The sequence below is a fragment of the Embleya sp. NPDC056575 genome (assembly GCF_042793325.1).
Taxonomy (GTDB): domain Bacteria; phylum Actinomycetota; class Actinomycetes; order Streptomycetales; family Streptomycetaceae; genus Embleya.
Genome location: NZ_JBHTVA010000029.1, coordinates 29,873 through 134,969 on the forward strand (window position 1 = coordinate 29,873; position 105,097 = coordinate 134,969).

At 70.4% G+C, this 105,097-nt stretch carries 88 protein-coding genes and 2 pseudogenes; 53 read left to right on the plus strand and 37 right to left on the minus strand.

Features of this window, described 5'->3' with window-relative positions; all coding sequences use genetic code 11:
* Positions 1 to 121: 121 nt before the first annotated feature.
* Entirely contained in the window at positions 122 to 787 is a 666-nt protein-coding gene (locus ACFRCG_RS23320) for an NAD(P)-dependent oxidoreductase (protein WP_380034319.1), read from the minus strand.
* Between the two features lie 114 nt (positions 788 to 901).
* Between ACFRCG_RS23320 and ACFRCG_RS23325 the strand changes: the two genes are divergently transcribed.
* From ACFRCG_RS23325 to ACFRCG_RS23335, 3 genes are all read left to right on the plus strand, one after another.
* Positions 902 to 1,288 (plus strand): winged helix-turn-helix transcriptional regulator, encoded by a 387-nt coding sequence (locus ACFRCG_RS23325; protein WP_380034321.1) that lies wholly within the window; start codon positions 902 to 904, stop codon positions 1,286 to 1,288.
* Positions 1,289 to 1,403: 115 nt separating this feature from the next.
* Positions 1,404 to 1,922 (plus strand): GNAT family N-acetyltransferase, encoded by a 519-nt coding sequence (locus ACFRCG_RS23330; protein WP_379999557.1) that lies wholly within the window; start codon positions 1,404 to 1,406, stop codon positions 1,920 to 1,922.
* Between the two features lie 48 nt (positions 1,923 to 1,970).
* Positions 1,971 to 2,468, plus strand: coding sequence for a DUF4186 family protein (locus ACFRCG_RS23335; protein WP_380034323.1), 498 nt, complete (start codon positions 1,971 to 1,973; stop codon positions 2,466 to 2,468).
* Between the two features lie 48 nt (positions 2,469 to 2,516).
* Here ACFRCG_RS23335 and ACFRCG_RS23340 read toward each other — a convergent pair whose 3' ends face one another.
* Positions 2,517 to 3,404, minus strand: coding sequence for a fibronectin type III domain-containing protein (locus tag ACFRCG_RS23340; protein ID WP_380034325.1), 888 nt, complete (start codon positions 3,402 to 3,404; stop codon positions 2,517 to 2,519).
* Positions 3,405 to 3,752: 348 nt separating this feature from the next.
* Here ACFRCG_RS23340 and ACFRCG_RS23345 point away from each other — a divergent pair, with 348 nt between their 5' ends.
* The 3 genes from ACFRCG_RS23345 (at position 3,753) to ACFRCG_RS23355 (ending at position 6,739) form a co-directional block, all read left to right on the plus strand.
* Positions 3,753 to 4,601, plus strand: coding sequence for a hypothetical protein (locus tag ACFRCG_RS23345; protein ID WP_380034327.1), 849 nt, complete (start codon positions 3,753 to 3,755; stop codon positions 4,599 to 4,601).
* A 132-nt stretch (positions 4,602 to 4,733) separates the two neighbouring features.
* Positions 4,734 to 5,510: a hypothetical protein gene (locus ACFRCG_RS23350; RefSeq protein ID WP_380034329.1), complete on the plus strand. Its 777-nt coding sequence runs from the start codon at positions 4,734 to 4,736 to the stop codon at positions 5,508 to 5,510.
* 80 nt (positions 5,511 to 5,590) lie between these two features.
* Positions 5,591 to 6,739, plus strand: a complete 1,149-nt coding sequence (locus ACFRCG_RS23355; RefSeq protein WP_380034331.1) for a cystathionine gamma-synthase — start codon at positions 5,591 to 5,593, stop codon at positions 6,737 to 6,739.
* Between the two features lie 125 nt (positions 6,740 to 6,864).
* Here the strand turns inward: ACFRCG_RS23355 and ACFRCG_RS23360 are convergent, their stop codons facing one another.
* Complete coding sequence (locus tag ACFRCG_RS23360; RefSeq protein WP_380034333.1) at positions 6,865 to 7,560, minus strand: hypothetical protein; 696 nt, start codon at positions 7,558 to 7,560, stop codon at positions 6,865 to 6,867.
* Positions 7,557 to 8,063, minus strand: coding sequence for a hypothetical protein (locus ACFRCG_RS23365; protein WP_380034335.1), 507 nt, complete (start codon positions 8,061 to 8,063; stop codon positions 7,557 to 7,559). The genes ACFRCG_RS23360 and ACFRCG_RS23365 overlap by 4 nt, the downstream gene beginning before the upstream one ends.
* Before the next feature lie 297 nt (positions 8,064 to 8,360).
* On the opposite strand from ACFRCG_RS23365, the gene ACFRCG_RS23370 reads away from it, so the two are divergent.
* Positions 8,361 to 8,855, plus strand: coding sequence for a MarR family winged helix-turn-helix transcriptional regulator (locus ACFRCG_RS23370; protein WP_380034337.1), 495 nt, complete (start codon positions 8,361 to 8,363; stop codon positions 8,853 to 8,855).
* 78 nt (positions 8,856 to 8,933) lie between these two features.
* Here ACFRCG_RS23370 and ACFRCG_RS23375 read toward each other — a convergent pair whose 3' ends face one another.
* Positions 8,934 to 9,131: a DUF397 domain-containing protein gene (locus ACFRCG_RS23375; protein ID WP_380034339.1), complete on the minus strand. Its 198-nt coding sequence runs from the start codon at positions 9,129 to 9,131 to the stop codon at positions 8,934 to 8,936.
* 854 nt (positions 9,132 to 9,985) lie between these two features.
* Complete coding sequence (locus ACFRCG_RS23380) at positions 9,986 to 13,138, minus strand: AAA domain-containing protein (RefSeq protein WP_380034341.1); 3,153 nt, start codon at positions 13,136 to 13,138, stop codon at positions 9,986 to 9,988.
* A 539-nt stretch (positions 13,139 to 13,677) separates the two neighbouring features.
* On the opposite strand from ACFRCG_RS23380, the gene ACFRCG_RS23385 reads away from it, so the two are divergent.
* Together ACFRCG_RS23385 and ACFRCG_RS23390 are read left to right on the plus strand one after the other, a co-directional pair.
* Positions 13,678 to 15,129: a CBS domain-containing protein gene (locus ACFRCG_RS23385; protein WP_380034343.1), complete on the plus strand. Its 1,452-nt coding sequence runs from the start codon at positions 13,678 to 13,680 to the stop codon at positions 15,127 to 15,129.
* A 49-nt stretch (positions 15,130 to 15,178) separates the two neighbouring features.
* A pseudogene (locus ACFRCG_RS23390) lies at positions 15,179 to 15,583 on the plus strand (PIN domain-containing protein).
* 36 nt (positions 15,584 to 15,619) lie between these two features.
* Here ACFRCG_RS23390 and ACFRCG_RS23395 read toward each other — a convergent pair.
* A pseudogene (locus ACFRCG_RS23395) lies at positions 15,620 to 15,844 on the minus strand (DUF255 domain-containing protein); the annotation flags it as partial.
* A 146-nt stretch (positions 15,845 to 15,990) separates the two neighbouring features.
* Between ACFRCG_RS23395 and ilvA the strand changes: the two are divergent.
* The 3 genes from ilvA to ACFRCG_RS23410 all read left to right on the plus strand — a co-directional run bounded on the left by ilvA (position 15,991) and on the right by ACFRCG_RS23410 (position 19,405).
* Positions 15,991 to 17,214 (plus strand): threonine ammonia-lyase, encoded by a 1,224-nt coding sequence (gene ilvA / locus ACFRCG_RS23400; RefSeq protein ID WP_380034345.1) that lies wholly within the window; start codon positions 15,991 to 15,993, stop codon positions 17,212 to 17,214.
* 306 nt (positions 17,215 to 17,520) lie between these two features.
* Complete coding sequence (locus ACFRCG_RS23405; protein ID WP_380034346.1) at positions 17,521 to 18,558, plus strand: ATP-binding cassette domain-containing protein; 1,038 nt, start codon at positions 17,521 to 17,523, stop codon at positions 18,556 to 18,558.
* A 40-nt stretch (positions 18,559 to 18,598) separates the two neighbouring features.
* Positions 18,599 to 19,405 carry an ABC transporter permease gene (locus tag ACFRCG_RS23410; RefSeq protein ID WP_380034348.1) on the plus strand — a complete coding sequence of 269 codons (807 nt, stop codon included), beginning with the start codon at positions 18,599 to 18,601 and terminating at the stop codon, positions 19,403 to 19,405.
* A gap of 85 nt (positions 19,406 to 19,490) precedes the next feature.
* Here the strand turns inward: ACFRCG_RS23410 and greA are convergent, their stop codons facing one another.
* On the minus strand, positions 19,491 to 19,988 hold the full coding sequence (gene greA / locus ACFRCG_RS23415; protein WP_078979433.1) for a transcription elongation factor GreA: 498 nt from the start codon (positions 19,986 to 19,988) through the stop codon (positions 19,491 to 19,493).
* A 340-nt stretch (positions 19,989 to 20,328) separates the two neighbouring features.
* Complete coding sequence (locus tag ACFRCG_RS23420) at positions 20,329 to 20,715, minus strand: DUF4307 domain-containing protein (protein WP_078976818.1); 387 nt, start codon at positions 20,713 to 20,715, stop codon at positions 20,329 to 20,331.
* A gap of 169 nt (positions 20,716 to 20,884) precedes the next feature.
* On the opposite strand from ACFRCG_RS23420, the gene mca reads away from it, so the two are divergent.
* The 3 genes from mca to ACFRCG_RS23435 all read left to right on the plus strand — a co-directional run bounded on the left by mca (position 20,885) and on the right by ACFRCG_RS23435 (position 24,210).
* Positions 20,885 to 21,739, plus strand: a complete 855-nt coding sequence (gene mca / locus ACFRCG_RS23425) for a mycothiol conjugate amidase Mca (RefSeq protein WP_380034470.1) — start codon at positions 20,885 to 20,887, stop codon at positions 21,737 to 21,739.
* Positions 21,740 to 21,860: 121 nt separating this feature from the next.
* Positions 21,861 to 22,109 (plus strand): hypothetical protein, encoded by a 249-nt coding sequence (locus tag ACFRCG_RS23430; RefSeq protein ID WP_380034352.1) that lies wholly within the window; start codon positions 21,861 to 21,863, stop codon positions 22,107 to 22,109.
* 37 nt (positions 22,110 to 22,146) lie between these two features.
* Complete coding sequence (locus ACFRCG_RS23435; RefSeq protein WP_380034354.1) at positions 22,147 to 24,210, plus strand: thioredoxin domain-containing protein; 2,064 nt, start codon at positions 22,147 to 22,149, stop codon at positions 24,208 to 24,210.
* Between the two features lie 64 nt (positions 24,211 to 24,274).
* On the opposite strand, the gene ACFRCG_RS23440 is transcribed toward ACFRCG_RS23435, so the two are convergent.
* From ACFRCG_RS23440 to ACFRCG_RS23450, 3 genes are all read right to left on the minus strand, one after another.
* The gene (locus ACFRCG_RS23440) at positions 24,275 to 24,904 is read right to left on the minus strand and encodes a TetR family transcriptional regulator (RefSeq protein ID WP_380034356.1); all 630 of its coding nucleotides are present in this window, start codon (positions 24,902 to 24,904) and stop codon (positions 24,275 to 24,277) included.
* Complete coding sequence (locus ACFRCG_RS23445; RefSeq protein WP_380034358.1) at positions 24,876 to 26,498, minus strand: MFS transporter; 1,623 nt, start codon at positions 26,496 to 26,498, stop codon at positions 24,876 to 24,878. Before ACFRCG_RS23445 ends, ACFRCG_RS23440 begins: the two co-directional genes overlap by 29 nt.
* Before the next feature lie 174 nt (positions 26,499 to 26,672).
* Complete coding sequence (locus tag ACFRCG_RS23450) at positions 26,673 to 27,338, minus strand: hemolysin III family protein (protein WP_380034359.1); 666 nt, start codon at positions 27,336 to 27,338, stop codon at positions 26,673 to 26,675.
* 245 nt (positions 27,339 to 27,583) lie between these two features.
* Here ACFRCG_RS23450 and ACFRCG_RS23455 point away from each other — a divergent pair, with 245 nt between their 5' ends.
* From ACFRCG_RS23455 to ACFRCG_RS23470, 4 genes are all read left to right on the plus strand, one after another.
* Positions 27,584 to 29,386, plus strand: coding sequence for a phosphoenolpyruvate carboxykinase (GTP) (locus tag ACFRCG_RS23455; RefSeq protein ID WP_380034361.1), 1,803 nt, complete (start codon positions 27,584 to 27,586; stop codon positions 29,384 to 29,386).
* A gap of 301 nt (positions 29,387 to 29,687) precedes the next feature.
* Positions 29,688 to 30,449 carry an isoprenyl transferase gene (locus ACFRCG_RS23460; RefSeq protein WP_078976826.1) on the plus strand — a complete coding sequence of 254 codons (762 nt, stop codon included), beginning with the start codon at positions 29,688 to 29,690 and terminating at the stop codon, positions 30,447 to 30,449.
* Between the two features lie 291 nt (positions 30,450 to 30,740).
* Positions 30,741 to 32,057 (plus strand): PhoH family protein, encoded by a 1,317-nt coding sequence (locus tag ACFRCG_RS23465; RefSeq protein ID WP_380034364.1) that lies wholly within the window; start codon positions 30,741 to 30,743, stop codon positions 32,055 to 32,057.
* Between the two features lie 588 nt (positions 32,058 to 32,645).
* A complete protein-coding gene (locus ACFRCG_RS23470) occupies positions 32,646 to 33,203 on the plus strand; it encodes a lytic transglycosylase domain-containing protein (RefSeq protein ID WP_379999598.1) in 558 nt (185 codons plus the stop codon).
* A gap of 91 nt (positions 33,204 to 33,294) precedes the next feature.
* On the opposite strand, the gene ACFRCG_RS23475 is transcribed toward ACFRCG_RS23470, so the two are convergent.
* Positions 33,295 to 34,455 carry a steroid 3-ketoacyl-CoA thiolase gene (locus ACFRCG_RS23475; protein WP_380034366.1) on the minus strand — a complete coding sequence of 387 codons (1,161 nt, stop codon included), beginning with the start codon at positions 34,453 to 34,455 and terminating at the stop codon, positions 33,295 to 33,297.
* A gap of 248 nt (positions 34,456 to 34,703) precedes the next feature.
* Between ACFRCG_RS23475 and ACFRCG_RS23480 the strand changes: the two genes are divergently transcribed.
* Positions 34,704 to 36,011: a TetR/AcrR family transcriptional regulator gene (locus ACFRCG_RS23480; protein ID WP_380034368.1), complete on the plus strand. Its 1,308-nt coding sequence runs from the start codon at positions 34,704 to 34,706 to the stop codon at positions 36,009 to 36,011.
* A gap of 306 nt (positions 36,012 to 36,317) precedes the next feature.
* Here ACFRCG_RS23480 and ACFRCG_RS23485 read toward each other — a convergent pair whose 3' ends face one another.
* The 3 genes from ACFRCG_RS23485 to ACFRCG_RS23495 form a co-directional block, all read right to left on the minus strand.
* Complete coding sequence (locus ACFRCG_RS23485) at positions 36,318 to 36,842, minus strand: carboxymuconolactone decarboxylase family protein (protein WP_380034370.1); 525 nt, start codon at positions 36,840 to 36,842, stop codon at positions 36,318 to 36,320.
* Positions 36,843 to 36,845: 3 nt separating this feature from the next.
* The gene (locus ACFRCG_RS23490) at positions 36,846 to 37,397 is read right to left on the minus strand and encodes a peroxiredoxin (protein WP_078976832.1); all 552 of its coding nucleotides are present in this window, start codon (positions 37,395 to 37,397) and stop codon (positions 36,846 to 36,848) included.
* A 372-nt stretch (positions 37,398 to 37,769) separates the two neighbouring features.
* Entirely contained in the window at positions 37,770 to 38,105 is a 336-nt protein-coding gene (locus ACFRCG_RS23495; RefSeq protein ID WP_380034372.1) for a cupin domain-containing protein, read from the minus strand.
* A 71-nt stretch (positions 38,106 to 38,176) separates the two neighbouring features.
* Between ACFRCG_RS23495 and ACFRCG_RS23500 the strand changes: the two genes are divergently transcribed.
* The gene (locus tag ACFRCG_RS23500) at positions 38,177 to 39,139 is read left to right on the plus strand and encodes a GlxA family transcriptional regulator (RefSeq protein ID WP_380034374.1); all 963 of its coding nucleotides are present in this window, start codon (positions 38,177 to 38,179) and stop codon (positions 39,137 to 39,139) included.
* 30 nt (positions 39,140 to 39,169) lie between these two features.
* Here ACFRCG_RS23500 and ACFRCG_RS23505 read toward each other — a convergent pair whose 3' ends face one another.
* Genes ACFRCG_RS23505 through ACFRCG_RS23515 form a run of 3 tightly spaced genes read right to left on the minus strand, consistent with a single transcriptional unit; the run spans position 39,170 to position 43,979 of the window.
* Positions 39,170 to 40,309 (minus strand): damage-control phosphatase ARMT1 family protein, encoded by a 1,140-nt coding sequence (locus ACFRCG_RS23505; RefSeq protein ID WP_380034376.1) that lies wholly within the window; start codon positions 40,307 to 40,309, stop codon positions 39,170 to 39,172.
* Positions 40,306 to 41,202 carry an ABC transporter permease gene (locus ACFRCG_RS23510; protein WP_380034378.1) on the minus strand — a complete coding sequence of 299 codons (897 nt, stop codon included), beginning with the start codon at positions 41,200 to 41,202 and terminating at the stop codon, positions 40,306 to 40,308. The genes ACFRCG_RS23505 and ACFRCG_RS23510 overlap by 4 nt, the downstream gene beginning before the upstream one ends.
* Entirely contained in the window at positions 41,202 to 43,979 is a 2,778-nt protein-coding gene (locus ACFRCG_RS23515; RefSeq protein WP_380034380.1) for a CocE/NonD family hydrolase, read from the minus strand. The genes ACFRCG_RS23510 and ACFRCG_RS23515 overlap by 1 nt, the downstream gene beginning before the upstream one ends.
* Positions 43,980 to 44,129: 150 nt before the next feature.
* Between ACFRCG_RS23515 and ACFRCG_RS23520 the strand changes: the two genes are divergently transcribed.
* The 7 genes from ACFRCG_RS23520 (at position 44,130) to ACFRCG_RS23550 (ending at position 51,095) form a co-directional block, all read left to right on the plus strand.
* The gene (locus ACFRCG_RS23520; RefSeq protein WP_380034382.1) at positions 44,130 to 44,945 is read left to right on the plus strand and encodes a (Fe-S)-binding protein; all 816 of its coding nucleotides are present in this window, start codon (positions 44,130 to 44,132) and stop codon (positions 44,943 to 44,945) included.
* Positions 44,942 to 46,438 carry a lactate utilization protein B gene (locus tag ACFRCG_RS23525; protein WP_380034384.1) on the plus strand — a complete coding sequence of 499 codons (1,497 nt, stop codon included), beginning with the start codon at positions 44,942 to 44,944 and terminating at the stop codon, positions 46,436 to 46,438. Before ACFRCG_RS23520 ends, ACFRCG_RS23525 begins: the two co-directional genes overlap by 4 nt.
* Complete coding sequence (locus ACFRCG_RS23530) at positions 46,435 to 47,082, plus strand: lactate utilization protein C (protein WP_380034386.1); 648 nt, start codon at positions 46,435 to 46,437, stop codon at positions 47,080 to 47,082. Before ACFRCG_RS23525 ends, ACFRCG_RS23530 begins: the two co-directional genes overlap by 4 nt.
* Before the next feature lie 130 nt (positions 47,083 to 47,212).
* Positions 47,213 to 48,664: a class II fumarate hydratase gene (locus tag ACFRCG_RS23535; protein WP_380034388.1), complete on the plus strand. Its 1,452-nt coding sequence runs from the start codon at positions 47,213 to 47,215 to the stop codon at positions 48,662 to 48,664.
* 151 nt (positions 48,665 to 48,815) lie between these two features.
* A complete protein-coding gene (locus tag ACFRCG_RS23540) occupies positions 48,816 to 49,502 on the plus strand; it encodes a DUF402 domain-containing protein (RefSeq protein ID WP_380034390.1) in 687 nt (228 codons plus the stop codon).
* 135 nt (positions 49,503 to 49,637) lie between these two features.
* Complete coding sequence (locus tag ACFRCG_RS23545) at positions 49,638 to 50,141, plus strand: SigE family RNA polymerase sigma factor (RefSeq protein ID WP_380034392.1); 504 nt, start codon at positions 49,638 to 49,640, stop codon at positions 50,139 to 50,141.
* Between the two features lie 9 nt (positions 50,142 to 50,150).
* Complete coding sequence (locus ACFRCG_RS23550) at positions 50,151 to 51,095, plus strand: hypothetical protein (RefSeq protein ID WP_380034394.1); 945 nt, start codon at positions 50,151 to 50,153, stop codon at positions 51,093 to 51,095.
* Between the two features lie 41 nt (positions 51,096 to 51,136).
* On the opposite strand, the gene ACFRCG_RS23555 is transcribed toward ACFRCG_RS23550, so the two are convergent.
* Entirely contained in the window at positions 51,137 to 52,045 is a 909-nt protein-coding gene (locus ACFRCG_RS23555) for a LysR substrate-binding domain-containing protein (protein ID WP_380034396.1), read from the minus strand.
* A 266-nt stretch (positions 52,046 to 52,311) separates the two neighbouring features.
* Here ACFRCG_RS23555 and ACFRCG_RS23560 point away from each other — a divergent pair, with 266 nt between their 5' ends.
* Positions 52,312 to 54,306, plus strand: coding sequence for a ricin-type beta-trefoil lectin domain protein (locus ACFRCG_RS23560; RefSeq protein ID WP_380034398.1), 1,995 nt, complete (start codon positions 52,312 to 52,314; stop codon positions 54,304 to 54,306).
* 75 nt (positions 54,307 to 54,381) lie between these two features.
* Here ACFRCG_RS23560 and ACFRCG_RS23565 read toward each other — a convergent pair whose 3' ends face one another.
* A complete protein-coding gene (locus ACFRCG_RS23565) occupies positions 54,382 to 55,197 on the minus strand; it encodes a DUF1707 domain-containing protein (protein ID WP_380034400.1) in 816 nt (271 codons plus the stop codon).
* A gap of 10 nt (positions 55,198 to 55,207) precedes the next feature.
* The gene (locus ACFRCG_RS23570; protein ID WP_380034402.1) at positions 55,208 to 56,599 is read right to left on the minus strand and encodes a PLP-dependent aminotransferase family protein; all 1,392 of its coding nucleotides are present in this window, start codon (positions 56,597 to 56,599) and stop codon (positions 55,208 to 55,210) included.
* Between the two features lie 146 nt (positions 56,600 to 56,745).
* Here ACFRCG_RS23570 and ACFRCG_RS23575 point away from each other — a divergent pair, with 146 nt between their 5' ends.
* Complete coding sequence (locus tag ACFRCG_RS23575; protein ID WP_380034404.1) at positions 56,746 to 57,723, plus strand: DMT family transporter; 978 nt, start codon at positions 56,746 to 56,748, stop codon at positions 57,721 to 57,723.
* A gap of 60 nt (positions 57,724 to 57,783) precedes the next feature.
* Entirely contained in the window at positions 57,784 to 59,442 is a 1,659-nt protein-coding gene (locus ACFRCG_RS23580) for a fumarate hydratase (protein WP_380034406.1), read from the plus strand.
* Positions 59,443 to 59,502: 60 nt separating this feature from the next.
* On the opposite strand, the gene ACFRCG_RS23585 is transcribed toward ACFRCG_RS23580, so the two are convergent.
* The gene (locus ACFRCG_RS23585; protein ID WP_380034408.1) at positions 59,503 to 59,982 is read right to left on the minus strand and encodes a MarR family winged helix-turn-helix transcriptional regulator; all 480 of its coding nucleotides are present in this window, start codon (positions 59,980 to 59,982) and stop codon (positions 59,503 to 59,505) included.
* Between the two features lie 196 nt (positions 59,983 to 60,178).
* Here ACFRCG_RS23585 and ACFRCG_RS23590 point away from each other — a divergent pair, with 196 nt between their 5' ends.
* Positions 60,179 to 60,463 carry a WhiB family transcriptional regulator gene (locus tag ACFRCG_RS23590; protein ID WP_380034410.1) on the plus strand — a complete coding sequence of 95 codons (285 nt, stop codon included), beginning with the start codon at positions 60,179 to 60,181 and terminating at the stop codon, positions 60,461 to 60,463.
* 7 nt (positions 60,464 to 60,470) lie between these two features.
* Here the strand turns inward: ACFRCG_RS23590 and ACFRCG_RS23595 are convergent, their stop codons facing one another.
* Together ACFRCG_RS23595 and glpX are read right to left on the minus strand one after the other, a co-directional pair.
* The gene (locus ACFRCG_RS23595; RefSeq protein WP_380034412.1) at positions 60,471 to 62,504 is read right to left on the minus strand and encodes an MFS transporter; all 2,034 of its coding nucleotides are present in this window, start codon (positions 62,502 to 62,504) and stop codon (positions 60,471 to 60,473) included.
* 234 nt (positions 62,505 to 62,738) lie between these two features.
* Positions 62,739 to 63,770 (minus strand): class II fructose-bisphosphatase, encoded by a 1,032-nt coding sequence (gene glpX / locus ACFRCG_RS23600; RefSeq protein ID WP_379999669.1) that lies wholly within the window; start codon positions 63,768 to 63,770, stop codon positions 62,739 to 62,741.
* A gap of 216 nt (positions 63,771 to 63,986) precedes the next feature.
* On the opposite strand from glpX, the gene ACFRCG_RS23605 reads away from it, so the two are divergent.
* Complete coding sequence (locus ACFRCG_RS23605) at positions 63,987 to 64,511, plus strand: DUF4245 domain-containing protein (RefSeq protein ID WP_380034414.1); 525 nt, start codon at positions 63,987 to 63,989, stop codon at positions 64,509 to 64,511.
* Between the two features lie 357 nt (positions 64,512 to 64,868).
* On the plus strand, positions 64,869 to 67,634 hold the full coding sequence (locus ACFRCG_RS23610) for an immune inhibitor A domain-containing protein (protein ID WP_380034416.1): 2,766 nt from the start codon (positions 64,869 to 64,871) through the stop codon (positions 67,632 to 67,634).
* Between the two features lie 154 nt (positions 67,635 to 67,788).
* Here the strand turns inward: ACFRCG_RS23610 and ACFRCG_RS23615 are convergent, their stop codons facing one another.
* The 3 genes from ACFRCG_RS23615 to xseA form a co-directional block, all read right to left on the minus strand.
* A complete protein-coding gene (locus ACFRCG_RS23615; protein WP_380034418.1) occupies positions 67,789 to 68,067 on the minus strand; it encodes an exodeoxyribonuclease VII small subunit in 279 nt (92 codons plus the stop codon).
* A 29-nt stretch (positions 68,068 to 68,096) separates the two neighbouring features.
* Complete coding sequence (locus tag ACFRCG_RS23620; RefSeq protein WP_380034420.1) at positions 68,097 to 70,820, minus strand: immune inhibitor A domain-containing protein; 2,724 nt, start codon at positions 70,818 to 70,820, stop codon at positions 68,097 to 68,099.
* Between the two features lie 139 nt (positions 70,821 to 70,959).
* Entirely contained in the window at positions 70,960 to 72,189 is a 1,230-nt protein-coding gene (gene xseA / locus ACFRCG_RS23625) for an exodeoxyribonuclease VII large subunit (RefSeq protein ID WP_380034422.1), read from the minus strand.
* Between the two features lie 85 nt (positions 72,190 to 72,274).
* Here xseA and ACFRCG_RS23630 point away from each other — a divergent pair, with 85 nt between their 5' ends.
* From ACFRCG_RS23630 to ACFRCG_RS23640, 3 genes are all read left to right on the plus strand, one after another.
* Positions 72,275 to 73,417 carry an acyltransferase family protein gene (locus ACFRCG_RS23630; RefSeq protein WP_380034424.1) on the plus strand — a complete coding sequence of 381 codons (1,143 nt, stop codon included), beginning with the start codon at positions 72,275 to 72,277 and terminating at the stop codon, positions 73,415 to 73,417.
* A gap of 169 nt (positions 73,418 to 73,586) precedes the next feature.
* A complete protein-coding gene (locus ACFRCG_RS23635) occupies positions 73,587 to 73,856 on the plus strand; it encodes a type II toxin-antitoxin system Phd/YefM family antitoxin (RefSeq protein WP_380034426.1) in 270 nt (89 codons plus the stop codon).
* Positions 73,849 to 74,112, plus strand: coding sequence for a type II toxin-antitoxin system RelE/ParE family toxin (locus tag ACFRCG_RS23640; RefSeq protein WP_380034428.1), 264 nt, complete (start codon positions 73,849 to 73,851; stop codon positions 74,110 to 74,112). The genes ACFRCG_RS23635 and ACFRCG_RS23640 overlap by 8 nt, the downstream gene beginning before the upstream one ends.
* 134 nt (positions 74,113 to 74,246) lie before the next feature.
* On the opposite strand, the gene ychF is transcribed toward ACFRCG_RS23640, so the two are convergent.
* Entirely contained in the window at positions 74,247 to 75,320 is a 1,074-nt protein-coding gene (ychF, locus tag ACFRCG_RS23645; RefSeq protein WP_380034430.1) for a redox-regulated ATPase YchF, read from the minus strand.
* A gap of 135 nt (positions 75,321 to 75,455) precedes the next feature.
* Here ychF and ACFRCG_RS23650 point away from each other — a divergent pair, with 135 nt between their 5' ends.
* Both ACFRCG_RS23650 and ACFRCG_RS23655 read left to right on the plus strand, forming a co-directional pair.
* On the plus strand, positions 75,456 to 75,998 hold the full coding sequence (locus ACFRCG_RS23650) for a hypothetical protein (protein WP_380034432.1): 543 nt from the start codon (positions 75,456 to 75,458) through the stop codon (positions 75,996 to 75,998).
* A 340-nt stretch (positions 75,999 to 76,338) separates the two neighbouring features.
* Positions 76,339 to 76,902, plus strand: coding sequence for a DUF6542 domain-containing protein (locus ACFRCG_RS23655; RefSeq protein WP_380034434.1), 564 nt, complete (start codon positions 76,339 to 76,341; stop codon positions 76,900 to 76,902).
* 128 nt (positions 76,903 to 77,030) lie between these two features.
* On the opposite strand, the gene ACFRCG_RS23660 is transcribed toward ACFRCG_RS23655, so the two are convergent.
* Complete coding sequence (locus ACFRCG_RS23660; protein WP_380034436.1) at positions 77,031 to 77,984, minus strand: 4-hydroxy-3-methylbut-2-enyl diphosphate reductase; 954 nt, start codon at positions 77,982 to 77,984, stop codon at positions 77,031 to 77,033.
* A gap of 138 nt (positions 77,985 to 78,122) precedes the next feature.
* On the opposite strand from ACFRCG_RS23660, the gene ACFRCG_RS23665 reads away from it, so the two are divergent.
* Entirely contained in the window at positions 78,123 to 79,214 is a 1,092-nt protein-coding gene (locus tag ACFRCG_RS23665; RefSeq protein ID WP_380034438.1) for an acyltransferase, read from the plus strand.
* 48 nt (positions 79,215 to 79,262) lie between these two features.
* Here ACFRCG_RS23665 and ACFRCG_RS23670 read toward each other — a convergent pair whose 3' ends face one another.
* Entirely contained in the window at positions 79,263 to 80,303 is a 1,041-nt protein-coding gene (locus ACFRCG_RS23670) for an alpha/beta hydrolase family esterase (protein ID WP_380034440.1), read from the minus strand.
* Positions 80,304 to 80,437: 134 nt separating this feature from the next.
* On the opposite strand from ACFRCG_RS23670, the gene ACFRCG_RS23675 reads away from it, so the two are divergent.
* Complete coding sequence (locus ACFRCG_RS23675; RefSeq protein ID WP_380034442.1) at positions 80,438 to 80,884, plus strand: (deoxy)nucleoside triphosphate pyrophosphohydrolase; 447 nt, start codon at positions 80,438 to 80,440, stop codon at positions 80,882 to 80,884.
* 92 nt (positions 80,885 to 80,976) lie between these two features.
* Complete coding sequence (locus ACFRCG_RS23680; protein WP_380034444.1) at positions 80,977 to 83,430, plus strand: SpoIIE family protein phosphatase; 2,454 nt, start codon at positions 80,977 to 80,979, stop codon at positions 83,428 to 83,430.
* Positions 83,431 to 83,482: 52 nt separating this feature from the next.
* On the opposite strand, the gene ACFRCG_RS23685 is transcribed toward ACFRCG_RS23680, so the two are convergent.
* The 6 genes from ACFRCG_RS23685 to ACFRCG_RS23710 all read right to left on the minus strand — a co-directional run bounded on the left by ACFRCG_RS23685 (position 83,483) and on the right by ACFRCG_RS23710 (position 89,831).
* The gene (locus tag ACFRCG_RS23685) at positions 83,483 to 84,697 is read right to left on the minus strand and encodes an acyltransferase family protein (protein WP_380034446.1); all 1,215 of its coding nucleotides are present in this window, start codon (positions 84,695 to 84,697) and stop codon (positions 83,483 to 83,485) included.
* 99 nt (positions 84,698 to 84,796) lie between these two features.
* Entirely contained in the window at positions 84,797 to 85,555 is a 759-nt protein-coding gene (locus tag ACFRCG_RS23690) for a succinate dehydrogenase/fumarate reductase iron-sulfur subunit (protein WP_380034448.1), read from the minus strand.
* Complete coding sequence (locus tag ACFRCG_RS23695) at positions 85,555 to 87,483, minus strand: fumarate reductase/succinate dehydrogenase flavoprotein subunit (RefSeq protein WP_380034450.1); 1,929 nt, start codon at positions 87,481 to 87,483, stop codon at positions 85,555 to 85,557. Before ACFRCG_RS23695 ends, ACFRCG_RS23690 begins: the two co-directional genes overlap by 1 nt.
* Before the next feature lie 64 nt (positions 87,484 to 87,547).
* Entirely contained in the window at positions 87,548 to 88,369 is an 822-nt protein-coding gene (locus ACFRCG_RS23700; RefSeq protein WP_380034451.1) for a hypothetical protein, read from the minus strand.
* A 4-nt stretch (positions 88,370 to 88,373) separates the two neighbouring features.
* Positions 88,374 to 88,685, minus strand: coding sequence for a hypothetical protein (locus ACFRCG_RS23705; RefSeq protein WP_380034453.1), 312 nt, complete (start codon positions 88,683 to 88,685; stop codon positions 88,374 to 88,376).
* A gap of 336 nt (positions 88,686 to 89,021) precedes the next feature.
* On the minus strand, positions 89,022 to 89,831 hold the full coding sequence (locus ACFRCG_RS23710) for a hypothetical protein (RefSeq protein ID WP_380034455.1): 810 nt from the start codon (positions 89,829 to 89,831) through the stop codon (positions 89,022 to 89,024).
* A gap of 200 nt (positions 89,832 to 90,031) precedes the next feature.
* On the opposite strand from ACFRCG_RS23710, the gene typA reads away from it, so the two are divergent.
* The 11 genes from typA (at position 90,032) to ACFRCG_RS23765 (ending at position 105,024) form a co-directional block, all read left to right on the plus strand.
* Positions 90,032 to 91,897, plus strand: coding sequence for a translational GTPase TypA (gene typA / locus ACFRCG_RS23715; protein ID WP_380000026.1), 1,866 nt, complete (start codon positions 90,032 to 90,034; stop codon positions 91,895 to 91,897).
* A gap of 326 nt (positions 91,898 to 92,223) precedes the next feature.
* A complete protein-coding gene (locus ACFRCG_RS23720) occupies positions 92,224 to 93,267 on the plus strand; it encodes an ABC transporter permease (protein ID WP_126643073.1) in 1,044 nt (347 codons plus the stop codon).
* 129 nt (positions 93,268 to 93,396) lie between these two features.
* A complete protein-coding gene (locus ACFRCG_RS23725; protein WP_380034457.1) occupies positions 93,397 to 95,160 on the plus strand; it encodes an ABC transporter substrate-binding protein in 1,764 nt (587 codons plus the stop codon).
* Between the two features lie 130 nt (positions 95,161 to 95,290).
* Positions 95,291 to 96,274, plus strand: coding sequence for an ABC transporter permease (locus ACFRCG_RS23730; protein WP_380034459.1), 984 nt, complete (start codon positions 95,291 to 95,293; stop codon positions 96,272 to 96,274).
* A gap of 62 nt (positions 96,275 to 96,336) precedes the next feature.
* The gene (locus ACFRCG_RS23735) at positions 96,337 to 97,449 is read left to right on the plus strand and encodes an ABC transporter ATP-binding protein (RefSeq protein ID WP_380034461.1); all 1,113 of its coding nucleotides are present in this window, start codon (positions 96,337 to 96,339) and stop codon (positions 97,447 to 97,449) included.
* Between the two features lie 41 nt (positions 97,450 to 97,490).
* Positions 97,491 to 98,624 carry an ABC transporter ATP-binding protein gene (locus ACFRCG_RS23740; RefSeq protein ID WP_379999724.1) on the plus strand — a complete coding sequence of 378 codons (1,134 nt, stop codon included), beginning with the start codon at positions 97,491 to 97,493 and terminating at the stop codon, positions 98,622 to 98,624.
* A 509-nt stretch (positions 98,625 to 99,133) separates the two neighbouring features.
* Positions 99,134 to 100,789, plus strand: a complete 1,656-nt coding sequence (locus tag ACFRCG_RS23745) for an ABC transporter substrate-binding protein (RefSeq protein WP_380034463.1) — start codon at positions 99,134 to 99,136, stop codon at positions 100,787 to 100,789.
* A gap of 164 nt (positions 100,790 to 100,953) precedes the next feature.
* Positions 100,954 to 101,883: an ABC transporter permease gene (locus ACFRCG_RS23750; protein WP_380034464.1), complete on the plus strand. Its 930-nt coding sequence runs from the start codon at positions 100,954 to 100,956 to the stop codon at positions 101,881 to 101,883.
* A complete protein-coding gene (locus tag ACFRCG_RS23755; RefSeq protein ID WP_380034466.1) occupies positions 101,876 to 102,889 on the plus strand; it encodes an ABC transporter permease in 1,014 nt (337 codons plus the stop codon). The genes ACFRCG_RS23750 and ACFRCG_RS23755 overlap by 8 nt, the downstream gene beginning before the upstream one ends.
* 16 nt (positions 102,890 to 102,905) lie before the next feature.
* Positions 102,906 to 103,949 carry an ABC transporter ATP-binding protein gene (locus ACFRCG_RS23760; protein WP_380034468.1) on the plus strand — a complete coding sequence of 348 codons (1,044 nt, stop codon included), beginning with the start codon at positions 102,906 to 102,908 and terminating at the stop codon, positions 103,947 to 103,949.
* Between the two features lie 55 nt (positions 103,950 to 104,004).
* Positions 104,005 to 105,024 (plus strand): ABC transporter ATP-binding protein, encoded by a 1,020-nt coding sequence (locus ACFRCG_RS23765; RefSeq protein ID WP_380034472.1) that lies wholly within the window; start codon positions 104,005 to 104,007, stop codon positions 105,022 to 105,024.
* Positions 105,025 to 105,097: the final 73 nt, after the last annotated feature.

Sequence of the window (105,097 nt, forward strand, 5' to 3'; positions counted from 1 at the left end):
GTGGTGGGGGGTTGGGTGGTGCCCCCCGGCTTCTCGGCGTTGGGGGGGGGCCGGGGCCGCCCCCCCGGCCCGGGCCGGGGGGCCCCCCGGGCCCCCGGGGGCCCCCGCCCGCGCCGTGGGGTCAGTACGCCACCGTGAAGCGCTCGCCCGTGTGCTTCGGGGTCTCGATCTCGTCGAGGAGGGCGACCGCGTAGTCGGCGACCGAGATGCGGCTCACTCCGTCCGCGTCCACGACCAGGTCGTCGCGGCCGGTGCGGTAGGCGCCGGTGCGCTCGCCGGGGCCGATGTCGGCGGCGGGGGAGAGGTAGGTCCAGGTCACGTCGGTCACCGTGCGGTAGTGGTCCAGGGCCGCGCCCTGCCCGCGCATGATCTGTACCGCCGACTCGGGGATGCCCTCCGCGTCCCACACCCGGCCGCCGCCGGGGCTGCGCAGCGAGCCGGCGCCGCCGACCACGAACAGGCCGAGCGCGGGCGCCGCGTCGCCCAGCGAGCGCAGCCCTTCGGTCAGCGACTTCGCCGCGGCCACCACGAGCGCGGCGTGCGCGACGCCGTCCGCGTACCCGCCGCCGATCGCGCTCACCAGCGCGTCGTGCCCGGCCGCGACCGAGGCCGCGGACGCCGGGTCGGTCGCGTCGCCGGTGACGACCGTCAGCCGCTCGTGCTCCTCGCCGGCGAGCCGGGCCGGATCGCGCACCACCGCGGTGACGTGGTGGCCGCGGCCCAGGGCCTCGCGAAGGATGTGCACACCGATACCGCCGTTGGCGCCGAACAGGGCGATCCTGGCCATGATGAAGTCCTCGTGTTCTCGGGAGCGGAAGAGCTACGACACTCATCCAACACCCCAGCTCAAGCCATTTGTTACCACCGGATACCGAGCACCTTGAAGTGCTATTGTTTCCTTGTGGATACCAATGGCGCGGCCGGTCTCGCGGCGAGGCTGCCGACCGACTCGCCCGACTGCCGCAGCCGGCACGTCCTGGACCGCCTCGGCTCGCGGTGGAGCGTGCTGATCATCCTCAACCTGGCCGCCGGCACGCTGCGCTTCACCGAACTGCGCCTTCGGGTCCGGGGCATCACCCCGAAGGTGCTCACCACCAACCTGCGCGACCTCGAACGCGACGGGTTGATCCGCCGCGAGGTCTTCGCCGAGGTCCCGCCGCGCACCGAATACACGCTGACCCGCCTCGGTGAAAGCCTGATCGACACCTACCGGGCGGTCCAGGACTGGGCCGAGGCGCACGTGGACGAGGTGCTCGCCAACCGGGAGACGTACGACCGGGCCCGCTGACCGCACCGGCCACCCGCGCCACCCGGGCCCCACCCACCACACCCCCCCGCCGACCGCCGGCGATCGGGCGCGGGGTTGGTCGGGGGCTGATCGAACGGCGCGGGAGAATGGTTGTATGACAACGCCCGTCCGGCTCTCCGCGATCGATCTCGTCACGTACACCCCCGGTCTGGCCGCGCTGCTCGTGGACGCGGTGGACGACGGGGCCGGGGTCGGCTTCCTCGCCCCGCTGCCCATCGACGCGGCCGCCGAGTGGTGGGCGACGCAGGCGGCCGAGATACGCAACAACCGGATCATCGTGTGGGCGACCTCGGACCACGAGGGCGTCACCGGGACCATCCAGCTCCGCTTCGCCGGCATGCCGAACAGCCGGCACCGCGCCGCGATCTCCAAGCTGCTGGTGCACCGACGCGCCAGGGGCAACGGCATCGCCCGCGAACTCCTGTCCACCGCCGAGCAGTTCGCCGCCGCCTCCGGTCGCAGCCTGCTCACCCTGGACACCCAGACCGGCAGCGGTGCGGAGCGGCTGTACAAGCGTGCCGGCTGGATCGAGTCGGGCGCCATCCCGTCCTACGCGGCGGACGCGTCGGGTGTGCTGCGCTCCACCACGATCTTCCACAAGCACCTGGCCTGAGCCGGACGAGCACCCGGCCCGGCGAAACGGGTTACCGTTGGAGGCGATATGACGACCAAGACCTCCAAGGGCGCCAGGCCCGAGCCGCTCGATGCCCGCCTGGACGCGATCGGCAAACTTCCCTCCCGTGCCCGGTTCCACCTTCCCGGCCGGGAACGCACCGTGGCCGTGACCCTGGGCGAATCCGGCGTGCGCTGGTACGCGTACGACGTGATCGCCCGGCGCCTCGGCCCCGCCAAGCCGAGCAAGGACGGCCGACAGACCCCGTACCGGGGCCACCCGGTCTTCGTCGCGCAGCATGCCACGGGCACCTGCTGCCGGGGCTGCCTGGAGGAAGTGCACGGCATCCCCCAGGGCGGGCCGCTCGACAAGGCCGAGCTCAACTACGCGGTCAACCTCGTGTGCGGCTGGCTGACCCGGGAGATCGGCCCGGTCGCGAAGACCCGCGCGAATCGCCCGCCACGCTCGGCGATGCCGGCCGTCCCGGAGAACCCGACGGGCGCGCCGAGGACGGGTCGCGGTCTGCGGGCGTCCAAGTCCCGCTGAGCCGAGCACTCGCCGCGCCGCACCCGCCGATGCCGGCCCCCACGGCGCTCACGGTCCGCCCGGCGTCGCGGCGCCGGGCGGTGCGTCGGTGACGGTCAGGTCGGCCGAGAACTCGCCCCACGTCCCGTCGGGCAGCTGCCCCCGGATCTTCAGCACGTGTCCGACCGCCGGCCGATCGCCCAGCGGCAGGCTGTACCGCGCCGTCTCGGTCGGCGGCGCCGCGCCCCACTGGACCGTGGTCAGGAACCGCCCGTCCAGGTACACCTCGTAGCTCGCGACCACCCCGTCCACGTCCGGCGGGGTCCAGGTCAGGTCGACGTAGGTGCCGTCCGCCGCGGTGCGGGGGATCGCACGCAGGTCGGTCGGCGCGGTGTTGCGACCGTTGCCGGCGCCCTGCTCGGTGACCACCGTGACGGGGCTGCTCGCCGGCGACTTGTTGTCGGCGGCGTCGCGCGCGGTGACGGTGAACACGTACTCGGTGCCGGGGCGCAACCCGGTGACCACCGCCGTGGTGCGATCCGCGGCGACGCTGTGCACCCGTACGCCGGCCTGCCACACGTCGTACGCGGTCACCCCCACGTCGTCCGTGGCCGCCTCCCACGTCAGCGTCGCCCCGTCCTTGCCCCGGGCCTGGCCGCGCAGATTCCCGGGCGCGGTCGGCGGTACCCGCTCGCCCTGGACCACGGACGGCGTGGTGGCCGGCACCTGCGGGCTCGCCGCCGACACGTTCCCGGCCCGGTCCCGGGCCCGCACGGAGAACGTGTACGCGGTCCCCGGCGTCAGCCCGCCCACGTCCACCATGTGCCGCCCGCCGGTGACGTCCAGCACCTTGGCGTCGCCGCGATACACCTCGAACACCGCCACGCTCGGGTCGGCCCGCCACATCACGTGCACCGACACCGAACTCGACGCGAGCGCGCTCACCTCGACGGGCACCGGCGGCGGCGTGGTATCCCGCCCGTCGTCCGAACACCCGGTCACCGCCGGCGCAACGACCAAGCCGATCAAGCCGATCCATGCCACCCGTCGCGCCACAACGCCTCTCTCCACCGATCATCACCGAGGAGCAATTGGTCTAGACATATATGACACAGTCCCCCGCCCCGGAACAAGAGCAAGGCCCCGCGCGTGGGCCCGTCGGGCCGCCGACCACACCCTCCAGGTCTGGGGAACTCCCCGTGACTTTCCCGGGAATCGCGCAATCCCCCGGGTTCGGGTGTGGGAGTTCGCGCCACCCGCTTGAATGGACCTCGACGCTGGGGTTTCGGGAGGCGGGGGCGTTCCATGGTGCGCAAGGTGGGGATGGCGGCGGCCCTGCTCGTGAGCGGGATGCTCGTGGCGGGGTGTTCGGGTGGGACGTCCAAGGGCGGGCCGTTCGGCCTCGGGGCGAGCGATTCGCCCACCGTGAGCCGAAGTTCGACGCGCGACCCGGAACCGCCACCGCCACCCTCGCCGGATCCGGTCACGCCGGAGCCGGACACCACGAGTGCCACGCCGCGCCCCACCACGACTCCCCGCGCCGATGTGACGCTGACCACCGAGCGGGCGCGGACCGTGGTCTCCGCCGTCGCGCTCGTCCCCAAGGACTGGGGTGACGCCTACGTCCCCCAGGAGCAGAACTACGAACACACCGCGCTGGACCGGGTGATCACCGGCACCGACTGCAAGCAGGCGCTCCAGGGCACCACCCCGGGGGCGCTCGCGACCATGGATCGCTACGTGTACATCCCCGACGGCAAGCCGAGCGTGGACAACCTCAGCAAGACGCTCGCCACATCCTCCGCGACCGTGTACTCCACCGCCCTCGCGGCCCGTACCGACATGCAGACCGGCCTCGCCGACGCCCGGCGCTGCCCGAACCAGGTGCTCGGCGGCGACGAGAAGCTGAACGGCATCCAGGTCCTGGACCTGACCGTGGAGGGCATCGACGAGGTACACGTCGCCCGCGCCCAGTGGATCTCCGGTCACGGCGGCGCGCCGTTCCAGTACGTGTGGGTGACGGCTCGGCAGGGCCAGATGGTGCTCACCGCGGCGGTCGTCGACCGGGGCGACAAGACCTTCGAGTCGGCCAAGAACCAGGCGATCGACGCGCTGGCCAAGATGGTCGCCCGCACCACCGTGTACCTGCGCTGACCCGACGCGACCGCGCCGACCTCGCGCGAGCACGGTGAATATCATGTGGGTTCACGCTCACGGGGGAGTCATCGGATGAACGGCACGAGAGTCCGCGCGGGATCCGGCACGAGACGAACGATGCTCCGCGCGATGGGCCCGCTCCTGGGCGCTTTGCTGCTCGCGGGTTGCGCCGACAGCGGTGACGGGCCGTTCGCGGTCGTCCCGAACGCGACGTCCACCGACGCGAGCCCCGTGGCCAAGGGCCCGGGCACGACCCCGAGTTCGACCGCGTCCACCACCGCGACCTCCCGGCCGTCCGGCACCACCGCGCCGCCGAGCCGCAGCCCCGAGCAGGCGCAGACGCTCGCCCGTTCGCTGGCGCTGACCCCCGAGGACTGGGGCGGCGGCTTCGTCAAGCAGAGCACCTACGAGTTCGCCGGCGAGACCTGGACCGACTACGCCGCCGACTGTACGCAGCAGACCGTGCCGCTGCCGGCGAGCATCATCGGCCAGTGGGTGCGCCAGGTGCAACAGTCCGACGCCGCGCAGCCGAACACGCTCTCCAGCGGCAGCACCAGCGCGATCGTGCACAAGGACGTGCGCGGCGCGCGCGATCAGGTCCAGAACGCGCGCCAGGTCAAGGACCGCTGCCCGACCCGCACCTACACCGACGGCACCCAGGCCAAGGACACCCCCGGCGCCCCGCAGCCCCCGTTCGCCGAGGCCGACGAGGTGTTCGCCGAGGAGGGCCTGATGTACCTGAAGTCGGGCGGCAGTCCGTACGCGTACGTCGTGGTGACCCTGCGGAAGGACACCGTGGCGATGTCCGCCTACTTCAGCGCCCCCGGCCCCGAGCACATGGCCGACGTGCGCACCCGCGCGACCCAGGCCGCCCGGCTGATGCTCGACCGCCTGTTGCGCTCCTAGCGCCTGTCCCCGGTTCCGCCCGTCCCCTCGGATCGACCGGATGCGCGCCGGAGCGCGTCGGGGCGACTAACGTTTCCGGCATGACCCAATCGCACGGCTTTGAGACACTGGCGATCCATGCCGGGCAGGAACCCGACCCGCTGACCGGGGCCGTGGTTCCGCCGATCTACCAGGTGTCCACCTACAAGCAGGACGGCGTCGGCGGGCTGCGCGGCGGCTACGAGTACAGCCGTTCCGGCAACCCGACCCGCACCGCGCTCGAGGAGTGCGTCGCGGCCCTGGAGGACGGCACCAGGGCGCTGACCTTCGCCTCCGGACTGGCCGCCGAGGACTGCCTGTTGCGCGCCCTGTGCGCGCCGGGCGACCACGCGGTGATCCCGGACGACGCCTACGGCGGCACCTTCCGACTGTTTGCGAAGGTGGCCTCGCGCTGGGGGATCGAGTACACCCCCGCGCACGCCGGCGACCTCGACGCGGTACGGGCCGCCATCCGGCCCGGCGTCACCCGGATCGTGTGGTGCGAGACGCCGAGCAACCCGCTGCTCGGCGTCGCCGACATCGCCGCCCTCGCGGCCGTCGCGCACGACGCGGGCGCGCTGTTGGTGGTCGACAACACCTTCGCCTCGCCCTACCTCCAGCAGCCGCTGACCCTGGGCGCGGACGTCGTGGTGCACTCCACGACGAAGTACATGGGCGGCCACTCCGACGTGATCGGCGGCGCGCTCGTGGTCAAGGACGCCGGTCTGGCGGCCGAGTTGGCGTTCCACCAGAACGCGATGGGCGCCGTGCCCGCGCCGTTCGACGCGTGGCTGACGCTGCGCGGGCTCAAGACGCTGGGCGTGCGGATGGACCGGCACTGCGCCAACGCGGAGCGGGTCGTGGACCTGCTCTCGCGGCACCCGCGCGTGGCCGAGGTGATGTATCCCGGGCTGCCGGGACACCCGGGCCACGATGTCGCGGTCAAGCAGATGAAGGCGTTCGGCGGCATGGTGTCGTTCCGGGTGAACGGCGGCGAGGAGGCCGCGGTCAAGGTGTGCGACCGGACCGAACTCTTCATCCTGGGCGAGTCCCTCGGCGGCGTCGAGTCGCTGATCGAGCACCCGGGCCGGATGACGCACGCCTCGGCGGCGGGCTCGCCGCTGGAGGTCCCGGGCGACCTGGTGCGGTTGTCGGTGGGCATCGAATCCGCCGACGACCTGCTGGCCGACCTGGAACGCGCCCTCGGCTGAGGTCCGGTGCCGGGTGCCGGGTGCCTGGTGTCGGATGCCTGGCGTCGGTGCCGTGTCCCGAGCGCCGGGGGGCCGGTCGGCCCACCCGGCGCTCGCGGCCCCGCCGACTTCCGCCGGCACCGGCCCTATCGCGCCCCGTCCGTACAGCCCGCGCAGGCCGCGACCAGGTTGCCCGCCTCGTCGTAGACGGTGATCGAGACCGGGGTCCCGCCGGTGAAGGCCCACAGGTAGGCCACCCCGGGCAGGTCCGCCGGGCGCTCCAGGCGCATCCGTCGGGTGCCCGCGGCGTCGTGGAGTTCGCTCCGCAGCGCCGGGGCGGTCGTACCGCGGCCGATCAGGACGGCGACCACCAACCGCTGTCCGGCGGGCGCGTACCGGCCCGAAGGCATGATCGCCGTGTCCAGCCGCCCGGGGGTGGGCAGGAAGCGACACCGCGCCTCCTCCGGCTCGGCCGCGCCGCCCAGACACCAGGACGACTCGCCCTCGGGGCCGGTGTCGCCGATCCACGCCGAAGCGCCGAAGCCGACGTCGGTACGCAGATCCGACGACTCGCTCCGGTCCACCGGCCACAGCGGCGTGGGATCCGGCGGCGTCGGCGGCAGGCCGCCCCCGCCGCCGCTGCCCGGGACGGCCAGCCACAGGCCGCCGGCCGCCGCGCCGGCCAGTACGACCGAGCCGAACACGTGGCGCAGCCTGCGCAGCGCCGCCCGTCGCCGCACCCGCCGGGCCAGATTCGGCGGCAGCGGCCGATACGGGAACTCCGGCGGCTCGGGCACCTCCTCCGCGTCCGCCGCACCCGGCGGCGACACGGTCACGCTCATCGGTACGCCTCCGTGCCCGCGGCGAGATCCGTCGCCTCCCGCACCCCGACCGGCGCCGCGCGCACCAGCCCGCCGCCGGCCAGGACCTGCGCCATCCCGCGCCGCCACGCCCCGGACACCGTCTCCACCGGCAGCCCCATCGCCTCGGCCGCGTCGTACTCGTCCAACCGCGCGTAAAGCCGCAACACCACCGCGGCCCGCTCCATCCGGCCGAGCCGGTCCAGCGTCGTGAACGGCTCGCCCGCGTCCGGGAGTTCGTGGTCGTGCCCGCGCGGCCCCGGACGCCACGGATCCAGGTAGCCGGCCATCAGCGCCCGCCACGCGGTGCGTACCGGATCCTGGCTCGGCAGTCGGCTCCACTTCAGACAGGTATGCGCCAGCGCCCGCTCGACCCGGCGTTCCGCACGTTGTCGGTCACCGGTGAGCAGATCCGCGGCGTGCAGCAACTGCGTGCCGACCGTATGGACGAAAACCTCGAACTCGCGAGCGTCGCGCTTGTGCACGGTGCCTCCCGCAGGTCTGCCGAGCGGATGCCCTCGGGCCCGGCTCGGTGCCGTCGCCGCTCTGTCTGTGCTGCTGCCCCACACCTGTCCGGGTAGTCGCGGGCCGCGACATATCGCCCCTCGGCACCGGATCCCCGTCACCGGGCCCGCACTCCGGCAACGGCGGCAAAACACCCCGTTGTGGCCACGGTAAAACCCTCGGCGGCATTGCGGGGTGGAATCGTCCGGTCGGGGCCCGGTGATCCCGGTCCGCGCAATATCCTCGGGGGATCACATCGGATCGACGAACGAGCGGCGATGACACCGGAACAGGACCCGATCGACCCCACCGGCTCTGCGGACCCGCTCTACGACCGCCTGCAGCACGAGGTGGCCCTCTTCGCGCGGCGCGCCGAGCAGACCCGCCTCGGCGCCGTCGGCGAACTGCGCAACTCGATGGACCGCGCGGCCTACCTGCTGCTCGGCCGGTTGGAGGCGGGCGGCCCGATGGGCGTCAAGGCCCTCGCGCAGGCGATGACGATCGACTCGTCCACGGTGACCCGCCAGGTCACCCCGCTGGTCGAACAGGGCCTGGTCGACCGGGTCCCCAACCCGGACGACGGCCGCGCGGTCCTCCTCGAACTCTCCACCGAGGGCCGCGACCGCCTCCACCAGGTCCGCAACGCCCGCCAACGCCTGATGGCCGAAATCTGCGAAGGCTGGAGCCTGGACGACCGCGAACGCTTCACCACCCTCCTCACCAGATTCAACGCCTCCATGGAACGCCGCCAAACCCGCACCACAGAGTCCTGACCTTCGGGACCCACCCACCCGCCCGCGCCGCGAGTGCACGGAACTCGGGCGCGGTGCGGGCTCGACGAGCGGGGGCGATCATCCCTGGCGAACGCCCGCGACGAACGCACGGAACCGGTCGTGCCCGAAGGCCAGTACGGGGCTCGCGTCGAGCTTGGAGTCCCGGGTCCCCACGACGGTCGGCAGCACCGCCGCCTCGACACAAGCGCCGTTGGTGATGCTGTGGCTGGACTTGAACCACGCCACGTTGGCGAAGCCCGTTGCGTCGGTGGCCATTTCGTCTCCTTGATGCATTCAGGACGGTGTGAGCCGGTCGAAGCCGAGCCAGGTCAGGCGTCGGCCGTAGCGACATGGCGAGGGACGACCAAGCCCTGTGCCGAAAGACCGAGTAGACGACGTCCATGTCACCAACGAGAGGCAATGAGAAGATCACGAATGATCCGCTCTCATGGCGGCCAACGGGCGCAGCGTCCACCTCCGGGCCATGAGCGGCATCGATTTTACCTGCCGACCGGCGACTCCGGTGGTCGTTCGGCTTTCACCACCGCGTCTGTATCGTCGCCGCGACGGCGAGACATCGCCGTGACCGAGTCCGTCGCACGCACGCGGACCCACGCTGCCGCGAGGGTTGTTCAGCGGTGGTTCAGGCTCTGGCGCAACTTGTCCGGTGTGGAGCTGTCTGCCGTCTGCCACAGCGTCCAGCCATTGATGACATTGCCGGTCACGGCTTCCGCGGCTTTCGACGGAAATGGAAAGGAGAGGAGTGCCCGTCGACGATGAGCTGCCTGTCAACGGTGGCGACGGCGCGGCCCGTCCTGTTCGCGCGACGCTGGTGGAAGGTGAGGACCGCATCCGGTGTGAGCAGGCCGGCGCGCATCAGCCCGGCGAGAGGCCCATGGGGGATGACGGCCGGCCAGTGCCCCGAGACCCGTCGGGCAGGCCGACGTCACTGGCGGAGGTGCTGAGCAGGTTCCTCCGTGCCGGCGACATCAGGCTCCGTGTGGAGGCTACGCCCGATGAGAGCCTTCTTTCCGAGACGGGAAGAAGCTCGACCGACGGGGTGTGGCAACCATAGCTTCGGACTGCCTGGCCTGGACCGAGCCCGCCGAAGGCGAGCACCAGTTTGACGCCTACAGCGATGGTTGTTTTCCCAGGTACCCGGTCTCTTCCGGGCGCAGAGTCTTCCGTCTGTCGCAACCCACCGTGCTGGTGGTGCCGTCGGGTTTGACGACGGCAATGCGTGTGGGACAGGCCCAGACGAAGTAGCGCTGGGCCGGATGGTTGGTCGTGTACGGGAACCTTGCGGGGCGTTGCTTGGACGGGATCGTGTACTTGCGCAGCTCGGCCTGGCCTCCGTGGTCGGGGCAGACGGGCGGGTGGAGCAGGAGCTCAGCATTCTCGTGGTCGAGGATATGGCGGGCGAAGCGGCGTCCCCGGAAAGGGACCATGAGCTCGCGCCGGCCCTGGCCGCCGGGCGCGTGGGACAAGGTGTTGAGGCTGCCGAGGAAGCAGAGCTGCTCGTCTATCACCAGGATCTTCTGGTGCATGTCCTTGATCTCCACCAGGGTGTCGGCCACCGCCTTGAGTTCGGGCAGTCGGCGGGCGGCGTCGACTGCGGTGGCGGGCTTTGCCAGCTGACCCTGCAACAGGCTGTCGCTCTCGTTGGTGACAAAGAGGTGGATCCGCACACCGCGGCGGCGCGCATCGTGAAGGTGCGGGAGCACCTCCCACATGCGCTTGGTGTACCAGGGCGACCAGAGCCAAATGCTGTGGCGGGCCTGGTCAACGGCGTCGAGGGCGTCGGGGTAGTAGGTATCCTCGTCGTGGATGGCGGTGTACCGGACGTGGCCTTCGAAGGCCTGCCAGATCTCCTGCTGCAACGGGTTCAGCCCTGGTGACTCGGTGGCGGGCAGGCCAAGGAGCTGACCGGAGCGAACGCCGCGCACCAGTGCCTCGGGCTCCGCTCTCGCCATGTCCCGTAACTGGGCCAGTACCGTGCCGTTCGCCGCCTTGGCCAGGGCTTCCCAAGCGGCGATCACATAGACGCGCTGGCGGGCCCGCGTTGCACCCACGTTGAAGAGTCTGGCCCCGTCCTTGGCGAAGGCGCGCGCGTCCCTGAAGTTGCCGGCGGCGGTCCATCCCGACAGCACACCGTCCTCCACCAAGTCCAGGACGACCACGTCGAACTCCCGACCCTGGAAGCGATGCGCCGTACCCACCTCCACCGCAGGACTGCGAAAGAGGCGACCCTGGTCGTGGAGCCAGTCGTGCGTCACCTGGGCTTGCGCCTTATACGGCGTGACGATTCCGACGCTCTCGCCCTCGTCGTGGTGGCGCTCGGCCAGCGCGGTAGCCAGCAGACTGCCGGCCACCCACCAGCGGCCCGTTTCGCCCGGCACCTTTCGTGCGGTGGCGATTCCGTCGTCTCCCTCACCGAGCCCGTCTGTGGTGACCAGGATGATTTCCGGATCGAGGGCACGGTCCCGCGCCGGGCGGGCCGACCTGAGCATGCCGCCATAGGCGATGCGATTGACCAGATCGGTGGTGTCGGGTCCGAATCGGTGAGTGGTGAGCAGCGCCGCGCAGCCAGGGTGTGCCCGTGCGTCGTCGGGCGTGCGGATGCCCACCAGTTCGAAGCAATCCGCGCGGATCCACCGCTCCAGCTCCGGTTGCTTCGGTACGCGCTTGGGCATGACCGGACCGAGCTGGCAGAAGTCACCGAACAGTACGACGGTCTCCTTGGCCTTGGCGACCGCGACGATCAGTTCTGGGAGCAGGGCGGCCCCGGCCTCGTCGACCAGTACGACGTCATACGGCCCTTCGGCCACGGTCCGGTTGAGCCGCAGCCGGGCGAGCGTGGTGGCTACCACGCTCGCCTCGCGGATCAGCTCAGGTTCGGCCTGGGACCGCCGCCGCGCCAACTCCCGCACGAGCCTCTCGTGTTCGCGTTCCAAATCGCCTTGCTTGGCGAGCAGTCCGGTACAGGCGGCCCGCAGTGCCCTGAGCCGAACAGCCAGCTGGGGCAGTCCGGCGTTGTCGGAGGTGGCCACCAGATCGGCGTCCCCAGGCTGAGGATGGTGGTCCTGCCGGGCCGCACGCAGCCGGTATCCGGCGGTCTGCGCCGTCTGCCGGGCGAGGGCGAGGTCTTGGTCCGCCTTGGCATGGTCGGCAGCGGTCGAGACGATCAGCGCCAGTTGCAGGCGCAGCGCGGTGTCATCGACGGGATGGGCTGCCGCGCGTGCCTGGGTGATGTGCCGGCGCAGTACCTCGTGGTGGACGGAGTAGGTCTCGGCGGCCTGGGCGACCTGCTGTTGGAGGGCAATCCGGCGCCCGGTCTGCTCGGCTCGTTCGTGCTGGATCGCGCCACGCCGGCGTCTGGTCCGCAGACGGCTCCGCCCGTCGAGTTCGCGTTCCTCCGTGTCCAGAGCAGCCAGAGCGGCCTCGGCGTCGAGCAGGGCTGCTCTCAATTGCTGCTGACTCTGCTCGCCCTTCCCGATCTCGGCCCGCCACTGCGCCACCTGCTCCAGCAGGGACCGCTGAGGTGCCCAACTTTCCCAGCGCCCCAGCGCCTCGCGGTGCTCGATGGCAGCCCGCTCGCTCCGGGACCTGGCGTCGTTCTCGCCCGCTTCGCCCGCTTCCAGTTCGGTCGCAAGGCGCTCCACCAGGCGGCCGTGGGCAAGGCGTTCCTTGGCCTGCTCGTACGAGTCGGGATCGAACCCGGCGAGTCGGGCCTCCGTATCGCGCAATTCGGTCAGTGCCGGTTCGCTCACCAGGGCGGTGAGTTGCTCGGCGACGCCTTCCACTGCCTTCTCGGCCTCCGCCACCTTCGCCCATACCAGCAGCGGCAGCGATACCCGCGGGTCCTCGGCCACGTGGCGGAGCGCGGGAGAGCCGACCCGAACCATTAGACCGGGTTGCAGCGAAGAGCGCTCCTTGAGCACTCCCTCCAAGGCGTTGTCCACCGCCACATTGGTGCCGGAGACCAGCAGGACCCGCTTGCCCCGCAAGGCCAGGTCACTCAGCGCCCTGGTCAGCACGGTGGTCTTCCCGGTACCGGGCGGCCCCCAGACCAACCGCAGGCCCGGCGAGGTACAGGCAAGGTACGCCTGTGCCTGGCCGCCCTTCAGGACACCACCGCAGGCCGAGGCATCGGATGGTGCGACCGCGTCGATCCGGCCGCCGACCAGCCGCTCCGTGAGTCCGGTGTCCGGCAAGGCCGCCAGGGCTTCGCGCAGTGAGCGAAGCAGGAAATCGGGCGGGCGCCGCACCGCCCACAGCGCCAATCCGCTCCGGGGCGCGTGAGCCGCCACCTGAAGGCGGACCCGCTCCGACTCGACCCGCCAGCCGAGGACGGTGAACGACCGACCTTGCCGATCATCGGGGCCGGCCCCGTCGCCAACCGCATGTCCTGGAGATCATCAGGGTCGACCCGGCTCGCATAAGTGGGCAGCCCGTACCAGCCGTCTTCCAGGTAGTGCACGTCTCCGACCCGCGTGTGCCTCGGAGGTTCCGCACCGCCACCTCTGCGACCCTCACTGGCCAGCACCTCGCCCACTGCCTGGACCAGCTGCTCCATCCACTGCGCCAACGTTCCCCCACCTGGCCCACCTGGACACGCCGAATCCGGCAACTATCCCACGTCGGTCACTCCCCGTATGTACTTGTTACATCAATCGCCGGGCATCACCGCGCCGTCCCGACGAGAGCCATAGCACCCCTGGGCGCTTCGACGAACGAGCTATTCGAAATGCACAGCAGCACGGAGTAGGCCTCTGCAATGATCGGACCACTTCCAGACGGGACCGAGCTGGGGAAGACACCGATGACCGATTCTGCGGTGGGCAACGGTGAGGAAGAGCCTCCGGGGCGAGCTTCCTACCTGATCGAGGGACGGCGAGTGCTGGTCTCCGACCTTGTCAACGCGGGCCTGCTGAACCCCGGAACACAGCTCACGTTTTTGCGTAAGCGATCCGGAGAGGCACACCGCGCCCGGGTGGCGGAGGACGGCAGGATCGAGCTGAGCGACGGCCGGCGTTTCAAGTCCCCCTCCACGGCAGCTGCCGCGGCCACGGGGCGAGGATCCTACGACGGGTGGACCTCCTGGGCACTGGACGACGGCACCCTGCTGGACGTTTTGAGGCAGACGCTCCTGGATACAGCGGCAGAGCTGCCGCCTTCCGGCGATGTCGCAGCGGAGGGATCCGCCGCCCGTCACGCCCGGTTGAAGGACGCCCGAAAGCAGGCGGACGCCGACACGCCGATCACCCTCACGGTCCGGGATCTGCTGGGCTGGTGGGGGGCCTCCCGGCGCGGCTACTTGGTCACCGATCAGGTGGCCACCGAATTGGCCAACCACGGCCTGTCCACGGTGCCGGACTTCGCAGCCGTGGGGATCGACGACCGGGTCGCCTTGACCGGACCGTCCGGGGACACCGAGGACGTGGACGAGAAAACGGCTGAGCAGGAGCCGGCGGCGGGGCAGGAGGAGCCGAGGACGACCGGCGCACCAGGGCCCGGCACCACGTCCGGCGACGAAGAGGACAGAGGCGAGCCGATCCAGGGACAGACGGTCGGCAACCTGCCCTCAGCGCTCAAGGGAGTGGTATCAGTGCCCTCCTCGGCGAGCTTCGAGGAGGCGTTCACCAAGATGCGGCTCAACGGGTACTCGCAACTGCCGGTGCTGAACGGTCCTCGGAATCTGCGGGGTGCGGTCACCTGGGAATCCATCGCACGAGCGCGCTACGCGGACGTTGCGGCGCCTTTTGCCGATGCCATCGTCGATGCTCACGCGGTCAGCTACGCCGATCACCTGATCGATGTCCTGCCCGATCTGGAACGGTTCGGCTTTCTCCTGGTCAAGGACCAGACGAATCAGATCGCGGGAATCATCACCGTCGCCGACGTGGCAGCCGAGTACGGTGCCACGGCCCGGCCGTTCCTGCTCATAGGTGACCTTGACCGACAACTACGCCGGGTCATCTCGGAAGGTCTGGACCTTGCAGAGGTGATCGCGCTCTGCGATCCGGACGGACTCCGCAAGCTCACCGCCTTCGACCAGCTGTCCTTCGGGGATTACCAGCAGGTCCTGAGCAATCAGAAACAGTGGGACAGGCTGAACTGGCCGTTGGACCGCAAGTCCTTCACGGCCCGCCTCGACGAACTCCGGGAGATCCGCAACGAACTGATGCACTTCAACGACAAGGACAAGGCCGGCGATTCGGCGATACCGATGCTCCGCAACATGATCGAACTACTACGCGAGCACGGCGGCTGATGCGCAGCGCTCGCGCGACCCCCGTCGGGCGAGCGCTGCGGGGAGCTGCGTGAAGGAGCAGCCGGCCCGCTCACCGGTGCTCGACTCAGAGGCACTCTCTCTGCTCCTACGCAACGACCGCAGTAGGCGGCCCACATCGAGGCATCCCGACAGGTCGGGGGGTCCCCGTCCTCGTGTCTGCGCCGACCATCGTTGACGCCGCGCAGGGGAAGACTGATCTTGCGCGCTTGAAGTGGGTGCTCTCCCGACTGCGAGTGGAACCGGTCAGCCAGGAGGACTCCTTGACCGCAGTGGCGTTGCTTGAGGACGGGGCGGACTGCACGGACCCAAGTACGCGATCGATGCCCTGCTCGCCGCGCTCGCGCTCCGTGTCCCGGCCCGTGATCGTTCTGACCTCCGACCGGGACGACTGGTCGCAGCTCTGCGGAAGCGCGTGATTATCAGAGAAGGGTGAGTACCGCCGACTACTGGGTTTGTGAGTTCACTGCCACCAGTGGCAGGCGCTGTACCCGACGCTGAGCAGGATCGGCACATCCCGGCGACGCGCCTCCGCGAACGCCTCCTCACCCCACGGCCACCAGTCGACGGGATTGTCGGCGTGCTGCAACAGGTAGGGCGACGTGGACCCGGCGAGACGATTCGGCGTGGTGCCATCCTCCCGGGTCGACCTCCGCGACGGCCGTCGACCCCCTCGCGTCGGTGCGTTGCGTTCCATCCGGCCGCCCCGCGGCGGCCCGTACGGGGCAATCTCGTCGTCACCCCGTCGCCGACGGGTGACGGTGGGTCGTGGGGGTCTTCGCGTCCTTCGGGCAATGTGGTACCCGGCGTGGGGGCGGGGGTGGTTGGTGCGACACTCGGCGTATGAGCAGCCCTGCCTCGGACGTGGTGAATCTCCACGACATCCGCCTCGCGCGGAAGATGTTGGAAAGTGTCGTCCGCGAGACGCCGATGCGGTCCTGTCGGGCGCTGACCGATCGTGTCGGCACACCCGTCCATCTCAAGTGCGAGAACCTCCAGCGCACCGGGTCGTTCAAGATTCGCGGCGCCTACGTGCGGATCGCGGGACTTTCCGAGGCCGAGCGGGCCCGGGGCGTGGTCGCCGCCAGTGCCGGCAACCACGCGCAGGGCGTCGCGCTCGCGGCCCGCACCCTCGGTGTCGCGTCCACGGTGTTCATGCCGGCCGGCGCGCCGCTGCCCAAGGTCGCCGCGACCCGCTCCTACGGCGCCGAGGTGATCCTCGGCGGGGACAACGTCGAACACGCGCTCGCCGCCGCGCGCGCCCACGCGGACGAGACCGGCGCGGTGTTCATCCACCCGTTCGACCACCACGACGTGGTGGCCGGCCAGGGCACCGTGGGCCTGGAGATCCTGGAGCAGTGCCCCGAGGTCAAGACCATCCTCGTGGGCACCGGCGGCGGCGGCCTGCTGGCCGGAATCTCCGTGGCCGTCAAGGCACTTCGCCCCGACGTCAAGGTGATCGGCGTACAGGCCGCGTCCGCCGCCGCCTACCCGCCCTCGCTCGCCGCCGGCGCCCCCGTGTCGCTGCCCTCGTTCGGCACGATGGCCGACGGGATCGCGGTCGGCCGACCCGGCGAGGTGCCCTTCGCGCTGATCCGCGAGTACACCGACGCGATCCGGACCGTCGGCGAGGAGTCCCTGTCCCAGGCGCTGCTGCTGTGCATGGAGCGGGCCAAGCTGGTGGTCGAACCGGCCGGCGCCGCGTCGGTGGCGGCGCTGCTCGAGGTCGGCGAGCCGATCGAGGGCCCGGTGGTCGCGGTGTTGTCCGGGGGCAACGTGGACCCGCTGCTGATGTTGCGGGTACTGCGACACGGCCTGGCCTCGGCCGGCCGCTACCTCTCGCTGCGCGTGCGCATCCCCGACAGCCCGGGCGCGCTGGCCACCCTGCTCGGCCGGTTGGCGGAGACCGACGCCAACATCGCGGCGGTGTCGCACGTACGCACCGACGCCACGCTGCGCGTCGGCGAGGCGGACGTGGACCTGCAACTGGAGACCAAGGGCCGCAGCCACTGCGCGGCCGTGGTGGAGGCGCTGTACGGCGCGGGGTACACGGTCAGCAAGAGCTGAGCGCGAGGTAAGAACGGGCCGAAGCCGCCCCGGGGACGACGCCCCCGGCGGCCGGAGGGGCATGCCCGCGCCCCCTCCGGCGTGCGGGCGCGGCGATTGTCGGTGCCATGTGCTTGGGTCGACGCACGAGCCATGCCCGCCCACGGAGGACGCGGCCGTGCGGGACCGGGTCGGTCGCACAAAGCGCGCCGCCGGTGAAATGCGGTCGCACACTCACCGCGTCCGGGCGCATGGTGGAGACCCGAATCGATCCATCCGACCGCGGCCCCACCCCTGCCCCACCCGCACGAGGAGTGATCCACCGACATGCAGGAAGCGATCGTCGCCGAAGGTCTCGTGAAGACCTTCGGCTCGGTCCGAGCACTCGACGGCGTGGACGTGAGTGTGCCCACCGGCACCGTCCTCGGTCTGCTCGGCCCGAACGGCGCAGGCAAGACGACATGCGTACGCGTACTGACCACACTGCTCAAACCCGACTCGGGGCGAGCCGTGGTGGCCGGTCACGACGTGCTCAAGAACCCCAACGAGGTCCGCCGCTCGATCGGTCTGTCCGGGCAGTTCGCCGCCGTGGACGAATACCTGACCGGCCGGGAGAACCTGCGGATGGTCGGCGAGTTGTACCAGCTGAGCGGGCGCGACGCCAAGCGTCGCGCCGACGAGTTGTTGGCCCAGTTCGACCTGGCCGACGCGGGCGATCGACCCGCCAAGACCTACTCCGGCGGGATGCGCCGCAGGCTCGACCTGGCGGCGGCCCTGGTGGTCAGCCCGCCGGTGATGTTCATGGACGAGCCGACCACCGGTCTCGACCCGCGCAACCGCATGGCGTTGTGGCGGGTGATCGAGAACCTGGTCTCCGACGGCACCACGCTGCTGCTGACCACGCAGTACCTGGAGGAGGCCGACCACCTCGCGAACGACATCGCGGTGGTCGACCACGGCAAGGTGATCGCGCGCGGCACGGCCGACGAACTCAAGGCCAGGGTCGGCGGCGAGCGGGTCGAGGTGGTCGTGCACGACGAGGAACGACTGACCGAGGCCACCGAGATGCTGGCCGGGTTCGGCAAGGGCGAACTGGGTGTGGTCAAGCTCCAGCGTCGGATCACCGTCCCGGTCATAGGCGGCGCCAAACTGCTCGCCGAGGTCATCCGCGAACTGGACGCGCGCGGCATCGAGATCGACGACATCGGGCTGCGTCGACCCACCCTCGACGACGTGTTCATCACCCTCACGGGACACGCGATGGAAACCGAGGACGGCAACACCGACGACGCCGACGGCGAAGCCGACACGGACGAGAACGAGGCCGGTCCGCGGCGCGGTCGCGGCAAGGCGGTGAAGAGCTGATGGTCGTGCCGACCAAGGCGTTCGGAGAGGGGTGCGTCGCATGAGCATGATGGCCGATTCCTGGGTCATCGCGCGCAGGAATCTGATCCGGATGACCCGGATTCCCGAGATGGTCCTGTTCGGGATCATCCAACCGGTGATGTTCGTGGTGCTGTTCACGTACGTCTTCGGTGGCTCGATGAAGATCGGCGACACCACCGACCCGGACGTCTACAAGGACTTCCTGATGCCGGGCATCTTCGCGCAGACCGTCACCTTCGCCACCGCGGGCTCGGCGGCCGGCATCGCGGACGACGCGCAGAAGGGGCTGATGGACCGGTTCCGGTCGTTGCCGATGGCGCGTGGTGCCGTACTGACCGGCCGCACCGTCGCCGACCTCGTGCAGACGGCCCTGACGCTGGTCATCCTGGCGGCCGTCGCACTGCTCGTGGGTTGGCGGACCGGCACGGCCGAGCCGACCAACGCCGCGCGCATCCTGGCGGGCTTCGGCCTGCTGCTCCTTCTGGGCTACGCGTTCACCTGGATCGGCGCGTTGATCGGCCTGTCGGTGCGTACCCCGGAGGCGGCGACCTCGGGCGGGATCATCTGGCTGTTCCCGGTCACGTTCATCTCGAACGCCTTCGTGGACTCGTCGCAGATGACGCCCTGGGTGCGACACATCGCCGACTGGAACCCGTTCAGCGCCACGGTGCAGGCCGCGCGGGTGTTGTTCGGCTCGCCGGGCGTCGTGCAGTCCGACGCCTGGCCGATGCAGCACCCGGTGTGGGCCTCGCTGCTGTGGTCCGTGGTGATCGTCGCGCTGTTCCGCACGCTGGCGGTGCGCAAGTACCGGTCCGCGGTCTCCTGACCCCGGGGCCGAGCGCCGCACATCCTCGAAAGACACGGCCGGCCCGGCCCCCCGCGCGGGGGGCCGGGCCGTGTCGCGTCGGTGCTCAGCCCCGGTAGGGCTTGGCGTCCACGACCTCGACACTGGTGGTCTTGCCGTTGGGCAGTGCGAAGGTGGCCTGGTGGCCGATGGTCTTGCCATTGATCGCCTTGCCCAGCGGGGACTGGGGCGAGTAGACCTCGATGTCGGTCACGGCGTCCTCGCGCGAGCCGAGCAGGAAGGTGGTGGGGTCGTCCTTGTCGCCGTCGAAGACGACGGTCACGACCATGCCGGGCTCGACGACGCCGTCGTCCGCGGGCGCCTCGCCGACCTTGGCGTTCTGGAGCAGGCCGATGAGCTGGCGAATGCGCAACTCCTGCTTGCCCTGCTCCTCCTTGGCCGCGTGGTAGCCCGCGTTCTCCTTGAGGTCGCCTTCCTGGCGGGCCTCTTCGATCTTCACGGCGATCTCGGCACGGCCGGGACCCGACAGGTCTTCCAGCTCGGCCTTCAGCCGGTCGTACGCCTCCTGGGTGAGCCAGGTGACGCTTTCGCTGGTCTGGGTCACGGGGTGCTCCTCGTAGGTTTGCGACGGGGGTGCGTACACGGTGCGTACGAAGTACACGGTGCGTACGAAAGAGGTACGGGCGACCCCCGCGCCGCCCGGGCGGGCCCCGGCGGCGCAGGGGGTCACATATACCAGCGCCCCCTCACCGTCCGCGGTGTGAACACCTCGGGTCGTGAGGGGACGAAGCTTCGAGAGTAACAATCTCCCGCCGTCCGGGGCAGTCACCCGGGTTTGGGTGACATGCGACACCGGCGGGTGCGGCGGGGACGCCGGAGGCCGCGGTACGGGACATCCGCGGGCGCGGCGGGGAACATCGGTCGGTGCGGCGGGGCCGCGTCAATCAACCGACGGTGTGACAGTTCTCCAGTTCGGCGGTGTTCGGCTTGCCCGCCGTCTGCAGCGTCTCGGTGCGCTCGATGTGCTTCTCGCCCTTGGCGAACCGCAGTTCGCGGCGACCGACCTCGGCGCCGTCGCGATCGCGCGAGCGCAGTACGCAGACGGCTTCCTTGTCGGCGTCCTTGCGGATCTCGACCTGGGCCTCCACCGAGGAATCCGAGGTCACCCGGAAGCTCGGAATAGACCCGCGCACACCGGGGTTCGCCACATCGAGGCCGATCCACACCGTCCCGGCCACGAGCACGACCATGAAGACCGCGAACGCGATCCGCAGTTTGCGATCGCTTCGGGTGGCGCCCTTGCCGTAACGGGTGACGGGCGTTGCGCTCACCGGGTCTCCTGCGGGACGGGCCCGGGTTTGCGCCCGGGCGAGATCTATCGGCCACTATATGTCGGGTGCAAGAGCGGCCCTCTACAGGTCCCGGCGGTTCACCCGGCGGCTGGGACACGGGGCACGGATGAGGAGCGACGTTCCGGTGAGTGACGATCGACTGAGGCTGATGGCGGTGCACGCGCACCCCGACGACGAGTCGAGCAAGGGCGCGGCCACGATGGCCCGCTATGTCGCCGAGGGGGCCGAGGTCCTCGTCGCGACCTGTACCGGCGGCGAACGCGGCTCGGTACTGAACCCCGCCCTCCAGGGCGATCCGGAGATCGAGGCGAACATCCACGAGGTGCGCCGCAAGGAGATGGACGCGGCCCGCGAGATCCTTGGCGTGGAGCAGGCCTGGCTGGGCTGGGAGGACTCGGGACTGCCCGAGGGCGACCCGCTGCCGCCGCTCCCGGAGGGCTGCTTCGCGCTCCTCGACGTGGACAAGGCGGCCGAGCCGCTGGTCCGGCTGATCCGCGAGTTCCGTCCGCACGTGATCACCACGTACGACGAGAACGGCGGCTACCCGCACCCGGACCACATCCAGACGCACAAGATCACCATGGTGGCGTTCGACGCCGCGGGCGACCCGGACGCCTACCCGGGCTCCGGCGAGCCGTGGCAGCCGCTGAAGCTGTACTACAACCAGGGCATCTCCCGGGCGCGGATCGAGGCGCTGCACGAGGGCATGCAAAAGCGCGGCCTGGAGTCCCCCTACGGCGAATGGCTGGAGCGCTGGGGCGACCGGGACGAGCGCGACATCACCACGCGCGTGCCGTGCGCCGACTGGTTCGAGACCCGGGACCGGGCGCTGATCGCGCACGCCACCCAGGTGGACCCGGACGGCTTCTGGTTCCGGGTGCCGATCTCGGTGCAGCGCGAGGTGTGGCCGACGGAGGACTACGAGCTGGTGCGGTCGCTGGTGGACACCGACCTGCCCGAGGACGACCTGTTCGCGGGTGTGCGGGTGGGCGTGCGCCGGTAGGCGGCGGCAATCGATGGGAGCGAGGGCCCGGGAGCGACTTTCCGGGCCCTCGGTGCATACGTTCCGGCGATCGGATGTCACTCTTGACACCGAGGGGTTCCGATCCAGGAGGTAGTTCGTCATGTCGCTCGCGGTCCAGCTCGCGGTCGAGGAAAGCAAGGTCACGCCCGGCCTGCTCGGATTCGTGGTGGTCGCGTTCCTGGCGGTCGCCACCTGGCTGCTGCTGAAGTCGATGAACACGCGGCTCAAGCGGGTCGACTTCGACGAGAGCGGCACTCCGGCCGCGAGCCGCGAGCCCGCCGAGACCGACACGGCGCGGCAGAGCGACACGGCGCAGAAGAAGGAAGACAACGGCGCGCCCGTCGCCTGAGCGGTCCCGCGCGCGGCGGCCCTGCGAGGATGGCGCCATGCCGAATCGTCTCGTCGGGTCCACGTCGCCCTACCTGTTGCAGCACGCCGACAATCCCGTCGACTGGTGGCCGTGGGGTGAGGAGGCGTTCGCGGAGGCGCGTCGCCGGGATGTGCCGATCCTGCTCAGCGTCGGGTACAGCGCCTGCCACTGGTGTCACGTGATGGCCCACGAGTCCTTCGAGGACGAGGCCACCGCCGCGATCGTCAACGCCGACTTCGTGGCGATCAAGGTCGACCGCGAGGAACGCCCGGACGTGGACGCGGTCTACATGGAGGCCACGGTCGCGCTGAACGGCGGCCAGGGCGGCTGGCCGATGACCGTGTTCGCCACCCCCGACGGCGAGCCGTTCCACTGCGGCACCTACTACCCGAACGAGGCCCGCCACGGCATGCCCTCGTTCCGCCAGTTGCTGCACGCGGTCAAGGTCGCCTGGAAGGACCGCAACGACGAGGTGCGGCGCACCGGCACCCAGATCGCCGCCTCGCTGGCCGCCCCGCGCGCGTTGTACACCGACGGCGCGGCGCCGACCGCCGAGGAACTGGACGCGGCGCTGACCCTGCTCGCGCACGACTACGACACCGCGCACGGCGGCTTCGGCCACGCGCCCAAGTTCCCGCCGTCGATGGTGCTCGAATTCCTGCTGCGCCACCACGCCAGGACCGAGTCCGAGGCGGCCCTGGGCATCGTCCAGGAGACCTGCGAGGCGATGGCCCGCGGCGGCCTCTACGACCAGCTCGGCGGCGGCTTCGCGCGCTACTCGGTGGACGAGGCGTGGGTGGTGCCGCACTTCGAGAAGATGCTCTACGACAACGCCCAGCTGATCCGGGTCTACACCCACCTGTGGCGGGCCACGGGCAGTGAGTTCGCCCGCCGGATCGCGTTGCAGACCGCCGACTTCGTGGTGCGCGAACTGCGCACTCCCGAGGGCGCGTTCGCGTCCGCGCTGGACGCGGACAGCGCGGACGCCGAGGGCCACTCCGTGGAGGGCGCGTTCTACGTGTGGACCCCGGCCGAGCTGGTCGAGGTGCTGGGCGCCGAGGACGGCGCGTGGGCCGCCGACGTGTTCGGGGTGACCGAGGAGGGTACCTTCGAGCACGGGCGGTCGGTGCTGCGACTGGCCGACGACCCCGAGGACTTCGAGCGGCTGACCGACGTGCGGGCGAGGTTGCTGGCCGCGCGCGGGGAGCGGGAGCGGCCGGGGCGCGACGACAAGGTCGTGGCCGCGTGGAACGGGCTCACCATCGCCGCGCTGGCCGAGGCCGGCACCCTGTTCTCCCGCCCGGACCTGCTCGACGCCGCGCTCGCGGCGGCCGACCTGCTGGTCGCGGTGCACCTGGGCGGCGACGAGGACGACGAGCTGGGCGACCGGCTGGTACGCACCTCGCGCGACGGCCGGCCCGGGCCGAACGCCGGGGTCCTGGAGGACTACGCGGACGTGGCCGAGGGGTTCCTGGCGCTGTACGCGGTGACCGCCGACGACGCGTGGCTGACCTTCGCCGGGGTGCTCGTGGACGTGATCCTGGGGCACTTCGTGGACGAGGACGGCGCGCTGTACGACACCGCCGACGACGCGGAGGAGCTGTTTCGCCGGCCGCAGGACCCCACCGACGGGGTCACCCCCTCGGGCTGGACCGGCGCGGCCGGCGCCCTGCTCGGCTACGCGGCGTATCTGGGCTCGGCCGAACACCGCGAGGCCGCCGGGCGCGCGCTCGGCGTGGTCCGGGTGCTGGCGGCCCGGACGCCGCGCGGGATCGGCTGGGGCCTGGCGGTCGCCGAGGCGTGGCTGGACGGCCCGCGCGAGATCGCCGTGGTCGGCCCGCGCGACGACGACGCGACCTGGGCGCTCTACCTGACCGCGCTGATGACCACCGCGCCCGGCGCCGTGGTCGCGATGGGCGACCCGGCCGAGGACCCGCCGGTGCCGCTGCTGCGCGACCGCACGCCGGTGGGCGGCAGGCCGGCCGCGTACGTGTGTCGGCACTTCACCTGCGACGCCCCGGTGACCGACCCGGAGCAACTGGCCGACCAGGTCCTGGCCAAGGCGGTCGCCCGAGCCTGAACCCACCCGCCCGGGCCCGACCGCCGGGCTCGGGCCCGGGCAAACCCGGCCCGAGCCCGCCCCGTCACGGCCCCTCCCGCAACCCCGCCTCCAGGATCCCCAGCGCCCGGTCCACCAGCACCGCCGGATCCCCGACGCAGCCGCCCTCCGCCCAGGTCATGATCGCCTCCGCCATCGTCGCGTTGATCGAGGAGACGGCCACCCGGAGGTCGAAGTCCAGCGCCGAGCGCCCGGTCCGGGCGGCGTAGGTCTCGGCCATCAGCCGCCACGTCTCGATCTGCTGTTCGTAGTTGCGCCGCCGCAGCGCCGGCACGCCGACCACGAGCGACATCCGCGTGGTCATCTCCTCGCCCTCCTCGCGCATGATCCGCCGCAGCGCCTCCACCACGCCCGTGCGCACGATCCGGATCAGGCTGGTGCCCTCGGGGGCGCTGCGCAGGATCTCCACGAGCATCGGGTCGTATTCGTCGGTGAGCACGACGTCCTCCTTGCTCGGGAAGTAGCGGAAGAAGGTGCTCGGCGAGATCTCCGCGGCCTCGGCGATCTGGTCCACGGTGGTCGCGTCGTAGCCGTGCTCGCGAAAGAGCCGATAGGCCTCGCGGCGGATCGCCCGCCGGGTCTTGATCTTCTTGCGCTCGCGCAGCCCCGAGGGGGCGACGGGCAGGTCAGGGATGGAGGACTCCTTCGCGGTCATGCTCCGATTCTCCCGGTCCGGCCGCACCGTCCGCTCCCGGTCCGCCGGCGCCGTCCGTCGGCGCCGGGGTCGTCGCGGCGCGGCGGGGCAGGAAGACCGCCACCGCGGCGGCCAGGACCAGTGCGGTGACGCCGCAGATCAGCAGGCTCAGGTCCATGCCGTGCACGAACGCGTCGCGGGCCGAGTCGAGCAGCGCGGGGTCGGCGCCGTGGCCGGCCACCTTCGCCGCGCCGCCGATCGACTCGCGCGCGGTGTCGGCGACCGGGTCGGGACGCCCGCCCGTGTCGATCCGGTCCACGTAGGCCGACGCGAGCACGCTGCCCAGGATGGCCACCCCGAGCGCGCCCGCGACCTGGCGCAACGTCTGTACCAGGGCCGACCCCATCCCGGCCCGCTCCGGCGCGACGCCCGCCATCACCGCGTCCATCGCGGGCACCAGGGACAACCCCAGGCCCATCCCCGTCAACACCAGCCAGCAGGCCGTCCACCCGTAGCCGTCGTCGGCCGAGCCGGTCGCGCCCAGGAGCAGCCCGCAGCCGAGCAGGAACATCCCGCCGGGGATGACCACCTTGTAGCCGAAGCGCGGCGCGACCTTGTCGCTCGCCAGCGCGGTCACGAACAGCCCGCCGAGCAGCGGCAACAGCCGCAGACCGGTGCCCAGCGCACTGCTTCCGTCGACGCCCTGGAACCGCTGTGGGACCAGGAACAACACCCCCGACATGGCGAAGGACGGCACCAGCGCGGAGATCGTGGCCCACAGGAAGTTGCGGTCGCGGAAGAGCCCGAAGTCGATCATCGGCCGCCGGGCCCGGCTCTCGCGCACCGCCACACTCGCCGCGAGCAGCGCCGCCGCGCCGAACAGGGTGAGCACCCGGGCGTCCCCCCAGCCCCACTCGGGCGCCTCGATCACCGCGAAGATCAGCGTGGTCAGCGCGGCGGTCACCAGGACCGTGACCGCGACGTCCACCCGGGGCGCGTCGGCGGAGCGGGAGACCGGCAGCAGGAACCCGCAGACCAGCAGGGCGAGCCCGACCATCGGGATGTTGATCAGGAACACCGAGCCCCACCAGAAGTGCTCCAGGAGCAGCCCGCCCAGGATCGGTCCGAGCGGGATGCCCAGCGCGGTGCTCGCGGCCCAGATCGAGATCGCCCGACCACGCTCGGCGGCGGGGAAGAGCGAGGGCAGGATGGACAACGAAAGCGGCATGATGAACGCGCCGCCGACGCCCATCAGCGCGCGCGCCGCGATCACCCCCTCGACCGAGCCGACGAGCGCGCCGACCACCGAGCCGACGCCGAACACGGCGAGCCCGACCAGCAGGAAGCGCCGCCGGCCGTAGCGGTCGCCGATCAGTCCGGCCGGGAGCATCAGCGCCGCGAACACCACGATGTAGGAGTCGGCGATCCACTGGAGATCGCCCGTGCTCGCGCCCAATCGATCGCTCATCGTCGGCATCGCCACGTTGATGATCGTGGTGTCCAGGCCGACCACCAGGAGGCCGATCACCAGCGCCCCCAACGCCCACCATCGCCTCGGATCCGGCACCCCCTCCGCCTCGGTCGCGTGGGTCGGTCCGCCCGTCGTCGCTTCCATGACAGCCACCTCCTATTGAGTGCTTCTACTTTATGACAGTAGCTCTCAAAAACCGGTGGCAGTCACTTTTCTCGGCAAAGGGCAGCCCAAGCTCGGGGGAAAATCCGGAAAAGCCCGAAGGCCCGCAACTCCCGGGGGAGCGGCGGGCCTTCGGGCCGACGAGTGTGGGACGGGTCAGCGCAGCGCGACCAGCGCGACGGCGACGAAGTGGCTCGCGAACGCGAGCAGCGTGAAGGCGTGGAAGACCTCGTGGAAGCCGAACCACTGCGGCGACGGGTTGGGCCGCTTGATCCCGTAGACCACCGCGCCGAGGCTGTAGAGCACGCCGCCGACGATCACCAGGACCACCACCGCGACGCCGCCCTCGCGCATGAACTCGGGCAGGTAGAACACCGCCGCCCAGCCCAGCACGACGTAGATCGGGGTGTAGAGCCAGCGGGGCGCGCCGATCCAAAAGACCCGGAAACCGATGCCGGCGAGTGCCCCGATCCACACCGCCCACAGCAGTATTTGGTCGCTTTTGCCCAGCAATAGGATGGTCAACGGGGTGTAGGTGCCCGCGATGATCAGGAAGATGTTGGCGTGGTCGAGCCGCCGCAACACCGCCTCGCCGCGCGGTCCCCAGTTGCCGCGGTGGTACACCCCGGACGTACCGAAGAGCATCGCCGCGGTCAGAGCGAACACACCACACGCGACGCGGGATTTGGCGTCGTCGGACAATGCGACCAGGACTATGCCCGCGGCCACCGCCAGCGGAAAGGTGCCCGCGTGGATCCATCCGCGGAGCCGGGGTTTGATGGGCGACAAGGGCGCCGTGAAGCCATGTGCGTCCACACTCATGGGCCCGAGTGTACTTACGGCGACGTAGGTTACCGGTAAGTACGGAGTGAGACGCATCACGGGAGATCTTGTCCCGGAGGGGCGCGAAAGCGCACGTCTTTGGGGTTTTCGGTCCGGGACGGGGCACAACTTCCAGGTGGGGGCCCGATCCCGGACGGTTCCGTGTTCGACCGACCGGATAAAATCCCCGCAACCCTCAACCCGACGCCGGGGACTCGCCGTCCCGGGCGCGAAATGGAGCGATCGTGGCCAACGAGGTCCCGACGAAACACAGGCAGCTGCTCGACTGGGTGAGCGAGATCGCCCGGCTGACCCAGCCCGACCGAATCGAATGGTGTGACGGTTCGGAAGAGGAGTACCAGCGCCTCGCCGACCTCCTCGTCGAGAAGGGCACCTTCCGCAAGCTCGACGAGAACAAGCGCCCCAACAGCTACTACGCGACGTCCGACCCTCGGGACGTCGCGCGCGTCGAGGACCGGACCTTCATCTGCTCCGAAAAGGAGGAGGACGCGGGTCCGACCAACAACTGGATAGCCCCGGCCGAGATGCGCACCAAGCTCGACGGGCTGTTCGCCGGTTCGATGCGTGGTCGCACGATGTACGTGGTGCCGTTCTGCATGGGTCCGGTCGGCTCGCCGCTGGCCGCCTACGGCGTCGAGATCACCGACTCCGCCTACGTCGCGGTGTCGATGCGCACGATGACCCGCATGGGGCAGGCGGTCCTGGACTACCTGGGCACCGACGGCGAGTTCGTCAAGGCCGTGCACACCGTCGGGGCACCGCTCGCCGAGGGCGAGGCGGACGTGCCGTGGCCGTGCAACACCGAGAAGTACATCACGCACTTCCCCGAGGACCGGGAGATCTGGTCCTTCGGCTCGGGCTACGGCGGCAACGCCCTGCTCGGCAAGAAGTGCTACGCGCTCCGGATCGCGTCGGTCATGGCGCGGGACGAGGGCTGGATGGCCGAGCACATGCTGATCCTGAAGCTCACGCCTCCCTCGGGCGCCGAGCCGAAGTTCATCGCCGCCGCCTTCCCCTCGGCGTGTGGCAAGACCAACCTCGCGATGCTCCAGCCGACCATTCCGGGCTGGACCGTGGAGACCGTCGGCGACGACATCGCGTGGATGCGGTTCGGCGAGGACGGCCGGCTCTACGCGATCAACCCCGAGGCGGGCTTCTTCGGGGTCGCTCCGGGCACCGGCGAGCACACCAACGCCAACGCGATGAAGACCATGTGGGGCAACTCGGTCTTCACCAACGTCGCGCTCACCGACGACAACGACGTCTGGTGGGAGGGCATGACGGAGGAGCCGCCGGCCCACCTGATCGACTGGAAGGGCAACGACTGGACGCCCGAGTCGGACACCCCCGCCGCCCACCCCAACGCGCGCTTCACCGTCCCCGCCGCCCAGTGCCCGACGATCGCGCCGGAGTGGGAGGACCCGAAGGGCGTGCCGATCTCGGCGATCCTCTTCGGTGGTCGCCGGGCCAGCGCGGTGCCGCTGGTGACCGAGTCCTTCGACTGGCAGCACGGTGTCTTCCTCGGTGCGAACGTCGCCTCGGAGAAGACCGCCGCCGCCGAGGGCACGGTCGGCGAGCTGCGCCGCGACCCGTTCGCGATGTTGCCGTTCTGCGGTTACAACATGGGCGACTACATGGCGCACTGGTTGGACATCGGCCGGGCGACCTCGGCCGACAAGCTGCCGAAGATCTACTACGTGAACTGGTTCCGCAAGGACGCGGACGGCAAGTTCGTGTGGCCGGGCTTCGGCGAGAACAGCCGGGTGCTCAAGTGGATCGTCGAGCGCCTGGAAGGGCTCGCCGGCGGCGTGGACACCCCGATCGGCGTACTGCCCACGCGCGAATCGCTGGACCTCAAGGGTCTGGACCTGAGCGACGCGGAGCTGGACCTGCTGCTGAGCGTGGACCGGGAGATCTGGAAGCAGGAGGCCGCACTGGTCCCCGAGCACCTGGAGAAGTTCGGCACCCACACCCCGCAGGGTCTGTGGGACGAGTACAACAAGCTGGTCGCGCGACTCGACGGCTGAGCCGGCCCCGCGCCGACATCGAGCCGACGGTACGCCGACGGTGAGCTGACTCGACGTCAAAATACCGGTACGCTCCGGGCCCGGCGGGATCTCCTCCCGCCGGGCCCTCGGCGTTTCGACCGGTTCCTTCCCCGGCCGGGACCCGGTCGGTTCCGAAGCGCGTGTCGTGACGCGACACGCCGATCGCGGGCCGACCTTCACCGCATCTTCACGCCTGTCCTCCGCCGCGTGAGATCGAGCGGGCGTCGGACGGGAGTAGGGTTTTCGGCGCGGGTGATCACGGACGGAGGAGCAGGTGGACATGGGCCTGCGGGACCTCGCATACGGCGCGTACGGCAAGCGCATCGAGGCGTCGCTCGACCGTACGGTGATACCGCGTCACGTCGGCGTCATCCTCGACGGCAACCGCCGTTGGGCGAAGGCGTACGGCGAGCAGGTCGCCGAGGGGCACCGCAAGGGCGCCGACAAGATCCACGAGCTGCTCACCTGGTGCGAAGAGGTCGGCGTCGAGGTGGTCACCCTGTGGCTGCTGTCCACCGACAACCTCAACCGGCCCCCCGACGAGCTGGCCGATCTGATGGTGATCATCGAGAACGCGGTCACCGACCTGGCCGCCGCGCGGCGCTGGCGGGTGCACCCGGTGGGCGCGCTCGACCTGCTGCCCGAACACACGCGCGAGGTGCTGAAGCGATCCGAGGCCGAGACCGCCGACCTGACCGGCGTCTTCGTCAACGTCGCGGTCGGCTACGGCGGTCGGCACGAGATCGCCGACGCGGTGCGCTCGCTGCTGGTCGAGCACGCCGGCAAGGGCACCTCGATCGAGGAATTGGCCGAGGTGCTCGACGTCGAGCACATCGCGGAGCACCTGTACACGCGCGGGCAGCCCGATCCGGACCTGGTCATCCGAACCTCGGGTGAACAGCGGTTGTCCGGCTTCCTGTTGTGGCAGAGTGCGCATTCGGAGTTCTACTTCTGCGAGGCCTTCTGGCCGGACTTCCGAAAAGTCGACTTCCTTCGGGCGTTGCGCGACTACTCCGCCCGCCATCGCCGCTACGGGGCCTGACGCCTCGTCACCGGGCCTGTCGGTGCCAGGGGTTCCACCGGTGTGTGATCATCCGGTTTGTGTTGGACCCCCCGCGGCCGGGCATAACCCCGTCGGGCCGGCGCACATCATGTGGGCCGGTGCGATATGTGGGTGACACCCCGTCACCTGCCCGGGAGGCCCTTCCGTGCACTTCAAGCTCCACTGTTCACGGCGACAGGAGGGTCGGGCACCCGGCCTTCGGGCCGGGGCCCGGACTCCGAGCGATCAGGGCGCACGGTGCGCGTGCCCTGAGAGGGGGCGAGGCACTCCGTGGCCACGATCCAACGCCGTGCTCCGCAGCACCGGACGTATGTCCTCGACACCAGCGTGCTCCTTGCCGATCCGTCGGCGCTCTTGAAGTTCGACGAGCACGAGGTGGTTCTGCCCGTCGTCGTGATCACCGAGTTGGAGGCCAAGCGGCACCACCCGGAGCTGGGCTACTTCGCCCGGCACGCGCTGCGGATGCTCGACGAGCTCCGAACGCGGTACGGGCGGCTCGACGCGCCGGTGCCGATCGGCGAGTCCGGCGGCACCCTGCGGGTGGAGCTCAACCACATCGACGCGACGGTGTTGCCGCCCGGCTTCCGGTTGGGTGACAACGACTCGCGGATCCTGGCGGTGGCCAGGCACCTCATGGCCGAGGGGCACGATGTGACACTGGTGTCCAAGGACGTCCCGATGCGGGTCAAGGCCTCCGCCGTGGGGCTGAGCGCGGAGGAGTACCGCGCCGAACTGGTGAACACCTCGGGCTGGACGGGGATGGCCGAACTCCAGGTCGACTCCGCCGACATCGACGCCCTGTTCGAGCACGACCGCACACACATCGAACAGGCCGCCGACCTGCCCTGTCACACCGGTCTCGTGCTGGTATCCGAGCGCGGCAAGGCGCTCGGCCGGGTCACCGCCGACAAGCAGGTCCGACTGGTGCGCGGCGACCGCGACGTGTTCGGCCTGCACGGGCGCAGTGCCGAGCAGCGGATAGCGCTGGATCTGTTGCTCGACCCCGACATCGGCATCGTGTCCATGGGCGGCCGGGCCGGCACCGGCAAGTCGGCGCTGGCGATGTGCGCGGGCCTGGAGGCGGTCCTGGAGCGCAATCAGCACCGGAAGGTGATGGTCTTCCGGCCGCTGTACGCGGTGGGTGGTCAGGAACTCGGCTATTTGCCGGGCACCGAGAACGAGAAGATGAGCCCCTGGGCCCAGGCGGTCTTCGACACGTTGTCGGCGGTGACCACGTCGGATGTGATCGAGGAGGTCGTCGCGCGCGGGATGTTGGAGGTCCTGCCGCTCACCCACATCCGCGGGCGTTCGCTGCACGACGCGTTCGTGATCGTCGACGAGGCGCAGTCCCTGGAGCGCAATGTGCTGCTGACCGTGCTGTCGCGGATCGGCAGCAATTCGCGGGTGGTGCTCACCCACGACGTAGCCCAGCGGGACAACCTGCGGGTGGGTCGGCACGACGGAGTGGTCGCGGTGGTGGAGAAGTTGAAGGGGCATCCGCTGTTCGCGCACGTGACGCTGACCCGATCGGAGCGCTCGCCGATCGCGGCCCTGGTGACCGAGATGCTGGAGGACCTGCCGGGCTGACGGATGCCTGGTGAACGACCCGCGGGAGTGCTTCGACCGGCCCCGTCGCCGACGTCTCGACTGCTTCGAGACGTCGACGGCGGGGCTTCGACGTGTCCGCATATTCCGGGTGGAAACGGTCGGCGACGAAATGGAAAAGGCTTGGCGATTCCGGGAGTTGTGATGTTCGCCACGTCTCGGGAAATTTGCTTCCCGATGTTTGGCTGAGGCAGGCTGCTGGACTTGTAAGACCTCCGCGTACAGCTCGGCCCCGAAAACTCAACACATGACCTGCTGTACGCCACCCACGGCACGCGCCCGGCGAACGATCGGGCGTGCAGGCCGAAACGCCCCCCGAGGGGGCGGGGGAGACCGGAGGTTGGACCCGTTCGCCGCTTGGATCGCGGTGCACGCCTGCCGGAAGGAACGTGTGTGAGCCGGATCTCGGTTCGGGGGATAGCCGTGGCGTCAGCCACCGCTGTCACGGCCGTTGGCGCCGTGGTCGGATTCAGTGGCACGGGCGTTTCCGCGTCCGCCGACGCCCAGACGGCAGACGAAGCGAGCACCACGAAGCTTCTCGAGGTTCCCGCGGCCCCCGCGGCGCAGCAGTTGAGCACCGGTATCACCCACCAGGCCGACGCGCAGACCGCCGCCTACGACGAGGCGCAGCGGGTGCAGGCCGAAGAGGCCGCCCGGGTCAAGGCCGAGCGCGACGCGGCCGAGAAGGCGGCGGCGGAGAAGGCCGCGGCCGACAAGGCCGCCGCGGAAAAGGAAGCCGCCGAGAAGGAAGCCGCCCAGAAGGAGGCCGACCGCAAGGCGGCCGCCGAGCGCGCGGCGCGATCCGACAACCGCGGCGCGGTGGAGAAGGTGTCGGCGTCCGCCGCCGACGCCCAGGCGATCGCCAAGTCGATGATGAGCGCGAGTTCGTACACGTGCTTCAGCAACATCGTCCAGAAGGAGAGCGGCTGGCGGGTCAACGCCACCAACTCCTCCTCCGGCGCGTACGGTCTGATGCAGGCGCTGCCCGCGAGCAAGTACGCCTCCGCCGGCGCCGACTGGCGGACCAACCCCGCGACGCAGATCAAGTGGGGCCTGAGCTACATGAACGAGCGCTACGGCAGCCCGTGCCAGGCGTGGACGTTCTGGCAGAGCCACAACTGGTACTGAGCCGGCCGCGGGTCCTCGACCCGCCCCGCCGCGCACGACCGAGCCCCGCCCGCCTTTCGGCGCGCGGGGCTCGGTCGTGGGCGACGGTGTCTCAAATGCGTTCGATGATGGTGCCCGACGCGTTGGCGCCGCCGGCGCACATCGTCACCAGCGCGAACTGCCGGTCGGTGCGCTCGAGTTCGTACAGCGCGGTGGTCAGCAGTCGGCCGCCGGTGGAGCCGACCGGGTGGCCGAGCGCGATCGCGCCGCCGTTGACGTTGACCTTGTCCAGGTCGGCCTTTTGCACCTGGGCCCAGGACAGTACGACGGACGCGAACGCCTCGTTGACCTCGAACAGGTCGATGTCGGACATGGCCATCCCCGAGCGGGCGAACAGCCGCTCGGTCGCGTCGTTCGGGCCGTCGAGGTGGTAGTGCGGGTCGGCGCCGACCATCGCCTGTGCGACGATCCGCGCGCGCGGGCGCAGGCCCAGTGCGCGGGCCCGGTCCTCGTCCATGATCAGCAGTGCCGCGGCGCCGTCGGAGATCTGCGACGAGTTGCCCGCGGTGTGGATGCCGTCGGGCAGGACCGGCTTGAGCCGGGTCAGGCTCTCGATCGTGGTGTCGCGCAGGCCCTGGTCGCGGTCGACCACGGCGGTCTCGCCGGTGGGGTTGCCCTCGGCGTCCAGGATCGGGGCCTCGACCGGGACCACCTGTGAGGTGAAGCGGCCCTCGTCCCAGGCGCGTTTGGCGTTGGCCTGCGAGCGCACGCCGAGCGCGTCCACGTCGGCGCGGGTGATGCCCCGGTTGCGGGCGATCCGCTCGGCGGCGGTGAACTGGTCGGGCAGGTCGATCGCCCAGTCCTCCGGCTTCGACTTCTGGCCGGGCTTGGCGGTGTGGCCGAGCGGGTTGCGGCTCATCGACTCGATGCCGCATGCAACTCCCGCATCGATGGCGCCGGTCGCGATCAGCCCGGCGATCAGGTGCACCGACTGCTGGGCCGACCCGCACTGGCAGTCGATCGTGGTGCCGCCGGTGCGGTGCGGCAGTCCGGCGTAGAGCCAGGCGTGCTTGACGATGTCGCCGGACTGCTCGCCGGCCTGGGTGACGCAGCCGCCGATCACCTGGTCGATCAGCTCGGGGTCGATCCCGGCCCGCTCGATCAGCCCGCGCTGTACGGCCGCGAGCAGTTGCACCGGGTGCAGCCCGGCGAGCCGGCCGTTGCGCTTGCCGATCGGGGTGCGCACGGCTTCGACGATGACGGGGTTGCCCATGGGTCGCTCCTAGCGAGTCCTGAGTGGCCGGTCCAGGGGGCCGGACCACGGTGGCGACGGGTTGCCGGCCCGAGCCGACCGGCCCGATCTCACCCTGCACCAGTTGTATGACTAAGTCAAGGATATGGGAGCGTCCCACGGGTTCGGCGAGCGCGTCGAAGTGGTCGATGATGGGGCGGATGGGGTGGGTGGGGACTACCGGAACGTGAGACTCCGCATGGGAATCCCAGGCGTACTACGCTTGCCTCGTGTTGAGCGATCGAGCGGGTGCGGAGCGTCACATCAAGCCGCGAACGGATCGACGCGCGGAGATCATCAGACACGCCTGCGCGCTGTTCGCCAAGCGCGGCTATGGTGCCACGACGGTTCGTCAGATCGCCGAGTCCGCCGACATGCTCTCGGGCAGCCTCTACCATCACTTCCCGTCCAAGGAAGCGATGTTGCTCGAGGTGCTCGACTCCTTCTTCACCGACATCATGAGCCGGCAGCGCGCCACCGTCGAGCGCGGCGACGCCCCCATTGACACCCTGCGCGGGCTGCTGCGGGACAGCCTCGAAGTGATCGGCAACAGCCCCGACGCGGCGATCGTGGTCGTCGGCGAGTCGCGCCGGCTCTCCGGGAGCGACGGTTTCGTGTGGCTGTCCGATCGCACCGCCGAGGCGTCCGCGTTGTGGGGGCGGGTGTTGCGGCGCGGCGTGGAGGAGGGCAGCCTGCGTCGCGACCTGCATCCCGTACTGCTGTCGCTGATGCTCCAGTCGGCGGTGTGGGGGATGGCCCAGTGGTACCGGCCGAGCGGGCGCTACGACCCCGACGCCGCCGCCGGTCGGCTCGTCGACGTGTTCGTGCGCGGCATCGTCCGGCCCGGACGCTACGCGTCGCAGCGCATCTGCACCCTGCTCGGACCGGCCCGCCACACAATGCCCACGCTGCGCCGGATCGGCTCCGGCGACGACGTACGGGTCGAGGTCGAGCGGCGCATGGCCCGGGTGCCGCGCCGCACCGACGCGCGCACCCGGATCCGGATCGCCTCCAACCTGCTCTTCGAACAGGACGGGTACGCGGGCACCACGGTGCGCCGGATCGCCGATCTGGCCGGTGTCCCGGTCGGCAGCCTCGCCCATCACATCGGTTCCAAGGAGCAGTTGCTCGGCGAACTCCTCGGCGAATTCCTCGGCGATCTGCGCACCGCCTTCGACAAGGACGCCGCGGATCGGCCGGAGCCGGTCCAGCGACTGGCCGGTCTGATCGGGCACACCGTGGAGGCGCACGCGTGCCACGGCGTGTCGACGGTGCTGGCCATAAACGAGGTGCGCGGCGACGAACTGCCCGCGAGCCGGCTGTCCGCGCAGCGCGCCAAGGTCTCGGAGACGTGGACCCGGGCGCTGGTCGCCGGCATCCACTCGGGCGACTTCCACCCGGACCTGGACCCGGTTTTCACCCAGCGGGTGTTGCGCACGGCGATCTCGACCGGGAGCCGGATCCATCGGGGGATGGGCGTGCGGGACGCGGTCGGGCTGTATCGGGAGGTCGCGTTGGCGGGGATGGCGGCGTCGTGAGGGCGGGGATCGGCGCGGGCGCGCGGCCGGTGTCGGCGCGGCTGCGGTGGACGGCCCGGTGGTGGCGGGCGACCTGGGTGCGCGGGGCGGTTCGGGTGCGGTGGGCGATTCGGTCCCGGCCGGTGGGGTGGTCGCGCGCGGGGCGGTGAGGGGTGGTCGGGGCGATGAGCGGTGCGCGGGGGCGATGAGCCGTGCGACGCGTGAGAGCCCGCCCCCGGGTGGGGACGGGCTCTCACGTCGTACTCGCGTGCTGTGCACGGGTGTTCGGGCTTGGGGCGTGCTCGGCCCGGCCCGGACTTCGGCGGGTCAGCCCTGCTCGGACTCCAGCGTCACGCCGACCGCGTGGATCACGGCGGCGATCTTGATCGCCTCCTGGATCGTCTCGCGCGGCATGTTCTCCTTGCGCAGGACCTGCTCGTGCGACTCCAGGCACCGACCGCAGCCGTTGATCGCCGAGACGGCGAGCGACCACAGCTCGAAGTCGGCCTTCGGGGCGCCCGGGTTGGCCATGATGTTCATCCGCAGCCCGGCCCGCAGGTTGCTGTACTCCGGGTCGCCGATGAGGTGCATCGACCGGTAGTAGACGTTGTTCATCGCCATCACCGCGGCGGCGGCCTTGGCGGCGTTGTACGCCTCCTCGGACAGCCGGCTCTTGGCCTCGGGCTCCAGCTCGGCGAGCACCTTCGGGCTGCGCGTGGCGATCGCCGACACCAGCACCGTGCCCCAGAGCGTCTGCTCCTGGAGCTTGGAGTTGCCGACGACCGAGCCCAGGTTGAGCTTGAGGTCCTTGGCGTATTCGGGCAGTGCGGCCTTCAGGACGTCGAGACCCATGGATCAGGCGTCCATCAGCTTGGCGGCGTCGAGGGTCTCGCCACCCTTCTGCCAGTTGCACGGGCACAGCTCGTCGGTCTGCAGCGCGTCGAGGACCCGCAGGACCTCGTCGGGGTTGCGGCCCACCGAGCCGGCGGTGACCATCACGAACTGGATCTCGTTGTTCGGGTCGATGATGAAGACCGCGCGGTCGGCGACACCGTCGGCGTTGAGCACGCCGGCGGCCGAGGACAGCTCGCGCTTGAGGTCGGACAACATCGGGAACGGCAGGTCGGTCAGGTCCGGGTGGTCCTTGCGCCAGGCCAGGTGCACGAACTCGGAGTCCACGGACACGCCGAGCAGCTGCGCGTCACGGTCCTGGAAGTCCTCGTTGAGGCGGCCGAACGCGGCGATCTCGGTCGGACACACGAACGTGAAGTCCTTCGGCCAGAAGAACACGACACGCCACTTGCCGTCGTACGACTTGTTGGTGATCTGCTCGAAGGCCTTGTCCGCCTCCAGCGACACGACGCCGGTGAGGTCGTACTCGGGGAACTGGTTACCGACAGTAAGCACTGGATCTCCTCCGCAAGGGGGCCGGGGAGGCAGGTTCACCACCCCGGTCGGACGTACGTCGATCACGATGTCACAGCCAAATTGATAGATGAAATAAGCAATGCTTCATCCATTGATCGTGATCACTTATCAGTGCGGGGGAGGTGGTGAACGGCCAGCTCAATCCACGCGCGCGGATGTTCGACGGCCGGTGGAGGGGGCCGGAAGGAGCATACGCGTCACTCTCGCGAGTGCCGAATCGGCCTATTTCGGAGGGTGTCCGGCCCGGGTGCCGAGCGGGCGGCCGGGGGTGGCCGCGGGAGGTCGGAACGCCTCGCGACCGAATGGATGGGTGGGTCGGGTCGGTCACGGAATGTGGCCGACCCGGCCCGTCTAGCCCGCCGGGTAGAAGAGGAACAGCGTGCAGCCGGTGGTGGTCGACGGGAGGTGCCACGACCCGGCGGGGGCGTGCAGGAAGGTGCCGGCCGGGTAGTCGCGTGCGCCGTCGTTGAAGGTGCCGGCGACCACGTAGACCTCCTCCGGACCGGGCTCGTGTACGTCGCGGCGGGGCCAGGCGGAGTTCGGGTCCATCTCCAACACGCCGGCGTGCGCACCGGTCGGCGCCTTCCACAACGGGCGGAACCGAACTCCGGGGAAGAGCGTGCGGATCGGGGCTTCGTCGACGAACGCGGACACATAGCCCGGCTGGGCGAGGATCTCGGGATGCATGCCTTCACGGTGCCGTGGGTGGGCCGGGGCGGGACAGGGTCCGGGCGGACACCATGGGGTACGTTCCTGCCATGCATCGTGTGGTGGCCCTGGTGCGGCCGGTGCAGTCGACGTTCGAACTCGGCTGCGCGGTCGAGGTCTTCGGCACCGAGCGGGCCGGGGTGCCGCGGCACTACACGTTCGAAACGTGCACCGAGACGCCGGGGCCGGTGCCGACCACCGGCGGATACACGATGCACGTGCCGCAGGACCTGGCCGCGCTCGACCGCGCCGACACCGTGATCATCCCGGGGTGGTTGCCGGTGGAGACGCCGCTTACCGCCGACGTGCGTCGCGCGTTGCTGCGAGCGCACGCGCGTGGGGCCCGGCTGGTGAGCATCTGCTCGGGGGTGTTCGCGCTGGCCCGCACCGGGCTCCTGGACGGCCGCTCGGCCACCACGCACCGGGCGCGCGCCGAGCAGTTGCGCCGGGAGTTCCCCGGAGTACGGGTGGAGCCGGATCGGCTGTACGTGGACCACGGCGACGTCGCCACCAGCGCCGGCGCCGGCGCGGGCCTCGATCTGTGCCTGCACCTGGTCCGGCGCGACCACGGGGCCGCGCACGCCGCCCTCCTCGCGCGGGACATGGTGCTGCCACCGCATCGCGAGGACGGCCGGGTGCGGCATCCGCCGGCGCCCGAGGACGGCCTCGACGACCTGTTCGCGTGGGCCGACGAGCGTGTCGGCACCCCGCTGACCGTGCACGACCTGGCCGCCCACCTCGGCGTCTCGCCCCGCACGCTGGCCAGACGCTTCGCGGACCGCCTCGGCACCAGCCCCGGCGCCTGGCTCCTGTCCCGCCGCGTGGCCGCGGCCCGCACCCTGCTGGAGGAGACGGACCTGCCGATCGAGGCCATCGCCACCCGAGTCGGCCTCACCTCGGCGGTCAACCTCCGCCGCCGCTTCCGCACCAGGGTGGGCACCACCCCGGGCGCATACCGCCGAGCGTTTCGGGCGCCGGAGATGGTCACGAGCCGGGCGACGCGGCGCGCATGAGGAACGACGCCCTCGTGAGGAAGCGCGCCCCTACGGGCTCACCTGGATCAGGGCGTGGGTGCCGGTGGTGCGCCATGGGGTCGTGCCTGCTTCGAGGGTGGTCAGGGCCCGTGTGGTGAGGCCGATCACCACGTCGGACTTGAGGGTGCGCAGGGCGGCCACCGGGCTCGGGAAGCGGGTGACGCGGTCGGCGAAGGGGGTGGTGGGGGGCCAGTGGTGGTCGCCCACCAGGCGGCGGTAGTTGAGGTCGCCCTTGAGGATCGTCAGCGTCGCCGTCGACAGGTCCCGGCGCAGGTCGTCGGGCATCGCCTCGTAGGGCGACGGGGCGCAGAAGAACGGGTGGGCGCCCACCCCCAGCCGGCCCGCGGACAACGCCGACCACAGCCGGGCGCCGACGGCGGCGGCCCGCCCCGGCGCGGCACGCAACCGGTCCAGCGCGGCCAGGAAGTCGGCGGTGACCGCGTCGGAGACGAAGTACGGGTACGGCTTGAGGTGGAGCACGGCCCGCGCGGCCCGGCCCGTGTGCAGCAGGTGGTCGAGCAGTACCAGGTCCGGGATCAATTCGCGCCCGGCGTTGTCCGCGATCAGGTGCACCTCGGCCGCGCCGCCGATCGAAACCCGCGACCACAACCGGGCGCTGTCGTCCGCGACCAGGTGCGAAGCCGCCGGGTCGTCCCCCGACGCGGACATCCGAAAGCCCAGGTCCGCCCGATTGCCCCACAGCGCACCCCGCAGGAGCGCCTCACCCGACGATGCCCCGTCGTCGTCGAGCGCCGCCAACTCCTCGTCCACCACCGCACCGCGCAACTCGTCCCGCTTGAACGGCCCGAAGGGGTCGACCCCCTGCCACGGACCGGGTTCGAAATAGCCGGTGGCCGCGAGCAGCCGACGATAGAAGTAGCTCTCGGCCCACAAAAACGGCACCTCGAACCACGAACGCCCCACATGGGCGCCCCACCCGTCGGCGTCGGGCGCATCCGCCGGCAGCGGCGCGATCACCCCGCCGGAGACCTCGCCGAGCAGGTCGTCCAGCGCCCGCCGGCGCTCCGGTGGCCACGGAAACGCCGCCGACACCCGCCCCAGCAACGCCGGATGCCGCTCCGCGAGCACCGACCGCGCGAACGACCCCGGCTCGGCGCCCGTGACCACCGGAGCCTCGTCGGGGCTCACGAGACGATGTCCTTGCGGCCGAAGTGGCGAAACGCCAGGGCCAGGAAGACCACCGCGTACGAGACCGACACCGCCGAGCCCTTGATCATGCCGTCCCACTGCGGGTCGGTCTGGAGGACGTCGACCCACGCGAACTGCCAGTGCGTGGGCAGGTAGTCCCGCCAGGACCCGAGCGCCGTCACCGCGTCCACGATGTTGGAGACCACCACCAGGCCGACCGCGCCGCCCACCGCGCCCAGCGGGGCGTCGGTGACCGTGGACAGCCAGAACGCGATGCCCATCACCACCAGTTGCGCCACCACGCCGTACGCGACCACCACCGACATCCGCCCCAGCGCCTCGCCCGTGGGCAGCGACGCCCCCACCGGCAGGTCCAACGGCCCCCATCCGAAGGCGATCGCGCCCGCGATCATCGCCATCAGCGGGAGCAACACCAGGGCCAGCACGCTGTAGCCGAGCGCCACCACGAGCTTGACCCGCAACAGCCGGGCACGCGGCACCGGAGCGGCCAGCAGATACCGCAGCGAGGACCAACTCGCCTCACTGGCCACGGTGTCGCCGCAGAACAGCGCGACCGCCACCACCAGCAGGAACCCGGTCGAGACGAACAGGGTGAACGCGGTGAAGTTCAGCGCGCTCCTGGTCGCCACGTCCACCAGCGTGGGCACCGAGTCCGCCGACGGATCGCCGCCGATCTTGAACGCGGCGACCAGGATCCACGGCAGCGCGAGCAGCAGCCCGATCATGAACAGCGTGCGCCGGCGCCGGAATTGGCGCACGGTCTCGACCCGAATCGGCAACGTGTGCCGGGGGCGATAGCCGTGCGCGTGTGCCGCGCCCGGGATCGGGTGCGCGCCCTCGTCGGTCGGCAACTCGGGGAGCGTACGGGTCATCAGGACTCCCCAATGAGCGTCAGGAACGCGTCTTCCAACCGGCGGCGCGCGGTCACCCGGTCCACCGCGACACCGGCGCCGACGAGTTCGGCCACCAGGGCGGAGGTCCGCGCGCCCGCCAGGTGCACGAGTACGCCGCCCTCCTCGGGCTCCACCGAGCCGACGCCCGGCAGGTCCTTCAGGGTCGCGATCGCCAGGTCCGGTACGGGTGTTCCGATCACCAGCGTGTTGCCGTTGCCGACGATCTCGCCGACCGGACCGGAGGCGATCAGCCGGCCCCGGTGCATCACCACGACGTGCGTACAGGTCTGTTCGACCTCGGCCAGCAGGTGGCTGGAGACCACCACGGTGCGGCCGGTGGCCGCGTAGCCGATCAGCACGTCGCGCATCGCCCGGATCTGCGGCGGGTCGAGGCCGTTGGTCGGCTCGTCCAACACCAGCAGGTCCGGCAGGCCGAGCATGGCCTGGGCGATGGCCAGCCGCTGGCGCATGCCCTGCGAGTAGGTGCGTACGTTCCGGTCCAGCGCCTCGCCGAGCCCGGCGATCTCCAGGGCCTCGTCGAAGTGCGCGTCCTCGTGCGGCCGGCCGGTGGCGCGCCAGTACAGCGACAGGTTCTCCCGCCCGGACAGGTGCGGCAGGAAACCCGGGCCCTCGACGAACGAGCCGAGCCTGGACAACACCGGCGCGCCGGGCCCGACCACCCGGCCGAAGATCCTTATCTCGCCGTCGTCCGGCAGGATCAGGCCCATCAACATCCGCAGCGTGGTGGTCTTGCCCGCGCCGTTGGGGCCGAGCAGACCGAGCACCTGGCCCGCCTCGACCCCGAAGGACAGGTCGTCGACGGCGAGCTTGCCGCCCTTGTACCGCTTGGTCAGGCCGCGGATCTGCAGCGGGACGTCGGCCAGGTCCGGATCCGGCGCGGTCGCCGCCGCCCGGCGCCGCCCGGTGAGCAGCAGGGCCGCCGCGACCACGACCGCGATCAGCGGCAGACCCCACGTCCACCAGGGGTAGCCGGTAGAGCCCACGTGCAGCCCCGGCACCGAGGGCAGCGTCACCGGCCCGGCGAGCGCGACCCGATAGCTCGCGGGCGTGTCCGGCGACGCGAACCCCAGGTCGGTCGCGGTCAACACGAGCCGCAACCGGTGGCCCGAGTCGACCTCGTGGTCGATCGCCGGCAGCCGGATCTCCACGTCCCGCCCGCCCCGCGCCCCGCTCACCCGGATCGGCGCGCCCAACTGGTGCGGCAGCACACTCGCCCCACCCGGCGCGATGTCGTACAACTTCGCGAACAGCACGATGTCGTCGGCGCCCGAGACCCGCACCCGCGCGGTCGGCGAACCGGTGATGTGCACGCTCCGATCGATCCGGTCGCTCTGGAAGAACGCGCTCTGCCCGGGCAGGTCGAAGGCGATCCCGCCGAGATCGCCCGCGCCGGCGGCCAGCGCGGCCGGCCCACCCGAGCCGGCCAACAGCCCGAGGCCCGGCAGCCCGGACACCGACGTCGGCGCGCCCCCCGGCGGATTGGCCACGGTCTGCTCCGGCCCCGCGAGCGTCACCTCGCGCTGCCGGGTCCCGCCCAGGCCCGGGTAGTGGTCGGTGTCGGCGATCCGCAGCCGCTGCTCCCGGGTCGCACTGTCCACCCCGCCGGAGCGGGTCACCCGGAACGACCCGGCGGCGGCCGGCGCGCCGGCCTTGGGCGCGGGCCCGCTCGGCTTGAGCCACCGGTCGAACCACCCCGTGACCCGGTCGCGCACCATCGCGCTCTGCGGCCGCCCGCCGTCGTGCCCGCCCGCCGTCCACACCATCTCCACCGGCGCGCCGTTGCGGGCGATCGCCGCCGCGTTGCGGTCCGCCTGGTCGAGCGGGAACAGCGAGTCGTTCTGGCCCTGGATCAGCAGCGTCGGCACCGCGATCCGGTCCGCCACCGAGACCGGACTGGCCCGCCGCAGCAGATCGACCGCCTGCGGCGTGGACTTCCCCGACACCGCCACCTCGCGGTAGATCGCGCAGACCCGGTCGTCGAACCGACCGCACCCGGTCTTCGCGTCCATCGGCGCGAGCCCGTCCAGCGCACTGGTCCCGGAGGAGAAGAACAGCCCGGCCCACATCTTCTTGAACACACCCTCGGCCGGCCCGCCGCCCGCCGCGTTCGGCAGCAGCGCGTCGGCGAGGTCGTGCCAGGTGATCTGCGGCGCGATGGCGTCCACGCGCGGGTCGTAGGCGGCGGTCAGCAGCGCGAGCGCGCCGCCGTACGAGGCGCCCGCCACACCCACCCGCGGATCGCCGGGACCGTCCAGACGCACCTCGGGCCGCGCGGCCAGCCAGTCGACCAGCGCCCGCGCGTCGGCCACCTCGTAGTCCGGCTGGTTCAGCATGATCTGCCCCGCCGAGCCGCCGAAGCCGCGCGCCGAATAGGTCAGCACCACATACCCCGAACGGGCCAGCGCCTCCGCGTCCCGGCGCAACTCGGCCTTGCTGCCGCCGAATCCGTGCGCGAGCAGCACCGCGGGCGCGGGCCCCCGCACACCGGGCGGCACGAACAGCGTGGTGTCGATGCCGATCCGGGCCGGATCGCCCGGCCCCGCGGCGACATCCACACGCTGTTCGGTAGCGCGTACCGGCGTCGCGGCGTCGTCCCCGGCGAGCACGCCGACCCCCAGGACCGCGATCACGACCACCACGAGGGCGAGGACACCGGCCACGACCCGCGACCGACGCGTGGTCAGTCGCGTGCGCACGGCGGCGAAGGGGCGGCCGAATGCCGTCCGGAGGCTCATGCGCAGACCCTACGTGGCAACCACACAGGTCGGAGACCGGCCCCGATCCCGGCGCCCCCCGCGCCCCTCGTCACACGACCGGACGCGCCCGGCGGCTCTGGCCGGGCGTGCGCCAAGGGACGTCCGTACAGTCGATCGCGGAGGTAAATCGTGCGTCTTGCCCTTTTCATCACGTGCTTCAACGACACGCTCTTCCCGCAGACCGGCGCGTCCGTGGTCCGGGTGCTGCGGCGCCTCGGACACGAGGTGGAGTTCCCGTACGGCCAGGTGTGCTGCGGCCAGATGCACTTCAACTCCGGCTACCGGCGCGACGCGGTACCGCTGGTCCGGTCCTTCGTCGAGGCGTTCGAGGGCTACGACGCGGTGATCGTGCCGTCCGGGTCGTGCACCGCGATGGTGCGCGAGTATCACGCCACGGTGGCCCGCACGGCCGGCGGCACGCTGCCGGAGGCCGTCGCGCGGGTCGCGCCGAAGGTGTACGAACTCAGCGAGTTCCTGGTCGACGTGCTCGGGGTGACCGACGTGGGCGCCTACTTCCCGCACAGCGTCGCGTACCACCCCACCTGCCACTCGCTGCGCGTGTTGCGGGTGGGCGATCGGCCGATCCGGCTGCTGCGCGCGGTGCGCGGGCTGACCCTGGTCGACCTGCCGCGCGCCGACGAATGTTGCGGCTTCGGCGGCACGTTCGCGGTGAAGAACGCGCCGACGTCGGTGGCGATGGGCGGCGACAAGGTGACCGCCGCGCTGGAATCCGGCGCGCAGGTGGTGTGCGCCGGGGACAACTCGTGCCTGACCCACATCGGCGGACTGATCTCCCGACAACACGCGGGCATCCGGGTACTGCACCTGGCGGACATCCTGGCCCGCACCGACGCGCTGCCGGACGTGCCGGTGTACCGACCGGGCCTGCCCGACGCGTCGGGCCTCGTCGTGGGGCACGCCCCGGGACCGGAGGCGACACGATGACCGCGGCGGTACGCAGGGAACCCACCTTCGTCGGCATGCCGCCCTTCCCCGAGGCGGCCGAGGCCGAGCTGGCGAACCCCGTCCAGCGGGCCAATCTGCGCGCGGCCACGCACACCATCCGGGCCAAGCGCGACGCGGTGGTCGCGGAGCTGCCCGACTGGGAGCTGCTGCGCCGGGCCGGCGAGGCGATCAAGGACGACGTGCTGGCCCGGCTGCCCGGCCTCCTGGAACACCTGGAGGCGGCGGTGCGCGCGGCCGGGGGCGTGGTGCACTGGGCCCGGGACGCGGCCGAGGCGAACACGATCGTGGTCGACATCGCCCGGGCCAAGGGCGTGGACGAGGTGGTCAAGGTCAAGTCCATGGCCACCGAGGAGATCGGGCTGAACAACGCGCTGGCCGCGGCCGGGATCCACGCGTGGGAGACCGACCTCGCGCAGCTGATCGTGCAGCTCGGCGACGACCTTCCGTCGCACATCGTGGTGCCGGCGATCCACCGCAACCGGGCACAGATCCGGGAGATCTTCATCCGCGAGATGGGCCGGGTGGGGCGGCCGGCGCCCGAACGGCTCAGCGACGAGCCGGCCGCGCTCGCCGCCGCCGCGCGGCTGCACCTGCGGCAGAAGTTCCTGCGCGCGAAGGTCGCGGTCTCCGGCGCCAACTTCGCGATCGCCGACACCGGCACGGTGTGCGTGGTCGAGTCGGAGGGCAACGGGCGCATGTGTCTGACCCTGCCCGAGACGCTGATCACCGTCCTGGGCGTGGAGAAGCTGCTGCCCACGTGGGGCGACCTGGAGGTGTTCCTGCAACTGCTCCCGCGCAGTGCCACCGGGGAGCGGATGAACCCCTACACGTCGATGTGGACCGGGGTCACCCCCGGGGACGGGCCGCGGGAGTTCCATCTGATCCTGCTCGACAACGGCCGCTCCGACGTGTTGTCCGACCCGGTGGGCCGCCAGGCGCTGCGCTGCATCCGGTGTGCGGCCTGTCTGAACGTGTGCCCGGTGTACGAGCGCACCGGCGGGCATGCGTACGGGTCGGTGTACCCCGGGCCGATCGGCGCGATCCTGACGCCGCAACTGCGCGGCATCGCCCGGCATCCGGTGGACGCGCAGACCGCGTCGTTGCCGTTCGCGTCGACGCTGTGCGGTGCGTGCTTCGACGCGTGCCCGGTGCGGATCGACATCCCCGAGGTGCTGGTGCATCTTCGTGCACAGGTTGTGGACGGCGGGCACGGGCCGCACGACCGGGGCGAGGACGCCGGGATGAAGACGCTGCGGTGGACGTTCGAGAAGCCGTGGCGGATCGGCTTCGCCCAACATGTGGCCGGGGTCGGCGCGCACTTCGTGCGCCACGGCGTGATCGGTCGGGTCCCGCTGCCGAAGCGCGTGTCCGGGCCGGTCGGCGCGTGGTTCGCCGACCGGGACGCGCCGGCGCCCCCGGCGGAGTCGTTCCGGTCCTGGTACAAGCGCACCGAAGGGGGGCGGGAGCTGTGACGGTGCAGCGCCGCGAGGCGGACCGCGAGGCGCGGACGGTGGTCCTGGACCGGCTCCGCGCCGCCCTCGACGACCGGCCCAAGCCGCCGCCGGTACGCCGGACGTATCGGCGCGAGCGCCCGGCGGGCCTCGACCCGGTCGCCCGGTTCGCCGCGCGGCTGGCCGACTACGACGCGACCGTGCTGCGCGTACACGACACCCGGGACCTGCTGCTCGGCGCGAGCGACCTGCTGCGCCGGGCCGGGGTCACCCGCCTGGTGGTGCCGCGCGGGAACAAGCTGTCCTGGCTGACCCGGCTCGGCGCGGAGCTGGTGGTGGACACGCCGGAGCTGAGCCGGGACGAGATCGGCGCGATCGACGCGGTGGTCACCGGGTGCGCGCTCGCCGTCGCCGAGACCGGCACGATCGTCCTGGACACCGGCCTCGACCAGGGCCGCCGGGTGCTCACCCTGCTGCCGGACTACCACCTGTGCGTGGTGCGCGCGGACCAGGTCCTGGGCACCGTGCCGGAGGCGGTGGCCCGGCTCGACCCGCGCCGCCCGCAGACCTGGATCTCCGGCCCGTCGGCGACCAGCGACATCGAGCTGGAGCGGGTGGCGGGGGTGCACGGTCCGCGGACGCTGCACGTGTTGCTGATCGGCTAGCCGGTTCGGGGCCGCCCGGGACCACTCCCGAGCGCCGGGACCACCCCCGACCGCCCGGCGCCGCCCCGCAGGAACAGGCCGGGCCGAGAAGCCGTTGTCGCCAGGGAACGCTTTCTAGGAGGCCACAGCGATGTCCGAGGCAGCAGCGAGCGCGGAGCCCACCGCGGAGCCGACCGCGGGTCCGGGTGCCGACCCGTCCGGCGAGTTCCGCGTCGAGCACGACTCGATGGGGGAGGTCCGGGTGCCGGCCGCCGCCAAGTGGCGGGCGCAGACCCAGCGGGCGGTGGCGAACTTCCCGATCTCCGGGCAGCACCTGGAACCGGCGCACGTGGAGGCCCTGGCCCGCATCAAGGGCGCGGCGGCCCGGGTGAACGCCGAACTGGGCGTGTTGGACAAGGAGACGGCGGAGGCGATCGAGCAGGCCGCGGTCGAGGTGGTCGGCGGTCGCTGGGCGGACCAGTTCCCGGTGGACGTGTTCCAGACCGGGTCCGGCACCTCGTCGAACATGAACATGAACGAGGTCCTGGCCACTTTGGCGACGGAGCGACTGGGCCGGGACGTACATCCCAACGACCACGTCAACGCGTCCCAGTCGTCCAACGACGTCTTCCCCTCCTCGATCCACATCGCGGCGGCGCTCGCCGTCACCCACCGGCTGATCCCCTCGCTCGACCACCTCGCGTCCTCCCTGGAGTCGAAGGCGACCGAGTTCGCCGACGTGGTCAAGTCCGGCCGCACCCACCTGATGGACGCCACGCCCGTGACCCTGGGGCAGGAGTTCGGCGGCTACGCGGCGCAGGTGCGCTACGGCGTGGAGCGACTGCACGCGACGCTGCCGCGCGTGGTCGAACTTCCTTTGGGCGGCACCGCGGTGGGCACCGGGATCAACACCCCGCCCGGCTTCTCGGCCCGGGTGATCGCGGAGATCGCGGCGGCCACCGGGCTGCCGTTCGTCGAGGCGCGCGACCACTTCGAGGCACAGGGCGCGCGGGACGGACTGGTCGAGCTGTCCGGCCAGTTGCGCACCGTCGCGGTCGGCCTGAACAAGATCGTCAACGATCTGCGCTGGATGGGCTCGGGGCCGCGCACGGGTCTGGCCGAGATCCGGCTGCCGGATCTGCAGCCGGGCAGCTCGATCATGCCGGGCAAGGTCAACCCGGTGATCCCGGAGGCGGTCGGCCAGGTCGTCGCGCAGGTGATCGGCAACGACGCGGCGGTGGCCTTCGGCGGCGCGGCGGGCAACTTCGAACTCAACGTGATGTTGCCGGTGATCGCCCGCAACCTGCTCGAATCGATCCGCCTCCTGGCCAACGTCACGCGGGTGCTGGCGGATCGTACGGTGGCCGGCATCGAGGCCGACGCCGAGCGGATGCGCGAATACGCCGAGTCCTCCCCGTCGGTGGTCACGCCGCTGAACCGCTTCCTGGGCTACGAGGAGGCGGCGAAGATCGCCAAGCAGTCGCTGGCCGAACGCAAGACGATCCGCCAGGTGGTCGTCGAACGCGGCCACATCGCCGCCGGCCGCCTCACCGAGGCCGAACTCGACACGGCGCTGGACGTGTTGGGGATGACTCGGCCGTGACAGCGGTGAACTCCGTGCCGTAGGCGGCCCCGTCGCGGCGCTCTGGGTGCCGAGCGTGCGGCGGGGACCGTACCCGGATGTTCTTCGCATGATGACCCACCCGTAACATGACTCACGGTCAGGTGTCACGGGCGCTGGGTACACCAAGCTCATGTCTAACATCCTGCGCATGCACGAGCACTTCGAGGATCCCCGTTCCGCGGCCGGCACCTGGTCTTCCGGCGACCAGGTGCTCTGGCGTTATCTGCGCGGAGGCCAGGTCCTGGACTGTCGGCCGGTGACCGTGGTTCGCGACGAGCCGGACCAACTCGCGGTCTGGCTCGCCGGCGGCACCTCACGGGTCAAACCGACGTTGCCCGACGGATCGGACATCCGGACCGCGCCGATCGAACGCAGATTCAGGCTCGGCCGGATCCCCTCGGTCGTCGAGTGGCACGGGACCGGCGTGTTGATGCTGGCCCGGCCGGGCGAGCCGTGGTCGGTCTGGCTGTTCTGGCAGCCCGGCTGGCGGTTCTCCGGCTGGTACGTCAACCTCGAGCGCCCGCGCACCCGTTGGGCGGGCGGCGTGGACACCGAGGACCACGTGCTGGACGTGTGGGTCACCCCGGATCGCCGCTGGGAGTACAAGGACGAGGACGAACTCGCCGCCTCCCGCGAGGCGGGCCGGCTCACCGATCGCCAGGTCGAGGCGATCGAGGCCGAGGGCCGGGCCGCCGTCGCGGCGATCGAGGCGTGGGGCGCCCCGTTCGACCAGGGATGGGAGAACTGGCGTCCCGACCCGGCCTGGCCGCTGCCGCAACTCCCCGACGACTGGGCGGACAACGCCCGCATCGCCTAGCGACCGCCGAGGCGAGTCTCCGTTTTCCGGGCCCGACTTCGGTCGGGCCCGACGCGTGTGCGGATCGGTTCGTCGTCGGGTGCAACCCTTTCGCCCCACGGCCGCTCTGAACGGGGTGAACCGAAGGGGGCCGAGATGCCGACAGCCGGACGGCGAGATTTCGAGGAGTACGCGCGGGCGCGCCAACATCAGCTCTATCGCACCGCGTACCTGCTGTGCGGCGACGCGGATCGGGCGCAGGACCTGGCCCAGACCACGCTGGCCAAGCTGTTCCAGCACTGGAAACGGGCGAGCCGGGCGGAAAACCTGGACGCGTACGCGAAGACCGTGCTCAGCCGCACGTTCCTGAGCGAGCAGCGCGGTCGCCGACGCGAGTACGCGGCGCACGAACTCGGGGCCGCGGGACCGCCGTCCACGCGGTACCCCGACCTGCGGCTGACCCTGCTCGCCGCGTTGGCGACGCTGCCGCCCAAGCCGCGCGTGATGGTCATCCTGCGCTACTGGGAGGACCTGAGCGTGGACGACGTCGCCGCCCTCCTGCGCTGCAGCACCGGCAACGTGAAGAGCCAGTGCGCCCGTTCGATGACCAAGCTCCGGGCCGAACTCGGAGACCTCCACCTGTACGCGACGGAAAGCTGAGGCGGTGTCATGCACGACGACGGGTACGAAGAGCACGCGGATCGGGACCTGCGCATGGTGATGGACCGGGCCACGGTCGAACTTCCCCCGCCGCCGGACCTGGTGACCGACGCGATCCGGGACGGGCGCCGCCGCCGGGTGCGTTCGCGGGCGGTGCTGAGCGCGGTGGTGGTCGGCGCGGTGGCGGCCGTCGCCGCGCCGACCCTGCTGCTCGGGCCGTTGGCCGGGAAGGACACCGCCCGGGCGGGCGCGTCGCGAAGCGGCGGGGAACTGCCGTTGGCCCCGGCGAACTGGCCGACGGGCCAGCCGCTCGCCGTGCCCACCAAGGCCTATCCGACGGTGCACGTGGAGGAGACGGGCGGGTCCGATCCGAAGTCGCGACTGACCAGGGAGCAGACCGAACTCCGGTACGCGTTCAAGCAGAAGGCCGCCGACGTGCTGACCAAGCTGCTGCCGGCCGACGTGGGCGAGATCCGGATTCCGGACAACGGCGCGCAGAGCTATCAGTTGGTGTCGGGCGACAAGACGTACGACATCACGTTCCGCGTCGACGTGTCCGGCGGCGGCCCCGCGAGCATCGCGCCCACCCCGGCCGGCGGGGCCGGCGGAGACGGGGCGGCGCCGCCCTCGTCGGTGAACGGGACGTGCGCCGAGACGGCCGTGCTGCGTCAGGGCAAGACCACGGAGGTCTCCTGCACGGACGCCAAGCTGCCCGACGGCACGGCGATCTCGATCACGAGCCGGCCCGCGGCGCGCGCGGGCACGGTGCCGAGTCCGCCCGTGCCGATGGCCATGTTCGGCTACCGCGGGGCCGACGTCATGCTCGCGCTGTTCGCCGACGTGAAGACCAACACGGCGCCGGCGGTCGGCAACGAGCAACTGGCCAAGGTGGTCACCGACCCGACGTTCCTGGAGCTGGTCGACTTCTGGCGGGACAACCCGATCGGCCGCTGAGGGTGGAATCGACCGGCGCCGTCACGACCCGGCGCCGGCCTTCACCCCACCACCCGCACCGGCAGGTCGCCCACCGCGCGTCGCAGCGCGACCGCCAGGTCGGCGAACTCCGCGCCCCGCCCCGTGCTGGAGCGCATCACCAGGCCGATGCGTCGGTACGGGGCGGGCGCGGCGAAGCGGGACACCGCCAGCTGTGAGCCCGGGCGGGTCTCCACGTCGATCGCGGTCTGCGGGAGCAGGGTCACGCCCAGGCCGCCGGCGACCAGCTGGACCAGGGTGGGCAGGCTCGCCGCACGGGTCGCGCCCGCCTCGGAGGCGCCGACCTCGCGGCACACGTCCAGCGCCTGGTCGCGCAGACAGTGGCCCTCGTCCAGGAGCAGTACGTCGAGGCCGCGCAGCGTGTCGCGGGGCAGGTTCCGGCGGCCCGCCAGCTCGTGGCCCTCGGGCACGATCAGGGTGAAGTCCTCCTCGTACAGCGGGATCTCCTCGACCCCGCCGAGCCCGGGGGAGGGCAGCGCGAGCAGGAGCAGGTCCAGCCGGCCGCCGGCGAGGCCGTCCATCAGCGAGCCGGTCTGCTCCTCGTGGACGTAGAGCTGGAGGTCCGGGTATTCCTCCCGGGCCAGCCGCAGCAGCGCCGGCAGCACATACGGCGCCACCGTCGGGATTACCCCCAGGTGCAGCGGCCCGGTGAACGGGCGCCGGGCCGATTCGGCCTCGTCCACCAGGTCGGCGAGCGCGTCGAGCACGCGGCGGGTATGCCGCGCGACCCGCTCGCCGGCCGGGGTGAGCAGGACCCGCCGCGTGGTGCGCTCCACCAGCTGGGTGCCCAGGGCGTCCTCCAGGGCGGCGATCGCCCCGGACAGCGCGGGCTGACTGGTGCCCACCGCCGCCGCCGCGTCCCGGAAGTGCAGGTAGTCGGCCACCGCGGCGAAGGCTCTGAGCTGCGACAACGTCGGCGTGCGAGTACTGATGGGAACCACCTGTCGGGTGCGTGTGGGCGGCCGATCCCCCGGCTCCTCCACGATAGGGCAACCGTCCGGACCGGCTCCGCGCCGCGCACGCGGCCCGGCGGTCCGGTCGGGCGCCGGCCGACCCTTGTGCCGCAAGTCACTTCTCTTCCGGTGTACCCACCGGTAGCTTGCTCTCGCTCCACTGTGCCCAAGTCCCCTTTGGGCGGCTCGTGCGTGTTCCTTCCATGCCACGAAGGCGAGGGTGCATGTCCAGATTCGAGCGGGTGCGGACGCTGGGACGGATGCGCGGCAAGGTGTTGCCGGTGGCGCTGATGGCGACCCTGATGGGTCTCACCGGCGGCCTGACCACGACCGGGTCGGCCGGAGCGGCCCCGGCGGCGGCCTCCGCGCTGTCCCCTCAACTGGAGGCGATCCGGCAGACCGAGGCCCAGGCGCTCTACGGGAGTACCGGGATCAAGCCGATCGCCGAGCGCAAGACGTCGCTGATCTCGCTCGGCGACAGCGAGATTGCCGGCGAGGGCGTCGGCGTGTACGAACCCGGCACCGACGGCCCGGACAACTGGTGCCACCGATCACCCGAGGCGGCGATCCACAAGACCGGGATCCCGACCGACCTGACCTACAACGTGGCCTGCTCCGGGGCGTCCACGGTCAACATCAGGATCGGCGGCAGCAAGCAGTACGCCGACGAGTTGGTGCAGTCGGACAACCTGGCGATCAAGGCGCGCAACACCCGCGTACAGCTGATCCTGCTGGTCGCCGGGGCCAACGACGACATCCGGTTCGGCCCGACCATGACCGACTGCGTGACCAGGCGGGTGTTCTTCCAGGGCGAGTGCTACGGCACGTACCAGCCCGGCTGGCAGGCGCGCGCGGACGCGATGCGGCCCAAGGTCGAGCAGACCGTGCGCGATCTGAAGACCGTCATGGCCGACGCGGGCTACGCGAGCGGCGACTACAAGCTCGTGCTGATGGGCTACCCGTCGCCGATCGCCCCGGACGTGGAGGACAACCCCGACTTCCCCGGCTGGTACGCCGGCGGCTGCGTGGGCTATCTGCGCGACGCGGCCTGGGGGCGCAACGAGGCGGTGCCGATCTTCGAGCGGGCCGAGCGCCAGGCCGCGGCGAACACCGGTGTCACCTACCTGGACAACTCGCGGTTGTTCCACGGCCACGAGGTCTGTACCGACAACACCTGGGCGCGCGGCCTGTGGTTCGCCAACCCGAACGTGTTCGACCCGAACACGACCCGGCAGAGCTTCCACCCCAACGCGCGTGGCCACCTGGCGTTCGCGTCCTGCCTGACCCAGCTGTACACCTCGGGCTGGAGCCAGGCCGGTTGCGCGGACTCGGCAAGTACCGGACAGGCCAAGCTGTATCAGGGTGTGCTCAGTGCCGATTTCCGGCAACTGCGCAACGAGGGAACCGGGTTGTGCGCCGACGCGTACGGCTTCTCCTCGCGCAACCAGACCCCGGTGGACCTGTGGCCCTGCCACGGCGGGCGCAACCAGGGCTTTCGGTACGACGCCGCGAACCAGTCGCTGCACACCGAACTCAGTGAGGACCGGTGTGTGGATCCGCTCGGCGGCGGGCGCGCCTCGGGCACCGCGCTGGTGTTGTGGAACTGCAACGGCGGTACCAACCAGCGCTTCGTCGAGGTCGCGGGCACCCTGCGGCCGGCCGACACGCAGACGTTGTGCGTGGCGGCGCCGGCGGCCGACGCGACGCTCGGTGCGAAGCTGGTGCTCGCCGGGTGTGACGGCTCGGCGGGGCAGCGGTGGGTGAAGGAGCCCGCCGCGTCGGTACGGTTCGCCGAACTCGTCTCCGGCGCCAAGTGCCTGGACGTGGACGGCGGCACGATGTCCTCCGGGCGGGCCGTGCTGGCCTGGGACTGCACCGGCAACACCAACCAGAAGTGGTGGCGCAACCCGGCCACCGGCCAGGTGCACAGCCTGAAGGACCCGGCGTACTGCCTGGACAACCGCGGCGCCACGGCGGCGGGCGCGGGTCTGGGCATCTGGCGGTGTGACGACGCGCACGGGGCGTACCTGAACAACCTGCGCTTCGACACGGACGCGGCCGGCCGCCTGGTCAGCCGGGTCTCCGGCCTGGCGGCCACCGCCCCGGCGGGCAACGGCGCGGTCACCCAGCAGCCGGTGAGCGCGTCGCCGGCGCAGACGTGGACGGCGGGGGCCTCGGTGGCCCTGCCCTACTCGGTGATTCCGTACGACGCGTACTGAGCGCGCACGCACCACGCGGTCCCCGTCCGGATGCCGGGACGGGGGCCGCGGTCGCGGTCGCTCCCGGGGCGCGGCTCAGTCGCGGTCGGGGTCCTCGCGGAGGGGGTCCTCGCGGCGGACGGGCTCGTCCTTGCGGAACATCTCGCGCTCGCGGCCCCGATCGAGTTCGGGGCGGTACTCGCCCTCCCGGGGCAGCTCCCGCACGCGGTCCGCCTGCGTCTCGCGGAAGCGGTCCGCCTTCATTTCGCGGACGCGCTCCATGTCCATCTCGCGCTTGCGCTCGCGTTGTTCCCTGCGCCGCTTGACCCGCACCGAGACGCCGCCCATCACGGCGAGGCCCTTGACCACCACGACGGGTGCGCGTGGGTCGTCGGTGTACTGCTCGTGCACGTCGAAGCTGCCCATGAAGCCGAACCCGTGGTCGCGCACGGTGACGCCCTCCGGGATCTTGATGTCGATCCCGCCCCAGATGGTGAACACCCGGATCACCAACTCGGGTTCGTCGAACACCGCGTCGGTGAGGTCGATGTCCACCCCGCCCATGATCGCGACGGCGTTCAGCTTCCCGCCCGCGCGCCAGCGGCCCTTGCGGGTGGAACCGCTCCAGAACGCGAACATGTTCGACCGGGCCGGGGTCGGCGAGACCGACGCGGCCGCGGCCGGCTCGTAGCCGATCGGGGCCGGTGCCGGCAGGTCGGCGATCAGCGGTTCGAGCTGGCTCACCGTCCTCGCGGCCAGCGCCGCGTCCACTCGTTCGGCGTGTTCGTCGGCGGTCAGGCGGCCCTCCGCGAGCGCGTCGCGCAATACGTTGACGTAGCGGTCGCGGTCCGCGTCGGACGCCCGCAGCTCGGGTATGGGCGGTTGGGAACGACGCTCTGGGCTGGTGTCCACGAGGTCAAATCTAGCCCGGGGGTGCATTCGCCGGGAGTACGGACCGCGCGAGCAGCCGGACGGCCTCGCGCAGTCGGTCGGGGGACAACCCGGCGTAACCGATGATCACCGCCGGCGGGCCGGTCGCGAACGCGCGCAGGTCGGCCATCGGCTCGACCCGCACGCCGAGCGCCGCGGCCCGGCGTACCGTGGCCGACTCGTCGGAGCCGGGCGGCAGTTCGACGTAGAGGTGGATGCCCGCGGCGACGCCGTGCACCCGGGCGGCCGGCAGGTGTTCGGCCAGCGCCTCGACCACCGCGTCGCGGCGGGCGCGGTAGTGCGCGCGCATCGCCCGCAGGTGCCGCTCGTACGCGCCGGTGGCCAGCATCCGGACCAGGGTCAGCTGGGGGAGGGTGGCCGAGCCGAGGTCGGCGTTGGTCTTCAGGTCGTGGATCCGCTCGATCAGCGGTGCGGGCAGTACGGCCCAGCCCAGGCGCATCCCGGGCGCGAGCGCCTTGCTGGTCGAGCCCAGGTGCACCACCCGGTCCGGCGCCAGGCCCTGGAGGCAGCCGACCGGGTCGCGGTCGTAGCGGAACTCGGCGTCGTAGTCGTCCTCGACGATCAATCCGTCGTGCGTGCGGGCCCAGGCGACCAGGGCCGCGCGGCGGCGGGGGGACAGGACCACGCCGGTGGGGTACTGGTGCGCCGGGGTGACCAGCACCGCCCGGGCGCCGGTGCGGGCCAGCGCCTCGACGTCGAGACCCTCGGCGTCGGTGGGGGCGTAGGCGACGGCCAGGCCGTGGGTGGTGAAGATGCCGCGCTGCCGGTCGCTGGAGGGGTCCTCCACCGCGAGCACGTCCCGGCCGAGTCGGCGCAGCGCCTGGGAGACCAGGGACAGGCCCTGGGCGACGCCGTTGACCACCACGATGTGCTCGGGCCGGGCCTGGGCGGCGCGGACCCGGCCGAGGTAGTCGGCCAGCGCGGCGCGCAACTCGCCCGCGCCGGACGGGCCGGGGTAGCCGAGCGCACGGTGCGGGGCGGTGTTCAGCACGTGCCGGGTCGCGGCCAGCCACGCGGAGCGCGGGAACGCGGACAGGTCGGGCACCCCGGGCTTGAGGTCGTGGGTGATCGGGACGGCCGTGCCGGGATCGGGAGCGGCGGCCGGTTGGGGCGCGGTGCAGGCGGCGGTGACCTGGGTGCCGGAGCCGTGCCGCGAGACCAGGTAGCCCTCGGCGACCAGCTGCTCGTAGGCGTCGACGACCATGCCCCGGGAGACGTCCAGGCTCTCCGCGAGCGCACGGGTGGACGGCATCCGGAATCCGGCGGGCAGCCGGCCCGAGCGGATCGCCTCGCGCAGGCCCGACTGCACCTGGGCGCCCAGGCGGCCCGCGGATCGGTCGAGGTGGACGAGGAGTTCGCGCATGGGTGCCTGCCGTGGGGTGGCCGGGAGTGGTGCGTCCGCCCCCGGAGGACGGGAGGGCGGTGGGCCCGCCGCCCCGAAGTGGTCCGGTTTTTCGGGGCGGAAGTGGCTCTGCCGAGGGCTCCACCGGCTTCCTAACGTTACGGCACATGACGCTCTCCTCGATGTCCCCCCGCTCGATCGGTCTGCTGTGCGCGGCCTCCGCGCAGGGGCTGATCGGCGCCTCCGCCGGTGTCTCCGCGGTGCTGCGCGACTATCCGGTCACCGGCGGCCAGATGCTCCGCTACACGCTGGCCGCGCTCGTGTTGTTCGGGGTGTTGCGGGTGCGGCGGATCCCGCTGCTGCGCCCGACCGGGCGCGAGCTGGTCCGGCTCGGGCTGCTCTCGCTGTCCGGGCAGACGGTGTTCAACCTGTGCCTGTTCGCCGCGCTCGACCGGGCCGACCCGGCCACGGTGGGCAGCATCCTGGGCGCGACGCCGCTGCTGCTCGTGCTGGTCGTGCCGCTGCTCGGCGGGCGCCGGCCGAGTCGGTCGGTGTTCGCCGCCGCGGTGCTGGTGGTGGCGGGGGCGGCGGTGGTGCAGGGGCTCGGCGGCGGGACGGCGCTCGGGTTGGTGTTCGCGTGCGGGGTGGCGCTGTGCGAGATGGGCTTCACGCTGATCGCGGTGCCGCTGCTGCCGCGGTTGGGTGCCTGGCGGATCGCGGCGTACGCGACGGCGATGGCGATTCCGCAGATGTTGGTGGTGGGGGCGTTCACCGATGGCGCGGACCTGATCCGGACGCCGTCGGGCACCGAACTGGTCGCGCTGCTCTACCTGGCGCTGCCGCTCACCGCCGGGGCGTTCCTGCTCTGGTACTCGGCGCTGGCCCGGGTCGAGCCGGAGCGGGCCGGGCTGTTCATGGGCCTGGTGCCGGTGACGGCCGCGCTGTCCGGCCTGGTGCTCGGCACCGGTACACCCACGATCGGCCAATTCGCCGGCGCCCTCCTGGTCGGCGCGGGTGTGGTCCTCGGACTGCGCGCGGAGGAGGGCGAGCCGGCTCCCGACCGGGTCGCCGAGCCGGGCGCGGACGCTTCCTCGGCGCCCGTCGTGATCGCCGGTCCACCACCCGGGGCGACCTCGGAGCCGTGACCGCTCCGGAGGCGTTCTACTCTGGACGACGGCCCCGTCACCGCCCCAGTGAGGATCACGATGTCCGCCCCTCTGAACTCCTTCAGCGCCTACACGGATCTGCTGCCGCTCGGGGAGGACACCACGCCCTACCGGCTGCTGACCGCCGACGGCGTGTCCACGTTCGAGGCGGGCGGGCGCCGGTTCCTCAATGTCGATCCCGAGGCGATGCGACTGCTCGCGCGCACCGCGATGCGCGACATCTCGCACCTGCTGCGCCCCGGGCACCTGGCCCAGGTCGCGCGGATCCTGGACGACCCCGAGGCGTCGGCCAACGACCGCTTCGTCGCGCTCGACCTGCTCAAGAACGCCAACATCGCGGCCGGCGGCGTGCTGCCGATGTGCCAGGACACCGGCACGGCGATCGTGATGGGCAAGCGCGGGCAGCACGTGCTCACCGACGGGCGGGACGAGGAGCACCTGTCGCGCGGCATCGCCAACGCCTACACCGAGCTGAACCTGCGCTATTCGCAGATGGCCCCGCTGACCATGTGGGACGAGAAGAACACCGGCAACAACCTGCCCGCCCAGATCGAGCTGTACGCGACCCCGGGTGAGGCGTACAAGTTCCTGTTCATGGCCAAGGGCGGCGGCAGCGCCAACAAGTCGTACCTGTACCAGGAGACCAAGGCGGTCCTGAACCCGCAGAGCATGCTGCGCTTTTTGGACGAGAAGATCCGCTCGCTCGGCACCGCCGCCTGCCCGCCGTACCACCTGGCGATCGTGGTCGGCGGCACCAGCGCGGAGCACGCGCTCAAGACCGCGAAGTACGCCTCCACCCGCTACCTGGACACGCTGCCCGGTCAGGGTTCGCCGCTGGGGCACGGCTTCCGCGACGTGGAGTTCGAGGCCGAGGTGCTGAAGCTGACGCAGCAGATGGGCATCGGCGCGCAGTTCGGCGGCAAGTACTTCTGCCACGACGTGCGGGTGATCCGGCTGCCCCGGCACGGCGCGTCGTGTCCGGTGGCGATCGCGGTGTCCTGCTCGGCCGACCGGCAGGCGCTGGCCAAGATCACCGCCGAGGGGGTGTTCCTGGAGGAGCTGGAGACCGACCCGGCCAAGTACCTGCCGGAGACCACGCACGACGACCTCGACGACGCCGTCGTACAGATCGACCTCAACCGGCCGATGAGCGAGATCCGCGCCGAGCTGTCCAAGTACCCGGTCAAGACCCGGCTGTCGCTGACCGGCCCGGTCGTGGTCGCGCGCGACATCGCGCACGCCAAGATCAAGGAACTGCTCGACGCGGGCAAGCCGATGCCGCAATACCTGCGCGACCACGCGGTCTACTACGCGGGCCCGGCGAAGACTCCCGAGGGCTACGCGTCGGGCTCGTTCGGCCCGACCACCGCCGGGCGGATGGACTCCTACGTGGAGCAGTTCCAGGCCGCGGGCGGCTCGTTCGTGATGCTGGCCAAGGGCAACCGGAGCAAGCAGGTCACCGACGCGTGCAAGACGTACGGCGGCTTCTACCTCGGCTCGATCGGCGGCCCGGCCGCGCGCCTGGCCCAGGACTGCATCAAGAAGGTGGAGGTCCTGGAGTATCCGGAGCTGGGCATGGAGGCGGTCTGGAAGATCGAGGTCGAGGACTTCCCCGCCTTCATCGTGGTCGACGACAAGGGCGAGGACTTCTTCGCCGACGTCACCACGCCGACGTTCCACATCAACCGGCGGCCGTGACTTTGGTCGGCTTCGTCGCGGCCCGGGTGTCGAGCAGGTTCGACACCCGGGCCGCGGCCGTCAGGCCCCGGATCCCTCGGCGGGGTCGGGGTCGAGCGGTGTGTCGAGCAGAGCGGCCAAGTCGGCGGTGAAGGCCGCGGTGCGAGGGCTGCCGGGGCCGCCGAGCGGGGCCAGGAAACGTTCGTGCAGCTCTCGGACGATGCCGATCGCGCGGCCGGTGACCTCGTGTCCGTGCTCGGTGAGGGAGAGCCGTACCGCCCGGCTGTCGGCCGCGTCGCGGGTGCGCTCGATCAGGCCCGAGCCCTCCAGGGCGCGCGCCAGCTTCGAGACGTAGAGCGCCTCCAGACCGGTGTGGTCGGCGAGTTCGCGCTGACTGGGCTGCCGGCCGGAGCGCGCCATGCCGTACAGCGAGGCCAGCAGCGAGTATTGCGCGTGGGTCAGCCCCACCGGCCCGACGGCCCGGTCCACCGCCACCCGCCACTTCATCGACAGACGCCACACCAGAAAGCCGGGCGTCGCCCCTTCGGTCGTCGTGCTCATGGCGAAAACAGTACATGGCTATCAAATACATGGACGCTGTTTCCCGCGGGTCGGAAAGTGGGGCGGTGGGCCCTCGGTTTCCTTGACGTTTCCTTGTGGTTACTTGTCGTCGCCTTGTCACGCCGGCACGCATGCCTGGGAATTCGTCGGGTAGGCGACACCCACCGAGCCCACCCGCCGACGTGAGGAGCACAGCGTGACCGAACGGATCGACATCATCCGCAGCGCCCGCGCGACCTGGACACCGCCGCCGTCCGGCGCGTGTGCGAGCGTGGACCGGCAGATCTTTCTCGGCTACCCCGGGGAACCCGTGGTCGCCCGGCTCGCCCGCGAGGAGGACGCCAAACGCGTCTGCGCACGCTGCTCGGTCCTGTTGGAATGCCGGGAGAGCGCCCTCGCCGAAACCAACCCGGTCGGGGTGCGCGGCGGCCTGACGCCGAACGAGCGCGGGGCGGTGCGTCGCCGGCGCGCCTATCACTGACTCGCCGTCACCCCGGGTGCCGGTCCGCCTCGCCGACGATGTGGTCGTGCGGGGTGTCCGTGGTCAGCCGGGCCAACTTGCGCAGCAGCGCGCTCAGTTCCTCGGACTGTTCGGGTGACCAGTCCGCCATCACCTCGGTGAGCATCTGCCGACGGGCCTCGACCAGCGCCTCCAGCGTCTCGTGGCCCTTGGCGGTGAGCACCATCGTGCCCTCTCCGAGTCGCTCGACGTGCCCGGAGAAGGTCAGTTCGTCGGCGTAGCGGCGGACCCTGGCCTCGGGCTCGTGGATGCGGACGGCGAGGTGGGGGATCGAGATCGGCCCGAGCTGGTCGAGTTGCACCAGCCCGTACGCGCAGGGCACCGACAACTCCACGCCCGAGCGGGCGATCATGCGCTCGTAGCGTGACCAGCCGTTCTCCCGGTGCACCATCTGTGCCATCGCCCGCTCGATCTCGTCGACCGAACTGCGCGCGGTGGGCGACATCAACGGGGTCTGCTCGGTCTCGCGGGTGGCCTCGCGCAGTGGCACCTCGCGGAGCAGGAACGACAACACGAACGCGACCAACACGATGCAGGAGGCGGCCAGGAAGACGGTTTGCAGCGACTGCGCGTACGCGTGGATGAATCCGGTCTTGGCCGCGGACGGCAGCCGGTTCAACTCGGCCGGGTTGATCGCGGACGAGGATCCCGGCGTGGTGCCGGGCGGCAGGCCCTCGCCGCGCGCGGCGGCCTCGCGCAGGTGGACCGCCAGACGGTTGTTGAAGATGGTGCCGAAGACGGCCGCGCCGAACGAGCCGCCGATGGAGCGGAAGAAGGTCGCGCCGGCGGTGGCCACGCCGAGTTCGGCGTAGGGCACGGCGTTTTGCACGGCGAGCACGATGACCTGCATGACCAGGCCCAGGCCGACGCCGAAGACGAGCATGTACAGCGAGGAGGCGGCGGTGGTGGTGAACTCGTCCATCCGCGACATCAGGAACATGCCGACCGCCATCACGGCGGTGCCCAGGATCGGGTAGATCTTGTACCGGCCGGTCCGGCTGATCAGTCGACCGCTGACGATCGAGGTGACCAGGAGTCCGCCCATCATCGGCAGCAGCCGCAGGCCCGACTCGGTCGGTGAGGCGCCGTTGACGACCTGCATGAACAGCGGCAGGAAGCTCAGTCCGCCCATCATCGCGAAGCCGACGATGAAGCCGATGCCCGCGGTCACCGAGAAGATCCGGTTGTGGAACAGGGTCATCGGGAGCACCGGTTCGGCCGCGCGCCGCTCGACCACGACGAAGGCGACGAGCAACACCACGGCCGCGACGCCCAGTCCGACGATCTGTGCGGAGCCCCACGGGTAGGTGGTGCCGCCGAAGGTGGTGAGCAGGACCAGGCAGGTGGTGCCGGCGGCCAGGAGGGTGATGCCGAGGTAGTCGATGCTCGGCCGGGTGTGTACCTCCTTGGTGTGCAGCGCGGCGGCGATCACCGCGAGCGCGATCGCGCCGATCGGGAGGTTGATGTAGAACACCCAGCGCCAGGTGAGGTGGTCCACGAAGAACCCGCCGAGCAGCGGCCCGGCCACCGAGGTCACCCCGAACACCGCGCCGAACAGGCCCTGGTAGCGTCCGCGCTCGCGGGGCGGCACCACGTCGCCGATGATCGCCTGGGACAACACGATCAGCCCGCCGCCGCCGAGTCCCTGGATCGCGCGGAAGGCGATCAACTCGGTCATGCCCTGGGCGATGCCGCACAGCACCGAGCCGATCAGGAAGATCACGATCGACGCCTGATAGAGCTTCTTGCGCCCGAACAGGTCGCCCAGCTTGCCCCACAGCGGCGTGCTCACGGTCGACGCGAGCAGATACGCGGTGACCACCCACGACAGGTGATTGAGCCCGCCGAGGTCGCCGACGATGGTCGGCAGCGCGGTCGAGACGATGGTCTGATCGAGCGCGGCCACCAACATCCCGAGCATCAGCCCGGTCAACACCAACCCGAGCCGGGGCGCGACCTCCACCCCGGCCGGACTGCTGCCTTGCCTGCGCTGCGCGCTCATCCGGGGCCTCCTCGATCGACGCTCAAGGAGGATCCCCACAAACAGGTACAAAATCCGCGCCTATTAGTGGGACAAGGCGCGAGGCCCGACGAAAAGCCCGACCGAGGCGCGCGATCACGCGGCCTCGCGATCACCCAGGCCTTCGCGTCCAACGCCGACCGGGCAAAATCCAGCCCGGCCGGCGTTCGAGGCGGCTCGGCCGAAGGCCGGGTCGAAAACCCCCGGCCGCGGGGCCTATCGCGCGTGGTCGAAGTCGATCGCGCTGTACGCCCGCAGCTTCGCCAGCCGATGCTGGCTGTCGATCTGCCGAATCGTCCCGGACTTCGACCGCATCACCAGCGACGAGGTCAGCGCCGTGCTCGCCCGATACCGCACCCCGCGCAGGAGTTCGCCGTCCGTGATCCCCGTGGCGACGAAGAAGACGTTGTCGCCGCGCACCAGGTCGTCGGTCAGCAGGACGCGCGAGAGGTCGTGCCCCGCGTCGATCGCCTTCGCGCGCTCCGCCGCGTCCTTGGGCCACAGCCGACCCTGGATCACACCGCCCATGCACTTGATCGCGGCGGCGGCGATGATGCCCTCGGGCGTGCCGCCGATGCCGAGCAGCAGGTCGACGCCGGTGCCGTCCTTGGCCGCCATGATCGCGCCGGCCACGTCGCCGTCGGTGATGAACTTGATCCGGGCGCCCGCCTCGCGGATCTCCTTGACCATCGAATCGTGCCGCGGGCGGTCCAGGATGCAGACCGTGACGTCCTCGACGGCGCTGTGCTTGGCCTTGGCCACCCGGCGGATGTTCTCCGCGATCGGCGCGGTCAGGTCCACCACGTCGGCCGCCTCGGGGCCGGTGACCAGCTTCTCCATGTAGAACACGGCCGAGGGGTCGTACATGCTGCCGCGCTCGGACACCGCCATCACCGCGACCGCGTTGTTCATCCCCTTCGCGGTCAGCGTGGTGCCGTCCACGGGGTCGACCGCGACGTCGCACTCGGGCCCGTGGCCGTCGCCGACGCGCTCGCCGTTGAACAACATCGGGGCGTCGTCCTTCTCGCCCTCGCCGATCACCACCACGCCGTTCATCGACACGGTGTGGATCAGGCTGCGCATCGCCTTCACCGCGGCGCCGTCCGCGCCGTTCTTGTCGCCCCGGCCGACCCACCGGCCGGCCGCCATCGCGGCTGCCTCGGTGACCCGGACGAGTTCCAGCGCGAGGTTGCGATCCGGAGCTTCCGGAGCGACTTCGAGTTGCGGGGGTACAGATTGGTCCGTCATGCGGCGGGCCTTCCTGTAGGGGAACCGGTCCGTGACCACGAGGGGTGCCCTGATCCCCCGGAGCCGTGTGCGCCATCGGGTGCGGGTGGCACGGCGATCGCGCGGCCCGGGTCCGGACTGGTTCCAACGGGATTGCCCCGATGTTATCGGTGGGCGGTGTTATCGGTGCGGGTAGGCCGTGCGGAACCGGCCGGCGGGCAATGCGACCATGTTCGGGTGGCGAGGAAGTCGGGTCGCGAGACCGTTCGAGACATGGTTCTTTCCCTGGGCGCGTGCGGCCTTGTGGTCGGTGCGCTGTTCCTGGTGGCTCCGCACAACGAGAGCGATCCCGTGCGGCGGGTCGCCTACGAGACGTCGTTCCGACAGGCGGCCCGGGTGGCCCCGTACCCGCTGCTCGCCCCGCAGGGCCTGGACGAGCGCTGGCGGGCGACCTCGGTGGACTACCAGGGCCTCGACCGCAACCAGACCAAGTGGCACATCGGGTTCATCAACCCCGCCGAGAAGTACGCCGCGGTGGAGCAGAGCAACGGCTTCAGCGACGAACTGGTCCGGGACAAGGGCAAGCGCGGCCGACCGATCGGCGATCGGGACGTGGCCGGCGAGCAGTGGACGGCGTACGACGGCCCCAAGTACCGCTCGCTGGTCCGGGTGCGCGACGGCGTCACCACGATGGTCACGGGCAACGCGACTTTCGAGGATTTGACCGTTCTCGCCGCATCCCTGCGTCCGGCCGCCGCCTGAGCCGAAATACGCGAGATCCGTCCGACGTATCGGGACGATTCAGGCGGCCCAGTGCACATGTTGCGCAGGTGCTTGTAAAGGTTTTGTAAAGACCCAACGTCCTCCCCTGCCCCGTTCGTTGCTCCCGCCCCTAGGGTCCGGAAGCCCGGTCGAACATGCGTCGGCGCCGTCGTGACCCGATGGTTGCCGGCACAGGTCCGCCGGGCTTTCCGAGCCGGCCCGACGCCGTGTGCGCTTGATCAGATCCCGCGCGGCGTCGCTTTGCGTCCGGGGGATGGCCCCCCGGTCGGAAAGGGGAGCACGTTGAGTCCATTGATACCCGGGAGGGGTGCGACGCCGCCCCAAGGCGTCCGGCGGGTGAAGCGCCGCGTGGCACTGCTGTCCGTGTCCGCGCTGGCGATCACCGGCCTCGCGGCCACGACCGCGCCCTCGACATCCGCCACGCCTACGCGCGTGGACACCACAAAGGCGGTGTGGAACCCGGGCCCCGAGGACCACTACGTCAACTCCGTCGATGCGGCGATCGACACCAGCGCGCTGCCGGACGATCCGGCCAAGGCGGCGGCGCTCAAGGCGCAGAACGAGCGCAACGCCGCGACCAAGCGCAAGAATTCGGACGGCAACCCGCGCGCCGCCGCCCAGCTCAAGGAGCTCGAGGCCGAGGCGGGCCGCACGGGCAAGAGCCCGGCCGAGATCAAGGCCGAGCGCAGCGGCAAGCCCGCCGACGCCACGCAGAACGCGAAGCTGCTCACCGTCCTGGTCGAGTTCAACGACCAGGCCAACGACGACTTCTCCGGGTACAAGCGCCCGACCAGCGTGTCGGACCCGACCTGTGTCACCGAGCCCCCCGGCACGGTGAAGAACGGTCCGCTGCACAACCAGCTGCCCAACCCGGCGCTGAACCCGAACGACAACAACACGCAGTGGGTGCCGAACTTCGACCAGGCCCACTACAACAAGATGCTCTACTCCAAGGAGGGCATCACCGAGCGCATGCGCACCGACCTCAAGGGGCCGGACGGCAAGCCGGGCATCAGCCTCGCGGGCCAGACCATGCGCAACATGTACGAGGAGATGTCGGCCGGAAAGTACTCCGTCTCCGGCGAGGCCACCTCCTGGATCAAGGTGCCGCACTCCGAGGCCTGGTACGGCGCGGGCGCCTGCGGCAACGCGCAGCAGGACAACAGCGGCAGCCCGCAGAACCCGCTCGGCGCGCAGCAGCTCGCCATCGACGCGGTGGACCAGCTGGCCAAGTCGCAGCCGAGCTTCCCGTGGGCGGATTACGACAAGGAAGACCCGGGCGACGCCGACCACGACGGCAACACCCAGGAGCCGGACGGCGTGGTGGACCACCTGGTCCTGGTCCACGCCGGCAAGGACAAGTCCGCCGGCGGCGGCGCCGAGGGCACCTACTCCATCTGGGCACACGCCTCCACCGTGCTCTTCGGACACCAGGTCCCCGGCAGCAACATCAAGATCGCCAACTACATCGTCCAGCCCGAGGACTCCGGAGTGGGCGTCTTCGCCCACGAGTTCGGCCACGACCTCGGACTGCCCGACCTGTACGACAACTTCAGCGGCGGGAACACCGACGTCGACTTCTGGGACCTGATGTCCTCCGGATCACACGCCGGCCCGCTGTTCCAGTCGCAGCCCGCGCACATGGGCATCTGGGACAAGTACGCGCTCGGTTGGCTGACGCCGGACCTGGTCAAGGTCGGTGACCGGCCCAAGGTCGCCACCCTGGGTCAGGCCGCGAAGACGCCCAAGGGCACCTCGCGGGGCATCCGGGTCAACCTGCCGAACAAGCAGGTCGCGGTCGGCAAGCCGCACGGCGGCAACGGCATGTGGTACTCCGGTCAGGACCAGGCCTGGTCCGACGTCCGGATCGAGCGCAACATCGCGGTGCCGGCCGGCTCCGACGTGAAGTTCTGGATGTGGAACGACTACGTCATCGAGCAGGACTGGGACTTCGGCTTCGTCGAGGTGTCCACCGACAACGGCGCCACCTGGAAGCAGCTCGCGGTCAAGGACGAGGCGGGCGCGCTGGTCAGCACGCCGGCCGACTACCCGGACCCGCAGAAGAACCTGGCCACGTTCCGCAAGACCAGCGGTCTGACCGGTTCCAGCAACGGGTGGCGGCACGACAACGTCGACCTGACCCCGTACGCGGGCCAGAACATCAAGCTGCGGCTGGACCTCAACACCGACGCCGCCTTCATGGAGAAGGGTTGGTTCGCCGACGACTTCTCGCTCACCAACGGCGGCACCACCGTGTGGTCCGACGACGTGGAGCAGGGCGACAACGGCTGGACCGCGATCAAGGGCACCAACGCGATCACCAAGGGCGAGGGCTGGGGCCGGACCAACGGCACCTTCGAGCGGGAGCAGTACTACCTGCTGGAGTGGCGCAACCTGTCCGGCTTCGACGAGGGCCTGAAGTACGCGTACACCGCCGGCGAGAACGGCAAGACCAACCGGGTCCCGTACAACGCGCCGGGCATGCTGGTGTGGCTGCGCGACAACGAGTACCAGAACAACGGCGTCAACTTCAACATCAACAACGGGCCCTCGTGGGGTCCGAAGGGTGAGCTGTTGATCGTCGACTCGCACCCGGACCCGCTGCGCTTCTCCGGCGACGCCGCGGCGCAGTTCCCCAAGCCCGACCCGAACACCCCGGGCATCGAGTCGAAGAACGTGTTCGGCAACCTCGGCTCCCGGTCGCAGTCGGCCAACGCGGCGTTCGGCTTCACCAAGACCACGCCGTTCACGGACTGCATCCCCGGCACCAAGTACTGCACCTCGTTCGAGGCGCAGAAGCCGGTGACGCTGTTCACCGACACGGTCGGCTGGGCGCCGGGCACCGAGATGTACAAGGGTCGCGCGCTGCCCAAGGACCGCTACGGCTCGGCCGTGGTCCCGGCGAAGGCGCCGTACACGACCAAGGTCACCAAGGCGGACGGCACGCCGGACAAGGACGCGTTCGGCAAGCTGTTCCACGGCTCCGAGTTGGGCACGGGCAACCCGGGCTTCGACAAGGGCTACGGCGTGACCGTGCTGCCGGTGGTCCCGCTTCCGGGCGGCTCCGGTGCGGTGGTCTGGATCCTGCCCGCGCAGAAGTAGGTTCCTCCGCGCGTGACGGTCGCGCGGCGGTGGAACCGTTAGGTCCGGTGGATCCGTTGGATCCGGTGGATCCGTGGGATTCGTAGGACGAAAGGGGCGCTCCCGAGTGGGGGCGCCCCTTTCGCCGTGCCGTTCGTGTGTCGTCCTCGCCGGGTCAGTCGTCCCGCTCGTCCGACTCGTCCGGCACGCCGTCGGCCGCGCCGGTGCCGGCGCGCTCGGCGCGGACCGCCGCGTCCAGGCGGGCCCGGGCACCGTCGAGCCACTGCTCGCAGACCACGGCGAGCCGTTCGCCGCGCTCCCACAGGGCCAACGACTCCTCCAGGGTGATGCCGCCGGTCTCCAGGCGGCGCACGACCTCGATCAGCTCGTCACGGGCCTGCTCGTAGGCCGGCGCCTCGTCCTCCGGCACGGATGCGGTCTGCTGCTCGCTCATGGCGCCAGCCTAGTTCGTGGGTGTCGGGGTCATGGGCGGGCGGAGGTGACCCGTACGACGGCGCCGCGGTCGGGGTCGTGCCCGGCCGGGCTCACCAGCGTGGCCGAGGCGCCGTAGGCGAGGGTGGGGCCGGGATCGCCACTGCCCAGCACGAAGCCCCGGTACGGCACGCCGTAGTGCTCGGGATCGGGCGAGCCGTCCGGAAGGACCACCCGGGTGCTGTACGGCCCGCGCGCGGGCACCACGGTCGACCCGTCGGTGAAGCGGTCCACGGGTTCGCCGTCGACGTACTCCACGCCCGGCGCCCAGCCGCGCGCGTCGGAGAACGCGCGGACCGGTTCGCGGGCGGCGAAGTCCTGGCACCACGCGCCGTTGGAGTGGCACGCGACGAACGTCGGGGTGGGCGCGAAGCCGAACGCGGCGTCGGCGGACTGGGCCCGGCTGTCCAGGTTCTTCCGCGGGTTGCTCTTCACCGTGTAGTGCTCGGCCGCCTCGCCCGTCCAGCGACGCGGGTCGGGGTGGGCGTCCACGAGCAGGGTCTGGCCCTTGGCGCCGTAGCCGGGCGGTGCGCCCAGATTGAAGTTCACGCCGTTGTTCTGGTACTCGGCGTCGCGCAGCCAGACCAGCATGCCGGGCACGTTGTAGCCCAACCGGCGCACCTGTACGCCCCGTTCGTCGTTGTGTCCGGCCGTGTAGGCGTGGCTCAGGCCGCGGTCGAAGCCGACGGGCGCGCGCCATTCCAGGAGGTAGTACTGCTCGCGCTCGACCTCGCCGGAGGTCTGCCCCCAGCCCGCCCCGCGGGTGACCGTGGTGCTGCCCTTGGTCGCGGTCCAGCCGTTGTCGCCCCGCTCCACGTCGTCGGACCACACCGTGCCGCCGTCGGCGCCGCCGGTGAGCGTGAAGTCGTCGGCGAACCAACCCTTCTCCATGAAGGCGGCGTCGGTGTTGTAGGTCAGGCGCAGCTCGATGGTTCGGCCCGCGTACGGGGTCAGGTCGACGTGGTCGTGCCGCCAGCCGTCGGTGGTGCCGGTCAGGCCGTTGGCCTTGCGCAGCTCGGCGAGGTTGTGGTTCGGGTCGGGGTAGTCGGGCGGGGTGCTCACCGGGTTGCCGGCCTCGTCCCTGACCGCGAGCTGGGTCCAGGTGGCGCCGTTGTCGGTGGAGGCTTCGACGAAGCCGAAGTCCCAGTCCTGTTCGATGGTGTAGTCGTTCCACATGGAGAAGGTCGCGGGGCCGCCGGTGGGGATCGTGAGGTCGCGGACGAGGCGGGCGTCGGACCACTCCTGGTCCCGCTCCGAGTACCACATGTGCGTGCCGCTGTGCGGGGTGCCGATCCGGACACGTTCGTCGGGCAGGTTCACCCGGACCGCGTCGCGGGTGCCGGGCGGCGGGGCGGCGGCGGCGCCGAGCAGCACGGTGGCGGACGCGCCGCCGACCGGGACGACCGGGGGATCGATCCAGCCCAGCACGTACTTCGACCACGCGCCCATGTGCGCGGGCATGGTCTGGAACAGCGGGCCGGCGTGTGATCCGGAGGACATCAGGTCCCAGAAGTCGACGTCGGTGTTCCCGCCGCTGAAGTTGTCGTACAGGTCGGGCAGTCCGAGGTCGTGGCCGAACTCGTGGGCGAAGACGCCCACTCCGGAGTCCTCGGGCTGGACGATGTAGTTGGCGATCTTGATGTTGCTGCCGGGGACCTGGTGTCCGAAGAGCACGGTGGAGGCGTGTGCCCAGATGGAGTAGGTGCCCTCGGCGCCGCCGCCGGCGGACTTGTCCTTGCCGGCGTGGACCAGGACCAGGTGGTCCACCACGCCGTCCGGCTCCTGGGTGTTGCCGTCGTGGTCGGCGTCGCCCGGGTCTTCCTTGTCGTAATCCGCCCACGGGAAGTCGGGCCGGGCGGCGGCCAGGGCGTCCACCGCGTCGGTGACGAACTGCCGTACCCCGCGCGGGTTCCGCGGGCTGCCGCCGTTGTCCTGGCGGATCGCGCCGCAGTGGCCGGCGGCGTACCAGGCCTCGGAGTGCGGGACGGTCACCCAGCCGGCCGCCTCGCCGCCGATCGAGTAGGAGCCGTGCGACATCTCCCGGTACATCGAGCGCATGGTCAGGCCGGTGAGGTCGATGCCCGGTTTGCCGTCGGGACCGGTCAGGTCGGGGCGGACGCGCTCGGTGATGCCCCGATCGGAGTAGAGCATCCGGTCGTAGTGATCCTTGCCGAAGTCCGCGACCCACAGCGTGTTGTTGTCCCCGCCGCCGACCGCCGGATCCGGCAGCAGATTGTGCCGGGGACCGTTCTTGACGGTGCCCGGCGGCTCGGTCACACAGGTCGGATCGGCCACGCTCGTGGGCCGGCGGAACCCGGAGAAGTCGTCGTCGGCGTGATCGTCGAACTCGACCAGGACGGTCAGCAGCCGCGCCTCGCGGTGCGGCGCCCCCTCCTGGGCCCGAGGACTGACCCCGGTCCGGGCGGCGACCGCCTCGGCCCGGGCGAGCCGGCGCGCGGCGACGGGATTCCCGGCGGCGAACTTGCGGTCGTACCGCCGGGCGTGCCGATCGGCCGCCAGGGCGCGTGCGCGGACCTCGGGGGAGGCGCCCGGTGGTCCGTCGGGCGGCAACGGGTCCCTCGGCGCGACGTAGTTGACGTAGGAGTCGGCGGCTGACGGATTCCACCGCGCGGGCGAGTCGTCGGCGGCGGCCACGGAGGACGTGGCGACGCCGGCGAGCAACAACGCGGACGCGGCGAGCAGATGACGCAACACATGCGCAAAATAGGCCGCTTCGACCGCTGATCGGGTGAGGTATGACGTCTTGTCCTACGAATGGGCCAAGCCGACCCGCCCCGCCACACCCGAACGAGCGAGACCCGGATGAGCGCGGCCCGGATGTCGCGAGCGCCCGTCAGTCGCCCGACGCCGGTGGGCCGTCCGCCACCACCACGTCGAAGCGGCCCGTGGACACCCGCGCGGTCAGCTGCTCGCCCGCCGCCACCTCGGCCGGGTCCCGGACCGCGTGGCCGTCCGCGCGTTGCAGCACCGCGTAGCCGCGCTCCAGGGTGGCCGCCGGGGACAGCGCGACCACCCGGGCGCGGGTGTGCGCGAGGTCGCTCTCGGCCCGGTCCAGAAGGTGGCGCAGGGTACGCCGCGAGCGGTCCACCAGGGCGGCCACCTCCTCCGCGCGCAGGTCCACCATCCGGTGCGGGTCGGCCAGCACCGGCCGCGAACGGGCGGCCCGCAACCCCTGATACTCCCGATCCAACCGCGCCCGCAACGCGAGCCGCCCCCGATCGCGCACCTGGTGCACCTTGTGCAACTCCTCGCGGATGTCCGGCACGATCCGCTTCGCCGCGTCCGTGGGTGTCGAAGCCCGAAAGTCCGCCACCAGATCCAGCAGCGGCGAGTCCGGCTCATGCCCGATCGCACTCACCACCGGCGTCGTACAGGCGAACACCACCCGCACCAATTCCTCGCTCGAGAACGGCAGCAAATCCTCGACGCTGCCACCCCCGCGAGCCACCACGATCAGATCCACATCCGGATCGGCGTCCAACTCCCGGACCGCCGCGATCACCTGCGACACCGCGCTGACCCCCTGCACCGCGACGTTCCGCACCGCGAACCGCACCGCCGGCCACCGCCGCCGCGCGTTCTCCAACACGTCCCGCTCGGCCGCCGAGGCCCGCCCGCACACCAGCCCGACCCGGTGCGGCAGGAACGGCAACGCCCGCTTGTGCCGAGGATCGAACAACCCCTCCGCGGTGAGCGATCGCTTCAACTGCTCCAGCCGGGCCAACAACTCCCCGATGCCCACCGGCCGAATCTCCGCCGCCCGCAACGACAACGTCCCGCGCGCCCGATACCAGTCCGCCTTGGCGTGCACGACCACCCGTGACCCCTCGGACACGATGTCCCCGACCGCGTCGAAGACCTTCCGGTAGCAGGTCACCGAGATCGACACGTCGTGCTCGGCGTCGCGCAGCGTCATGAACACCACCCCGGCCCCGGGCCGCCGGCTGAGCTGGGTGATCTGCCCCTCGACCCACACCGCCCCGAGCCGATCGATCCACCCCCCGATCAACCGAGAGATCTCGGCCACGGGCAGGGGCGCTTCGGCGGACGTCGTGAGAGCCATCCCCAGAGGTTATCCGCCCGGTCTCCACGCACTCCGATGCGGCGATCGACACAACGAAACAAGGGCGTCGAGCATTTATGCAGTCATGAGACCAGTGAGACTCGGACCGATCGAGGCCCCACCCGTCGCGCACGTGGGCAAGTCGCCCAGGGTCCGGCTGGCCGCTCTGGACGGGCTTCGTTTCCTCGCCGCGGTCATGGTCATGCTGTACCACTACGCCGGCTACGAGAGCGGCGACGAGACCCGGGCCTGGGACGGCCGGTCCGCGGCGGAACTGCTGCCGGGCCTGTCCCGGTTCGCCGCCTACGGCTGGCTCGGAGTCGAACTGTTCTTCCTGATCAGCGGGTTCGTGATCTGCATGAGCGGTTGGGGGCGCACCCTGGGCGACTTCTTCCGCTCCCGTGTGGTCCGGCTCTACCCGGCCTACTGGGTGGCGATACTGCTCAGCGCCGTGGTGTTGCGGCTGTGGCCGACGGTGCGGCACGCGCCCGGGCCGAGCGACGTGCTGACCAACCTGACCATGCTGCAACAGCCGCTGGGCGTCCCGCACGTCGACGGCGTGTACTGGACCCTGTGGGCCGAACTGCGCTTCTACCTGCTGTTCGCCCTGGTGGTGGGGTTCGGTCGCGGGGTCACCTACCGGCGTACGGTCCTGTTCTGCGTGGCGTGGACGGTGGTCGGTGTCTCCGGCGCCGGCGCGCACGACGACCTGCTCCAGGCCGTCACGGAGCCGAGGTACGCCCCGTTCTTCATCGGCGGCGTCGCGCTGTACCTGGTCCGCCGATTCGGCCCCGACCCGCTGCTGTGGGGCATCGTCGGCATGTCCTGGCTACTGGCCCAGAACTCCACGGTCGAGGAGATGCCCCGCCGGGTGGACGCGAACCCGCCACACCTGTCCGCGACGATCTGCATGGCCGTGGTCACCGTGTTCTACGCGCTGATGATCGCCGTCGCCCTCGGCAAGCTGGACCGCGTCTCCTGGTCCGGCCTGACCGGCCTGGGCGCCCTGACCTACCCGCTCTACCTGCTCCACGAAAACCTCGGCTGGACCCTGATCCACGCCCTCTACCGCCCGGGCCGCCCCGCCTGGCCCGTCCTCGCCGCGGTGACGGTCACGATGTTCATATCCGCCTGGCTCCTCCACCGCCTGGCCGAACGCCCGATGTCCAAGGCCCTCGACAAAGCCCTGAGCACATCCCTGGCCCGCCTCCGCACCCCCAACCCCTGAGCCCGAACCGGCCCACGACCGAAACAGCCCGGCCACTCCGAAGAGCAGCCGGGCCGCTTTGCCGCCTGACCTGCCTGTTTGTCCAAACGTGCCGAGGGTTCGCCAACCGGCCGGGTCCCGCTACGGCGGTGCGTTGTGTACACATGGGACACCCGGTACTCTTGAGCGCATGACGCAGCCACTGCCCATGGAGTCCATCCGCGACGTGCGCGCACACCTGGCGGAGGTCGTGGAGCGCGCTGACCGCGACGACGTGCCCACGGTGATTACGCGCCGCGGCAAGGAAGTCGCCGCCGTCGTCTCCATCGAGGTGCTGCGCAAGTACCAGGAGTGGGAAGAGCGCGAGATCAACCGGATCATCGACGAGCGCATGGCCAACCGCGCACCCGGCATCCCGATCGAGGACATCATGAGGGAGACGCTGGCGCGCGGTGAGTGAGTACCGAACCGTCTTCCGCCCCGAGGCACAGGCCGAACTCCGGAAGATCCCTCGCGAGATGGCACTGCGCATCCTGGCCAAGCTGACCGAGTTGGAGACCGACCCTCTCGGCTTCAACACCACGGCGCTCATATCCCGGCCCGAGCGTCGCCGCCTGCGAGTCGGCGATTACCGCGTCGTCTACACGATCGACAACGGGGAGCTGGTGGTCTGGGTCGTTCACGTCGGACACCGCTCCACCGTCTACGACACTTGATGTCGGCTGATCCGGCATCAGAATTTCCAGCACCCATCCGGCACGGTGACGGCGAAGGGGTCGGCTCCTGGAGAAGCCGACCCCTTCCGGCCTGCACGCTTGCGACATCAACTCGCGTGAAGTAACGAAATCGACTACACGTTGAAGCGGAACTCCACCACGTCGCCGTCCTGCATGATGTAGTCCTTGCCCTCCATGCGGGCCTTGCCCTTGGTGCGGGCCTCGGCGCGGCCGCCGGTTTCGACCAGGTCGGCGAAGCCGATCACCTCGGCCTTGATGAAGCCGCGCTGGAAGTCGGTGTGGATGACGCCGGCGGCCTCGGGGGCGGTGGCGCCCTTGGGGACCGTCCAGGCGCGGGCCTCCTTGGGGCCGGCCGTCAGGTAGGTCTGCAGGCCCAGGGTGTCGAAGCCGACGCGGGCCAGGATCGACAGGCCGGATTCCTCCTGGCCCAGGCTCTGCAGCAGTTCCAGGGCCTCGGCCTCGTCCAGCTCGATCAGCTCGGACTCGATCTTGGCGTCGAGGAAGATCGCCTCGGCCGGCGCGACCAGCTCGCGCAGCTCGGCCTTGAGCGTCTCGTTGACCAGCTCTTCCTCGTCCACGTTGAAGACGTACAGGAAGGGCTTGGCGGTCAGCAGGTGCAGCTCGCGCAGCGGCTCGGGGTCCAGGCCCGCGGCGAAGACCGTGGTGCCGGCCTCCAGGACCTCCTTGGCCTGCTGCACGGCGGCGGCGACGGCGATCTTGTCCTTCTGCAGCCGCGAGTCCTTCTGCAGGCGCGGGAGCACCTTCTCGATGGTCTGCAGATCGGCCAGGATCAGCTCGGTCTCGATGATCTCCTTGTCGTCGGCCGGCGAGATCTTGCCGTCGACGTGCACCACGTCGGGGTCGGTGAAGACCCGGATGACCTGGCAGATCGCGTCCGACTCGCGGATGTTGGCGAGGAACTTGTTGCCCAGGCCCTCACCCTCGGACGCGCCGCGCACGATGCCCGCGATGTCCACGAAGTCGACCGTGGCCGGGATCTTGCGGGCCGACCCGAAGATCTCCGCCAGCTTGTCCAGTCGCGGGTCCGGTACGCCCACCACGCCCACGTTCGGCTCGATGGTCGCGAAGGGGTAGTTCGCCGCGAGCACGTCGTTCTTGGTCAGGGCGTTGAAGAGGGTCGACTTGCCGACATTGGGCAGGCCGACGATTCCGATGGTGAGCGACAACTGGATTCCCTGGCTTCTCGGCGATCGATGTGGCGCGCTGCGGACATACAAGCGCCTCCGGGAAGTGTAGGCGGTGGCCCGCGGCCAGTAGCATCCCTGGTTTCGTACGCCGGACACTCGACGACGGGGACATCGATGAGCCGCACCTCGAACATCAACCTCAACCGCAGGCAGCTGACGGACGGCGTCCTGTGGGAGGCCAAACCCATGCGGATCCTGCTGGTCACCGCGTTCGTCCCGGTGGGGCTCGGCCTGTTCGACCTGGCCGATACGGGCCTGTCGACCCCCTGGAGCGTCGCACTGTGGGGCGGGCTGACCCTGTTCGTACTCCTGGGCTACGCGCTTTATCAGTACCGGAAGTTGTCGATCGGCCCCAACGGCCTGGTCTTCCACGGCCTGTTCCGCACCCGCGGTCTGCGCTGGGAGGAGATCGGCGCGGTCGAGGCGAAGCTCAAGGTCGGCACCGGCGACGCCCCGTGCTACGCGGTGGTGCGCTGCACGATGCGCGACGCCTCCCGGAAGCAGCACACGATCAACTTCCTGGACAAGGACACGTTGGCGTATCTGGCGGTGGACCTGCGCCGGTACGCCGCGCCGCGCGACATCGCGGTCCGGGTGCTGAGCACCGACGAGGTGGTCCGCGCCGTCGACCTCGCGGAGAGCGGCGCCCGGGGGTGACGGCCCACCCGCCCGATTTCGCCCGTCCGCCGAATCGGTCGGCCGATTCCGCCACCGATTCCCGCCCCGCGAGCGTCCTCCCTGGTGAGCCCGCCCGGATCGGGGGCACAAGCACAACGATCCACGACGATCGAGGACGGACAATCGAGGACGGAACGGCGACCGGGCGCACGGTTCGACACGGACGGGGTGAGGTTTTTCGTGTTCTTGGACGGTTTTGACCGTGATGCGGCAATACCTTGTGGGGATGGAACAGCGCAGCCGAGCGGGAGCGCGTCCCGTCCCGCCCCGGAACCCACCGAAGCGGTCTGCCGTGCCGGCGCCGGGACGAGGTGAGCCGGTGCGTCGTCGACCGCCGACCGGACCGCCCCCACCCACCGCGGGCACACCGCCGGCCGAGCGCGGGCCCGTGGAACGCGCCGCCCGGCCCCGACGGGCCCAGCCGCAGCGGGCCGCCCGCCCACAACCACGTCCCGGCCCGTCCCGGCGCCCGCCCGGTGCCTCCGGCGCGTATCGACCGGCCCACACCGGCGGCCTCACCGCCGCGGGCGCGGCCGTGTTCGGCCTCGGCGGCACCCTGCTCGGCGGCCTCGTCGACCACCTGGCGACCGACCGCCTCGGCATCGTGTTCGGCCTCGCGTTCCTGATCAGCTCCGTCTTCGTGGCCTGGAAGGTACGCGCGCAGGACTGGATCGCCGCCATCATCGCGCCCCCGATCGCCTTCGCCGTGACCGTCGCGCTGGTCAGCACCCTCCTCGGCGGCGACACGCACGAGAGCTACCTCACCCGGGTCGGCCTGGACCTGCTCACCGCGCTGTCCTTCAAGGCCGGCCTGCTGTGGGGCGGCACCGCCCTGGCCGCCGTCGTGGTCCTGGTCAAACGCCGCCTGAACGACCGCACCTGAGCACCGGCGCCCGAACCGGAACCGCCCGCGCCCGAGCGGCCCGCCCGCCGCCGCCGGGCCCGCCACCCGAAAGGGCCCGCCCGAGCGCACCCGGACAGGCCCCACACGTCGCGCCCACGCGCCACCGCTCAGGCGTTGCGCAGATCCCGCCGCAACTCCTGCGGCAACGCGAACTGCAACCGCTCCTCGACCGAGCGGTGGATGTGCACATCGCCGAAGCCGCGCTCGGCGAGCCAGGCCAGCACGCCGTCGACCAGCACCTCGGGCACCGAGGCCCCGGAGGTGACGCCGACCGTGCCGACCCCCTCCAGCCACTCCTCCCGCAGCTCCTCCGCGTAGTCGACCAGATACGACGCGCGCGCACCCGCCTCCAACGCGACCTCGACCAGGCGCACCGAGTTGGACGAGTTGGTCGAGCCGACCACGATCACCAGGTCCGACTCGGCGGCGATCTGCTTCACCGCGACCTGGCGGTTCTGCGTCGCGTAGCAGATGTCGTCGCTGGGCGGGTCGATCAGCAGCGGCAGCCGCTTGCGCAGCTCCTTGACGGTGGCCACGGTCTCGTCCACGGACAGCGTGGTCTGGGACAACCAGGCCACCTTCGACGGGTCGCGCACCTCGACGTTGGCGACGTCCTCGGGCCCGTCCACCAGGTGGATGTGGTCGGGCGCCTCGCCGGAGGTGCCGATCACCTCCTCGTGGCCCTCGTGGCCGATCAGGAGGATGTCGTAGCCCTCCTCGGCGAAGCGCACGGCCTCCTTGTGCACCTTGGTCACGAGCGGACACGTTGCGTCGATCGTGCGCAGCGAGCGGGCCGCCGCCTCCTCGTGCACCACGGGGGCCACCCCGTGCGCGGAGAAGACGACCGTGGCGCCCTCGGGCACCTCCGCCGTCTCCTCCACGAAGATCGCCCCACGCTTCTCCAGCGTCTCGACGACGTATTTGTTGTGCACGATCTGCTTGCGCACGTACACCGGCGCACCGTACAGATCGAGGGCCTTCTCGACGGTCTCGACGGCTCGGTCGACGCCCGCGCAGTAGCCCCGGGGGGCGGCGAGCAGGACGCGGCTGGTTGACGACATGGGTCCATCGTACGGGCGCCGATCGATGATCCATCGGCGTCCGAGCGGCAAAGCGCACGTAATAGGGTCCTTTGGTCGGGGCCGGTCGCGGATCTGCCGTACCCGTGCCCGCCCACGCCGTCCACGGGAAGACGTCGGATGCCCTTCAGCTCAGCGGAACGGCCCGAGAACGACACCTCGGCCGATCGGGGACCCGCGAAACGGCGCCGGGTCAGCTGGGATCTGCTGCGGGTGGCGTTCGTGGCGCTGGTCCTGCTCTTCCACGGCACCTACCTGGCCCGCCAGTGGCATCCCGAACTGGTCTCCCGCCCGATCGTGTTCCCGTACCAGATCGGCGCGAGCCTGCTCCTGGTCGTCTCCGGCTACTTCGCGGCGCACTCGCTGCGCCGGGGGGACGTGGTCCGCTGGTGGGTCGGCCGGATGGCGCGGATGGTGCCCGCCTTCCTGGTCGGCGTCCTGGGCACCTCGCTGTTCCTGCGGTTGTGCGCGCCGCCGGGGTGGTACGCGCCGGACCTGCGCGACGTGCTGGCCAATCTGGCCATGTTGTGGAACTGGAAACCGCAGTCCTACACCTATGTGGACGCGGCCTATTGGACGATTCCGCTGCAACTCGTCTGGTTCACCGCGATTTTCGCGTTGTGGCGTTGGCGTCGGGTGCACGGCGACGCGACGGCCCGGGCGTTGTGGACGGTGCTGCTGGTCGAGATGTTGCTGCTGCCGATCCGGCTGCACCTGCAGTCGGAGGCGTTCCGCACCCTCTACGACGGCTTCGGCCTGTACCGCGTGCACCTGTTCGTGGCGGGCATCGTCGTGCACCTGTGGTCGCGGCGGCGGGTGCGCGGCGCGCACGCGGTACTCCTGCTGGGCACCTGTACGTTCGCGCATCTGTGCCAGACCCGGCACGTGTCCTGGAGCGTCGGACTGGCGATCGGCATCGCCGCGATCTGCGTGGCGGCGCTCGGCCCGGACTGGAACCGCTTCCTGCCCGGGTGGGCCGGTCGCGTGCTCGAATGGATCGCCGGCATCACCTACGCGGTCTACCTGGTGCACCAGTCGATCGGCTACGTGGTGATGCGCCGCCTCCAGGACCACGGGGTCGGCGCGTGGGGCCAACTCCTGGCGCTGGGCCTGCTCGCGATCGGTCTCGGCTGGCTGCTCACGGTGCTGGTGGAGCGACCCGCGCATCGGGCGATCATGCGCGGCTTCGACCGGCTGCGCCCGCAGTCCTGAACCCCGACCGCCCCGCGCCGCGGGGCCGCGTCACCGCGAGCAGCCGCCTCACAACGAGTACTTGCTGAAGAAGGCCCACATCAGGTCGTTCGCCGAGATCTCCTGGTTGATCCGCCCGAAGCCGCGCACCTCGACGCCGGCCGCGCCCGGCCAGGTGTGCCCCGCGTCGGACTGGGTGTACAGGACCACCGACGTACCGCCCGCGCAGTCGCCGTACGTCGTGCGCTCCACGTGCCGGGACACGCGTGTGCGCACCGGCTTGCCCGGGCAGCCGTCGATGCCGGCCCAGCGCCGCGCCGCCTCGGGCACCGTGTACGTCCAGCGCGAGGCGGGCCCGCCGTCGTAGGGGTTCGCCTGGTCGGCCAGCCCGTGGAAGGTCAGCACCGGGACGGGCCGGATCGGCCGACACGGCGCCGGCCGGGCCCCGTCCGTGCCGTCCGCGCGCAGACCCGCCACGGGGGCGATCGCCGCTATCCGCCGGCTGAGCGTGCACCCCAGCAGCGACGTCATCCGCGCACCGCCGGAGAACCCGGTCGCGTACACCCGCCGATCGTCCAGGCACAACGAGCGGTCCAGCGCGTCCAGCGCGGCGCCCACGAAGCCGACCTCGTCCCGACCGCCCGCCGCGGCCGGGTGCCCGCCGTACAGCGGCACGCCGGGGATGTTCCAGGCCCGCCCGGGACCGCTGCCCGGATACTTCAGCCCGCCCTCGGGGATCGCGACGACGAATCCGTGGCGCTCGGCCGACGCACCCATCCCGGTGATCGCCATCTGCGCCGCGCCGGTGCTGTTGCTGCCGTGCAGGTTGAGCACCAGCGGCCGGGGATCGGTGCCGTCGTAGCTCTGCGGCAGGTACGCCTGGACCCGAAAGGTCTCGCCGGAGAAGGACACGGGCACGCTCACCCAGCCCTGCCGGTCGCGCCCGTCGCAGCCGACGTCCACCGCGGCGGAGCGGGCCCGCGCGGCGGGATCGTTCGCGTGCGCGGTCAGCCGGGACAGCGCGAACACGGCGAGTACGGCGGCGGCCGCGGCGAATACCGCGAGCGCGCGGCCCACCCCCCGCAGGCCCGGGTACCGGAATCCCGCCACAGCCCACCCCACCTCGTTCGGCGACCCGCGTCCGGATCCGGTCCGTTCGGGAAGCATGTCCCCGAAGACAGACGCTCGCGAACCGACAAAGGTTGCCTGCTGCGGCGCCCGCTCGGCACGTAGAGTTGTCCGCCATGACCGGGACCCGCATCGTCGTCGGCGCCGCGATCCTCCACCGGGGACGCCTGCTGGCCGCCTGCCGCAGCGCGCCCGCCGCGTTGGCGGGCGGTTGGGAGTTCCCCGGCGGCAAGGTCGAGCCGGGCGAGGACGAGACCGCCGCGCTGGTGCGCGAATGCCGCGAGGAGCTGGGCGTGACCGTGCGCCCGGTGCGCCGGTTGCCCGGTGCGTGGCCGCTCGGGACAGGGTACGTGTTGCACGTGTGGCTCGCCGATCTCGTCTCGGGTGAGCCGCGCCCGCTCCAGGACCACTCGCAAGTGCGGTGGCTCGCCCCGACCGCGGTGGCGGACCTGGACTGGCTCGCGGCGGATCGACCGGCGGTGGACCTGGTCGCGTCGGTCATGGGCGAGTCGGCTACCGGAAGGCGGGTCATGGGTGACGAATCGCCACCGATGCGTGGATAAGGTCGACCCGGTCGTGCCCGGGGGCCGGGCTTGAGATGGTGATCATTCGGGAAAACGGTCCGGAGTAGCAGCGACAAAGGAATCCGCCGTCCATGGAGCAGCGCCGAGAAGTCGACCGGAATCCGGGGGACCCGGCCCGGCGCTCGACGGTGCCCGGGTCCCTGTTCGATCTCGTCCCGTCGGCCACCTGGGTGCTCGACGCCGAGGGCCGGATCGTGATGTGGAGCGCCGCCGCCGAGCAGCTGTTCGGCTACCGGCGCGAGGACATCCTCGGCGCCCGTGCGGTCGACCTGGTGCATCCGCCGTTCACCCCCGAGCAGCAGGCGGCCACGACCGACGCGGTGTCCGGCGTCGACGTGTTCGCCGGGCTGTACACGATGCGTCGCGGCGACGGCACGCTGTGCACGGTCGAGTCGCGGGCCGCCTTCGCCGAGGACCTGGACGGCAACCGGTTCGTGCTGATCACCTCGATGGACTCGGCGGTGGTGCACAAGGTCGAGGCCGACCTCGCGATCCGCGAGGCGCTGTTCGACCAGTCGCCGATCGGGGTCGGCATCTTCGACGCCGACCTGCGCTACGTCGCGGTCAACGACGCGCTCGCCGCGATCAACCGCACGCCGGTCGAGGCGCACATCGGGCGCCGGCTCGAAGAGGTCCGCCCCGGGATGGACACCGAGCGGGTGCGCACCATCCAGCAGCGCGTCCTGGAGACCGGCGAGCCCGTGGTCGACTCGCGCATCTTCGGCCCGATCCCCGTCGACGGCAGCCCGCGCACGGTGTGGTCGATGTCGTACAACCGCCTGGAGGCGCCCGGCGGTCGGATCCTGGGCATCAGTTGCTCGCTGATCGACGTGACCGAGCGGCACTACGCGATGGTCAAGGTCGACGCCGCGCGCAAGCGGCTCGCGCTGCTGAACGAGGCCGGCACCCGGCTCGGCGCCACCCTCGACATCCCCCGGATCGCGGAGGAGTTGACCGCGTCGGTGGTGCCCGGATTCGCCGACCTGGCCGCGGTGGACCTGCTGGAGGCCATCGTGCAGGGCGAGGAGATCCCGCCCGGCGCGCACGCCGAGAAGGCCCGCCTGCAGCGCGTCGCCTCACGCGGCGCGCGCCCGGGGCGGTACACCGACGAACTGCTGCGCCAGGGCAGCACGTTGGTCTACGCGGCCGACTCCACGTTCGGCCGCTGCCTGCGCACGGGCGGCTCGTACCTGATGCGCAACGTGCAGGACGAGATGTACGACGAGCTGATCCACGACCCGACCCGGGCCGAGGCGGCGCGGGCCCTCGGGCTGCACACGATGATCGTGGTCCCGCTCAGCGCCCGGGGCGTGGTGCTGGGCACGCTGCTGCTCGGGCGCGGCGAGGGCCGGCCCGCCTTCGACCCCGACGACCTGACCCTGGCCACCGAACTGGGCTCGCGCGCGGCGGTGTCGGTGGACAACGCGCGGCTGTACCACCACCAGCGCGAGACCGCGGTGATGTTGCAGCGCAGCCTGCTCCCGCAGAACCTCCCGGACCTGCCGGGCATCGCGGTCGCACACCGCTACCTGCCGGGCAGCTCCGTCACCGAGGTCGGCGGCGACTGGTACGACGTGATCCCGCTGTCCGGCGGCCGGATCGGGCTCGTGGTCGGCGACGTGATGGGCCACGGGGTGCACGCGGCGGCGGTGATGGGCCAGTTGCGCACCGCCGTGCGCACCCTGGCGGGGCTGGAACTGCCGCCCGCCGAGGTGCTGGGGCATCTGGACGACATCGTGGTGGGGCTCGGGGAACTGCACTACGCGACGTGTGTCTACGTGGTCTACGACCCCGTGGCGCGTACCTGCGAGTTCGCCAGCGCGGGCCACATGCCGCCGATCCTGGTGCCGCCGACGGGTCGGCCCAGGGTGGTCGACAACCCGCCGGGCACCGTGCTCGGCGTGGGCGGATTGGGCTTCGAACAGGGCGACTTCGCGGTCGAGTCGGGCAGCACGCTGGTGCTGTACACCGACGGCCTGGTGGAGACCCGGGACCGCTCGCTCGACGTCGGCATCGGCCTGCTGTGCGACGCCCTCGCGGGCCCGCCGGGGCCCTTGGAGCGCACCGCCGACCGGATCGTCGCGGACGTGCACGAGGAGCCCGGATTCGACGACGTGGCCCTCCTGGTGGCCCGCCTGGACGCCCTCGCCGAGGACTCGGTCGCCTCGTGGTGGTTGCCCGCCGAACCCGCCGTGGTCTCCCGGGCCCGCGAGCTGAGCCGCAAGACGCTCACCGAGTGGGGCCTGGACGCCCTGGTCGACATCACCGAACTGCTGGTCAGCGAACTCGTCACCAACGCGCTGCGCTACGGCGCGGGCCCGATCCGGCTGCGCCTGCTGCGTGGCCGGGCGCTGCTGTGCGAGGTCGCCGACGCGGGCACCACCCTGCCGCGCATGCGCGAGGCCGACGACACCGACGAGGGCGGCCGGGGCCTGCAACTGGTCAACCAGCTCGCCGAACGCTGGGGCAGCCGAAAATCCGGCCACGGCAAGACGGTCTGGTTCGAACTCCCGCTTCCGGAATAGCCGTTGCGGGTGCCCGAATGCACCGACCGCGCCGGTGTAGGCGGCGCTCCCCTCACGCCCGGCGCGGTTCCGGCGCCGACTCGCGCATCCGGGCGATGCCCCGGACCAGGGCCCGGTTCAGGATCCTCGCCAACGGGCGTTCGATCATGCGGTGCAGGAGCCACGCGGCCACGATCATGCCGAGGGTGACCGCGCCCAGGACCACGAAGGCCGAGCGGCCCGGGCGGTCGAGGGAGTGGATCAGGGTCCAGCCGATGTTCTCGTGGAGCAGGTAGAGCGGGTACGTGAGGGCGCCGAGAGTGGTCAGCCCGGACCAGGTGATCCGGTCCAGCAGACCCAGCGCGAGGGCGATCATCACCGCGTGGAAGGCGGTGACCACGCCCATGCAGATCGTCGCGGACAGGTGCGGGTGGTTCGCGTCCACCTGGCGCGGGATCTCCGCGGCGGTCGAGTGCAGGGCCAACAGCCACGACATCCCCACGATGCCCCACAGCAGCGGGTCGGGGCCGAATCGGCGGACCAGGTACAGCGCGACGCCGCCGATGAAGAACGGGGCAAACCTCGGCTGGACGACGGACTCCAGGAGTTCGTCCCCGGTCGAGGTGACCGCCACCGCGGCCACCGTCCACGTCACGCAGAACAGGACCGTGCGCCGGTACGTGACGCCGCGGCCGAACCCGACGACGAGGGCGAAGAGCAGGTAGAAGCGCAGTTCGGCCCACAACGTCCAGTACACGCCGTCCACATGCCGCACGCCCAGCGCCTCGTGCAGCATCGTCAGGTTGGTCAGCACGTCGCCCGGCCTCGGCGCGCCGCGCACCGTCGGCCACAACCTCAGCACCACGGCTGTCGCCAACACCGCCGCCCAGTAGGCCGGGTAGAGCCGGACCACCCGCGAGCGGAAGAAGTCGCCCAGGGTGCGCCCCCAACTGCTCATGCAGATCACGAACCCGCTGATCAGGAAGAACAGTTCAACCCCGAGCCAGCCGTACGCGGCGATCCCGGACACGGTCGGGAAGAGCACCGCCGTGGACTTGCCGTTCCAGGCCCCGTTCCCGATGCCGCCGGCGTAACCGGCGTAGTGGTACAGCACGACCATGAGCGCGGCGAGGAAGCGCAGCCCGTCCAGGGCGGCCAGGCGCCGCGGGGAGGCGGGCGTCGCGAGCGGGGCGGCCGGCGGGCCGACCGGGCCGGGGGCGGTGGCCCCGGCGGCCGGCCGCCGCCTCGCGGAATCCGGGCGGCGGTGCAGCGAGGTGGCGATCTTCACCCTCTCAAAACGCGCGCACCCGTCGATCTGTTGTGCGAGTGGCCGCCTTCGTGCGGGATCGATGCCCGCCCGACCGGCGGCCCCCGCCCCCGCCCCGGCTCAGTCTCCGGACCCCCGCCGGCGGATCTTGTTGCCCAGCCAGACCAGCGGGTCGTATTTGCGGTCGGCGACCCGTTCCTTCATCGGGATCAGCGCGTTGTCGGTGATGTGGATGTGCTCCGGACACACGTCCGTACAGCACTTGGTGATGTTGCACAGGCCGAGCCCGTGCTCCTCCTGCGCGGCCTTTTGCCGGTCCGCCACGTCCAGGGGGTGCATGTCCAACTCGGCGATCCGCATCAGGAAGCGCGGGCCGGAGAACGCCGCCTTGTTGTCCTCGAAGTCGCGGATGACGTGGCAGGTGTTCTGGCACAGGAAACACTCGATGCACTTGCGGAACTCCTGCGAGCGCTCCACGTCGACCTGCTGCATCCGGTACTCGCCCGGCTTCAGCCCCTCCGGCGGCGTGAACGAGGGCACCTGCCGGGCCTTCGCGTAGTTGAACGACACGTCGGTGACCAGGTCGCGGATCACCGGGAAGGTGCGCATCGGGGTGACCGTGACCACCTCGTCCGGCGCGAACGTGCTCATCCGGGTCATACACAACAACCGCGGCCGGCCGTTGATCTCCGCGCTGCACGAACCGCACTTGCCCGCCTTGCAGTTCCACCGCACCGCCAGGTCCGGGGCCTGGGTGGCCTGGAGCCGGTGGATGATGTCGAGGACCACCTCGCCCTCGTTCACCTCGACCTTGAAGTCGCGCAGCTCGCCGCCCTCGGTGTCGCCGCGCCAGATGCGGAAGTCCGCCTTGTGGGCCATCAGCCGTCCTTCCCGGGAAGCTCCGCGTCGGTGAGGTACTTCGTCAGCTCGTCCCGCTCGAACAGCTCCAGCAGGTCGGCGCGCATCGGCACGGCCTCGCTCCTGGTCAGCCGCACGGACAGGGTCTGCGCGTCGGGGTCGACGATCGAGCACGCCAGCACCACCCGACGCCACTCGGCGGACATCGCCGGGAAGTCGTCGCGGGTGTGCCCGCCGCGGCTCTCCTGCCGCTCCAGGGCCGAGCGCGCCACGCACTCGCACACCAGGAGCATGTTGCGCAGGTCCAGGGCCAGGTGCCAGCCCGGGTTGTACTGCCGGTGGCCCTCCACGCCCGCCTTGGCCGCGCGCGCCTTGAGCTCCTCCAGGCGGGTCAGCGCCTCGGCCATCTCGCCCTCCCGGCGGATGATGCCGACCAGGTCGTTCATGGTCTGCTGGAGCTCCTGGTGGACCGTGTACGGGTTCTCCGCGCTCTCCACGGCGAACGGTGCCAGTGCCTCGGCCTCCGCCGCCTCCAGCTGCTCCTGCGGGGCCTCGCGCCGTGCCTCGCCGATCTCCTCGGCGTAACGCGCCGCGTGTTCGCCCGCCCGGCGGCCGAACACCAGCAGATCGGACAGCGAGTTGCCGCCGAGCCGATTGCTGCCGTGCATGCCGCCGGCGACCTCGCCGGCCGCGTACAGGCCGAGCACGCCCGGGGTGGCCGCGGTGTCCGGGTCCACCGCGATCCCGCCCATCACGTAGTGGCAGGTCGGACCCACCTCCATCGCCTCGGTGGTGATGTCCACGTCGGCCAGTTCCTTGAACTGGTGGTACATCGACGGCAGTTTGCGGCGGATCTCCTCGGTGCCGCCGGCCATCCGGCCGACCACGGTCAGGAACACCCCACCGTGCGGTGAGCCCCGACCGGCCTTGACCTCGGAGTTGATCGCCCGCGCCACCTCGTCCCGGGGCAGCAGCTCGGGCGGGCGCCTGTTGTTCTCCTGGTCGGTGTACCAGCGGTCGCCCTCGGCGGGGGTCTGGGCGTACTTCTCCTTGAAAACGTCCGGGATGTACCTGAACATGAAGCGCTTGCCCTCGGAGTTGAGCAGCACCCCACCGTCGCCGCGCACCGACTCGGTGACCAGGATCCCCTTCACCGACGGCGGCCAGACCATCCCCGTCGGGTGGAACTGGACGAACTCCATGTTGATCAGCGGCGCGCCCGCGAGCAACGCGAGCGCCTGCCCGTCGCCCGTGTACTCCCACGAGTTCGAGGTGACCTTGAAGCCCTTGCCGATCCCGCCCGTGGCCAGCACCACCGCCGGCGCGTCGAAGACGGTGAACCGGCCCGACTCACGCCAGTAACCGAACGCGCCCGCGATCCGGTTGCCCGCCTCGGAGCCGGCGTCGGGCACGGTCAGCAGCCGGGTGATCGTGCACTCCTGGAAGACCTTCAGCCGTGCCTCGGGGTCGCCGAACTCGCGTTCGTCCTCCTGCTGGAGCGCGACGATGCGCTGCTGGAGGGTGCGGATCAACTCCAGTCCGGTGCGGTCGCCGACGTGCGCGAGGCGCGGATACTCGTGGCCGCCGAAGTTGCGCTGGCTGATCCGGCCGTCGGCGGTGCGGTCGAACAGCGCGCCCCAGGACTCCAACTCCCAGACGCGGTCCGGGGCTTCCTTGGCGTGCAGCTCGGCCATCCGCCAGTGGTTGAGGAACTTGCCGCCGCGCATGGTGTCGCGGAAGTGCACCTTCCAGCCGTCCTGCGAGTTCACGTTGCCCATCGAGGCGGCGATGCCGCCCTCGGCCATCACCGTGTGGGCCTTGCCGAACAGCGACTTGCAGACCACGGCGGTGCGCAGGCCGCGCGTGCGGGCCTCGATGGCGGCCCGCAGTCCGGCGCCGCCCGCGCCGATCACGACCACGTCGTACGAATGACGTTCCACTTCGGACACGAGTGCCACTCCTGTACTGGGCTGGGACGTTGGTGCCGGGGCGAGGAACCGTGCGGGGGATCGCTCAGAAGAAGCGGGGATCGTCGAAGGCCCCGCTCGCGACCAGGTACACGTACAGGTCGGCGAGCGCGACGCCGAACAGCGAGGCCCAGGCCAGTTCCATGTGCCGGCCGTTGAGCCGGCTCACGAAGCCCCACAGGCGATACCGCACGGGGTGCTTGGAGAAGTGCTTGAGCTTGCCGCCGACGATGTGCCGACACGAGTGGCACGACAGCGTGTACGCCCAGATCAGCAGCACGTTCGCCAGCAGCACCAGGGTGCCGAGCCCCATGTGCCCCCAGGCGCCGTGCTCGTCGCGGAACGCGATCAGCACGTCCCAGGTCAGGATCACCGCCACCACCGCCGCGAACCAGAAGAAGTAGCGGTGGATGTTCTGCAGGATCAGCGGGAACCGGGTTTCGCCCGAGTACGAGCCGCGCGGCTCGGGGACCGCGCACGCCGACGGCGACGCCCAGAACCCCCGGTAGTACGCCTTGCGGTAGTAGTAGCAGGTCAGCCGGAAGCCGAGCGGGAAGATCAGGATCAGCAGCGCCGGGGACAGGCCCCACCAGTCGCCGAACAGCGGCGCGTTGGCGCTCATCGGCATGCTGTCGCACTCGGACGCCAGACAGGGCGAGTAGAACGGCGACACGTACGGCTCGGCGAAGTAGTCGTCGTTCGCGAACGCCCGCCAGGTCGAGTAGACGATGAACGCGGACAGGATGGTCACGGTCACCGCGGGCGAGAGCCACCAGCGGTCCGTGCGCAGATGTCGCGCCGGGATTTGCGCGCGGCCCGGCGCGTTGGTGCCGGTGCTGCCCGCCGGCCCCGTCGTCCCTGTAGCCAAGACGTCACCTTCCTGTCCGGCGCTGCGGTCGCATGCCGCCCACGCCTTCGTCGTCCGCGTCCGCGAAGATGACCGGGTCGTACGGCAGATCGGACATCACTTCGGTCGGCGTCGGGACGGGCACGACCACGGGTTCGGCCTCGGCGATCGTCTCGCCCACGAAGCCGAGACTGCTCCGAGCCCGCTCCACGTCGTCGCAGAGCCGACGCACGCCGTACGTATCGCCGAGAGTGCGGCGCAGAGCGCGCACCGCCCGTGCCAGTTCGTCGAGCCTGCGCCGGGCAAGGGCCAGGTCCTCGTGCGCCCGAGTCGTCAAGATCGCGCTCACCTCCTGCTTTTCCGGCGCCACGTCGTCGGGGGCCGGGGGATGGGGATGGTGTTGCGGACTTGCCATGGATTCCCGAGGTGGGAACGTCGGCAGTCTGGCGCGAACGATCAATCGATGGAAAGTGTTTCGCGGATCTCGTCGGTCACAGATCGGGAAAACATGATCGGGAATGGAAAGATCACCGGAATTCGATCTTCGAAAAACAAGATCGAATTCCGGTGATCAGGGGGGATGGGCGATAAAGATCCTCGATCGGGCGGGCCGATCGAGGTTTAACGATCTTGTCGACGACCGCCGATCGCCGGATTCGGCGATCGGGCGGACTCAGCGATCGTCGAGGCGCATCGTGGCGGCCGGGCTGGATTCCACCCGGGCCCGGGTCGCGGCGATCCGGGGGCGGCCGGGAAGAATACGTTCCGCCTCGGCCAGCGCCTCCCGGGCGGAGACGATGTCGCCCTCGGCGCATACACACAGCGCGAATGTGCACAATGCGTCGGCATGCCCGGCGCGGGATGCCCGCTTTTCGGTGTCCACCAGGCGTTTGGCAGCACGTACCGCTTTCGCGGCGTTTCCGTGCAACACCATCAGCAGCGGTTCGTCGTCCTCGGCCTCGAAGCGGATCGTCGCGCCCGAGGGGTGCCGGTACGAATCGCCCGGCTTGCGCAGCGCCTCCTCGGCGGCGGCCAGGTTGTCCGCGAGCGGCACCGTGCCCATGATCAGCGCCTGCACCATGACCTCGCCGAACAGCGCGCGGGTGGTGTCCCAGGCCGGATGGCTGGGGCCGATCCGGTCCAGATAGGCCCGGGCGACCGCGGCCGCCGCGGCGTCGTCGGCGTGCGCCTCCAGGGACTGGACACGCGCGAAAGTGCGATAGGGCTCACTTTCCGGCCCGTCGGGGATCAGATCCGCCAATTGTTCGACCAGCGCGACATCTCCGTCGCGATAGGCCTCGGTGGCCCGCTCGTACAGCACCCGCGCCCGCCCCTCGGGGGTGCCCTGATCCGACGGGGCGGGCGTTTCGTCCGCCCCCATATCGGCCGGAACGGGCCCAAAGGTTCCGTCCCGCCGTTCCGCGGCCCGCCGGGACCACCGCTTGCGGATGCGTTCGTTGAAGGACTCGCCAGACTCGCTCACACCTACGGATTGTGCCCTGTACGCCCCCCGAACGGCTTCTCGCGGGCGCCGGCACCGAGCGGCGCGCGTTACTCCCCGTACGATTGACCTTGGCGCCGAGGAGGCAGGCCGGTTCGCGCGATGCCCATCGCACGACCGAGGAGGCCCGCGGTCGCCGGCCGTCCGTAGCATCCCCGACCGAAGCCGAGAGACACGCAGCCGTGCCCACGCGCCATGACATCCGCAACGTCGCCATCGTCGCCCACGTCGACCACGGCAAGACCACCCTCGTCGACGCCATGCTGAAGCAGGCGGGCACGTTCAGTGCCCACCACCAGATGGACGACCGGGTGATGGACTCCAACGACCTGGAGCGCGAGAAGGGCATCACCATTCTCGCGAAGAACACCGCCGTCGCCTATCACCCCAAGGACGGTGGCCCCACGGTCACCATCAACATCATCGACACGCCCGGCCACGCGGACTTCGGCGGAGAGGTGGAGCGCGGCCTGTCGATGGTGGACGGTGTCGTGCTGCTCGTCGACGCGTCGGAGGGACCGCTCCCGCAGACCCGCTTCGTGCTCCGCAAGGCGCTCGCGGCGAAGATGCCGGTCATCCTGTGCATCAACAAGGTCGACCGTCCCGACTCGCGCATCTCCGAGGTCGTCGACGAGACCTACGAGCTGTTCATGGACCTGGACGCCACCGAGGAGCAGATCGAGTTCCCCATCGTCTACGCGTGCGCGCGAGACGGTGTGGCCACGCTCGTCCGCCCCGCCGACGGCACCGTGCCGACCGACAGCGACAGCCTGGAGCCGTTCTTCCAGGCCATCCTCGACTCCATCCCCGCCCCGGAGTACGAGGAGGGCGCGCCGCTCCAGGCCCACGTGACCAACCTGGACGCGTCCAACTTCCTCGGCCGCATCGCGCTGTGCCGCGTGCACCAGGGCACCATCCGCAAGGGCCAGCAGGCCGCGTGGTGCCGGCACGACGGCACCATCGAGCGGGTGAAGATCACCGAGCTGCTGATGACCGACCAGCTCGAGCGCAAGCCCGCCGAGGAGGCCGGCCCCGGCGACATCATCGCCATCGCCGGCATCCCGGACATCATGATCGGCGACACCATCGCCGACCCCGAGGACCCGCGTCCGCTGCCGCTGATCACGGTGGACGAGCCCGCGATCTCGATGACCATCGGCACCAACACCTCGCCGCTGGTCGGCAAGGGGGGCAAGGGCCACAAGGTCACCGCCCGCCTGGTGAAGGACCGCCTGGAGCGCGAGCTGGTCGGCAACGTGTCGCTGCGCGTGCTGCCCACCGAGCGCCCCGACACGTGGGAGGTCCAGGGCCGCGGCGAGCTGGCGCTGGCGATCCTGGTGGAGACCATGCGCCGGGAGGGCTTCGAGCTCACCGTCGGCAAGCCGCAGGTGGTCACCCGCGAGGTGGGCGGCAAGGTCCACGAGCCGGTCGAGCGGCTGACCATCGACTCGCCCGAGGAGTACCTCGGCGCGATCACCCAGCTCCTGGCGTCCCGCAAGGGCCGCATGGAGACGATGACCAACCACGGCACCGGCTGGATCCGGATGGAGTTCGTGGTGCCCGCTCGCGGCCTGATCGGGTTCCGTACCGAGTTCCTCACGGACACCCGCGGCACCGGCATCGCGCACAGCGTGCACGAGGGCTACGAGCCCTGGTTCGGCGAGATCCGGACCCGCAACAACGGCTCCCTGGTGGCCGACCGCGCGGGCGTGGCGACGCCGTTCGCGATGATGAACCTGCAGGAACGCGGCCAGATGTTCGTCGAGCCGACCACCGAGGTGTACGAGGGCATGATCGTCGGCGAGAACTCGCGCGCCGACGACATGGACGTCAACATCACCAAGGAGAAGAAGCTCACGAACATGCGCTCGTCCACCTCCGACGAGACCGAGAAGCTGATCCCGCCGCGCAAGCTGTCGCTGGAGCAGGCCCTCGAGTTCTGCCGTGAGGACGAGTGCATCGAGGTGACCCCGGAGACCGTGCGCATCCGCAAGGTCGTCCTCGATCAGAAGGAGCGGGGCCGCTCGGCCTCGCGTGCCAAGCGCTGATCACACGAAGGGCGCCGTTCGGCGACCCGAAACGAGCCGGTGACCTGCGGTCGAACCCGCAGGTCACCGGCTTTTCGCATGCTGAGACCAACTCGATATCTTTGCCCGGTTATATTCGTTATGTTTCCAATGCGATTAACATTTTCGAGCAAAAGTCGATCAGATTCGAAACTTCTAACAAACCTAAATGACGAATATCTTTCGCTCTCGGGTTTAGTATGACTGTCCTCTTGACGACACGGTAATTGGGTTGCGAGAGTCCGTGCGGCCACCAAACCAAACGGAATCCGGTCGCACTCGACCGCGACTCGGGGGTATTTGCAGTCATGACCATGCAACCCCAGCTGGTCCCGGAGGCGGGAGGATCCCCGAATCCGGGAACGCCCGACTCACCGCTCTCCGAAGCGGGGGTCGCGGCGGCACCGCAAGAGGTGGTCGGGCGATCGCCCGGCCAGCTCGCCTGGCGGCGTTTCCGCAAGGATCGCAGCGGCGTCATATCCGCGTCGATCGTGATTTTCTTTTTCTTGATCGCTTTCGCTGCGCCATTGATCGAAAAGCTGTACGGAAAGGACCCGTACACACGTTACGGGCAGATCCACCCGGGCCTGCTCAACGAGGTCGGCGCGCCCATCGCGCCCAACGGCGGCATCTCGGGCGAGCACTGGTTCGGCATCGAACCCGCGGTCGGCCGGGACGTGCTGATGCAGCTCGTGTACGGGATCCGTACCTCGCTGCTGCTGGCCGTGGTCGTGGTGATCATCGTGACGGTGGTCGGCACCATCCTGGGCATCACCGCCGGATACCTCGGCGGCAAGGTGGACTACGTGATCAGCCGGGTGATCGACACCCTGCTGGCGATGCCCTCGCAGTTGTTCTTCATCGCGTTCACCCCGATCGTGCTCGCGCTGTTCGTCAGCGAGCGCGAGACGACACCGACGATGCTCCGGGCGACGGCCCTGATCATCGTGCTGTCGTTGTTCGGCTGGACCCGGATCGCCCGCATCCTGCGGGGCCAGGTCCTGTCGATGCGCGAACGCGAGTACATCGAGGCGGCGAAGGTCAGCGGGGCGGGATCCGGGCGGATCATCTTCAAGGAACTCCTGCCCAACCTGTGGACCCCGATCCTGATCGTCGCCACGCTCGACCTGCCGACATACGTGACCACCGAGGCGGCGCTGTCCTTCCTCGGGGTCGGCATGACCGAACCCACTCCGGACTGGGGTCGGATGATCAACAAGGGTTTCGAAGGCATGCAGAGCGACGTCACCTACCTGGCCTTCCCGGCCATCGCGATGGTGATCTTCGTGCTCGCCTTCAACCTCCTCGGCGATTCGGTACGCGACGCGCTCGACCCCAAGTCGAACCGATGACCGGCCGGGGTCCACGCGCGGGCCGATCGTGCCCGTCGTGACCCCGGAGCCTGCGCAACCGCTCCTGCGTACGTCCCACCCGCCGCGGCACCTGGGCCCGGTGAACGGTTTCTTGGATGAGGGGATCACATGACATCGACGGGGAAGCGCCGATTCGTCGCGCTGTTCGCGGTAGGGGCCCTCGCAGCCTCGGCCTCCGCGTGCAGCAGCGGCGGCGGAGACAAGAAGGACAACACGGCGAAACCCTCCGCCAAGACGGCGTCCGTCGTGATCGGCACCGCAGCCGACTCGAAGGGCCCGGCGGCCGAGGTGCCCGGCGCCAAGAAGGGCGGCGTGGCAGGCGTCCTCAACCGCACCGGCTTCTCGCACCTGGACCCGGGTCGCGCCTACGTCAGCAACCTGATGACGGTGTCCGAGCTGATCTCGCGCCGGCTGACCACCTACAAGCGCGAGGGTGACAAGACCACCCTCGTCGGTGACCTGGCGACCGACACCGGCACCACCACCGACGGTGGCAAGACCTGGAAGTACACGCTCAAGGACAACCTGAAGTACGAGGACGGCACGCCGATCGTGGCCGCCGACGTCAAGTACGGCGTCGAGCGCATGTTCAACAAGGCGTGGAACGAGGGCCCGGTCTGGATCCAGGGCTGGCTGACCGGCTCGGACAAGTACTGGGAGACCTACCCCGGTCCGTACGACGGCGCGGAGCTGCCCAACGACAAGATCGAGGTGCCGGACGCGAAGACGATCATCTTCCATCTGGCCTCGCCGCAGGGCGACTTCCCCTTCGCCGCCGCGATGGGCACCACCGCCCCGATGCCCAAGGCGAAGGACACCAAGGAGCAGATCGACACCAAGCCGTTCGCCAGCGGCCCGTACAAGATCACCACGCACGAGCCGGACAAGCAGCTGATCCTGGACAAGAACCCGAACTGGGACCCGGCCAGCGACTCGGTGCGCCACCAGTACGTGGACCAGTTCAAGTTCGAGATGGGCATCCCGGGCGCGACGCAGTTCCAGCGGCTGACCGCCGCGGCCGGCAGCGACGCCGCCGCGTTCACCCTGAACGAGCGTCCCGACGCCAACTTCGCCCAGCAGATCGCCACCGACCCGGCGCTGAAGAACCGGGTCACGGACGGCATCGGCCCGTACGCGAACCGGTTCGACATCAACAACCTGCGGATCACCGACGTCAACGTCCGCAAGGCGATGGCGATCGCGTTCCCGCGCCAGTCCGCGCGACTGGCCGAGGGCGGCCCGACCGCGGGCGACTTCTCCACCACCATCGCCTCGCCCACCCAGTTGGGCTACGCGCCGTACAAGAGCCTGTTCGACGGTCTGCCGCCGGACGGCGACCAGGCCAAGGCCAAGCAGATGCTGGAGGCCGCGGGCAAGGTCGGCCAGAAGGTCGTGCTGTGCATCAACACGACCAAGGTCCAGCAGGAGCGCGCGCTGCCGATCATGGACATGCTCGGCAAGGCCGGCTTCCAGATGGAGCGCAAGGAGATCTCCGACAAGGAGTACTACGACGTCATCGGCAAGCTCGACACGCCGTGTGACCTCTACTGGGCCGGCTGGGGCGCGGACTGGCCGACCGGCTCGACCGTCTACACCCCGGTGTACGACAGCCGCCAGGTGCTCGACAACGGCCAGAACTACGCCAAGTACAAGAACCCGGCCGTGGACGCGGAGATCGACCGCATCCTGAAGATCACCGACACCAACGCGCAGGCCGTCGAGTGGATGAAGCTCGACGAGAAGATCATGCAGGACGTGCCGTCCATCCCGTACATCTACCAGCGTCACCGCCTGGTGTACGGCCCGCAGATCGGCGGCGCCGCGCTCAACTCCAAGGGCGCGATCGACCTGAACAACATCTTCATCAAGTAGCCGTCAGGCCCGTCGGCGGTCGATCCGCCCGTCGGTCGGTCGGTCCCGGGAGTCGCGCGTTCGACTCCCGGGACCGACCGGTCCGACCGGATCGACCGCCGGGGGCACATCGCGGAGGAAGACCGGCCTCATGTTTCGATTCCTGGTCCGGCGGCTGCTCGGCGTAGCGGCGATCCTGCTTGTCGTCAGCCTCATCACGTTCTACCTGTTCTTCGCCGCCTCCGGCGAGGACTCGGTCGTGCGCCTGTCGTGTGGCAAGAACTGCACGCCAGAGATGCGCGAGACGGTCCGGCACAACCTCGGCCTGACCAAACCGCTCCTGGAGCAGTATTGGATCTTCATATCCGGGATCTTCGCCGGCCGTAACATCGGTGAGAAAACCTGCAACTTCCCGTGTCTGGGCTACTCGTTCGCCAACAACCAGAACGTTTCGCACACGGTGGCGGACCGCTTCCCGACCACGGTGTCGCTGGCCATCGGCGCGGTCGTGCTGTTCATGACGCTGGGTATCGGGCTGGGCATCCTGGCCGCGATGCGGCGGGGCAAGAAGACCGACAAGGTCGCCACGGGCTTCGCGCTGCTCAGCGGTTCGGCACCGATCTACGTGCTCGGGCCCCTGTTCATCTATCTCTTCGTCCAGCAGTTGGGCTGGATGGATCGACCGCAGTATCACCAGTTCACCGACGATCCCTTCCAATGGGCGTCGGGACTGCTGTTGCCGTGGATCTGTTTGATGACCATCCACATGGCCATGTACGTCCGCCTCACCAGATCCACGATGGTGGACGTGTTGTCCGAGGACTACGTACGAACACTCAAGGCCAAGGGCCTGTCCGGACGCAGCGTGTACATCAAACACGCCTTCCGGGGCGCGCTCAGCCCGATCGTCACCGTGCTCGGCGTGGACATCGGCGTGCTGATGAGCGGCACGATCATCACCGAGAGCACCTTCAGCCTGCACGGCATCGGCATGCTCGCGGTCACCTCGGTGACCGACTCCGACCTGCCGATGATGATGGGCGTGGTGGTCATCGCGGCCAGCTTCACGATGCTCGCGAATCTCGTGGTGGACCTGTTGTACGCGGTCATCGATCCACGGGTCCGGCTCTCGTGAGAGGGCGGCGTCCGATGAGTCAGCGTCACCGTCCACCAGCCGCAGGGGCCGAGGAGCAGGGCATGGCCGCGAGTACCGATACCACCGCCGATCAGCCGACCGGCAAGGCCGAGACCGCCGGGAAGGCGGGGGCGTCCGCCCGGGCCGACGGCTCCGACGCGTTTTTGTCGGTGCGCGATCTGCGGGTGCACTTCTCCACCGACGACGGCGTGGTCAAGGCCGTGGACGGGTTGTCCTTCGACGTCGAGAAGGGCCGCACGCTCGGCATCGTCGGCGAGTCCGGCTCGGGCAAGTCGGTGTCCTCGCTGACCATCCTGGGGCTGCACAACCGGGAGAAGACGAAGATCGAGGGCGAGATCCGGTTCGACGGCCACGAGCTGATCTCCATGCCGGAGCGCAAGCTGCGCGACCTGCGCGGGCGACGGATCTCGATGATCTTCCAGGACCCGCTCACCGCGCTGTCGCCGTTCTACACGGTGGGCGAGCAGATCGCCGAGTCCTATCGGCGGCACCTGGGCGCCAATCGCAGCGACGCGCACGCGCGGGCGATCGAGATGTTGGACCGCGTCGGCATCCCGAATCCCAAGACCCGGGTGAACGACTACCCGCACCACTTCTCCGGCGGCATGCGCCAGCGCGCGATGATCGCGATGTCGCTGGTGTGCGACCCGGACCTGCTGATCGCCGACGAGCCGACGACCGCGCTCGACGTGACGGTCCAGGCGCAGATCCTGGATCTGCTCCGCGACCTCCAGGACGAGTTCGGCACCGCGATCCTGTTCATCACCCACGACCTCGGCGTGATCGCCCAGATGGCGCACGACGTGCTGGTGATGTACGCGGGACGCAGCGTGGAGAAGGGCACCGTGCGCGAGGTGCTGAAGAATCCGCGCCACCCGTACACGTGGGGGCTGCTGTCCTCGATGCCCAATCTCTCCGGTGACGTCGATGTTCCGCTGCGACCGGTGCGCGGTACGCCGCCGAGCCTGCTGGCGCCGCCGTCGGGTTGTCCCTTCCATCCGCGGTGCGACTACGCCGACGTGGTGGGGGGCGAGCGGTGCCGGACCGAACCGCCGCTCCTGACGCTGTCCGAGGGGCGCGGGTCGGCCTGTCACCTGAGCGCCGAGGACAAGCAGCGGATCTTCATCGACGACGTCCGCCCGCTGCTCGGTTGATCGCCGAGGCTCGGCCGACGGCAGAAAGCAGGAGAACGACGATGACCGAGACGATCAGCGAGACCCCGGCGCCGGCTCCGGACCCCGCGCCGAAGTCGCCCGGCGAACCGCTGCTCGACGTACGGGGGCTGGTCAAGTACTTCCCCGTCAAGGGCGGCGGCCTGGTCCGTCGCAAGATGCTCAACGTGCGCGCGGTGGACGGGATCGACCTGTCCGTCGCGGCGGGGGAGAGCGTGGGCCTGGTCGGCGAGTCCGGGTGTGGCAAGTCCACCACCGGTCGGCTGATCAGCCGGTTGCTCGAGCCCACCGGCGGCACGATCCACTACGACGGCAACGACATCACGCACGCGACCCGCAAGCAGATCGCCCCGATCCGCAGCCAGATCCAGATGATCTTCCAGGACCCGTACTCGTCGCTCAACCCGCGACAGACGGTCGGCGCGATCGTGAGTTCGCCGATGGAGGTCAACGGGATCAACCCCGAAGGTGGCCGAAAAAAGCGGGTGCAGGAGCTGTTGGAACGTGTCGGTCTCAACCCCGAGCACTACAACCGTTTCCCGCACGAGTTCTCCGGGGGCCAGCGGCAGCGGATCGGGATCGCCCGCGCGCTCGCGCTCCAGCCCCGGTTGATCGTGGCCGACGAGCCGGTGTCCGCGCTGGACGTGTCCATCCAGGCGCAGGTGGTCAACCTGCTCCAGGGCCTGCAGCGGGACATGGGCATCGCGTTCGTGTTCATCGCCCACGACCTCGCGGTGGTCCGGCACTTCTCCCAGCGGGTGGCGGTGATGTACCTCGGCAAGATCGTCGAGATCGCCGACCGCACGTCGTTGTACGCGAACCCGCACCACCCGTACACGCACACGCTGCTGGCCGCGGTGCCGGAGACGGACCCGGACAAGAGCGGAAACCGGACACGGGTGCACGCCTTCGGCGACATGCCCAGTCCGATCAACCCGCCGTCCGGCTGCCGCTTCCGGACCCGCTGCCCCAAGGCGCAGGACGTGTGCGCGAACGAGGAGCCCCCGCTGATCGGGATCGACACGTTGCTCGCGGGCCACCGGGTGGCGTGCCACTTCCCCGGTCCGCTGGAGGCGACCGCCAAGGCGGAGGAGACGATGCCCGAGGAGCGGATCGAGGCGGCGCTGGAGGCCGGCATCACGACCGACCCGGAGTAGCGACGCATCGCCGTGACGGCGAATCGTCATACCGCACCCGAGAACGGGATGCCACCGATTTGGTGGCATCCCGATTTTCGTGCTTTCCTGCAGGTCAGCTACGCGCGTTGAACCCGATGTGCCCGGTCGGTCCGCGCCGTCCCGTCCGAGCGAGTATCGTCACGCTCGGTAGCGTTTCTCGCTTTGTGAGACGAGGAAGGGGCGTCTTGTGGGTGTTCGTTCATCGGACTGTATGCTCCGGGCAGCGGTACATGGTGTCCGTTTGATACGGCTTCGTTACTGGTCTCATATGTCTGGGTTTCGAGATTGATCACGGATTTACGTGATCAAACTGAAACCTGCAGGGGATTGGTCACGGCCAATCGGTGACGGATAGTGGATCCGCTTGTGCTCGGAACCTGGTCACGCGCTCGGGGGCGCCGACTCTACGAGCAGCTGTGACGGATGCTTCCCGCTCGGGTGGCCCCGTTGCACTTCACTTCGGTAGTGATTCCATGAGGAGGCAACCCATGCGCGGAACAACGCGCGTGAAGTGGGTCGTCGGTGTGGCCGTTCTGGGCCTGGCCGCGACTGCGTGTGGCAGCAGCAGCGACGACAAGAAGGACGACAAGGGCGGCGGCGGTGGCAGCAACGGCCTGCCCGCCGGCTACTACTCGGCCTACAGCACCGACCCGCAGAACGGGATCCAGCCGGCGAACTCGAACGAGACCGGTGGGTTCTACGCCCTCCAGCTCATGTTCCGCGGCCTGTACACGTACGACTCCAAGACCGGCCAGCCCGTGCCGGCCATGGCGCAGTCGGTGGACAGCACCGACTCGACCAACTACACCGTGAAGATCAAGCCGGGGTGGACCTTCCACAACGGCGAGCCGGTGACCGCGAAGTCGTACGTCGACGCCTGGAACTGGGGCGCGCTCTCCACGAGCAAGCAGATCAACGCGAGCTGGTTCTCGCTGATCGAGGGCTACGACGCGGTGCACCCGAAGGACGGCGCGCCGACCGCCAAGGAGATGACCGGTCTCAAGCTCGTGGACGACAACACGTTCACGATCAAGCTGACCCAGCCGGTCTCGTCCTTCAAGTCGCGCCTGGGCTACGTGGTCTACGCGCCGCTGCCGCAGGAGTTCTACAAGGACCCCGAGAAGTACGGCAACGCGCCGATCGGCAACGGTCCGTTCCAGCTGGACACCGCCAACGGCGGCTGGGACCACAAGAAGTCGATCACCGTGAAGCGGTACGACAAGTACGCCGGTGACGACAAGGCGAAGTCGGCCGGTGTGCGGCTGAGCGTCTACACCACGTACGACGCCGGTTACACCGCGCTGCGCGACAACAAGCTCGACGTGATCGACCAGATCCCGACGTCGGCGGTCGGCAGCTACAAGAAGGACCTGGGCGAGCGCGCCATCGAGGCGCCGCAGTTCTCGATCCAGAAGATCGCCTTCCCGCTGTACGACGCCGCCTGGGGCGCCCCGGGCAAGGAGAAGGTCCGTCAGGGCATCTCCATGGCGATCGACCGCGCGAGCATCGTCAAGGCGCTGTACAAGGGTGCCGAGCAGCCCGCGACCGACTGGCTGGCCCCGAACATCCCGGGTTACAGCAAGGACATCACGGGTGACCTGACCAAGTACGACCCGGTCAAGGCCAAGCAGCTGATCGAGGCCGGTGGCGGCATCCCCGGTGGCAAGCTCACCATCGCCACCAACGCCGACGGCCCGCACAAGGAATGGGTCACCGCGGTCTGCAACAGCATCAACGAGTCGCTGAAGACCCAGGCCTGCGAGCCGAAGCTGTACCCCGAGTTCAGCGTTGCCCGTAAGGACATCTCCGGTCACAAGATGACCGGCGCGTACCGTACCGGCTGGAAGGCCGACTACCCGTTCCCGGACAACTTCCTCTCGGACATCTACTTCACCGGTGCCGCGTCGAACGACTCCGGCTACTCGAGCCCGGTCTTCGACGACCTGGCCAAGCGCGCCATGGCCGCCTCGGACCAGACCGAGGGCGTCAACCTGTGGAAGCAGGCCGAGCAGCAGATGGCGAAGGACGTTCCGTCCATCCCGCTGTGGTACTACGTGACCAAGGCCGGCTCCTCGACCAACGTCTCCAACGTTCAGTTCGACCCGTACGGCAACCCGGTCTTCACCGAGGTCACCGTCAAGTAAGCGATCGGGATACGACCCGGCACTGACCACGGTCCGGCCGCACCCTCGACAGGTGCGGCCGGATCTTGCCGGTGGCGGGCCGGGCCGGCGCGACGTGCGATCCACGGCGCCGGCCTCCGGTCCGATCTCTCGCTTCGGGCCGACGACGACAGCAGGAGGCTGGCATGGGGCGATATGTCGTACGGCGACTGCTCCAGATGATCCCGGTGTTCATCGGGACCACGTTCTTGATCTATTACATGGTGTACCAGCTGGGTGGCGACCCCATCTCGGCCATGTTCGGCGACAAGGGTGCCGACCCTGTCTTCGTGCGCCTGAAGCGGGAAGAGTTCCACCTGAACGACCCGCTGATCGTGCAGTACTGGTACTACATCACCGACCTGCTCCAGGGTAATTTCGGGACCAGCTTCAACGGTCGTCCCGTGTCCGAGGAGCTGAAGCGAGCCTTCCCGGTGTCGATCCGGCTCGCCATGATCGCCTTCGCGATCGAGGTCGTCGTCGGTGTCGGCCTCGGCCTGATCTCCGGCCTGCGCCGCGGCAAGTTCGCGGACACCCTGGTCCTCGCGGGCACGCTCGTGGTCATCTCGATCCCGGTCTTCGTCCTCGGTACCGTCGCGCAGTTCTGGCTCGGAACCCAGTGGGGCATCTTCGAAGCCACCGCGACCGTGGGCGACGCGACCTGGAGCCAGTTGCTCCTGCCCGGCATCGTGCTCGGTTCGCTCTCCCTGGCCTTCGTCGCCCGGCTGACCCGGACCAGCGTCGCGGAGAACATGCGCGCCGACTACGTCCGCACGGCGACCGCCAAGGGCCTGCCCCGGCGCCGGGTGGTCACCCGTCACCTGCTGCGCAACTCGCTCATCCCCGTCGTGACGTTCCTCGGTGCCGACCTCGGCGCGTTGATGGCCGGCGCGATCGTGACCGAGGGCATCTTCAACGTCGACGGTGTCGGCCGCCTGATCTACCTCGCGGTCACCAAGCACGAGAGCTCGACAGTGGTCGGCGCGGTGGCGGCACTGGTGATGATCTATCTGGTCATGAACCTGATCGTCGACCTGCTGTACGCCGTCCTGGACCCGAGGATCCGGTATGCCTGACATGAACAAGCAGCATCGTGAACAGCTGCCCACCGGCAGCGACGAGCAGCCCCAGTTCGGTTCGATCGAGAACCCGGGCCTGATGCTGGCCGACGAAGAGGGTGTGACCGTCGAGAAGCGCGGCGCCTACGCGGCGCCCGACGTGCAGGGACCGCAGGACAAGCCGCGCGGGGCGTGGGCCGAGGCGTGGCGCGAGCTGCGGCACAGCCCGAGCTTCTACGTGTCGGGCGTGCTGCTGCTGTTCCTGGTGTTCATGGCCTTCTTCCCGGGCCTGTTCACCGATATCGATCCCAGGCACTGCCCGATCCTCGACACCAACAAGGACCCCTCGGGGGACCACTGGTTCGGGACCAACGTGCAGGGTTGCGACGTGTACGCGCGCACCGTCTACGGCGCCCGCGCCTCGATCATCGTGGGTGTCGCCACGACCGCGCTGATCATGGCCGTCGGCGGTGTGATCGGCGCGCTCTCCGGCTACTTCGGCGGCTGGTTCGACTCGATCCTGGCCCGGGTCACCGACATCTTCTTCGGCATCCCGCTGCTGCTCGGCGCGCTGGTGTTCATGAGCGCGTTCAAGGACCGCACCGTGTGGACCGTGGTGATGGCGCTCGGCATCTTCGGTTGGATGCAGATCGCGCGCATCATGCGTGGTTCGGTGATCACCGTGAAGAAGTCCGACTATGTGGTGGCCGCCCGTGCCCTCGGCGCCGGTACCGGTCGCATCCTGAGTCGGCACGTGCTGCCCAACGCGGTCGCCCCGGTGATCGTGGTCGCGACCATCTCGCTCGGCACCTTCATCGCCACCGAGGCGACGCTGTCGTTCCTCGGTATCGGGCTGCCGCCCACCGAGATCTCGTGGGGTGCGGACATCAGCTCCTCGACCAACGCGCTGCGCGACTCGCCGTACCAGCTGATCTTCCCGTCGATCTTCCTCTCGGTCACGGTGTTCAGCTTCATCCTGCTCGGCGACGCGGTGCGCGACGCCCTCGACCCGAAGCTCCGCTGAGGGAGGGGACAGACAAGTGACGACGATCGACACGAAGAACAAGCCCGAGGGGCCGGGCTCGGCAGCCACCGCGCCGCTGCTCGAAGTGGACAACCTGCACGTCGAGTTCCGCACCCGCGACGGTGTGGCCAAGGCGATCAACGGTGTCTCGTACGACGTCAGCGCCGGCGAGACGCTCGCCGTGCTCGGCGAGTCCGGCTCGGGCAAGTCGGTGACCGCGCAGACGATCATGGGCATCCTGGACATGCCGCCGGGGCACATCACCGGCGGCGAGATCCGGTTCCACGGCAAGGACATGCTCAAGATGTCCAAGGAGGAGCGCCGGAAGATCCGCGGCCAGAAGATCTCGATGATCTTCCAGGACGCGCTCTCCGCGCTCAACCCGGTGTACTCGGTCGGCTTCCAGCTGGCCGAGATGTTCACCGTGCACCGCGGCACGTCCCGCAAGGACGCCAAGCTCAAGGCGATCGAGCTGATGGACCAGGTGCGCATCCCGGCGGCCAAGGATCGGGTGAACGACTACCCGCACCAGTTCTCCGGCGGTATGCGCCAGCGCATCATGATCGCCATGGCGCTCGCGCTCGACCCCGAGCTGATCATCGCGGACGAGCCGACCACCGCGCTCGACGTGACCGTCCAGGCGCAGGTCATGGACCTGCTCGCGGAGTTGCAGCGCGAGCGGAACATGGGTCTGATCCTGATCACCCACGACCTCGGCGTGGTCGCCGACGTCGCGGACAAGATCGCGGTCATGTACGCGGGCCGGATCGTCGAGCAGGCGCCGGTGCGCGAGCTGTACCGTCAGCCCACGCACCCGTACACCAAGGGTCTGCTGGAGTCGATCCCGCGCCTGGACCACAAGGGTCGCGAGCTGTACGCGATCAAGGGTCTGCCGCCGAACCTGATGCGCATCCCGTCCGGCTGCGCGTTCAACCCGCGCTGCCCGTACGCGCAGGACATCTGTCGCAGCGACGTTCCGCCGCTGCACGAGATCTCGGTCGGTCGGGGCAGCGCGTGCCACTTCTGGGAGACCGTGATGGAGGGAGAAGTCCGTGGCTGAGTCCCCGAACGGCGCGACCGCCGCCGATGTGCGCAAGGCCGTTCAGCCGGTGGCGATGGGCGAGCCGATCCTTCAGGTGCGGGGGCTGGTCAAGCACTTCCCGATCACCCAGGGCATCCTCTTCCAGAAGAAGATCGGCGCGGTCAAGGCCGTCGACGGCGTCACCTTCGACCTGATGAAGGGCGAGACGCTGGGCCTGGTCGGCGAGTCGGGTTGTGGCAAGTCCACGGTGGCCCGACTGCTGATGAACCTGGAGTCGATCACCAAGGGCAGCGTCCTGTACAAGGGCGAGGACCTGGCGAAGTTGTCGGGGCGCGCGCTCAAGGCGGTGCGCCGCAACATCCAGATGGTCTTCCAGGACCCGTACACCTCGCTGAACCCGAGGATGACGGTCGCCGACATCGTCGGCGAGCCGTACGACATCCACCCGGAGGTCGCCCCCCGCGGCGACCGCAAGCGGCGGGTACAGGAACTGCTCGACCTGGTCGGGCTGAACCCGGAGCACATCAACCGGTATCCGCACCAGTTCTCCGGCGGCCAGCGCCAGCGCATCGGGATCGCCCGGGGCCTCGCGCTCAACCCGGAGATCATCATCGCGGACGAGCCGGTCTCCGCGCTGGACGTGTCGGTGCAGGCGCAGGTGGTCAACCTGCTGGAGAAACTGCAGAACGAACTGGGTCTGTCGTACCTGTTCATCGCGCACGACCTGTCCGTGGTGCGGCACATCTCGGACCGGGTCGCGGTGATGTACCTGGGCCGGATCGCCGAGATCGGCACCGACGCGCAGATCTACGACCACCCGACGCACCCGTACACCCAGGCGCTGCTGTCGGCGGTGCCGGTGCCGGACCCGGACGGGCGCGAGCACCGCGAGCGGATCATCCTCACCGGTGACGTGCCGTCGCCGGCGAACCCGCCGTCGGGCTGCCGGTTCCGTACCCGGTGCTGGAAGGCGCAGGACATCTGCGCCGAGCAGGAGCCGCTGCTGCAGATCCGCACCGGCCTGGACGGACTGGCCGCGCACGACAGCGCGTGCCACTTCGCCGAGGAGAAGGACGTCGTTCACGCGGCGTAGCACCCGACCGGTCCCACGAGGACGCCCGGCCCCCGAGGGGCCGGGCGTTTTCGCGTTCCGGGGCCACGTACGG

Bases quoted from the DNA above. Each gene is read 5' to 3' on its own strand.
- ACFRCG_RS23320 (WP_380034319.1), bottom strand. From the start codon at position 787: ATGGCCAGGATCGCCCTGTTCGGCGCCAACGGCGGTATCGGTGTGCAC.
- ACFRCG_RS23330 (WP_379999557.1), top strand. From the start codon at position 1,404: ATGACAACGCCCGTCCGGCTCTCCGCGATCGATCTCGTCACGTACACC.
- ACFRCG_RS23335 (WP_380034323.1), top strand. From the start codon at position 1,971: ATGACGACCAAGACCTCCAAGGGCGCCAGGCCCGAGCCGCTCGATGCC.
- ACFRCG_RS23345 (WP_380034327.1), top strand. From the start codon at position 3,753: ATGGTGCGCAAGGTGGGGATGGCGGCGGCCCTGCTCGTGAGCGGGATG.
- ACFRCG_RS23350 (WP_380034329.1), top strand. From the start codon at position 4,734: ATGGGCCCGCTCCTGGGCGCTTTGCTGCTCGCGGGTTGCGCCGACAGC.
- ACFRCG_RS23355 (WP_380034331.1), top strand. From the start codon at position 5,591: ATGACCCAATCGCACGGCTTTGAGACACTGGCGATCCATGCCGGGCAG.
- ACFRCG_RS23360 (WP_380034333.1), bottom strand. From the start codon at position 7,560: ATGAGCGTGACCGTGTCGCCGCCGGGTGCGGCGGACGCGGAGGAGGTG.
- ACFRCG_RS23370 (WP_380034337.1), top strand. From the start codon at position 8,361: ATGACACCGGAACAGGACCCGATCGACCCCACCGGCTCTGCGGACCCG.
- ACFRCG_RS23375 (WP_380034339.1), bottom strand. From the start codon at position 9,131: ATGGCCACCGACGCAACGGGCTTCGCCAACGTGGCGTGGTTCAAGTCC.
- ACFRCG_RS23385 (WP_380034343.1), top strand. From the start codon at position 13,678: ATGACCGATTCTGCGGTGGGCAACGGTGAGGAAGAGCCTCCGGGGCGA.
- ilvA (WP_380034345.1), top strand. From the start codon at position 15,991: ATGAGCAGCCCTGCCTCGGACGTGGTGAATCTCCACGACATCCGCCTC.
- ACFRCG_RS23405 (WP_380034346.1), top strand. From the start codon at position 17,521: ATGCAGGAAGCGATCGTCGCCGAAGGTCTCGTGAAGACCTTCGGCTCG.
- ACFRCG_RS23410 (WP_380034348.1), top strand. From the start codon at position 18,599: ATGAGCATGATGGCCGATTCCTGGGTCATCGCGCGCAGGAATCTGATC.
- mca (WP_380034470.1), top strand. From the start codon at position 20,885: ATGGCGGTGCACGCGCACCCCGACGACGAGTCGAGCAAGGGCGCGGCC.
- ACFRCG_RS23430 (WP_380034352.1), top strand. From the start codon at position 21,861: ATGTCGCTCGCGGTCCAGCTCGCGGTCGAGGAAAGCAAGGTCACGCCC.
- ACFRCG_RS23435 (WP_380034354.1), top strand. From the start codon at position 22,147: ATGCCGAATCGTCTCGTCGGGTCCACGTCGCCCTACCTGTTGCAGCAC.
- ACFRCG_RS23440 (WP_380034356.1), bottom strand. From the start codon at position 24,904: ATGACCGCGAAGGAGTCCTCCATCCCTGACCTGCCCGTCGCCCCCTCG.
- ACFRCG_RS23445 (WP_380034358.1), bottom strand. From the start codon at position 26,498: ATGGAAGCGACGACGGGCGGACCGACCCACGCGACCGAGGCGGAGGGG.
- ACFRCG_RS23450 (WP_380034359.1), bottom strand. From the start codon at position 27,338: ATGAGTGTGGACGCACATGGCTTCACGGCGCCCTTGTCGCCCATCAAA.
- ACFRCG_RS23460 (WP_078976826.1), top strand. From the start codon at position 29,688: ATGGGCCTGCGGGACCTCGCATACGGCGCGTACGGCAAGCGCATCGAG.
- ACFRCG_RS23475 (WP_380034366.1), bottom strand. From the start codon at position 34,455: ATGGGCAACCCCGTCATCGTCGAAGCCGTGCGCACCCCGATCGGCAAG.
- ACFRCG_RS23485 (WP_380034370.1), bottom strand. From the start codon at position 36,842: ATGGGTCTCGACGTCCTGAAGGCCGCACTGCCCGAATACGCCAAGGAC.
- ACFRCG_RS23495 (WP_380034372.1), bottom strand. From the start codon at position 38,105: ATGCATCCCGAGATCCTCGCCCAGCCGGGCTATGTGTCCGCGTTCGTC.
- ACFRCG_RS23500 (WP_380034374.1), top strand. From the start codon at position 38,177: ATGCATCGTGTGGTGGCCCTGGTGCGGCCGGTGCAGTCGACGTTCGAA.
- ACFRCG_RS23510 (WP_380034378.1), bottom strand. From the start codon at position 41,202: ATGACCCGTACGCTCCCCGAGTTGCCGACCGACGAGGGCGCGCACCCG.
- ACFRCG_RS23515 (WP_380034380.1), bottom strand. From the start codon at position 43,979: ATGAGCCTCCGGACGGCATTCGGCCGCCCCTTCGCCGCCGTGCGCACG.
- ACFRCG_RS23525 (WP_380034384.1), top strand. From the start codon at position 44,942: ATGACCGCGGCGGTACGCAGGGAACCCACCTTCGTCGGCATGCCGCCC.
- ACFRCG_RS23535 (WP_380034388.1), top strand. From the start codon at position 47,213: ATGTCCGAGGCAGCAGCGAGCGCGGAGCCCACCGCGGAGCCGACCGCG.
- ACFRCG_RS23540 (WP_380034390.1), top strand. From the start codon at position 48,816: ATGTCTAACATCCTGCGCATGCACGAGCACTTCGAGGATCCCCGTTCC.
- ACFRCG_RS23545 (WP_380034392.1), top strand. From the start codon at position 49,638: ATGCCGACAGCCGGACGGCGAGATTTCGAGGAGTACGCGCGGGCGCGC.
- ACFRCG_RS23550 (WP_380034394.1), top strand. From the start codon at position 50,151: ATGCACGACGACGGGTACGAAGAGCACGCGGATCGGGACCTGCGCATG.
- ACFRCG_RS23560 (WP_380034398.1), top strand. From the start codon at position 52,312: ATGTCCAGATTCGAGCGGGTGCGGACGCTGGGACGGATGCGCGGCAAG.
- ACFRCG_RS23570 (WP_380034402.1), bottom strand. From the start codon at position 56,599: ATGCGCGAACTCCTCGTCCACCTCGACCGATCCGCGGGCCGCCTGGGC.
- ACFRCG_RS23575 (WP_380034404.1), top strand. From the start codon at position 56,746: ATGACGCTCTCCTCGATGTCCCCCCGCTCGATCGGTCTGCTGTGCGCG.
- ACFRCG_RS23580 (WP_380034406.1), top strand. From the start codon at position 57,784: ATGTCCGCCCCTCTGAACTCCTTCAGCGCCTACACGGATCTGCTGCCG.
- ACFRCG_RS23585 (WP_380034408.1), bottom strand. From the start codon at position 59,982: ATGAGCACGACGACCGAAGGGGCGACGCCCGGCTTTCTGGTGTGGCGT.
- ACFRCG_RS23595 (WP_380034412.1), bottom strand. From the start codon at position 62,504: ATGAGCGCGCAGCGCAGGCAAGGCAGCAGTCCGGCCGGGGTGGAGGTC.
- glpX (WP_379999669.1), bottom strand. From the start codon at position 63,770: ATGACGGACCAATCTGTACCCCCGCAACTCGAAGTCGCTCCGGAAGCT.
- ACFRCG_RS23615 (WP_380034418.1), bottom strand. From the start codon at position 68,067: ATGAGCGAGCAGCAGACCGCATCCGTGCCGGAGGACGAGGCGCCGGCC.
- xseA (WP_380034422.1), bottom strand. From the start codon at position 72,189: ATGGCTCTCACGACGTCCGCCGAAGCGCCCCTGCCCGTGGCCGAGATC.
- ACFRCG_RS23630 (WP_380034424.1), top strand. From the start codon at position 72,275: ATGAGACCAGTGAGACTCGGACCGATCGAGGCCCCACCCGTCGCGCAC.
- ACFRCG_RS23635 (WP_380034426.1), top strand. From the start codon at position 73,587: ATGACGCAGCCACTGCCCATGGAGTCCATCCGCGACGTGCGCGCACAC.
- ACFRCG_RS23650 (WP_380034432.1), top strand. From the start codon at position 75,456: ATGAGCCGCACCTCGAACATCAACCTCAACCGCAGGCAGCTGACGGAC.
- ACFRCG_RS23660 (WP_380034436.1), bottom strand. From the start codon at position 77,984: ATGTCGTCAACCAGCCGCGTCCTGCTCGCCGCCCCCCGGGGCTACTGC.
- ACFRCG_RS23665 (WP_380034438.1), top strand. From the start codon at position 78,123: ATGCCCTTCAGCTCAGCGGAACGGCCCGAGAACGACACCTCGGCCGAT.
- ACFRCG_RS23675 (WP_380034442.1), top strand. From the start codon at position 80,438: ATGACCGGGACCCGCATCGTCGTCGGCGCCGCGATCCTCCACCGGGGA.
- ACFRCG_RS23680 (WP_380034444.1), top strand. From the start codon at position 80,977: ATGGAGCAGCGCCGAGAAGTCGACCGGAATCCGGGGGACCCGGCCCGG.
- ACFRCG_RS23690 (WP_380034448.1), bottom strand. From the start codon at position 85,555: ATGGCCCACAAGGCGGACTTCCGCATCTGGCGCGGCGACACCGAGGGC.
- ACFRCG_RS23720 (WP_126643073.1), top strand. From the start codon at position 92,224: ATGACCATGCAACCCCAGCTGGTCCCGGAGGCGGGAGGATCCCCGAAT.
- ACFRCG_RS23725 (WP_380034457.1), top strand. From the start codon at position 93,397: ATGACATCGACGGGGAAGCGCCGATTCGTCGCGCTGTTCGCGGTAGGG.
- ACFRCG_RS23730 (WP_380034459.1), top strand. From the start codon at position 95,291: ATGTTTCGATTCCTGGTCCGGCGGCTGCTCGGCGTAGCGGCGATCCTG.
- ACFRCG_RS23735 (WP_380034461.1), top strand. From the start codon at position 96,337: ATGGCCGCGAGTACCGATACCACCGCCGATCAGCCGACCGGCAAGGCC.
- ACFRCG_RS23740 (WP_379999724.1), top strand. From the start codon at position 97,491: ATGACCGAGACGATCAGCGAGACCCCGGCGCCGGCTCCGGACCCCGCG.
- ACFRCG_RS23745 (WP_380034463.1), top strand. From the start codon at position 99,134: ATGCGCGGAACAACGCGCGTGAAGTGGGTCGTCGGTGTGGCCGTTCTG.
- ACFRCG_RS23750 (WP_380034464.1), top strand. From the start codon at position 100,954: ATGGGGCGATATGTCGTACGGCGACTGCTCCAGATGATCCCGGTGTTC.
- ACFRCG_RS23755 (WP_380034466.1), top strand. From the start codon at position 101,876: ATGCCTGACATGAACAAGCAGCATCGTGAACAGCTGCCCACCGGCAGC.
- ACFRCG_RS23765 (WP_380034472.1), top strand. From the start codon at position 104,005: ATGGGCGAGCCGATCCTTCAGGTGCGGGGGCTGGTCAAGCACTTCCCG.